Source organism: Streptomyces sp. NPDC006516 (assembly GCF_040611875.1).
In the GTDB taxonomy this organism is placed as follows: Bacteria; Actinomycetota; Actinomycetes; order Streptomycetales; family Streptomycetaceae; genus Streptomyces.
Genome location: NZ_JBEXPD010000019.1, coordinates 5,081 through 120,423, shown reverse-complemented (window position 1 = coordinate 120,423; position 115,343 = coordinate 5,081). Strand labels below are relative to the sequence as shown.

The 115,343-nt window shown below is 68.2% G+C and carries 90 protein-coding genes, 1 pseudogene and 5 CRISPR repeat arrays (1 of these 96 cut by a window edge); of the genes and pseudogenes, 35 read left to right on the top strand and 56 right to left on the bottom strand.

From position 1 onward, the window contains the following. The 4 genes from ABZY45_RS32900 to ABZY45_RS32885 all read right to left on the bottom strand — a co-directional run. A protein-coding gene (locus ABZY45_RS32900; protein ID WP_356745924.1) for a hypothetical protein crosses the window boundary here: on the bottom strand, window positions 1–1,150 show its 5' portion. 422 nt of this gene lie to the left of the window's left edge; the window shows 1,150 of its 1,572 coding nt (coding positions 1–1,150); it begins with the start codon at window positions 1,148–1,150; the stop codon falls past the left edge of the window. Beyond that, on the bottom strand, window positions 1,150–1,542 hold the full coding sequence (locus ABZY45_RS32895) for a hypothetical protein (protein WP_356745923.1): 393 nt from the start codon (window positions 1,540–1,542) through the stop codon (window positions 1,150–1,152). Before ABZY45_RS32895 ends, ABZY45_RS32900 begins: the two co-directional genes overlap by 1 nt. Window positions 1,543–1,656: 114 nt before the next feature. Continuing rightward, complete coding sequence (locus ABZY45_RS32890) at window positions 1,657–2,247, bottom strand: hypothetical protein (protein WP_356745922.1); 591 nt, start codon at window positions 2,245–2,247, stop codon at window positions 1,657–1,659. Window positions 2,248–2,270: 23 nt separating this feature from the next. Continuing rightward, window positions 2,271–3,368, bottom strand: coding sequence for an NlpC/P60 family protein (locus tag ABZY45_RS32885; protein ID WP_356745921.1), 1,098 nt, complete (start codon window positions 3,366–3,368; stop codon window positions 2,271–2,273). 298 nt (window positions 3,369–3,666) lie between these two features. Here ABZY45_RS32885 and ABZY45_RS32880 point away from each other — a divergent pair, with 298 nt between their 5' ends. From ABZY45_RS32880 to ABZY45_RS32855, 6 genes are all read left to right on the top strand, one after another. Continuing rightward, window positions 3,667–4,506 carry a hypothetical protein gene (locus ABZY45_RS32880; protein ID WP_356745920.1) on the top strand — a complete coding sequence of 280 codons (840 nt, stop codon included), beginning with the start codon at window positions 3,667–3,669 and terminating at the stop codon, window positions 4,504–4,506. 26 nt (window positions 4,507–4,532) lie between these two features. After that, window positions 4,533–4,880 (top strand): hypothetical protein, encoded by a 348-nt coding sequence (locus ABZY45_RS32875; protein WP_356745919.1) that lies wholly within the window; start codon window positions 4,533–4,535, stop codon window positions 4,878–4,880. A 10-nt stretch (window positions 4,881–4,890) separates the two neighbouring features. Beyond that, window positions 4,891–5,676, top strand: a complete 786-nt coding sequence (locus ABZY45_RS32870; protein WP_356745918.1) for a hypothetical protein — start codon at window positions 4,891–4,893, stop codon at window positions 5,674–5,676. Window positions 5,677–5,770: 94 nt separating this feature from the next. Next, complete coding sequence (locus tag ABZY45_RS32865) at window positions 5,771–7,537, top strand: hypothetical protein (RefSeq protein WP_356745917.1); 1,767 nt, start codon at window positions 5,771–5,773, stop codon at window positions 7,535–7,537. Then, entirely contained in the window at window positions 7,534–9,057 is a 1,524-nt protein-coding gene (locus ABZY45_RS32860; RefSeq protein ID WP_356745916.1) for an SCO6880 family protein, read from the top strand. The genes ABZY45_RS32865 and ABZY45_RS32860 overlap by 4 nt, the downstream gene beginning before the upstream one ends. Continuing rightward, window positions 9,057–10,640 carry a type VI secretion protein gene (locus ABZY45_RS32855; protein WP_356745915.1) on the top strand — a complete coding sequence of 528 codons (1,584 nt, stop codon included), beginning with the start codon at window positions 9,057–9,059 and terminating at the stop codon, window positions 10,638–10,640. Before ABZY45_RS32860 ends, ABZY45_RS32855 begins: the two co-directional genes overlap by 1 nt. 187 nt (window positions 10,641–10,827) lie before the next feature. On the opposite strand, the gene ABZY45_RS32850 is transcribed toward ABZY45_RS32855, so the two are convergent. After that, window positions 10,828–11,148 carry a hypothetical protein gene (locus ABZY45_RS32850; protein WP_356745914.1) on the bottom strand — a complete coding sequence of 107 codons (321 nt, stop codon included), beginning with the start codon at window positions 11,146–11,148 and terminating at the stop codon, window positions 10,828–10,830. A 178-nt stretch (window positions 11,149–11,326) separates the two neighbouring features. Here ABZY45_RS32850 and ABZY45_RS32845 point away from each other — a divergent pair, with 178 nt between their 5' ends. Together ABZY45_RS32845 and ABZY45_RS32840 are read left to right on the top strand one after the other, a co-directional pair. Beyond that, a complete protein-coding gene (locus ABZY45_RS32845; RefSeq protein ID WP_356745913.1) occupies window positions 11,327–13,024 on the top strand; it encodes a type IV secretory system conjugative DNA transfer family protein in 1,698 nt (565 codons plus the stop codon). Between the two features lie 21 nt (window positions 13,025–13,045). After that, a complete protein-coding gene (locus ABZY45_RS32840) occupies window positions 13,046–13,558 on the top strand; it encodes a hypothetical protein (RefSeq protein WP_356745912.1) in 513 nt (170 codons plus the stop codon). 324 nt (window positions 13,559–13,882) lie between these two features. Here ABZY45_RS32840 and ABZY45_RS32835 read toward each other — a convergent pair whose 3' ends face one another. Beyond that, a complete protein-coding gene (locus ABZY45_RS32835; RefSeq protein ID WP_356745911.1) occupies window positions 13,883–14,353 on the bottom strand; it encodes a DUF6415 family natural product biosynthesis protein in 471 nt (156 codons plus the stop codon). A gap of 253 nt (window positions 14,354–14,606) precedes the next feature. Here ABZY45_RS32835 and ABZY45_RS32830 point away from each other — a divergent pair, with 253 nt between their 5' ends. Then, window positions 14,607–15,881 carry a DGQHR domain-containing protein gene (locus ABZY45_RS32830; protein WP_356745910.1) on the top strand — a complete coding sequence of 425 codons (1,275 nt, stop codon included), beginning with the start codon at window positions 14,607–14,609 and terminating at the stop codon, window positions 15,879–15,881. A gap of 59 nt (window positions 15,882–15,940) precedes the next feature. On the opposite strand, the gene ABZY45_RS32825 is transcribed toward ABZY45_RS32830, so the two are convergent. Beyond that, window positions 15,941–17,380, bottom strand: coding sequence for a helix-turn-helix domain-containing protein (locus tag ABZY45_RS32825; RefSeq protein ID WP_356745909.1), 1,440 nt, complete (start codon window positions 17,378–17,380; stop codon window positions 15,941–15,943). A gap of 145 nt (window positions 17,381–17,525) precedes the next feature. Here ABZY45_RS32825 and ABZY45_RS32820 point away from each other — a divergent pair, with 145 nt between their 5' ends. Further along, window positions 17,526–19,271, top strand: coding sequence for a zeta toxin family protein (locus ABZY45_RS32820; RefSeq protein WP_356745908.1), 1,746 nt, complete (start codon window positions 17,526–17,528; stop codon window positions 19,269–19,271). Between the two features lie 27 nt (window positions 19,272–19,298). Here ABZY45_RS32820 and ABZY45_RS32815 read toward each other — a convergent pair whose 3' ends face one another. Beyond that, the gene (locus tag ABZY45_RS32815; RefSeq protein WP_356745907.1) at window positions 19,299–19,610 is read right to left on the bottom strand and encodes a hypothetical protein; all 312 of its coding nucleotides are present in this window, start codon (window positions 19,608–19,610) and stop codon (window positions 19,299–19,301) included. A gap of 178 nt (window positions 19,611–19,788) precedes the next feature. Here ABZY45_RS32815 and ABZY45_RS32810 point away from each other — a divergent pair, with 178 nt between their 5' ends. Continuing rightward, entirely contained in the window at window positions 19,789–22,491 is a 2,703-nt protein-coding gene (locus tag ABZY45_RS32810; RefSeq protein WP_356745906.1) for an ATP/GTP-binding protein, read from the top strand. Between the two features lie 383 nt (window positions 22,492–22,874). Beyond that, window positions 22,875–23,726, top strand: coding sequence for an NmrA/HSCARG family protein (locus tag ABZY45_RS32805; RefSeq protein ID WP_356745905.1), 852 nt, complete (start codon window positions 22,875–22,877; stop codon window positions 23,724–23,726). 118 nt (window positions 23,727–23,844) lie between these two features. Here the strand turns inward: ABZY45_RS32805 and ABZY45_RS32800 are convergent, their stop codons facing one another. Both ABZY45_RS32800 and ABZY45_RS32795 read right to left on the bottom strand, forming a co-directional pair. Beyond that, window positions 23,845–25,002, bottom strand: coding sequence for a tyrosine-type recombinase/integrase (locus ABZY45_RS32800; RefSeq protein WP_356745904.1), 1,158 nt, complete (start codon window positions 25,000–25,002; stop codon window positions 23,845–23,847). After that, the gene (locus ABZY45_RS32795; protein ID WP_356745929.1) at window positions 24,999–25,538 is read right to left on the bottom strand and encodes a hypothetical protein; all 540 of its coding nucleotides are present in this window, start codon (window positions 25,536–25,538) and stop codon (window positions 24,999–25,001) included. The genes ABZY45_RS32800 and ABZY45_RS32795 overlap by 4 nt, the downstream gene beginning before the upstream one ends. Window positions 25,539–25,584: 46 nt before the next feature. Between ABZY45_RS32795 and ABZY45_RS32790 the strand changes: the two genes are divergently transcribed. Both ABZY45_RS32790 and ABZY45_RS32785 read left to right on the top strand, forming a co-directional pair. Continuing rightward, window positions 25,585–25,974, top strand: a complete 390-nt coding sequence (locus tag ABZY45_RS32790) for an integrase core domain-containing protein (RefSeq protein WP_356745903.1) — start codon at window positions 25,585–25,587, stop codon at window positions 25,972–25,974. Between the two features lie 130 nt (window positions 25,975–26,104). Beyond that, entirely contained in the window at window positions 26,105–26,854 is a 750-nt protein-coding gene (locus tag ABZY45_RS32785) for a hypothetical protein (RefSeq protein WP_356745902.1), read from the top strand. A 166-nt stretch (window positions 26,855–27,020) separates the two neighbouring features. Here ABZY45_RS32785 and ABZY45_RS32780 read toward each other — a convergent pair whose 3' ends face one another. The 6 genes from ABZY45_RS32780 to ABZY45_RS32755 all read right to left on the bottom strand — a co-directional run bounded on the left by ABZY45_RS32780 (window position 27,021) and on the right by ABZY45_RS32755 (window position 34,433). Next, window positions 27,021–27,350, bottom strand: coding sequence for a hypothetical protein (locus tag ABZY45_RS32780; RefSeq protein WP_356745901.1), 330 nt, complete (start codon window positions 27,348–27,350; stop codon window positions 27,021–27,023). Further along, complete coding sequence (locus tag ABZY45_RS32775; RefSeq protein WP_356745900.1) at window positions 27,340–32,190, bottom strand: putative T7SS-secreted protein; 4,851 nt, start codon at window positions 32,188–32,190, stop codon at window positions 27,340–27,342. The genes ABZY45_RS32780 and ABZY45_RS32775 overlap by 11 nt, the downstream gene beginning before the upstream one ends. Beyond that, window positions 32,190–32,837, bottom strand: coding sequence for a hypothetical protein (locus ABZY45_RS32770; protein WP_356745899.1), 648 nt, complete (start codon window positions 32,835–32,837; stop codon window positions 32,190–32,192). Before ABZY45_RS32770 ends, ABZY45_RS32775 begins: the two co-directional genes overlap by 1 nt. Next, a complete protein-coding gene (locus tag ABZY45_RS32765) occupies window positions 32,834–33,343 on the bottom strand; it encodes an SseB family protein (protein WP_356745898.1) in 510 nt (169 codons plus the stop codon). Before ABZY45_RS32765 ends, ABZY45_RS32770 begins: the two co-directional genes overlap by 4 nt. 401 nt (window positions 33,344–33,744) lie before the next feature. Beyond that, window positions 33,745–34,074 (bottom strand): DUF6233 domain-containing protein, encoded by a 330-nt coding sequence (locus ABZY45_RS32760; protein ID WP_356745897.1) that lies wholly within the window; start codon window positions 34,072–34,074, stop codon window positions 33,745–33,747. A 5-nt stretch (window positions 34,075–34,079) separates the two neighbouring features. After that, entirely contained in the window at window positions 34,080–34,433 is a 354-nt protein-coding gene (locus ABZY45_RS32755) for a hypothetical protein (protein WP_356745896.1), read from the bottom strand. A 232-nt stretch (window positions 34,434–34,665) separates the two neighbouring features. Further along, window positions 34,666–35,543: direct repeats of the CRISPR family, unit length 29 nt; unit sequence GTGCTCCCCGCGCCCGCGGGGATGGTCCC. Window positions 35,544–35,688: 145 nt separating this feature from the next. Between ABZY45_RS32755 and ABZY45_RS32750 the strand changes: the two genes are divergently transcribed. The 3 genes from ABZY45_RS32750 to ABZY45_RS32740 all read left to right on the top strand — a co-directional run bounded on the left by ABZY45_RS32750 (window position 35,689) and on the right by ABZY45_RS32740 (window position 39,004). After that, window positions 35,689–36,642: an RNA-binding protein gene (locus tag ABZY45_RS32750; RefSeq protein ID WP_356745895.1), complete on the top strand. Its 954-nt coding sequence runs from the start codon at window positions 35,689–35,691 to the stop codon at window positions 36,640–36,642. Between the two features lie 117 nt (window positions 36,643–36,759). Beyond that, window positions 36,760–37,776: an NAD-dependent epimerase/dehydratase family protein gene (locus ABZY45_RS32745; protein WP_356745894.1), complete on the top strand. Its 1,017-nt coding sequence runs from the start codon at window positions 36,760–36,762 to the stop codon at window positions 37,774–37,776. Window positions 37,777–38,002: 226 nt separating this feature from the next. Next, on the top strand, window positions 38,003–39,004 hold the full coding sequence (locus tag ABZY45_RS32740) for a hypothetical protein (protein WP_356745928.1): 1,002 nt from the start codon (window positions 38,003–38,005) through the stop codon (window positions 39,002–39,004). A 90-nt stretch (window positions 39,005–39,094) separates the two neighbouring features. Here ABZY45_RS32740 and ABZY45_RS32735 read toward each other — a convergent pair whose 3' ends face one another. Next, the gene (locus tag ABZY45_RS32735; protein ID WP_356745927.1) at window positions 39,095–39,499 is read right to left on the bottom strand and encodes a DUF5958 family protein; all 405 of its coding nucleotides are present in this window, start codon (window positions 39,497–39,499) and stop codon (window positions 39,095–39,097) included. A 98-nt stretch (window positions 39,500–39,597) separates the two neighbouring features. After that, window positions 39,598–40,902 (bottom strand): DNA-binding protein, encoded by a 1,305-nt coding sequence (locus ABZY45_RS32730; RefSeq protein ID WP_356745893.1) that lies wholly within the window; start codon window positions 40,900–40,902, stop codon window positions 39,598–39,600. Window positions 40,903–41,212: 310 nt separating this feature from the next. Here ABZY45_RS32730 and ABZY45_RS32725 point away from each other — a divergent pair, with 310 nt between their 5' ends. The 6 genes from ABZY45_RS32725 to ABZY45_RS32700 all read left to right on the top strand — a co-directional run bounded on the left by ABZY45_RS32725 (window position 41,213) and on the right by ABZY45_RS32700 (window position 46,233). Next, the gene (locus ABZY45_RS32725; RefSeq protein WP_356745892.1) at window positions 41,213–41,716 is read left to right on the top strand and encodes an ATP-binding protein; all 504 of its coding nucleotides are present in this window, start codon (window positions 41,213–41,215) and stop codon (window positions 41,714–41,716) included. Between the two features lie 86 nt (window positions 41,717–41,802). Further along, window positions 41,803–42,543, top strand: coding sequence for a hypothetical protein (locus tag ABZY45_RS32720; protein WP_356745891.1), 741 nt, complete (start codon window positions 41,803–41,805; stop codon window positions 42,541–42,543). Between the two features lie 245 nt (window positions 42,544–42,788). Beyond that, window positions 42,789–43,589, top strand: coding sequence for a hypothetical protein (locus tag ABZY45_RS32715; protein ID WP_356745890.1), 801 nt, complete (start codon window positions 42,789–42,791; stop codon window positions 43,587–43,589). 69 nt (window positions 43,590–43,658) lie between these two features. Further along, complete coding sequence (locus ABZY45_RS32710) at window positions 43,659–45,140, top strand: radical SAM protein (protein WP_356745889.1); 1,482 nt, start codon at window positions 43,659–43,661, stop codon at window positions 45,138–45,140. Then, window positions 45,137–45,790, top strand: a complete 654-nt coding sequence (tmk, locus tag ABZY45_RS32705) for a dTMP kinase (RefSeq protein ID WP_356745888.1) — start codon at window positions 45,137–45,139, stop codon at window positions 45,788–45,790. The genes ABZY45_RS32710 and tmk overlap by 4 nt, the downstream gene beginning before the upstream one ends. Continuing rightward, window positions 45,787–46,233 (top strand): NUDIX domain-containing protein, encoded by a 447-nt coding sequence (locus ABZY45_RS32700; protein WP_356745887.1) that lies wholly within the window; start codon window positions 45,787–45,789, stop codon window positions 46,231–46,233. The genes tmk and ABZY45_RS32700 overlap by 4 nt, the downstream gene beginning before the upstream one ends. 193 nt (window positions 46,234–46,426) lie before the next feature. After that, window positions 46,427–47,187: direct repeats of the CRISPR family, unit length 29 nt; unit sequence GTGCTCCCCGCGCCCGCGGGGATGGTCCC. A gap of 34 nt (window positions 47,188–47,221) precedes the next feature. On the opposite strand, the gene ABZY45_RS32695 is transcribed toward ABZY45_RS32700, so the two are convergent. The 5 genes from ABZY45_RS32695 to ABZY45_RS32675 all read right to left on the bottom strand — a co-directional run bounded on the left by ABZY45_RS32695 (window position 47,222) and on the right by ABZY45_RS32675 (window position 54,528). Continuing rightward, a complete protein-coding gene (locus ABZY45_RS32695; protein ID WP_356745886.1) occupies window positions 47,222–47,524 on the bottom strand; it encodes a hypothetical protein in 303 nt (100 codons plus the stop codon). A 52-nt stretch (window positions 47,525–47,576) separates the two neighbouring features. Beyond that, entirely contained in the window at window positions 47,577–48,818 is a 1,242-nt protein-coding gene (locus tag ABZY45_RS32690; protein WP_356745885.1) for an IS110 family transposase, read from the bottom strand. 921 nt (window positions 48,819–49,739) lie between these two features. Then, entirely contained in the window at window positions 49,740–52,358 is a 2,619-nt protein-coding gene (locus ABZY45_RS32685) for a tetratricopeptide repeat protein (protein WP_356745884.1), read from the bottom strand. Window positions 52,359–52,367: 9 nt separating this feature from the next. Next, window positions 52,368–52,880 carry a hypothetical protein gene (locus ABZY45_RS32680; RefSeq protein ID WP_356745883.1) on the bottom strand — a complete coding sequence of 171 codons (513 nt, stop codon included), beginning with the start codon at window positions 52,878–52,880 and terminating at the stop codon, window positions 52,368–52,370. A gap of 196 nt (window positions 52,881–53,076) precedes the next feature. Beyond that, on the bottom strand, window positions 53,077–54,528 hold the full coding sequence (locus tag ABZY45_RS32675) for a tetratricopeptide repeat protein (RefSeq protein ID WP_356745882.1): 1,452 nt from the start codon (window positions 54,526–54,528) through the stop codon (window positions 53,077–53,079). A 2,358-nt stretch (window positions 54,529–56,886) separates the two neighbouring features. On the opposite strand from ABZY45_RS32675, the gene ABZY45_RS32670 reads away from it, so the two are divergent. Beyond that, window positions 56,887–57,408 (top strand): hypothetical protein, encoded by a 522-nt coding sequence (locus tag ABZY45_RS32670; protein ID WP_356745881.1) that lies wholly within the window; start codon window positions 56,887–56,889, stop codon window positions 57,406–57,408. Window positions 57,409–57,487: 79 nt separating this feature from the next. Next, window positions 57,488–58,024, top strand: coding sequence for a DUF4240 domain-containing protein (locus ABZY45_RS32665; protein ID WP_356745880.1), 537 nt, complete (start codon window positions 57,488–57,490; stop codon window positions 58,022–58,024). 216 nt (window positions 58,025–58,240) lie between these two features. Here ABZY45_RS32665 and ABZY45_RS32660 read toward each other — a convergent pair whose 3' ends face one another. Then, window positions 58,241–60,745 (bottom strand): helix-turn-helix domain-containing protein, encoded by a 2,505-nt coding sequence (locus ABZY45_RS32660; protein WP_356745879.1) that lies wholly within the window; start codon window positions 60,743–60,745, stop codon window positions 58,241–58,243. Between the two features lie 155 nt (window positions 60,746–60,900). Here ABZY45_RS32660 and ABZY45_RS32655 point away from each other — a divergent pair, with 155 nt between their 5' ends. Then, window positions 60,901–61,167: a hypothetical protein gene (locus ABZY45_RS32655; RefSeq protein WP_356745878.1), complete on the top strand. Its 267-nt coding sequence runs from the start codon at window positions 60,901–60,903 to the stop codon at window positions 61,165–61,167. Between the two features lie 240 nt (window positions 61,168–61,407). Here ABZY45_RS32655 and ABZY45_RS32650 read toward each other — a convergent pair whose 3' ends face one another. The 12 genes and pseudogenes from ABZY45_RS32650 to ABZY45_RS32595 all read right to left on the bottom strand — a co-directional run bounded on the left by ABZY45_RS32650 (window position 61,408) and on the right by ABZY45_RS32595 (window position 77,285). Continuing rightward, window positions 61,408–62,259, bottom strand: a complete 852-nt coding sequence (locus ABZY45_RS32650) for a hypothetical protein (RefSeq protein ID WP_356745877.1) — start codon at window positions 62,257–62,259, stop codon at window positions 61,408–61,410. 334 nt (window positions 62,260–62,593) lie between these two features. Continuing rightward, window positions 62,594–63,077 (bottom strand): annotated as a pseudogene (locus ABZY45_RS32645) (IS5 family transposase); the annotation flags it as partial. A gap of 311 nt (window positions 63,078–63,388) precedes the next feature. Further along, window positions 63,389–63,715 carry a hypothetical protein gene (locus tag ABZY45_RS32640; RefSeq protein ID WP_356745876.1) on the bottom strand — a complete coding sequence of 109 codons (327 nt, stop codon included), beginning with the start codon at window positions 63,713–63,715 and terminating at the stop codon, window positions 63,389–63,391. A 115-nt stretch (window positions 63,716–63,830) separates the two neighbouring features. Further along, the gene (locus tag ABZY45_RS32635) at window positions 63,831–65,303 is read right to left on the bottom strand and encodes a class I SAM-dependent DNA methyltransferase (RefSeq protein WP_356745875.1); all 1,473 of its coding nucleotides are present in this window, start codon (window positions 65,301–65,303) and stop codon (window positions 63,831–63,833) included. Window positions 65,304–65,362: 59 nt separating this feature from the next. Beyond that, window positions 65,363–66,331, bottom strand: coding sequence for a DUF4357 domain-containing protein (locus tag ABZY45_RS32630; protein WP_356745874.1), 969 nt, complete (start codon window positions 66,329–66,331; stop codon window positions 65,363–65,365). Next, on the bottom strand, window positions 66,331–67,695 hold the full coding sequence (locus ABZY45_RS32625) for a restriction endonuclease subunit S (protein ID WP_356745873.1): 1,365 nt from the start codon (window positions 67,693–67,695) through the stop codon (window positions 66,331–66,333). Before ABZY45_RS32625 ends, ABZY45_RS32630 begins: the two co-directional genes overlap by 1 nt. After that, on the bottom strand, window positions 67,692–70,508 hold the full coding sequence (locus ABZY45_RS32620) for a DEAD/DEAH box helicase family protein (protein ID WP_356745872.1): 2,817 nt from the start codon (window positions 70,506–70,508) through the stop codon (window positions 67,692–67,694). Before ABZY45_RS32620 ends, ABZY45_RS32625 begins: the two co-directional genes overlap by 4 nt. A gap of 1,186 nt (window positions 70,509–71,694) precedes the next feature. Further along, complete coding sequence (locus ABZY45_RS32615; RefSeq protein WP_356745871.1) at window positions 71,695–72,303, bottom strand: IS3 family transposase; 609 nt, start codon at window positions 72,301–72,303, stop codon at window positions 71,695–71,697. 30 nt (window positions 72,304–72,333) lie between these two features. After that, complete coding sequence (locus ABZY45_RS32610) at window positions 72,334–73,539, bottom strand: restriction endonuclease (protein ID WP_356745870.1); 1,206 nt, start codon at window positions 73,537–73,539, stop codon at window positions 72,334–72,336. Next, a complete protein-coding gene (locus ABZY45_RS32605) occupies window positions 73,536–75,776 on the bottom strand; it encodes an AAA family ATPase (RefSeq protein ID WP_356745869.1) in 2,241 nt (746 codons plus the stop codon). Before ABZY45_RS32605 ends, ABZY45_RS32610 begins: the two co-directional genes overlap by 4 nt. A 211-nt stretch (window positions 75,777–75,987) precedes the next feature. After that, complete coding sequence (locus ABZY45_RS32600; protein WP_356745868.1) at window positions 75,988–76,560, bottom strand: hypothetical protein; 573 nt, start codon at window positions 76,558–76,560, stop codon at window positions 75,988–75,990. Window positions 76,561–76,832: 272 nt separating this feature from the next. Continuing rightward, the gene (locus ABZY45_RS32595; RefSeq protein WP_356745867.1) at window positions 76,833–77,285 is read right to left on the bottom strand and encodes a peptidoglycan-binding domain-containing protein; all 453 of its coding nucleotides are present in this window, start codon (window positions 77,283–77,285) and stop codon (window positions 76,833–76,835) included. 1,631 nt (window positions 77,286–78,916) lie between these two features. On the opposite strand from ABZY45_RS32595, the gene ABZY45_RS32590 reads away from it, so the two are divergent. Continuing rightward, a complete protein-coding gene (locus ABZY45_RS32590; protein ID WP_356745866.1) occupies window positions 78,917–80,911 on the top strand; it encodes an N-6 DNA methylase in 1,995 nt (664 codons plus the stop codon). A gap of 53 nt (window positions 80,912–80,964) precedes the next feature. After that, window positions 80,965–81,204 carry a hypothetical protein gene (locus tag ABZY45_RS32585; RefSeq protein WP_356745865.1) on the top strand — a complete coding sequence of 80 codons (240 nt, stop codon included), beginning with the start codon at window positions 80,965–80,967 and terminating at the stop codon, window positions 81,202–81,204. Between the two features lie 155 nt (window positions 81,205–81,359). Here the strand turns inward: ABZY45_RS32585 and ABZY45_RS32580 are convergent, their stop codons facing one another. The 4 genes from ABZY45_RS32580 to ABZY45_RS32565 all read right to left on the bottom strand — a co-directional run bounded on the left by ABZY45_RS32580 (window position 81,360) and on the right by ABZY45_RS32565 (window position 86,729). Continuing rightward, complete coding sequence (locus tag ABZY45_RS32580; RefSeq protein WP_356745864.1) at window positions 81,360–81,740, bottom strand: DUF6009 family protein; 381 nt, start codon at window positions 81,738–81,740, stop codon at window positions 81,360–81,362. A 133-nt stretch (window positions 81,741–81,873) separates the two neighbouring features. Beyond that, window positions 81,874–83,421, bottom strand: a complete 1,548-nt coding sequence (locus ABZY45_RS32575) for a phage/plasmid primase, P4 family (protein ID WP_356745863.1) — start codon at window positions 83,419–83,421, stop codon at window positions 81,874–81,876. Next, window positions 83,418–84,434, bottom strand: a complete 1,017-nt coding sequence (locus tag ABZY45_RS32570) for a bifunctional DNA primase/polymerase (RefSeq protein WP_356745926.1) — start codon at window positions 84,432–84,434, stop codon at window positions 83,418–83,420. The genes ABZY45_RS32575 and ABZY45_RS32570 overlap by 4 nt, the downstream gene beginning before the upstream one ends. Before the next feature lie 1,302 nt (window positions 84,435–85,736). After that, entirely contained in the window at window positions 85,737–86,729 is a 993-nt protein-coding gene (locus ABZY45_RS32565; RefSeq protein WP_356745862.1) for an aminoglycoside phosphotransferase family protein, read from the bottom strand. Between the two features lie 320 nt (window positions 86,730–87,049). Between ABZY45_RS32565 and ABZY45_RS32560 the strand changes: the two genes are divergently transcribed. The 4 genes from ABZY45_RS32560 to ABZY45_RS32545 all read left to right on the top strand — a co-directional run bounded on the left by ABZY45_RS32560 (window position 87,050) and on the right by ABZY45_RS32545 (window position 90,553). Continuing rightward, a complete protein-coding gene (locus ABZY45_RS32560) occupies window positions 87,050–87,673 on the top strand; it encodes a hypothetical protein (protein WP_356745861.1) in 624 nt (207 codons plus the stop codon). 317 nt (window positions 87,674–87,990) lie between these two features. Continuing rightward, window positions 87,991–88,740 carry an ATP-binding cassette domain-containing protein gene (locus ABZY45_RS32555; protein ID WP_356745860.1) on the top strand — a complete coding sequence of 250 codons (750 nt, stop codon included), beginning with the start codon at window positions 87,991–87,993 and terminating at the stop codon, window positions 88,738–88,740. A gap of 215 nt (window positions 88,741–88,955) precedes the next feature. Beyond that, window positions 88,956–89,972, top strand: coding sequence for a hypothetical protein (locus tag ABZY45_RS32550; RefSeq protein ID WP_356745859.1), 1,017 nt, complete (start codon window positions 88,956–88,958; stop codon window positions 89,970–89,972). Beyond that, entirely contained in the window at window positions 89,969–90,553 is a 585-nt protein-coding gene (locus tag ABZY45_RS32545; RefSeq protein ID WP_356745858.1) for a hypothetical protein, read from the top strand. Before ABZY45_RS32550 ends, ABZY45_RS32545 begins: the two co-directional genes overlap by 4 nt. Here ABZY45_RS32545 and ABZY45_RS32540 read toward each other — a convergent pair. The 11 genes from ABZY45_RS32540 to cas3 all read right to left on the bottom strand — a co-directional run bounded on the left by ABZY45_RS32540 (window position 90,546) and on the right by cas3 (window position 103,547). Next, a complete protein-coding gene (locus tag ABZY45_RS32540) occupies window positions 90,546–91,445 on the bottom strand; it encodes a hypothetical protein (RefSeq protein ID WP_356745857.1) in 900 nt (299 codons plus the stop codon). The genes ABZY45_RS32545 and ABZY45_RS32540 overlap by 8 nt on opposite strands. Further along, window positions 91,406–91,912, bottom strand: a complete 507-nt coding sequence (locus ABZY45_RS32535) for a hypothetical protein (RefSeq protein ID WP_356745856.1) — start codon at window positions 91,910–91,912, stop codon at window positions 91,406–91,408. The genes ABZY45_RS32540 and ABZY45_RS32535 overlap by 40 nt, the downstream gene beginning before the upstream one ends. Window positions 91,913–91,967: 55 nt before the next feature. Then, the gene (locus tag ABZY45_RS32530) at window positions 91,968–92,762 is read right to left on the bottom strand and encodes a helix-turn-helix transcriptional regulator (RefSeq protein WP_356745855.1); all 795 of its coding nucleotides are present in this window, start codon (window positions 92,760–92,762) and stop codon (window positions 91,968–91,970) included. Between the two features lie 167 nt (window positions 92,763–92,929). After that, window positions 92,930–94,234: a CRISPR direct-repeat array (repeat unit 29 nt; unit sequence GGGACCATCCCCGCACGCGCGGGGAGCAC). 94 nt (window positions 94,235–94,328) lie between these two features. After that, complete coding sequence (cas2e, locus tag ABZY45_RS32525) at window positions 94,329–94,679, bottom strand: type I-E CRISPR-associated endoribonuclease Cas2e (RefSeq protein WP_356745854.1); 351 nt, start codon at window positions 94,677–94,679, stop codon at window positions 94,329–94,331. Then, on the bottom strand, window positions 94,676–95,653 hold the full coding sequence (cas1e, locus tag ABZY45_RS32520) for a type I-E CRISPR-associated endonuclease Cas1e (protein WP_356745853.1): 978 nt from the start codon (window positions 95,651–95,653) through the stop codon (window positions 94,676–94,678). Before cas1e ends, cas2e begins: the two co-directional genes overlap by 4 nt. Before the next feature lie 4 nt (window positions 95,654–95,657). After that, complete coding sequence (cas6e, locus tag ABZY45_RS32515) at window positions 95,658–96,425, bottom strand: type I-E CRISPR-associated protein Cas6/Cse3/CasE (RefSeq protein ID WP_356745852.1); 768 nt, start codon at window positions 96,423–96,425, stop codon at window positions 95,658–95,660. Continuing rightward, the gene (gene cas5e, locus ABZY45_RS32510; RefSeq protein ID WP_356745851.1) at window positions 96,425–97,147 is read right to left on the bottom strand and encodes a type I-E CRISPR-associated protein Cas5/CasD; all 723 of its coding nucleotides are present in this window, start codon (window positions 97,145–97,147) and stop codon (window positions 96,425–96,427) included. The genes cas6e and cas5e overlap by 1 nt, the downstream gene beginning before the upstream one ends. Beyond that, window positions 97,144–98,337 (bottom strand): type I-E CRISPR-associated protein Cas7/Cse4/CasC, encoded by a 1,194-nt coding sequence (gene cas7e, locus ABZY45_RS32505; protein WP_356745850.1) that lies wholly within the window; start codon window positions 98,335–98,337, stop codon window positions 97,144–97,146. The genes cas5e and cas7e overlap by 4 nt, the downstream gene beginning before the upstream one ends. After that, a complete protein-coding gene (gene casB, locus ABZY45_RS32500) occupies window positions 98,334–99,032 on the bottom strand; it encodes a type I-E CRISPR-associated protein Cse2/CasB (protein ID WP_356745849.1) in 699 nt (232 codons plus the stop codon). The genes cas7e and casB overlap by 4 nt, the downstream gene beginning before the upstream one ends. Continuing rightward, entirely contained in the window at window positions 99,029–100,744 is a 1,716-nt protein-coding gene (gene casA, locus ABZY45_RS32495; protein ID WP_356745848.1) for a type I-E CRISPR-associated protein Cse1/CasA, read from the bottom strand. Before casA ends, casB begins: the two co-directional genes overlap by 4 nt. Then, complete coding sequence (gene cas3 / locus ABZY45_RS32490; protein WP_356745847.1) at window positions 100,737–103,547, bottom strand: CRISPR-associated helicase Cas3'; 2,811 nt, start codon at window positions 103,545–103,547, stop codon at window positions 100,737–100,739. Before cas3 ends, casA begins: the two co-directional genes overlap by 8 nt. A gap of 339 nt (window positions 103,548–103,886) precedes the next feature. Next, a CRISPR array of direct repeats spans window positions 103,887–105,438; the repeat unit is 28 nt; unit sequence CTGCTCCCCGCGCACGCGGGGATGGTCC. A gap of 380 nt (window positions 105,439–105,818) precedes the next feature. On the opposite strand from cas3, the gene ABZY45_RS32485 reads away from it, so the two are divergent. Next, window positions 105,819–106,319: a hypothetical protein gene (locus ABZY45_RS32485; protein WP_356745846.1), complete on the top strand. Its 501-nt coding sequence runs from the start codon at window positions 105,819–105,821 to the stop codon at window positions 106,317–106,319. Between the two features lie 930 nt (window positions 106,320–107,249). On the opposite strand, the gene ABZY45_RS32480 is transcribed toward ABZY45_RS32485, so the two are convergent. The 5 genes from ABZY45_RS32480 to ABZY45_RS32460 all read right to left on the bottom strand — a co-directional run bounded on the left by ABZY45_RS32480 (window position 107,250) and on the right by ABZY45_RS32460 (window position 112,763). Further along, a complete protein-coding gene (locus ABZY45_RS32480) occupies window positions 107,250–107,774 on the bottom strand; it encodes a S1 RNA-binding domain-containing protein (protein WP_356745845.1) in 525 nt (174 codons plus the stop codon). A gap of 411 nt (window positions 107,775–108,185) precedes the next feature. Then, window positions 108,186–109,436, bottom strand: a complete 1,251-nt coding sequence (locus tag ABZY45_RS32475) for a ParB/RepB/Spo0J family partition protein (protein ID WP_356745844.1) — start codon at window positions 109,434–109,436, stop codon at window positions 108,186–108,188. Continuing rightward, window positions 109,433–110,590 carry a ParA family protein gene (locus ABZY45_RS32470; RefSeq protein WP_356745843.1) on the bottom strand — a complete coding sequence of 386 codons (1,158 nt, stop codon included), beginning with the start codon at window positions 110,588–110,590 and terminating at the stop codon, window positions 109,433–109,435. The genes ABZY45_RS32475 and ABZY45_RS32470 overlap by 4 nt, the downstream gene beginning before the upstream one ends. A 201-nt stretch (window positions 110,591–110,791) precedes the next feature. After that, window positions 110,792–112,029: a CRISPR direct-repeat array (repeat unit 29 nt; unit sequence CTGCTCCCCGCGCACGCGGGGATGGTCCC). A gap of 99 nt (window positions 112,030–112,128) precedes the next feature. Further along, window positions 112,129–112,500, bottom strand: a complete 372-nt coding sequence (locus ABZY45_RS32465) for a fic family toxin-antitoxin system, toxin component (protein ID WP_356745925.1) — start codon at window positions 112,498–112,500, stop codon at window positions 112,129–112,131. Window positions 112,501–112,502: 2 nt separating this feature from the next. Beyond that, window positions 112,503–112,763 carry a hypothetical protein gene (locus ABZY45_RS32460; RefSeq protein ID WP_356745842.1) on the bottom strand — a complete coding sequence of 87 codons (261 nt, stop codon included), beginning with the start codon at window positions 112,761–112,763 and terminating at the stop codon, window positions 112,503–112,505. Window positions 112,764–113,158: 395 nt separating this feature from the next. Here ABZY45_RS32460 and ABZY45_RS32455 point away from each other — a divergent pair, with 395 nt between their 5' ends. After that, entirely contained in the window at window positions 113,159–113,479 is a 321-nt protein-coding gene (locus ABZY45_RS32455; RefSeq protein WP_356745841.1) for a hypothetical protein, read from the top strand. Between the two features lie 633 nt (window positions 113,480–114,112). Further along, window positions 114,113–114,577 carry a hypothetical protein gene (locus tag ABZY45_RS32450; RefSeq protein WP_356745840.1) on the top strand — a complete coding sequence of 155 codons (465 nt, stop codon included), beginning with the start codon at window positions 114,113–114,115 and terminating at the stop codon, window positions 114,575–114,577. Window positions 114,578–115,343: the final 766 nt, after the last annotated feature.

Below are 115,343 nucleotides of genomic sequence, written 5' to 3'. Positions count from 1 at the left end.
CGGCGGCCAGAGCTCCGGGGCCCCGTGTGTCGGCGAGGATCTCCGCCCCCTTGCGCGGGTCGGGCCGGGTGGTGGCCTCTGGCCGCCACTCAGCTCCGTAGAGCAGCTGCCCCACGCGGACCGCTGCTGTACGGGCGATCACCGAGGACGGGTGGGGGAGGACCTGTGGCAGTCGCACCACCTCCCCGCGGCGGACGATCTCATAGCTGGGAGCAGGCAGCTTGGGGTGGGAGCGGGGGTCGGCGATGTCCACGATCCGGTGCCATGCCGTGGCCGACTTCTGCCAGGCCTGCGCGGAATCCCGCAGCGCGACCGCACTCTGGCGCAGGCCGGCGGCAGCATGGTCCGGCAGTTCCTCGGCGGCCCTGAGCAGGACCCGGCCCGCCAGGAGGCGTTGCATGGCTGTCCAGCGGGCCAGCTGCTGGAGGTCCGATCCGCTCATGTGGTGGTCGGAGCGGTGGTGCAGCGTCTCGAATGCTGCCCTGGACAGCCGGTCGCAGTCCTCGGCGAGGTGCGCCGGTACGTCCAGGGTCCGGTCGGCCGAGTCCGCGTGGACCGGGTAGACGGGAAGCGTCAGAGAGAGCGCGCCGATCGCCGCGTCGGCGTCGCGCGTACCGTCCCGGCCGAAGACCGCGGCCTGGGAGAGGAAACGGTGCACGTCGGCGAACGCCGCGACCGCGGCCGGGTCCAGGGTGTCCTGGGCCAAGGAGGACGCCACCTGGGCCGCGCCCCAGGCGAGTTCGGCGCAGCGGCGGGTGAGGTAGTGATGGGCCGGGCCTGTGGTGAGTGCGTACGCATACGCGCTGAGCGGCGTGCGGTCGGGCCCCCGGTGACTCTGGATGACGTCGCGCACCGCGTCGACCGCGGCGGACGCGTCGAGCAGGTGACTCTGCGCCGGATCGACGGCGGGCGCGGGCAGCAGACGTCGCACGGACTGCAGGGCATCACTGGCCCGGCCCAGGTGGAAGACGAGATCGCCCGTCACGGACGACTGCGTGACTTCCCCGTCGCCCAGCCCCAAGGGTTCGGCGAGGGCGGAGAGGAACCGGTCGAGGTGAACGGCGGCGGCCGCACGGTCCGGTGACGAGGTCGCGGCTGCCGTACGGAGCCGCGTCCCGGCGGTGTCGAAGAGCTCGTCCAGCGTCGCCATCACCCCTCCCGTGCGGCGGCCAGCGCCCGCGCGGCCGTGGCCGCGTGCTCGGCGGCCTCGCTCAGCTGGACATCCTGTCCGGCCAGGTCGGCGAGTGCACGGTGCGCCCTGCCCAGGAGATCGGCGTAGGGAGCGAGACCGCCGGGGCCGGGCTGGATCTCGCTCGCTTCCAGGGGGATCGGCTGCCCTTGCTCAGGCAGGGGCAGCAGGGAGCGGGCAGCCGAGCACGACTGTGCTGCGGTGAGCGCGAGGAGTTCATCGCCGGTGCCGTCCCAGGTGACGGCGTCGGCCACGCGCGCTCCGAGATCGAGCGCGTCCCAGGCGGCCGCCAGGACCGTGGAAGGACTTGACGATGCCAAGGCTTCGTCGAGCGTGTTTATCGAGGTGTTCAAGAGTGGGCCCTTCTCTCTTGTGCATCGTCACTGGTGGGAAGCGTGGCATCGCACCGACTGGAGCGTGGACGCTCTGTGGATGACGCGGCCTTTGTGGAAAACGGACTACGTCGATCAGGTGATGCCTCTGACTCTCCGTGGGGCAACGGCACTTGCACCGTCACCTGCACCTGCCAGGGCCTGAAGCCGCCTCCTGGTCCGACGAGCCACCGCCGCGTCAGGCCCGTGGATGTCGGTGACCACACCCAGAACCTCCGCGCCCAGTGCGGGCGCGTCCGCGTCCGGCACCGTGCGCCAGAGGCTGTAGACCCGGCGGGTGGCCTCTCCGGTGTCGGGGTGACCTGGGCCCTGGACGGTCGCCCGCAGCCGGGCGGTGTGCAGGTACCACCCGAGCGAGGTCGCGTGGTCGCCCGCCAGATAGGCCAGGTGCGCGCGGACCTCTCGCACATGGACCGTGTTGAGGTGCTCCGGGCCGTACTCGTCGGTGACGTCGGTGTCGAGGCGGTGGGCCATCCAAGCAGCGTCGGGCAGTCGGCCGGCGGCCGCCGTCGTGGCGATCTCCGTCAGCCGACAGCGCAGCACCTGGGGGATGTGGGTCATGGTCTGTTCCGCCGGGCGCTGCTCCTGGCGGCTGTCCCAGAAGGCCGGTGTGACGGTGCCCCAGGGATGGAACAGCTCTTCGTGCTCGACGTTCATCGGCTTCATCGGCCGTTCTCCGGTCTCATGGATCACCACTGCACCACCCGACGGACCTCGGAGACCCGGGTGACAGCGCTGGTGGAGTTGCGCAGGCTGCTGTAGGAAACGACGCGGGTACGCACTCCGGTGCGCGGCGCCTCGATGACCATGTCGTCGCCGATGTACATGCCGACGTGCCCTGGGCGGGCATCGGAGCCGTCGCTGCCGGGGTTGAAGACGAGATCTCCGGGCTTGGGCTTGTCGACGCTGACGTGGGCGCCGATGCGCACCTGGTCGTAGGTCACGCGCGGGATGCTGATGCCGGCTGCCCGGTAGGCCTGCTGCGTGAGCGAGGAACAGTCGCACCAGCGGGACGCGTTGCTGCCGTGCGCGTCGGTGCAGTCGCCGCCGAGCTGGTACCAGCCGCCCTTCTGCCTCAACGCCCAGGCGACAGCGGTACGGACCTCGCGCGGTGTGCCGGCGGGCAGGGCGTAGCCGGCGGGCAGCTGCACGGCGCCGCCCGAGGCAGGGGCGGTGAACCGCTTCGAGAGCGCCAGGATGTTCCTGACGTAGTGGTACGTCTGGCCCCGGGCGAAGGTGACCGGGGGGACGCCCCGGTATTCGTCGACCCGGCCCCAGCCCGCGTTGTAGCCGGCGAGGGCGAGCTCGGTCGGGGATCCGTCGTACTGCGGGTGCGCCCTGCCCTTTCGCATGAGGCTGCACATGAACTTACCCTGACCGGCGATGGCGTCGGCAGGCTCCCACACGCTTTTGGTGCCGTTCCCGTTTCCGTCGGTTGCCCAGGTGGGCCAGTTGCCCGGCATGAACTGGGCGATGCCCTGCGCACCGGCGTCCGGGGACTGAGCCCGCGGATTGAAGTTCGATTCCTGCTTCAGCTGAGCTCCCAGTACCGCGGGCTGAAGGTCGGCGTCACAGTCGGCAGCGGCCTCGAGGATCATCGGCGCGTACGCGGACGGCACCCCACCCTGACCGATGCGCAGACTGCCGGCCGTCGGCCCCATGCTTCCGTCGATCCCTCCGTCGTCCTCGTCGAAGGCCGCGATGAGGAGTACGAGGCCCATGCCGATGGCGACCGGGGTCATCACGACCCCGCCCACGGCGACGGCTGACCAGCCTCTGACGCGCACAGTCCCCCCTAGGCCTGCACCGACTTTGCGCAAACGAACAAGCGTGCCCAGTCTGCTTCGTGGCCCGAGGCGGGATGCAGACGGGTGATCGAGTGTGACACTATGCCATCACTGCTTGTTACAGGGCATGTTGAGGTGCCGCGCAAACCGTCCGGGTGACCGGGTACCGCGACTTCGATCCGTCCGAGTGTGACAAAGTGACGAATCGTATTAGCGTATGCGAAGAGTTGCCGCGTATGGGGGAAGCGTGGACAGAAGGGCTTTGTCTCCGATGGGCCTCTCATCGGGGATCCGCCTCGTGACGCCAGTGATGGCGGCGACGGGCGGCAGCGGTCGCTCGACCGTGGCGGATCTGCTGGCCGAGCGCATGGCCGCTTCCGGAGCGGACACCGTCGTCCTGGACACGGCCCCGCGCCTCTCGTCCCCCTGGCCGTCGTGGACGGTCGGGCAGCAGGCAGGCGGACTGGCCGCGCTGCCGCCGGACAGACCGCTCACCCGCTCCCAGGTCCAGCGTGCCGCGGCCGTACGGCCCGGCGCCGGCAGCACCCCTGGCTGGCAGGTGCTCACCGACGGCCGCGACTGGCACAGCCCTCCGCTCGTACTGCCGCATGACCCGGCCGCGTGGCTGCAGTTGGCGGCCATCGGCGGTTGGCAGTGCGTCATCGCCGATACCCCGCACCCTGTGTCCCACGACATCCTCGAGTCCCGGTGCGCCGGGCGGATCGGTCAGACCCGGTCCTGGTGCGAGCTGCCGTACGCGGTGCCCGTGCTCTGTGCCTCCGCCACCGCCGGCGGAGTCCAGGCCCTCCAGCAGGCCGTCATGGCACTGCACGCGGACGGAATGCCGCTCCAGCGCACCGTGGTTGTCCTGACCGCGCAGACGGACGGCCGCCTCCCCGCCGTCGTTCGGGCCGGCGCCACGATGCTGTCGGCCCGCGCCGCAGCCGTCGTCCACCTCCCGTACGACCCGCACATCCGCGCCCATGGGCTGCGCACGGTCTCCCGCCTGCGCTCACGTACGCGGCAAGCCGCGGGCCTGCTCTGCCAGGAGGTCTTCGCGGCGGCCGGGGCCTCCTGGGGCACGCCCCTTCCCGACGCCCCACGGCCCGCGCCCCTGGCCGTGCTCTCTCCTTCCTAGCCGATCCGTAGACGAGCTTTGACGAGGTGTTCGCATTGACGCTGATGGACGCGTTCCACGCCCTGGCCCATGCCCCGGGCCTGGACGTACTCGCCGCAGACCCGCTCCCGGTCGTACCGAAGCCCTCACCCGCCCTCCCCGCGGCGGTGAACACGCAGGTGCAGACCATTTTGAACTGGACCGCCGGATTCGGGCTCGCCGCCGCAGTGATCGGAGGCCTGACCGGGTGGCTGCTGGTCGCGGTCGGACACAACACGGAAAGGGCCCAGCTGGCCGCCAGGGGCAAGCAGTCCGTGCTGTGGAGCCTGTGCGGTGCCGGCGGCATCGGCCTGACCAGCTCCATGGTGCTCGCGGTCTACAACCTGTCGGTCTGAGGCCACCGGTATGGACAACCACGAGCGCAGGGCCCGAAAGGCCAAACTCTTACTCGGCGGGCTGACGGTCCTTGTCGTCGGCCTCCTGACGACCGGGGGCTTCGCCGCGTACTCACTGATCGACGAAGGCGGTTCCGGTACGCCGGCAGCCGGGCCTACCGCACCGGGCAACGCGAAGCCGCCCAGCCCCGCCTCGTCCGGCAGCGGCCCCGAGATGACGCCGGAGCGGGCGAAGAAGATCACGCTGGACGCGCCGACGGCCCAGAGGGCCGGTGTCACCATCGGCTTCCCGCACAGTCCCGGCGGCGCCGTCTCCGCGGTCGTCCACTTCTGGGAGGAGTACGCCTGGATGGACGACCAGAGGGCCCGCCAGCAGCTGGACGTCGTGACATCGCCGGATGCGGCCGGGTACATCGACAAGCAGATCTCCGAGGTCCGCACGCTCCGGGAAGGCGCGGGTCTGCCCGCCTCGGGCGGAACACCCGCGGGGATCACCTTCACCACCACGGTGGAAGCCGTACGGATGCGGAGCCTCGTCGACGACGACCTGCCCCGCGGCGACGTCGTGCACATCTGGCTGAGCTTCGACCGGTACGCGACCACACCGGAGAAGGCCACCGACGACAACCCGATCAAGGGCGACACCACGGACTTCATCGTGAAGTGGCAGGACGGAGCGTGGAAGCTCACGGACGAGGCCGCCTACGTCGAGCAGCGGACGTTCCCCGTCGCCTACGACGCGGATTCGCCCTTCGCGTGGCAGGACCAGTGGATCCAGGTCAGGCATGGGGAATGACCGCACGCGGCGCCCTGTTGCAGTCCGGCTCCGGTGCCTCTTGCTCGTCCTCCTCTGCTGCCTTGCCGGAATCACGGCCGGCGCCCCGGCCGCAGTGGCCGACCACGGAGGCGAGCACGCCGATCACGGCCCCCCGAAGCCGCCGCCGGAGGAGTGGGCCCAGGGCGGCGACGTCGCGGGCATCGACGCCCACGGCCATTGGTGCGTCCTGGACTTCGGGGCCACCGACGGCGCCTGCAAACCCGCCGAGGCCGGGGACCTGCCCGACACCGTCGGTACCTGCGAGGGGGCCGACGGCAACGCGGCCAGGGACTGCGGCGAGGCCGATCGCCGACGGTACGAGGAGCTCCGCCTCGACAAGTGGCGCAAGGCCTACGACCAGGAGCAGGGCAACTTCGACGAGCTGAACACGTACGTCACCGCCTGCGTCGAGAAGGGGGGCATCTTCCAGGAGTGCCTGCGCGACGGCCAGGACACGTACCCACCGGACGCGAAGAACCCGGTGGCCTGGGCGGCGGGCAAGGTTAGCGAGATGGCGTCGGACGCCTTGCAGGAGGCGGCCCGCTACATCGGCAAGGCCGTGGTGTGGCTGCTCGAGGAGTTCGCCAAGATCTTCAACTCCTCGTCGACCATCGACCTGTCCAAGACGGGGATCGACTCGGCCACCGCCCTCATGACCACTCTCTCCCTGGCCGTCGCCACCTTCCTGCTGCTCCTGCAGTTCGGCAAGGTCGCCATCAGCAAGCGAGGCGAGCCGGCCGCCACCGCCGTCATCGGTCTGGCGAAGTGGGGAGTCATCTCCTCCGTGTACGTGCTGGCAACCCAGACCGCGCTGACCTGGTCGGACGCGGTCTCCACCTGGATCATCAACTACACCTTCGACGGCGGTGGATCCGGCGAGGCCGATGCGACCGAGGCGATGCAGCACCAGCTCGGCACCCTCTTCGGAGGCCTCATCACCGGCGGGGGAGGGGTCGCGACCGTCGGCACCGCGCTCATCACCGGGGAGGGGGTGGCCGCCGCGGCGGTCGGGGTCATCATCGTCGTCGGGATCGTCTGCATCCTCGCCATCGCTGCGCTGTGGCTCGAGGTCCTCCTGCGGCAGGCCGGAATCATGATCCTGGTCGCCACCATGCCCGTGGTCCTGGCCGGCCAGCTCTCGGACTCCACGCAGGAATGGTGGCCGAAGGCGCGGAACGCGCTGATCGCCCTGATCCTCATGAAGCCGATGATCGTGCTCTGCTTCGCCATCGGATTCGGGGCCATGGCCGAGGGCCAGGGCGTACAGAACATGTTCGTGGGCCTGGTCATTTTCGTCCTGGCCTGCTTCGCGTGGCCCGTGCTGGCCAAGTTCATGACGTTCTCCACCGTCGGCGGAGGCAGTGCGATCGCCTCCGGCCTCATGAGCTCCCTCGGCTCGTCCGCCGCATCGGTGGGCGGCGGCTACCGCCCGGAGATGAGCGGAGCCGGAGCAGTCGGCGGCGGCAGCGCCTACACCCGGGCCCTGGAACAGGACACCGCTCAGACGTCGGCGAGCGGTTCCTCCGCTGCTCCCGCACCGGGCGCTGCCGGTGGCGCCGGGAAGTCCTTCGGCTCGAAGGTCTTCGGCACCGTCGGGCTTCCTCTTCAGCTTCTGGCCGCGGGCAAGGACACCATCGAGTCCGGCATGTCGAGCACGGCCGGACACGCGGGACTCGACCACGGCGCCGCAGGAGGCCGCCACGTCGTCATCGCCCAGCGGCGCGTGTCAGCAGGGCATCCCCCTGAAGCCCAGCCCGGAGGGGCGGACACCCCGCAGCCTCCGGTGCTGCCTGCTCCCCTTCCTCCGACTCCCAGCCCTCCGAATCAGGGACAGCCGTGACACAACCCGTCACCTACAGCGGGTGGCAGTCCGAGAAGTCGGGCTTCATGGGGCGCCTCTCCGGCCCCGGGTTCGCCCTGGTGGCCGTCGGCTGCACACTGCTGCTCCTCCCCGTCAACCTCGCGAGCTGGGCCGCGGCCGGTGTGTGCGTGCCGGTGGCCGCGGTGCTTCTCGTGCTCGCGTTCGGCCGTGTCAGCGGGCTGAGCGCCGATGAATGGATCCTGCTGGCAGTGAGGCATCAGATCGCCGTGGCACGGAATCAGAACGTCTTCGTCTCGGGGCCGTTCGCGCCCCGCTCGAACCGGACGGGCCACCAGCCGACCGACCTGCCCGGGACCCTGGCCAGACTCCGGATCCTGGAGGCCCCGGACGGGCTCGGCGGTCTGCTGGGAGTCGCGCACGACCCGGTCGCCGGTACGTACACGGCCGTGGCCCGGGTCAGTTTCCCCGGCCTCGCCCTGGTGGACACCGACAAGCAGGCCGCCCGCGTCTCGTCGTGGGCCGCGCTGCTCCGGACCTTCTGCACCGAGGACTCTCCGATCGTCCGGCTGTCCGTACACCAAAGGTGCCTGCCCGACGACGGCGCCGCCCTGCGCTCATGGACCGCTCACCACATCACCGCCGACGCGCCCCCTGCCGCGGTGAGTTCCCTGTCGGACCTGATGGAGGGCGCCGGCCCCGTGGCCACCAACCGGGAGACGTATCTGTCCGTGACCCTGTCCGCCGGCCGGGCCCGCCTCGCGATCAAGGGAGCCGGAGGCGGTCAGGTAGGTGCGGCCGCCGTCCTGGTCAGGGAGATCCACGCACTGGGCGGAGCGCTGAGCACCGCGAGCCTGCAGGTCATGGAATGGCTCTCGCCCCGCAAGGTCGCCCAGAGCATCCGCACGGCGTACGACCCCGACGCCCAGGTCGCGATCGCCACCACCAACGCGGCGGCCCGGACCCCCGGATGGCAGGGAGTCGAGGAGGGCGTCGACCCCGCCCTGGCCGGGCCCGCCGCAGCGGAGACCGGGTGGGGGACCTACCGCCATGACGGAGCCTGGACCGTCACCTACCAGGTCCGCACCTGGCCTCAGGCGCAGGTGTACGCCACGTTCCTCCAGCCGCTGCTGCGTCCCCGGCGCAACGCGCGACGGTCCATGAGCCTCGTCTACGAGCCGCTCGGGCCCCGCCGCGCCCGCCAGGAACTGGCCCGCGAGAAGAGCAAGCGGTCCTCCGCCCGCTATCTGCGGGCCAAGACCGGGCGTGACGAGAGCGAGGACGAGCGCCGCGAGGTGAACCTCGCCCGCACTCAGGACGCTGCCCGCGCGGCGGGGCAGGGCGTGGTCCGGATGACCGCGGTGCTGTCGGTGACCGTGACCGACCTCGAGGAACTGGAGACCGCCTGCGCAGAGATGCAGGCCGACGCGGCGGCGGCCGGCCTGGAACTGAGGCGCATGTGGGGTGCCCAGGACGTCGGCTTTGCCGCCGGCGCGCTGCCGCTCGGCCAGGGGCTGCCGGACCGGCGGGTGGGCTTCTGATGGGCCTGCGTACACGCCTGCCGGCAGGCCTGCGTATCAATCTTCCGGCACGACGTCGTGCCACCGACACCGAGTTGGACGCCGCAGGGTTCGGCGAAGCCACCGGCATCAGCAGCACGTACGTACCCCCACCGGCCGGTCCGACGCGGGCCGAGCAGCGGGAGTCCCGGCGGCTCGAGGACGCCGAGACCGTCATGCGGATCGCGCCCCGCAAGGGCTGGCCCCACCCCTTCGCAGGGCGCTCGGCCTCCCTGCCCCGTACGGAGGTGGTGCGGGCCGATACCGGCAACGCCGCCGGTGCCTACCCCTTCCTGCACGCCGGATCGCTGCCCCCGGTCGGCGCGTACATCGGCCACAACACGCTGACCACCCAGGCGTTCAGCGCGCACCCGGCCGTCTGGGTCCGCGAAGGCCTCTGCACCAACCCCAACGTGATGATCACCGGCATCCCCGGCAGCGGGAAGAGCGCCCACATCAAGGCCCTCTGCTTCCGGCTGATGGCTTTCGGGCACCGAACGCTGATCGCGGGTGACGTAAAAGGGGAGTACGCGGGACTGTGCCGGCACCTGGGCGTCGAGCCCGTACGTCTCGGCCCCGGCCTTCCTGGGCGGCTCAACCCGCTTGACGCCGGGCCCCTCGGCGCCGGCCTCGACCGGATCAAGGACCCGGCCGAGCTCCGGGGCCGTCTGCAGGAGATCCACCGGCGCCGCCTGACCCTGCTCAAGGCCCTCCTCGAACTCCAGCTCCGCCGCACCCTCGAGTCCAGGGAGGAGGAGGCACTGGACGTCGCGGTGCGCGAGGTGACCGGCGAGCTGTACGGGCAGACCAGACTGGCCGTGCCGACCCTGCCGCTCGTCTACGACAAGCTCCGCGACCCCACCGGCACGATGGCCGAGGAGCTCCGCGTCCGCGACGGCGAGGTGCAGCTGGCCCGCGAGCAGATGGTGTCGATCCGCTCGGCTCTCGGCACGATGGTCAACGGCCACCTGGGCGGGCTCTTCGACGAACAGACCTCGATCGGCCTGGACTGGGACGCACCGATCCAGTCCGTCGACATCAGCGCCCTCGAGCAGTACGGCGACGAGACGGTCGCCATGGTCCTGTCCTGCGTCTCCTCGTGGGCGCAGGCCGCCATCGACCGGCCCGGGCAGCGACCGTGGATCGTCGTCCGTGACGAACTCTGGCGGCAGATGCGTTCCGGCGGGGCGGCCATGGTCCGGAAGATCGACGCCGACCTCAGGCTGTCCCGGGCGACCGGCACCATCCAGATCCTGGCCACGCACCGGCTGTCCGACTTCGAGAGCGTCGGTGCGGCGAGCTCGGAGGCCGTCGCGATCGCCAAGGACCTCATCTCCTCCTGCGAGACGCGGATCCAGCTGGCACAGGACACCCGCCCCCTGCAGATCACCCGCGAGGCGATCGGCCTCTCGGACGCGGAGTGCGACCTGATCGGATCCTGGGGAGCTGGCCAGCGCGGACGGGCCCTCTGGAAGGTCAGCCGCGGCGGCGGCCACGCGGTCCAGCTGGTCCTCTCCCACATCGAGCAGAAGCTCTTCGAGACGGACGAGCGGATGACGGTGTAGGCCCGTGAGTTCGTCATTTCTGAAGCACCGATCGGACGGAACTCATGGGGTGGTGGGTGTGCTGGAGGGCCCATTTCGGGTTGGCAGTCAGGGAACCCGGGGCTTGGCGATCCGGCAGGTTGGGGTGCTCAAGACCTGTGCCGGGACAGCAGCGTGCAGGAGCGCCTCAGGCCCGACACCGGTCACGTCAGAGCCACTGGGCCCAGCCGAAGGTCGCGATGTATGCACGTTCGATCGCCTTCCAGCCCCGTCCGCCGCGTCGGCGGACAACGGCCAGGGCCAGGGCGAACCAGACCGCGCACACGCCGCCGATGATCAACGGCCACTTGGGTCCGTCCACAGCCCCGACCGTACCGAGTGCCACGGCCGTCACCACCAGACCGCCGTGTGCCCCGCCCCGGCTGGAGCGCATGGCCTCCCGGATCACTCGCCGATCCTCTGCGAGGACCCGCTCGTACGCGTTCGGTGCTGCCTCCGCGCTGCGTGCCCGCTCCGTGTCCTTCTCCATTAAAGCCCCCTCGATGAATGCGCCCCTACGAAGGGCGGGCCCATGCCACTACGGACGCATCACCCTGCACGACCGTTGCCCGACCAGCCGGGCGCACGGACGTTGCCCCTGTCCGACCTGGCCTCCCACGTCATCGAAACGAATCCGACCAGACGAACCCCAAGACAGTAGGGACATCATGGCTGCGGGAAGAGCCGGCCCGGCCGGCGCCGCCCTGGACGACAACACCCTCCTCGCCGCCTACGGGATCGGCGCCGCCCTCTCGGTCGGCGCCGCGGTACTGCTGGCCGCGCCCGCCGCGGCTGTGCTGTCCGGGCGCGGGTGGGCCACTCGCACCGACAGCATCCCCGGCACCGTCCTCAAGTCGCTGGTACGGGGCCCCGGATCGGCGTACGACCCCGCCCCGCCCAGCTGGCTGTTCTACGGGCTGACCGTCGTGTTCGTCGTGATCGTGCTCGTCCTGGCCGTGAAGGCCGTCAGCCTCTTTGATCGCAGCGGGCGGGCCGGCGGCGCCCAGTGGGGCGGAGCCAAGGTCGAGCGGAGGCTGCAGGCCCCCCAGGACCCGGCCGCCCGGGTCAACCGGCTCACTGCCGGGCGTGGGATGCGTACCGGGAAGATCGTGGCCGCGCAGCCCAACATCAGCGCCACCGTGTTCGGAGTCCCCGGGTCCTCGAAGACCACCGGGCTGGTGCTGCCGAACGCCGCGGAGTGGCAGGGCCCCTTGGTGGTGACGACCACCAAGGCCGCCGACCTCGACATCATCTACGCGCGCCGTCGCGCCTTCGGGCCGGTCTGGGTCATCGCCCCGGCCGGGATCCCCGGCAGGACGACCCAGAAGTGGTCACCCGTCGACTACTGCGCCGACGCGAAGGCGGCCGACCGGATGGCCTCGTGGATGGCGGAGGCGTCCGCGTCCGGCGACAGCAAACGCGCGGCCCCGTGGATCGACCAGGCCAAGAGCGTCCTCAAGGGCGTGCTGCTGGCAGCGAACCTGTCCGGCGGGGGAGTGGCCGCGATGCGCCGCTGGCTGGGGCTCGGCAAGGACGCCGTGGACCACGTACGCGCCGTCCTGCTGCAGCACGGCTACAACGAGGTCGCCGACGACTACGCCTCGCCCTGGCTACGGCTCCACGAGGACGGGATCGGCTCCATCCAGTTCAGTCTCAACGTACTGGCGAGGGTGTACGCCGACGAGGAGGTCCGTGAGACGTGCGCCGGCACTGACTTCACGGTGGAGGACCTTCTGGACAGGACTGGAACCGTCTGCCTGATCGCGTCCGAAGCCGACGCCGAGCGCTTCGCCCCGCTCCTGACCTCCATCATCGCCTCGATCATCCATGGCGCCGAAGTCCGCTACAACAGCACGGGCAAGCCCCTGGACCCGTCGCTCGGCGTGATGGTCGACGAGGCCGGCAACATGCTGCGCTACCCGCGGCTGCCGAACATCCTCACCACCGGCCGCGGCATGGGCATCGACGTCCTGACGGTGTGGCACGACCTCTCCCAGCTACGGGACCGGCTCGGCACCCAGAAGGCCAACACGGTGCTCTCCGCGAGCGGCCTGCGGATGCTGCTGCCCGGCTGCGGAGACCTGGAGACCCTGCGCTACTTCTCCGGGCTGTACGGACGCACCGAGGTGATAAGGACGTCCCACGGCCGCTCGCGCGGCGAGTACACCACGAACACCTCGGCCACGGAGACGGACCTCGCCCCGGTGCACTCCCTGCAGCAGCTGCCGGACTTCACGGCCATCGCGCAGTACTCGAACCAGCCCCCGATCAAAGTCAGGATGCGGCTCACCTTCCGCGACAAGGACCTGAAGAAGCTGCTGGCCGCGGCCCCGGTCAACAACAGCGGACCTTTGGAACAGCGCTGAACAGAAGGCAGGGCATCACCCGTGTCAGATCTCGACAACCCGGCATCGTTGTGGCCCACCATGCCCTCCGAGGCCCAGCCCGAGCCGCAGCGGTGGGTGTGGGCCGCCATGGACCCGATGGACCGGCAACAACGCCTCCGAGAACTGGCGACCTGGGTCGACTGGCTACGCGCCACGTTCGAGCTGCACCACAGCATCCCTCCGTGCTGGTACCGCCATCCTCCGGTCGTGGAGCACCTGACGGCCCTGTACGCCGGGTGGATCCGTACGTACGCCGGCGAGCAGGTCCCGGGCCGGGAGCTCGCCGAGGCCGACTGGATCAACACCTTGCACGCCTTCACCCCACGCTTGCAGTTGGCCGCCTGCGCCGGCGGACGTCACGAGGTTCCGCCGCCCATCCCGTCGGCGCGTGCTGGGGCGGCGGAGGAGTTCGAGTCCTACCTCCAGGTGTCACGGGCTACCACCGAACCTGCTTGGCATCCGGCCGAGGCGGAGCTCGGCCGACGGCGGGTGGAGGCTGCGGCGCGGCTGTAGAAGCAGAGGGCCAGCTTGCGTCCGGGTCCGGAGCGCTGCGAGAGGTGAGAGTCCGTCGGTCGGCATGTGGGTCCCTCGGGTGAGCGAGAGAAGAGTGGCTGAGCTCGGAGGCGGTTGATGGGGCCCCATGTTGTCGCCTGCTGTCGTGCCGGCATCGTCGGGGCGGGCTTTCGGTGGCTGGGCATCAAACGACGAGCGCTGCGTGCGACGGCGGTGCTGTTGAATTACGAGTGGGGCGCTTTAGGTGTATTGGGCAGAAGCACCTGCTTTTCTGAGTCAGTGAAAGTGGTGCGGAAGAGCCCTATCGACTGACGAACTCGCAGTTCAGCATGGGAGCTCCCCCGCGCGTGCGGGGATGGTCCCGAAATCACCTGGCTGTCCCTCGCCACGGATGGGTGTTCCCCGCGCCTGCAGGGATCCTTCACGGTCCAGGCCTGCGGCGGAGGTGACTGACGGCTCTCCCGGCATGGTCTTGGAGCCGGTGTCGCGGGCGTGATCGACCAGGGTGAGCGGTGGAGTCTTTGACGTTGGCACCGCCACGATCGCGATGTCCACGAGCTGCATCAGGTGCTCACGGAGGCGCTCCGCGAGTTCCTCCAAATACTCCTCGGCAGGGGGTAAGCCATCGAGCGCTGTCCCTACGTCGTTGAGCAAGGTGTCCGCCGCGTCGAACGGCTCCCGCGGCCAGGTCCGTGGCGGCAGCAGGTAAGACCGTGCGGGACAGCTTCCGCGAACACGGCTGCTCCTCTGGAACGCTCGTACGACACCAGGCGCATGTGCCGTCCTCGAAGACACCCCAAGACTTCGTGACGTCGTCGACCAGGGCCACGCCGCGGCCGCTCTCCTGCTCTCCTCGACGCTGAGGACAGGCCTGTCGGGAGAGCCGTCTTCAGGTCGAGGTTGCGGTGCCGATTGGGCAAATTCCGGCGGGAGTAATCAAGAATGATCACCACTGTGAATGGACGTCGACAGATTCTGTCGACGCGTTGTGTCGGGCTTCTTTTGTCGCCATAGTCGGCCTGACGAACCTCAAGTAAGGAGTTCTGTAGTGACGAAGATCAAGCGGCCCGCACTGATCGAGGTACAACGCGGGAGGGCTATGGTGTCGACCACCTTCACACCAACCGAGCTGCAGGCCGCAACAGACGTTGACGCCTACGACCCTGAGCGAGGGAACGACCCCGAGAACGGTTACCAACGCCGGGGTTCAGCCACTCGCATGGCGCAAGCCGCCTCCTTTTACGGCGAGGGCGAAGAGAAGCGGCAAGGCCGGGTTTTTGAAGACCGACATGGCTTGATGCCCAACCCGATCATCGCCAACATCAGGCCGGCCAGGGACGGAGAGCCCGCGGATGACCTGGGCCTCGGTCTACCACCAGGCGTGGTGATCGAGTTTTCCTTTGACGAAGACCGCCAGAAGGTGCTCGCCGCAATCGAGGAGCGTGGCAGTTGTACGGCGGCTGGGATGATCACACTTGATGAGAGCGTCACCACGTGGATCGTTGACGGGCAGCACCGGAGCGGCGCCGTGCGAATGCTCAGTGAGCGGCACAGGCTCAGGGACGACTTCCCTGTGCCGGTCAAGCTCATGCTGGGGTTCGACCGCAACGAGGAGATCAAGCAGTTCTACTACATCAACCGGGAGGCCAAAAGCGTTCCCACTGATCTGACTGCCGACCTGCTTCAGAGGATGGCCCGGCAGGACAGCCACGAGGCCGAGTATCTCAGCGAGCGTAAGGGCAAGGGCAGCCTCCTCGCAGGCGCCAACATTTATGACGCACTGGTCAGCAAGGGAAGCCCTTGGTTGACGCGCATCCGCAAGCCGAACGAAAGAATCTCCAAAGACACCTCGATCGCCGTGTCGCAGTTCATCGGCAGCCTGAAACCGCTGCAGACCGCACAGATGCCGCGGGAGCTCAGTCCGCAGGAATGGGCACTGATTATCGATGCGTTCTGGGAAGCAGTCGCCCGGATGCTGCCGACCCCGTTCGACCCCACCGAGCAGCCCGGCGACTGGGTGCTGCTCAAGACGACGGGCGTGACCACGATGCACCGCGTACTCGCTGACTGTCTGCCAATTGTCATCCAGCGTGGCGCTCGGCTCTCAGATGTGGACCAGTACGAACAGTTGCTGGCCGACCTGCCCACCCTTGCCGGGATCGTCATCGACCCGGATACCGGTGAGGAACGCCAGGTTGACGGAGCTGAGTTCTGGCGATCGGCATCCAGCGCCTCGCAGTACACGGGCCGCTACGGAACCGACCGCCTCGTGGGCATGATTCGTGGCCTGGTCAGCAAGACGAACAGCGCCATCACTGTCTAGGCGGACGACCCGACACAGGCGGGAATCATCGGCGGTCGAACTCACTGCAGCTGGTCCATCTAGGTGTCCGACCCTTCCTTCCGGGCCGTTACTGGTGTGGTCGGCAGCCCGGCCTTGGTTCGCAGGAGGCTCAATGCTCTGCGTTCGTGGGACCGGACCGTGGCTTGGTGCAGGCCCATGTAGCGGGCCGTGTCGTGGGTGGAATAGCCCAGCAGGTAGCGCAGCACAATGACGTTGTACTGCCGAACCGGCAGTTTGCTCATCTCCGCGAACAGGTCGCGTCCAGCATCCGCGAGACACAATTTGCTGCGCAGATGCGTGGTCGTCGGCTCGTCGATCACGAGGGACGGTTTGTGGCCCTCACGCTGCGAAGTGGCATGGATGTGGCGCTGCAGGATGGCGAAAGTCATGCCTGCGAGGTCGTCCTCCTGCAGCAGGGTGTCCCAGGTGTGGAAGATCTCCAGGAAGACCTGGTGCACGGTTTCCTCTGCTGCCGCAGGGCTGCCAAGGTGGAGTTGGGCGAAGGCGTGGAAGAACTCCTGATGGGCGAGGCAGAACGCCTCGTAGGCCAGCGGGAGCGTACTGTCCGGTGCTGTTCTTTGAGCTGCTGGGATCAGGAGTTCCGAAGAGCCCGTGGCGGCTTGCGAGGTTTGCGGCAGAGCGGCCGTCCGGCTCAGGGCGGCTTGATCGGCTTTCCAGGCTCTGAGGTCTGCGGGCGTGGTATCGCTGCGGCTCCGGTGGTGTTGCGGGCACAACAGGATGAGGTTGTCGAACTGATCGAGCTGCTCCGGGCGCATCGTGGCGGAATGGGACTCGATGTGCACGATCTCGACTGCGACGCTGGGCTGTTCTCCATCCCACCTGACCAAAGGGACGGTGCAGCCGGGATAGGCGCATGATGTCGCGGTGCCGTACAGGAGAGCAAGGGTTTGCGTGGTGGGTTTTCTGATCCGCTCGCGTCGCAATTGTTTCCAGAGCGAGGTCAGCCTCTCCTGCTCGTCCTCGGTGGCATCCAGGGCGTCGAGGACGGCGGTCATGAGGCCTCGGTGAGCAGGAGGGTGCCCCTGGAAGAAGCGGCTGATGACCGAAGGGCTGGTGCCCGTCTGCTCGGCCAGCGTGCGCAGAGGCGGGGAGCCCGCTCTGACGTGCATCGAGCGCAGATGGGCTGAGAGGGCATGCGCCGAAGCCTGCTGGGAGAGGTCTTCGAGGTCGTCGGCAGTGGCGTCGTTCGGGACCTCGCGTTGCTGGGCGTTGAAGTGGGCTGACCGGCGCAGTTCAGAAGCGTATTCGGCTTCGATGCCAAGGGCCGGCGCCATCGCCGCGAAGTTCTCCTCAGTGGGCAGCCGATTGCCGCTTTCGGCTGCGTAGATGGAGGAGAGAGGCACGCCGCTGGCGTCACTCAGCTCCTGCACGGTCATACCCTCTGCGCGGCGCAACGCGCGCACCGAGCGCGCGAAGTCCGCGTACTTACCCCGCGCCGGTCTGGCCAGACGTGGCATCAGGTGCTCCCTGTCGGTCGGCGACGGACTCGACTTATTTTCTCGCAGATGTTTTCTCGCGTCAATGGAACTGTGTAGAGTGCGGCACCAGGTGCCGCGACCTCCCGGGGCACACGCTCCAGCTCACATCGTGCCAGGAGGGCCCGTGAGTCCGAGGACCGGTTCGGCGCCGCTGTCGAACGACCTGCCCCCGATCCTGTCACCCCGCGTTCTGCCCGCCTCTCAAACCGGCACGGCGCCTGCCGTTCAACCGCGCGTGCTGGTCGTCGCGGGTGCGCCCGGCAGCGGCAAGACAACAGCGACCGACCGGCTTCAGCCCCTTGTGATTCCGCACGCCGTACGTATCTGCTCCGACCTCCTCAAGGCGCAGCACCCCGGCTACGCACCGGCTCTGGCCGCGGACGAGCGGCACGCTGGACTCGTGGTGCGCGCCGACACCCGCCGCTGGGCTCAAGAGCTTGCCGCCCATGCACGGCTCCTCGGGGCCGACCTGGTAGAGGAGATCGCACTGGACGATCCCCAGGACCTGCGTGCGATGAGTACGGCGTACCGACTTGCCGGCTACCGCATCCACCTTCTCGTCCTCGACGTTCCCGAAGCCGTGGGTCAACTGCGGATCATCGCCCGTCATCTTCAGCACGCCCGGCAGTTCGGCGTGGTGCGCTACGTGTCTGCCGCCCACCGGGCTGCCTGCGCCGACAAGCTGCTCGACACGCTCGCCGTGGCGGAGAGCGAGCGTCTCGTTGACCGTCTCACCGTGCTCGGCCACCTGGGACAGGTTCTGCACCGCAACGTCCTGATCGGGGGAATCTGGGCTGGTCCCACGGGTGCGGCTGTCGCGGTTACCGCCGCCCGCCAGCGGATGTGGGCCGACCCAGTTCAGACGGGCTTCGAGCGGGCCTTGACCGCCGTGGGCCGTGCTCTGCGCGAGGAGCGGCTCGCCGACCGCCACCGGCAGGCGGGCACGGAAGATCTTGAGGCGGCCCGCTGTCTCGCAGCCCGCCAACGCCCGGTGTCAGACGCCGGCGGCAGCTTTGGATGCCTTCCGCACGGTCAGCGGGAGCGCATCTTCGAGCGGGACATCGTTCCGCTCCACCTGAGCAGCATCACCTCGCACGAGGACCCGCACGCCGTTTACGTGATGAGTCAGCCTGGCGGGAACAAGAGCCTGCGCTCGCGCGACATCCTGAACCGGCACCGCACTCGCGCCCCAACGCTGATCTCCAGCGACTACCTGAAAGCGGCGCACCCGGACTACCAGCGGCTGTTGCGGGACCACCCGCGGACAGCCGGGGCGATCATCCGCTCTGACTACCGGTTCTGGCGCGAGCAGGCGGAAGCCCGTGTGCGGGAACAGCGGGGCGACGCGGTCATCGAGATGGCGCCCGGTTCGCAGGAGGAGTTCTGCTCCAGCGTGGCCGGCTTCGCCGCCACCGGGTATCGCATCACTCTGATCGTGGTGGCGGTGCGGGCCGCCGACAGCCGTCAGGCCACGGCCCGACGCTACCTGCAGCAGATCCGCCTGGAGATGCCCGCCCGGTTCACCTCGGCCCACGGGCACGACCAGTGCTTTGCCGCGGTCGCTTTGTGCACCACGCTGGCTGCACACAGTACGGCCATCCAAACGGTCCAGGTCGTCGACCGCAGCGGGCACTCCCTGTATACCGCTGGGCCCGGCGGTATCACGGACGGCAGCACCGCTGAGAATGCGCTCCATGCGCTAGCCGCCGAGCGGTCACGCCGCTATACGCAGGCCGAAGCCGAAGTCTTCCGCAGGCATCAGGCGGAACTGGTTGCGTATCTTCCTCAGTACCGTGCGGAATTGGACGACATCGGAACCCTTGCCGCGCACCTTCTGCCGACACCATCGCCGCCGCTCGACAACAGGTGAACCGGAGGGCCCGGCCCCGCCGAAGGATCAACCACCTGGCCTGTCCTCTTCGAGGCGGGCCAGGTCGGCACGTGCGGCTTCAGTGATCCGCGCGATACCGACGGCATCACTGGTCTGCAGCACAGTCAGCACCGCCCCATAGGCGATGCGCTCGTCGATTAGGCGGGCAAGCAGCGTGTCGTCCGTCTGCGAGCGCCGCTCCTCGGCGTCGATCTGCTCGGCATAGACGGCGAGGACGGCAAGGACCGCGTCCCTGGCAGCCTCGAACTCCAGCTGCCCTACGGGGCCAGGTACGGGCTCGGACTCGGGCATGACCGGCGACTTCCTCGACCTCGACATCGATGTGGGCCCCATTGTGTAGACAATGCGCCGGATGACCAAGTGTCGCTCCTGATCCGCCACAAATGTACAACCGCGCGGACGACGTATTTGCTGCTCTGCACGGATAGGGCAAGTCTGTCGCCAGGCCCTGCATAGGCGTAAGTTGAGGGAATCAGCGATCACTTCGGGGGCGAGTGTGCAGCGGGATCTGCGTGCGGTTTTCGGTTCGAACGACCGGAGCTTTCAAGCGGCGGAGGCCTTCACCGACCGGGAGTCCCAATGGCAGACCGTCATCAGCGCGTTGACCGAGCACCTCCATCGCGTTGCTCACCCTGACTTCGATGTGCAGGACCTCGAGACTGGGCGTCGCAATATTCTGGTGTTCCACGGGGTCGGCGGCATCGGTAAGACCACCCTGTCCCGCAAGCTGGAGAGTGCACTTCTTGACGCGGAGAACCGGCCTACGCGGTGGGGAGAAGTTGTCTGGCCGCGTGGCATGCGGATCCTGCCTGTGAGGATCGACCTCGCCCGCTCCGCCGGCACCAACTTCGAGCAGATCGTGCTCACGATCCGCGCCGCTCTCGCCGACATCGGGCGTCAGCTGCCGGCCTTCGACGTGGCTTTGCGCCGCTATTGGGAGCACCAGCACCCCGGCGAACCACTGGAGGAGTATCTGCGCCGCGGCGGCCTGGCGGGCCGGTTCGGTCGGGCGATGCCCCAGCAGATGCAGTCAGCCCTCGCCGACGTCGCCCAGGCGCTTCTCCTGCCCGGCACCGTCGGTACGGCGGTCGGCCAGGTGACCGGGTCTCTCGTACGCGCCTTGCGCGAGCGCCGTCAGACCGTCCGTGCACTTGCCGGATGCACGCGGCTGGCCGACTTATTGGAAGCCGAGCCCGGTCTGGACACGCTCTCCTTCTACCCGCATCTGCTGTCCTGGGAGCTCGCCCGGCTCCCCGCAGGCAAGAAGGTGACACCGGTGATCCTGCTTGACACCTTCGAGGACGTCGGGGACCGCACCCACCGCGACATGGAGCGCCTCATCCAGCGGGTGGTCTGGCTCATGCCGAACGCGTTTTTCGTCATCACCGGCCGCTCCCGCCTCCAGTGGGCAGAGGCCGCTCTGCAGGGGCAACTCGACTACACAGGCCCATCCGCCTGGCCGGTCCTGGACTACCCCGCTACCGGTGCCCCAGCAGGCCGCACCGCTACCGGTGCATGCGTGGAAGGACGGCAGGTGCTGGTCGGGGACTTTTCTCCCGAGGACTGCGACGACTACCTCGCCCACCGTCTCACCCACGATGAGGTGCCCCTCATCAACGGGGAGATCCGGCAAGTCATCACCGACCGCTCGCACGGCCTGCCCCTCTACCTCGACCTGTCGGTGATGCGGTTTCTGGAAATCCGTCGCACCGGTCGGACTCCGCAACCGGCCGACTTCGACCACGACTTCCCGGCCCTGATCGCCCGCACCTTGTCCGATCTCACCGCACAGGAACGACATGTGCTGCGCTCCGTCAGCCTTCTCGATTCCTTCGATATTGAGCTGGCCACCCGGGCCGCAGGGCTGACGCACCAGGCGCCGGCGATGCGGCTGACCGAGCGCCCCTTCATCCGCGAGTCACCGTTCGGCCTTTGGCCCTTCCACCTCCACGGGTTGATCCGCTCCACCATCCGAGGCGCCGACGACCACACCGATGACCGCTGGTCCCCGCACGATTGGCAGCGGGCGGCCGAACGGGCCTTCACCGCGCTGGGCGGACAGTGGAATGACGACACGGACCAAGGCCGCATGCTGCTGGTCGGCTGTCTGCGCCAAGGGCTGGCCGTGGCTCGCGACTTCCGCCTCGACCTGGGTTGGCTCACCGACGCAGCCTGGATCTACGTCAGCGACTCTATCTGGGAGCCACTCGCCCCACCGGCCCACCCGGAAACGGACGGCACCCTGGACACAGCCGCCGAGGCGCTGGTGGCGCTGCTCAGCGCACTCGCACGTCGCCAGCAAGAACACCGCGAACACACCGCTGCCCGTCTTACCGCCATTACGGACACCGGCCTGCTTCCCGCCGAACTGCACGAGATGTGCCTCTATTACCTGGCCAAGGCGCAACGCGACCTCGGACACACCGAAGCCTCCCGCACGGGGATGCAGCTGGTAGCCGCCGGCGGTGGGCGCCTTGCCCCTAACGCGCGCCGCGGGCTGGCCCACCTCTCACGCCTCGCCGGGGATTTCCCCACGGCTCTCGAAGCCGCGGGACACCTGGGTTGGGAGGGGCGCCACCACCGGGTGATCGGCGACGTGTGGTGGGTACAGGGCGACATGAACCGCGGTACGCAAGCATTCCACGCCGCTCGCCTGGAGGGCGAGGAGCACGGGAAGACAGGTGAGGCCGCCATGTCACAGGCGATGCGAGCCTTCACCCTCGCCTTCACCGACCCGGAGGGGGCCGATGCCGAGATCGACCTCGCCGAACACCTTCTGGCCCACGTCGACCTGCGCGCTGCCACTCTGGACGTCCGCATCGCCGTCCTCCTGCGCGATGCCGGCACAGTCGGCATCGAGAACCGGGCACACGACCTGGCCGTAGAGATCAGCACCTCCGGGCTCATCTTCGCCCAGGCTAAGCTCGAACTGGCCCTCGCCTTCCACCACGCCGTCCGCGACGACCAACCGGCCATCGCTAGCAGCATCGACCGCCTGAAGGAACTGACACGCCAGGGCTACTACGCCTACTACATCGACATCGCCCACTTCATGGCCGCAGTCCCCCTCCGCTCCCCGTCGACCACCCAGTGGATCGACGGCCCTGAAGCCACCCGCACCCGATGGCGTGCCCTGGTAACCACCCGACGCCAACTCCTCCACCTCGCCCCAGACATGCAGCGGCCCCGTCGGATATGAGCCACGACCGAGTACCGTGAACTCAGCTTGCTTCACCCATTCTCTGGCTCCGCGAGTCGGCGACGCAGTTCTCGAGGTCACCGACGGCTGGTTGAACGCTCGTCAGTGCCGCTGCGTAGCTGTGGGAAGTTCGAGGTGCGGGACAATGATCGCGGCGTCTCGGCTCGCAACGTTCCCTGGTCGCCGTCCCCGCGAAAAGCAATCGCTCCACGAGCGACAAGGACCCCGCCCCAGGTATGACTGCAGGTGTCCATCACATGCCTCACAGCGCACCTTTCCGGTCCATCGGGCGTCAGTGAAGCAGATGGGGTCTTTCCTAGCTGATCATGGCCGTGGGCCCGTTGACGGGCTGAGCAGGCACCTACTGAGAATGGGAGGCTTCGATGGCCGAGACACCGGTACTGGTACTGGCGGCAACCGGCGGTCAGGGCAGGGCTGTGACGGACGCGTTGCTGGGGCGCGGGGCCCGGATCCGCGTGATGGTCCGTGATCCGGACCGTGCAGCGGCGCGCGATCTGGCCGGGCGCGGTGTCGAAGTGGTGGCAGGTTCGCTGAGTGACGAAGGCTCCCTCGTCACGGCCATGCACGGAGTGGCCAGTGTCTTCTCGTTTACCACCCCGTTCGAGGCGGGACTGGAGGCGGAGGTGGGCCAGGGGCGCGCGATCCTGTCCTCCGCGGCGCGGGCGCGCATCGCGCACCTCGTGTTCAGCTCCGTGGCAGGAGCCGATCAGGACAGCGGGGTGCCGCATTTCGAGAGCAAGGCGCGCATCGAGGCCGACCTGGTCTCGGGCGACGTGCCTTACACGATCCTGGGGCCGACCTACTTCTTCGACAACGCTCTGGGAGGCCAGGAGCGAATCCTGCACGGATCTCTCGACCTGCCGTTGCCTCCGGACCGGCCGCTGCAGCAGCTTGCCCGCACCGACCTCGGTGCGTTCGCGGCCGAGGTAATGCTCAACCCCGCCCCCTACGTGGGGCGGCGCATCGAGCTGGCAGGCGATGCTCCTACCCCCGAGCACATGGCGGCGTCGTTGAGCAAGGCGCTGGGACGGGAAGTCCGCCACGTACGGACGGCGTTGGCGGCGGTCGGCAATCCTGATATGCACGCGATGTGGGAGTTCCTCAACGGCCCGGGATACCGGGTCGACATCTCCGCACTGCACGATGCTCATCCAGAGGTCCAGTGGACGAGCTTCGCGGACTGGGCCGACCACACCTGGGCGGGCGAGGGCTGATCCTCCGTGCGGAGCCGACCGTGGGCAGGCGTCCGCGCAGCTGGCACACGGTCTCGGCCGGGGCGGTGAACATCCGTGCGAAGAAGGCGAAGGCTGCCCGGGCCTTCGCCTTCCGGGGTCACATCGGTTCCTTGCGCCGCTTCGCCTGTACCTTGAGCCACGGGTTCTCGGCTCTGGACTGGGCACGGTCCAGGTACTCCCGCTTCACGACCGCCGAGCCCGGCTTCCACCGGCCCTGCTTCGTCGGGTCCCCGCCGGCCTCCGCGATGGCCTGCGCTCCGCCGCGGCGGAGCCCATGGGCAGTGATCTGCTGCCAGTTCTTCGCGCCGGCCTTGTGGGCACGGCCGCGGACCCAGTCGTTGATGGCGTCCCCGGTGACGTAGTCACCACGTTCCTTCGCGACGGCCCGGTTCTGGAGAGTGCCGCGGGAGGTGAGGGCCCGGAAGAACGCGCCTTCGCGAACGCCGAGGTGGTGGAGAGCGGTGAGCCAGTCCCGTACGGCCGCGACGGGGTCGAGGAGCGGGTCCTCGTCGGCAGGGATGTCCGTGTGCTCGCCCTTGGCGCCCTGGTCGGTCTTCGATGACCGGATATGCAGGGTGACGAAGTCGTCGTCGACCGCGACGTCAGCGATGGACAGGTCGGCGAGCTCGATCCTGCGGTTGAGGGCCCCCCGGCCCAGGAGGAGCATGCACCGGTCGCGGCGCCCGGCGATGGTCCGAAGGTCGCACGTGGCGACCATGGCCCGCAGCAGCTCGTCCGTGATCGGGGGCGCCTTGCGGACCGCGGTGCGCTTCGCCCATGTCTTCTTGTACTCGTTGAGCATGCCCCGAGCCTGCTTCGTGCCGGGCTTCTGGTCCTCGGGCATCCAGGTGCGGATGGCGGACATCGCGACGCTGATGGCGTTCGGGGAGCGCCCCAGCTCGATGAGGTGGGCGACGTACTCGACGTAGGTGGCGGTGGTGCACGGCCGGGCCACACGGCCTTCGCCGGCGCACCAGGCGGCGAACTTGCTTCGCTGGGACTGGTAGTTGGCGCTGGTGTTCTTCGGCGCGGAGTGGTTCTCCAACCGCTCGGCGGTCTGCTCGGAGACGTACAGGTCGCGCTCGGTGTACGTCGGCTGATCGGCCTCGGTGGGGAGCCCCTGGCCCGGGTAGAGGATGGTGTGCCGGTCGACCACCGGCGCGGACATCGGGCGCGGCTGGAGGGTGGCGGGGAGGTGGCCGTCGTCCACCAGTTCCGCGTCCACCACCTCCATGTCGGCCTCGTGTTCCATCATGCCGCCCCCTGCCCGAGCCCCGCTGCCCACTTCGCCAGTGCGCCGAAGTCGTCCGGCAGGAGACCCAGGCGCGGATCCACCCAGTGCAGGAGCGTCGGAGCGTCGTGGTTCTCCCGGACCCACTCGCGGTCCTCCTGGCCCAGCTCATCATCGACCCAGGCGAACGGGCGCCCCTCGGCGTAGGCGATCAACGCCCTTGTCTTCGAGTGCAGTCGGGCATTGCTCTGCGGCGTCATGGGAGGCCAGTCGATGAAGGGAAGTGTGGGCAGGCCGAGGTGCGGGCCGATCCAGTCGTTCGCCTCGTTCCTCCACGTCGTGGCCCACACCAGCTCGTAGGGCAACGCCAGGGGGTCTGCCCCGTGGCCATGGTTGAGCCAGACCCGCAGGGGCTTGTCCCACGGGTTCTCCCACCCGGTCGGGCGCATGCGGTGCGTGCTGTACCCCGCCGGCCGCCTCTGCGGCGCGGCAGCGTACGGATTCAGAGGGCCGTCCACATCGAGCAGGAGCAGCGGACGCCCATCCCCCTCGTTCTCCACGATCCCTCCCAGCGAAGCAGCCACGTACAAGGGAAATTATACGAGGGTGGCCGAAGGTGACTGTGTAACAGCCCTTGAAATCTCCGGCGGCCAGTTGCTGGACACTGCGGTGTTGGGCTGCCCCTGCCACCGGCACGGCAGTTTCCGGCTCGCCGACCACCTGGAGGCCGCTGGCATCGCCGCCTCCATCGGATCGGTGGGCGACGCTTACAACAACGCCCTGATGGAGAGCACGATCGGCCTGTTCAGGACCGAACTGATCAATCCCAGGCGGCCATGGAAGACGCTGTCCGACGTCGAGCTCGCCATCGCCGAGTACGTCGACCGGTACAACCACCGGGGACTCCACGGTGAGATAGGCCACGTCCCGCCGATCGAATACGAGAACAACCACTACCTCGCAACCATGAAACCCCAGGTCACACCCAACATCTGAGATCTCTGCCGAACCCGGAACGGTTCAGACCCGGGCCGCCCCGTCACTCACGAGGACATCGTTGCAGGGCAAGATCCCGGGCAGGGACGGGTACATGCCCTCAGCGGTGACTCAAATCAGAGAAATCGTCATGAAACTCGCATTCGATGACAACTGGCTCGCGACGGTGACAGCCGATCCGCTAAACATTGTCCCCGGTTTCACAGGAAAAGCAGTGCACGTCGCGTGCTACGCAAATGCTGTGGAGCGGGAAAGGTTTCTCGCGGACACGTTCGGCAGCCAGGAATTGTTGTGGGACACCCCTGACGTTCTCCGCTTCAATCCCGCCAGTCAGCAACTCGTAGGGCTTGAATTTCACCTGCCAGAGGAGTCAGCCTCCGCTGAGGAATCCGCCCGCCTTCCCGACCAGCCCGCCCGCCGCCCGGGCGGGCTTCGAGCGGACGAAGCCAAAGACTTCCGGCACAGGAGCACCACGGTGTTGTGCCGTGCCCCCGGGGATGCTGTGCTCACCTGTCTGCGTGATCTCGACGTCTTGGCCGCCCCTTTTGAGGCCCGGGTCGAGATCGCTCCTGACCTGGCCCTCGTCGTTCAGCACAGCAATGTCGTCGGGTGGAGCCTCACGAATCCCGTCCAGCACCTGACCACCGGTTTCGCCGAACCTGACCCCGGCCCCCCTGCCCCCTCCACTCACCGGCTGCTCACCGAGTGCCTTGATCTGATTACCCAGCCCGTGATCTTTGAGGTGGAAGATCGGGAGCCAGCCGCCGTGGCCCGGCTCCGAGCAGTTGACGATGCCTTGCGCAACCAGCGCTATGACCGGCATCGGGCGGATGCCTTGCTTGCTCTTGTCGCCACTATGGTCGAGGACTACACCAGTTGATGGTGTATTCCGAATGGCTGTGGGCCTCTGCGGGAGACAGATTCACGCTGATAGCCCTCCGCCTGTGCAAGATCGACCTCGCTGACCGGGTTCTGGTCGTAAACCCAGGGGATATGTCGGCGAGTCCACGAGCGTGGAGATTGCATACGCTCAGGCCACAGGCAATCTACTGCCGGGGTGCCGAGTTCAGGACATCGCGCTTGGCCAGGGTCTCCGCTCCGGTTCCCGTGAGCGTGACCTTGCCGGAGTGAACGGTGTCCAGCTGCTCGACCTGCTTCCCGTACCACTCGATGGCGGTCAGCAAGAACCCTGGCGCGGCCGTGCCAGTGCCGGCTGCGGAAGCCGGGTGCTGGAACTCCATGCCCAGCCGTGCCGTCCCCTCAATGCAGCGGACCACACACACCGCCACGTCGTCCGCCGCGCCGGTAACGCCCGGCGTCACGGACTCAATGGATTCGATGCTTAGAGCTGCCCTTTCCGGCAGGTTATCCAGCACGTCGGTGTGCCTCCTCGACGAAGTGTGCGATCTGCTCGGGGGTGAGCTTAGGAACATCATATTCAAGGAGCGGATCGATGTCCCCGTTGCCGATCTTGCGTGGCACGTGGATGCCCATCTCGGAGAGGATCTCCCGGGCTACCGCCGATGGCACCTGCGCGGATGCGCGGGACGACAGTTCCGCCGGACTCAGCTCGACCGGCCACTCGGCCTCCCGCGCGATGTAGCCCTGGTGGACCGGGACCCCGTCCAGTGCGTCCCGCGGATAGATCTCGACGATGGCGTCGCCGAACCGCTCGGCCTGCGTCGCGAACACGCTGGCGACGCCGGGGTCGGACGAGGTCGGTGTGATGCCGTGCCGCTGCACACCGGGGCTGCCGTCGAAACCTGTCGTGGTTCCGCGGAACAGATGTGGAGGGCACGGTGACAGGCCGAGCGGGTCGGTCCAGGTATACGGATTCAGGACATACGTCGACGGGTTCGGCGCCGGTATGAGGCCGAGCGGGTCCGGGGTGAGGTATCGGGCTGTCTCCGGATCGTAGTGCCGGAAGTAGTTGTAGTGCAGCCCTGTCTCAGGGTCGTAGTACTGGCCAGGGAAGCGCAGTGGCGTGTACGCGGTGCTGCCAGATGCCCATGTGGTACTACCCCACGAGGTCCGGCGGCTGCGCCAGGCGATCCCGCCCTGCTCGTCGACGAGTTCGCAGGGCGCACCGACGAGGTCGGTGACAATGGCGAAGAAGCGCGAGTCGATCTCGTGCTGGGCTGCGTGTACACCGTCCGGCACACCGACTGCTGCCGCCGCATCAACTGCACCGCCCGCTTGCACCATGGTGCGTAGGTGACCCAAGGGGCCTGCCTGAGCGCCATGCCGACCATGTCCCGCCTCCTGCGCCACCGCCGCCATGATGCGTTCCGTCTGAGCCACCGGCCGCAGGCCGTCGTAATCCCAAGTGAGGATGACCGGATGAGGCGACTCGTCCGAGACCGTGGTCTGCTCGCACAGTGTCGGCCCGTCCCAGGTGAAGTCGCTGCGCTCGATGACCGTCGTACCGTCCGCAGACAGGCGCAGCTTGGCTATACGTCGGCCTGACGCGTCGTACTCGTACCGCCATCGCGTTCCGTCGGGCGCCGTCACTGCGGTGAGCCGGTCCTCGGCGTCCCACGTGTAGTGCCACACTTCCGTCTTGCCCGACAGGTGGGTCTTGCGGCGCTGGACGATCCGGCCGTCCGCATCATGGGAGTAGCGGAGGGAACCGGCCCGGGTGAGGCGGGTGCCCTTGTACTCACGAGGGCCTGTGGCTTCCTGCCCAGGGTGGCCTTGCGGCCAGGTGGCGTGGGTCTGGTTTCCGGCTGCGTCGTAAGCGTAGCGCTCCGTCCAGCCTGCGGCGTGGACGGCGGTGACGCGTCCGGCGGGGTCGAGGTCGAAGGCGCGGGTGCCGGTGAACTGGTCGGTGAGGGTAGTCAGGTTGCCGTCGGCACTGTAGGTGTAGTCGCGGCGCTGGATGCTACTGCCCGTGGTGCCGGTGATCTGCTGGCTGGTGAGGCGGCCAAGCGGGTCGTACTGGTTGGTGAGGGCGACAGTGTCACCGATGTGGCGGGCAGTTTCCTGGCCGACGGCGTCATGTTCGAAGGCGATGGTGCGGCCGGACGTGGTAAGGGAGGTGCGGCGGCCGGCGGCGTCGTCGGTCCAGGTGCTGACCGCGCCGGTGGGGGTGGTGCGGCCGGTACGACGGCCGAGGATGTCGTACGTGTACGCCATGGTGCGGCCGTTGACCGTCTCGGAGACAAGTCGGCCGTACCTGTCCCGAAGGAACGTGACGGTTGCATCCCCGTTGACTGCTTCCGCGAGGTGGTCGGAGAAGTCGTACACGAAGGTCGTGGTGTTGCCGGCGGCGTTCTTGTGGACGACGCGGCCGAGCATGTCCCGTTCATAGCGAGTTGTTTGGCCGGCGGCGTTGGTGCGTGCGGCAAGCCGACCTGCAGCATCGCGCTCATAGCGGATCGTCCGGTTGTCGAAGTCCGTCTCGGATGTCAGCTGTCCGGCAGGATCGTATTTGTAGTCCCAGGTCAGACGTTGAGGGTTGGTGACCCGAGTGAGCCGGAGGTTGCTGTCGTGAGTGAATTCGTACCGGGCGCCGTCCGGCTCTGTGCGTGCCAGCAGCAGGTCGAAGTCGGTGTACTCGAAGCTGACGGTCGCGCCGACGGCATTGATATGGGTGAGGCAGTTTCCCTCACCGTCGTAGGTCCACGACTCCCGGCTTGTGTCTGCCTCGATGCGACTGGCGAGTTTGCCTTCGACAGTCCATTCGAAATGAGTGACGGCACCCCGAGCGTCGCTGATCGAGACTGGGCGGCCGAAGGTATCCCGCTCGTAGCGAGTGGCCGCGCCGAAAGGGTCGGTGACTGCGACCGGAAGCCCGGCCTTGTCGGGCGTGAGGATCGAAGTGTGCCCGAAGGTGTTGGTAATGGAGACGAGGTGGCCCACCTCGTCGTACGAGAACACGATGGTGGCGCCGGTGGGTTCCGTGATCGAAGTGCGGTTGCCGCGTGCGTCGTAGGTCTGTCGGGTGACGTTGCCGTCGGTGCCGACGATGCGTATGGGGAGTCCCAGTTCGTTGTATTCGGCGTATGACCGGCGTCCGTCCGGTCGCTCCACCTCGGTCAGTCGCCCGTGCTCGTCGTATGTGGAGCGGGTGATGTGCCCGAGTGGGTCTGTGACGGACAGGAGCCGGTGGTAGCGGTCGTGCTCGAAGCGGGTGACCGCTCCCAGGGGGTCGATCTCGGCAACGACCTGGGAGCGCTCGTTGATCACGTACCGGGTGGTGTGGCCCAGGCTGTCCGTCATCGAGGTCATGCGCAGACCGGTCTCGGGGTCCGTGTCTTCCCAGGTGAAGCGGGCTTCGAGGTGGCCGTTGGTGCCGGTCTGGTACACGCAGCGGTCGTGTTCGTCGTAGACGTACTCGTACCGGCTGCCGTTGGTGTCCGTCCAGGCGGTGATGCGGCCCAGCTCGTCGCAGTCGAAGCGCAAGGGCTTGCCCGAGGAGTTGGTGACCGAGGTGAGGTGGCCGTCGGTGTAGCCGTAGCGGAGGATCTCCTGGTCGGCGCCGTCAGGGGCGGCGCCCGCCAGGTGCAGGGCGGTGATCCTGCCCTCGTCCGTGGTGAGCTTCAGGTGGTAGCCGCCGTGGTGCACGATCGCTGTCGGAGCACCCGCCCCGTCGTACTCGAACGCGATCCAGCGGCCGTTCCGGTCGTCGATCTGGGCCAGGAGCGCCAGGTCTCCGGTGGGATGGTCGACGAAGTGCCGGACCTGGCCGGTTCCGGGGTCGGTGATGGTGTAGCCGTCGGCCACTCGGTCCAGCGGCCAGCGCCGGCCGTGGGTAGGCATGACGGGCACCCCGGGTGCGGGATGCGGATAGGCGAGCAGACTGCCCTCGTTGCAGCTGAAGACCACGCCCTCCGCGTCGATCTCCAGGCGCTGGTCGACCGTGCTCGACCAGCCGGTTCCGAACCAGCGGCCGGCGCGGTGCGAGGAGTCGAAGACGCGCTCGAAGACCAAGGGCAGAGAGCCCGGCAGCACGATGTCCGTCTGCGGGAGCAGCATGCGCCCGGTGGCGACATCGATGGGGTCTCCGTCGCACTTGACCTTGCTGCATTGCTGACCGCGGGATTCGGGATTCTTCTCGTGGCCTTGTCGGTTCGGGCTCTTGGGATGTTCAGTGAGATCCTTCATCCCGGCCCGTAGGCCGCCCTTGATGAAGCCCCCGCCCTTGGTGCCGACCAGCTCGGGGAGGAGTCGGCCGATGAATTCGGAGGGGTCTCCCTTGGCTGCGTCCCAGGCGTTCTTCAAGGCACGGTCGGGGTTGGCCGCGGTGGAGACGAGGCCGGCGAGCGTCATGTTGACGCCCTTGTAGTACTCGGCAGGGTGCGTCAGGTTGTACGGGTCCTGGGGATTGACCGAGCGTACGAAGTTGACCAGCCCGGCCCCGGCCTTGATGACACCACCACCGACATGGGCCAGCTCGATGGACTGGCCGATTCCATAGTCGATGAGATCTTGCTTCGCCCGGTCCAAGCCCGTGGGCTCTTTCGGGGCGTGTGCCATCGCCGCGGTGATCGCACTCTTGGCCGCCTCGGCCGCCTCGTTACGCGCCCGCCGGGCGCGCTCCAGAATCTCCTGCGCATGCCGGCGCTTCGCCGCGCCCGGGTCGGTGAACTTCCCCGGGTGGGGGAGAGGGTGGTCGGTGTTGCGGACCGCGTTGTACGCCTCCGCCTTCTTCCGGAAGGCAGCTGCCGCGGTCTCGTAGTCCTGCTTGCCCTCCTTGTACAGGGCTACGGCCTCTCGGGCCTTGGCCTGCGCGCTGGCGACCGTCCCCGCGTAGGTTTCCAGAGCTTTGGCGGCGTCCTCGAACGCATCTGCCGCGCGCAACCAGTCGGTCGGCAGCATCTGGAATTTCGCTCGGAAGGCGTCAGCTGCCTCACCCTTCCAGTGACCGGAGTCGAGCTTCTTCATCCCGCCGCCGACGAGATCAAAGGCCTTCTGGAAGTCCCGGAGATTCTTCACCGTCGCGGTGATCTTCTCCGGCCGGCCGTGGATAAGCTCGTTGGCCTCCTCGCTCTGCCCGAGCTGCTGCTCCCCGACCTCCGCGCCCAGCGACGACGCGGTCTCATCACCCCAGTCCTCGACCGCATCCGCCCACTCGTCGGCACCGACCTTCTCCAGACCCGAGCCGAGTACATCGGTGCCCTTGTCGATCCCGGTGCCGACGATCTCCTTGCCCTTGTCGACCAGATCGCCCGCACCGTCGTAGAGGGCCCCGCCCCACTTCCCCCAGTCCACCATCAGCGACTCTCCCCCCACCGCGGCTGCTCAGCCTGATCGATCGTCTCCTGCGAGGGGTCGAGCTGCTCCCGCAGCCGCGCGTCCGCCGCCGCCCGCACCTCCGGGTCCACCATGCCGCTGCGTTCCATCGAGTCGAGCGCGGCGTCCTCCACGTCGTAGGCGGTGTTCTTCCAGTTCTGGTTCACCTCGTCCTTGGCATGGCTCATCGACTCCCAGCTGTAGTCCGGGTTGTCGTACGCGCTCTGGCTCCTGATCGTGTCCCAGCTCATCGCCTTGACCTCGTCCTCGGACGCATGCGGATTCCCGTTCAGAGAGTTCACGCCGATCTTGAACGAGTCCTTGACGTACTGCTCCTGCTCCGCGAAGGAACCGGCCGACAGACCCACACCGAGGGCGAAGCCGTTGCCCTTCTGCGTGAGAGCCCGCACACCCCACTCCCAGCGGTTGCAGAACGTCTCGAACTCCGAGGTCAGCCCGCCGTGCCCCAACTCCAGCCCCGAAAGAGCCAGATCCGAAAAACCTCGGCCGGTCGAGGCCTCCCCGATCATGCCGAGCTCCTTCAGCTCCGCATGCGCCAGATCGATCCCCTTCGCGATCGCAGCCAACGCCTCCGGCGGAACATCAAGATCCGAAGCGTCCCCGTTCACCGCGTTCCCCCGAGATCCACCGCGACCGCATCCGGCACGATGCCCGCCACCGGCGGGAACAACATCCCACCGTCCACGCTGCCCGCATCCAGCGCCACGCCCGCCGGACCCGGCAGCAAAGGCACCATCACATCCAACAACCGCGCACCCAGAACGGCCCGGTACGTCCACTCCCGGCCGCCGTCCCCTCGGGCCAGCGCGAAACGAGCCAACGCCTCCTCATCCGAGAACGCGCAGATCCAGCGCACGCCGTTCTGCTCCGCCGACCACAGATCACCCTTCGAATCCAGCGGGACCAGCACCGCCGTACGCCGGAACTCACCCAGCAACACAGCAAACTCACGCCGAGCCGCCCGAACACGCTCCTCCTCGGCGTCAACCGGCCTCGGAGCGCCATGCGCCGGCACATCACTCGGTGGCGCATCGGCATCAGGCCAGTCGGCCAGGTCGGCCAGTTTCGAACGCCGGGCAACCGGTTCCGCTATGTCATCCCCGTTATCGAACACGCGTCGAATGCTGTCACGACACTCTTCCCAAGAGCAACGAGCAAAAGTGGCCAGCTGATCACGACAGCACTCCCGGTATGCAGTAACTGTTCCTACGAGCACGTGGGCCCGGAACAACGTGCTCGTCCCGACCGTCAGGCTCGGGCCACGGCGCACGGACGTGGCTGATGAGCTCCTCCGTCATGGGCGGGGACAGCGACTGGGCGCCGGGCGCAGGAGGGTGCGCCGAAGACCTGCAGGGCGGCGGCCAGGGAGCAGTTTCCGCAAGGCCGGCGGCTTCACCGAGGCACTGGCACGGCGATACTCCCACGTGCAAGGTGCTCTACTACCGAGCAGCCCATACGAAGACAGCCTCGGCGACGGCCCGCAGCTTCACCCCAAGGGGCACCGGACGTTGCAGTTCACTCCAGCCCGGTCTGCGGATTGCAGATCTGGCAGGCCTCGATGTCGGGCTCGGCCAAGGCGATGACGGCATCCTCTCGGCTGATGAACCCGAAGTCGTTCTTGTACAGCGTGCAGTTCCCACGGTGCAGCAGCGCGCTCTCGCTGGACCGCTGAGGCTGGATCTTCCATGACTGCTCAGCCCGCGCCTGCTCTCGCCTCCGTTTGTCCTGCTGCTCCTGGGCCTCGAGCTCGCGGACCTTCTGGTCCGCGCACCGCAGCTGCCACGCGAGGTACTCCCGCGTGGCCCGCCACTTCTCGAGCCGGGATATCCCACCGGAATTCGACATCGGACTCAGGCCGCCTCGGCCGCGGCCTGCTGCTCGTGGGTGTGCTGGAGCACCATCCGGCCCTCCACAATGTCGCCCCGTTCCAGCGTCGCCCAGAACGGGTGCGTCGCTACCTGAGTGCTCAGCTCGAGGAGCTCGGCCCGGAACCGCGCGACCTCCTGACGCTGCTCGTCGGTGTAGCCGGGGCTGTCGGGCTTGGCGGAGCGGTATCCGCTGTGCAGTTGCTTGTCGCCTTCCCAGCCGGGCATCGGCTCGGCCGACCACGGCAGGGTCCGGGCGTACTGCTCATAGGCGGCGCGGGTCTGGTGAAGGGCGAGCTGGGAGTCGCGCAGGTCCTGGGGGAAGGTGTAGGTCGGCACAGCAGAAATGATACGTCTGTTCGAATTGCGTGTGCGAGTCCAACACTGTCGACCGGATCGCGTTCCATCCGATCGGCCCACCGTGACCCGGCGCCGTGGCCACGACTGCCCTCTGGCGGTAGGGCCGGCGCGCCGTTGAGGTGGCTGCTCGGTCGAAATGTGAGCTTTGCCGGAATCGGTGAAAGTTATGCAGGACGGCTCTCTCGGGTGATGAAATCCCAGTTCAGGAAGAGTGCTCCCCGCGCCCGCGGGGATGGTCCCCAGGGGCGCAGGACGTACGCGAGGCGGCGAAGGTGCTCCCCGCGCCCGCGGGGATGGTCCCGTTGTCGAGTGCCGTCCGACGATGATCTTTCGTGCTCCCCGCGCCCGCGGGGATGGTCCCCCCACCCCGTGGTCGATCTCATGGACCACAACGTGCTCCCCGCGCCCGCGGGGATGGTCCCAGTCCGGGGCAGGTGGCAATCGACATTCCGGCGTGCTCCCCGCGCCCGCGGGGATGGTCCCACAACGTGAAATTGACCCAGGAGGTCACGATGGTGCTCCCCGCGCCCGCGGGGATGGTCCCTGATCCGGGCGCTCACACCGGACGTAAAAGCCGTGCTCCCCGCGCCCGCGGGGATGGTCCCGTGCCGTCAGCCCCCGGCGGGGCGCTCATGTCGTGCTCCCCGCGCCCGCGGGGATGGTCCCAGCGATGGACCCGCCGCCGCCGAACTTGCCGCGTGCTCCCCGCGCCCGCGGGGATGGTCCCGTGGACGACGGGCTCGGCAGCGCCCGCACCGAGTGCTCCCCGCGCCCGCGGGGATGGTCCCCCGTACAGCCCGTACAGGCTCAGCACCATGCCGTGCTCCCCGCGCCCGCGGGGATGGTCCCGTGGACGACGGGCTCGGCAGCGCCCGCACCGAGTGCTCCCCGCGCCCGCGGGGATGGTCCCAACGACGGCTCCATGGTCTCCGACTGCAACGTGTGCTCCTCGCGCCCGCGGGGATGGTCCCAAGCCGAGTCCGAGCAGTCGCCCACTCCCGCCGTGCTCCCCGAGCCCGCAGGGATGCCCCTGGCAAATGGCGTGCCACTCCAAGGCGTCCAGTGCTCCCGCGCCCCAGGGATGGCCCCTTTACACCTCCGGTCCACTGCCACCGAACCGGAGTGAGTACCCCTGTCGGCGGTCTGACGGTGGAGGTGGCTTCGGGCACCATCCGGCAGCCAGTCGTCGCGAACTACGCTGGCCCCCCCTTGCCACCCCTCGTCAGGGAGCAGCATGTCGCCGTCCTTCGTCCACCAGATAACCAAGTACAACCCCGCCGACCGGAATGAGTATGGCCGCTACCACGGCACCGAGGACACGATGAGCGACCACGGGCCGGTCGAGGCGGCGTACTTGGAGGCTGTCGCCGCCTTCGCGCGGGACTCGGGTGTCGACCGGCTGGAGATCCGCGATCCTCAGGTCGCCGGCTACGTCAACTTCGGGCTGGAGGCGCCGATTGACGGGCACGGCCTCGCTGGGCTGTTCCCGCCCGATCTCACCGGCTACCACGACGGGGCAGAGGTCTCGGTGCCCGTCGCACTGGAGCTGGTCCGTGCCATGCTCCGGGACAACGGTGCCTGGTGCCGACTGGAGTCCGGGGACACGTTCACCGTGCACGTCGGGTATGACCAGTACGTGTATGTCGGCAGCGACCAGCCATGCGAAGCAGCCATCGCCCGGACCCACGAGATCGGCTTGTTCGCAGACCCGATCACGGCCTCGCCCTACGCCGCAGACCTCGAGGAACCAGAGGTGACACAGGCCGCGGACGACGACTTCTGGGAGCGCGTGCGCGCAGCACTGGCTGCATCACAGGCGCTGCTCCTGGAAGAGATATACGTCGGCAACGCCACCCGCTGGCACCGCCTCACCGAGGACAACCTCGACACCGTACGCGTCGCCCTGGGCCCACGCGCGCTCCTCGCCATCTGGCCCGACCTCGACCCCGATGTCGACGCCGCCCTGGCCGCGCTGCCTGAGGACGAATCCGTCGACTTCGTCTGGGAGGGACCGGACGCGACGATCCGCCACGTCATCGTCACCGAGACCGCCCACCACCAGCAGCTCGCCACCCTGGTGGCGGGCGCGCGGGCCGCCGCTGTGCTCCCCCTCTCCTTCGACGAACGCCCTCCACTCTTCCTCGCCGCCCTGCCCGACAACGACGGCGTGCTACGCGCCCGGTGGTGACCTGCCCCTCCGCGCCCTCCGTGCGCGCAGGACGCGCCGCCCCACCAGCGCCGATCGCCGCCCCTCTCAGCCCTGCGCGCTTCACGAGGCTGTGATCGGCACGGCAAGATGCGCCCCATGAGAATTCTGGTCATGGGCGGAACATGGTTCCTGGGCAAGCAGATCGTGCAGCAGGCCTTGGCCCGGGGATGGGATGTGACGACGTTCAACCGCGGCCGGTCGGGGGCGGACGCGCCCGGGGTCCGGACGGTCAGGGGGGACCGCACCGTGCCTGCCGATCTGACCCGCCTCGCCGCCTCGGGACCGTGGGATGCGGTGGTGGACACGTCGAGTTCGGAGATGGCACCCCGCGATGTCCTCCTGGCCGTACGCGCGCTGCAGGAGAACGCCGACCGCTGGGTGCACGTCTCGACGGTGTCCGTCTACGAAGGCTGGCCGCACCAGCCGATCACGGAGGCGTCGCCTGTTCTTGACTGCCCGCCGGACGCCGACGAGTCGTTCGGCCACACAGGGCCGGACGGTTCACCCACCACATACGGCTTTCAGAAGGCCGGGGCGGAACGGGCTGTGGAGCAGGGGTTCGGTGACCGCTGTGTGTTTCTGCGCCCGGGCGTCATCCTTGGTCCGGAGGAGTACGTCGGCAGGCTTCCCTGGTGGCTGGCCCGTACGGCGAAGGGCGGCCGGGTTCTCGCGCCGGCTCCGGCCGATCGGTACATCCAGCCCGTCGACGTCCGCGACGTGGCAGCCTTCGCCGTCGCCCAGGCTGCTGCCACCACCAGCGGGGCGTACAACGTCACGCACCCCGAGGGCATCACCTTCCAGGGCTTCCTCGACGCGTGCTTCACCGTCACCCGAGGAGCCGGCCGGCCGGTGTGGGTGGCGCCCGAGGTGCTTGCCGAGCACGAGGTGAAGCAATGGACGGAACTGCCCCTGTGGCGCACCCATAAGGGAGTCTGGGCCGTCGACCCGACCCGCGCCGTCGAGCACGGGCTGCGCTGCCGCCCAATCGTCGAGACGACCGCGGACACATGGGCATGGCTCCAGGCCGACGGCCGCCCCGTGGACCACCCGCGATGGGCGGAACACGGAATCGACCCGGACAAGGAAGCGAAGATCCTCGCCGCGCTTGCCTGATCAGCTCTCCAGCACGGCTGCGGAGCTCATGGGCGGTTGCGGACGGTACGAAGCACGTCAGTGGCTCGGTCCATCGCGCCTCCCGGCTTCCTGGGCTGCGACCGGTGCGTCGAGGTCTGCTCCGCCTGCCGGCAGGGCGTTCGGCATCGTCCGAAAACGCCTTGCTCCCAGGCCGCCACCTTGGTGGGATGCAGGCTTCGACGGGGAGTGGGGTGCCGGCTTGGCGGTGTTCGGATGTGCGGGCTGCGGCGCGGTTCTGACGGCGGCGGTGTCGGAGGTGGCGTTGCCGATCCACCTGGCCGCCACACATTGGGAGGAGCTGCATCCGCCCCTGCTGGCGGCCGGGACCTATGCCGTCGACCCCGCTCCGTACGGGCCCCCGTGGCGGCAGTGGGACGAGGTCGGGGTGAGCGAGGCGGCTGAGCGGGGCCTCTTCGCGCCGTCCGGCGCCCTGTCCGAAGGCCCGTCGAACACCGTCCTTCTCGCGCCCGGCGACATGCGCGGCACCAGGCTGATCGTCGAGCGGGCCGGGGGCTACTGCAGGGGGATCGACGGCAGGGACGGACCGAACCTTGCCTGTGTCGTCTGCGATCTGCCGGTGGGAACGAGGATGGACGACTGCGGGTGCTGGCAGGTCGTCCGGCTCGTCCCGCAGACGGTGGTGCGGCTGCCCGGCCCGCCGGAGCAACCGGTCCTGTACTGGGCGGAGCTGCTGGCGACCGGCGCGCTGTGGCACCGGCTGAGCGAGTACCGGGACATCCCGGCAGGGGTGGCTCTTGCCCAGGTGGTGGCGGCCGGCGGGGGCGCGCCGATCGATGCGGCGCCCGGCCCGGTCGCCGAGCTGTTCGGCCGGGCACTCGACGCGCTGCTGCCCGCCGGGGAAGGCGCGAAGCGGCTGGACCTGGCGGGGCCGGGGATCGGCGAGCCGGCCGCTGACCTGGTGCTGGTACCGGTCCATCCACAGACCGGAGACACATGGCAACCCACCACCGGGGCGGTGCCAGTACCCGTGGATGCCGCGCTCTGGGCCGAACTCGCCTTCCCGCCGCACCGGACCCGGCTGCCGGTGGTCGGCGGACTGCCGGCAGGCGTGGAGCGGGACGACCCGCTGCCGCCTCACCCGTCGTACGCGTTCCAGCCGTCAAGGGGGGCGTTCCGGCACACACTCGCGCGGCTGCCCGTCGTGAGGGAACCCTGGCTGCGGGCGCTCTACGACCGAGGATGCTGAGCCGGTGAGAGGCCGTGCGGACCGGACAGCGGGCTCGACGTGGACGGCGTACTCGTGGACCGACCAGCAGCTGTGAGCCGGAGCCCCAGATCACGCAGGGCTGACCGGCATCACACATGCGACATCGGTACGGCTTCTCGCCTCAGGGAAGCAAGTTGTGCCATGCGTGTCCGCAGGAGCCTTTGCAGAATGTCTGCCTGGGCGCGTGTCGGCGACGGAGAACACCGAGACGAGCACGCGGAACGCCTTGATGTGTTCGTCGGCGGGAAGGGCTGCGAACCCGTAGCGAGGTGGGTCCTTGCAGATCATCACCGAAGGGGTGGCCGTGGGCTTCACACCGGACCGGGCAACTCCCACCTGCCCGTCCGCTGCCGTGATGTGCGCCTGCATCGCGTAGCCGCCGACTTCCCGCAGCACAGCCTGCCGCTCCGCCGGGGGAAGCCCGGAGAACCAGGAAGACCCGTCGTCCAGCGTACGGAACGGCTCCCTCTTCATCACTGCTGACTCCCATGACCTCCCGATCCTTCCACGGCCCCGGGCGATGAACTCTGACGTTCAGCGCCTCGGCTTGCACGACGATTCCCGACGCCTGATCAGCTCTCCAGCACCGCCACCGTGCCGGCGCCGAGTTGGTGCTGCGCGCTTCGGGTGAAGTGCTCCAGACGCTCTCCGACCTCGGTGGCCAACGCCGCCTCGCGGAAGCGCGGGTTGGTCAGCGTACGGCGGACCTGCTGCGCCCGGGCGAGGAGGCCCGTCGCCCGTTGCTCGCTCGGCACGTCCCACACGTCGGTCAGGGCCTGGGCCGCCCCGTCGAGGTCGCCGCGCATCAGCCGGGCCGTCGCCAGATCGGCTGCCGCTCCACCCACCACGGGCAGCGAGCGAGTGGCCGGAGGCCTGGAGCTCACCAGTTCCAGAGCCCGCAGGGCCGCGGCCTCTGCCTGTCGCCCGTCACCGAGGAGCAGGCAGGTGGAGCCGTTCGACATGGCCAGACGTTCCTCGCTGAATCCGAACTCACCCCCCACCCCGTCGTGCAGGTCGTCCAGCGTGCCGTCGCCGGCCTCGGTGGAGATGGTCAGGGCTCGTTGCGCCGACGGCGTGTCCCCGAGGTGCCCGTACGCGCGGGCCTCGATGGCCGCAAGGCGACGGCGGGCGACGTCTCCGAGCCCCGGCAGCATGGCCGCCCGGCGGGCGTACTGCGCAGCCTCGGCGGGACGGCCGGAGAAGTAGGCGATGTAAGCGAGCGTGCCGCCGGCGTAGGCGCGCAGCGGATCGAACCGTGCGGTCTCTCCGTACAGGGCGGCCGAACGTGCGAGGCGTGTGGCGCCGTCGAACGAGCCCAGGTCGAACGCGGCCGTGGCGAGAATGGCGCACGCCTGTCCGGCAAGGATGAGGAGTTCCTGCTGCTGGATCGGGACCTGGGTGCGGTCCCGGTGCTGCTCGATCTCCTCCCGGAGGGTGCGCGCGGCACGGAGCACCTCGAAGGGGGGCAGTACGGCGTACCGGCGGGCAAGCCGGTGCACGTCCTCGCGCAGCTGTTCCACGGCGGTGTCGGAGATGGAGGCGGAGGCGGCAGCGCCTGCCTCGTTCTGGGCGTCGCGTGCGGTCATGTCGATCTCGGCTTCCAGGTTGTACGCGGGTGCGGGTGCATCAGGCGAGGGAGCCTGGAACAACTGCTCGACGTCGACACCGAACATGTCCTCGAGGACACGACACGCCTCAGCGGCGGGAAGCCCCTGGATCTTGCCGGAGGTCCAGCGCCTGAACTGCGCTTCGGACACGGTCAGATTCTTCACTCCGATCCGCTGACCTGCGGCTTCGAAGTTCTCGCGGAATTCCCGGTACGTCCAGCGCCGTCGCTCGACCAGCGCCTTGAGCACCGTCCTTGGAGTCTCACCCATGTTGTTCTCCTCGGCATCGGGCCTCGACGGCTACGGCGTGGGTCCGCCGCTCCCTCGGACCCAGGGGATACCGCCGGCCACGCGCAGAGCAACGCCGCCTGGCGAGACGACACTTCAACGCTACCCAGGTGCGCCCCCACTCACCTGAAAGAGCGCCAGATGCGGCCCTCCAGGACATGGCGGCGACACCCGGTCACGGATCACGCTGATCGCCTTCACCGAATGCATCGATGTGGTGACGCACGGCAGCACCTGCCGGGCAAGCGGCGGAGCACGCGACGGCGCCCCACGACCTGCGAAAGGACTGGGTATGACCGTGACCAGCAGGGTGGCCACAGCGCAGCAGCGCGTCAGCGGCACATCCCCCGATCGACGGCTTGCCACGTCCGGCCGGGGGATGGAGCTGGGCGTCCCCCGTACCTCCCGTCCGGGCGCGGGCGGCGCGGAGGAGGTGTCCGAGGAGGACATGCGCTGGCCGGGGCGCATCCGCCGCATCGGCCGGGCACAACTTCGCAGGTGGGATCTGGACGCTCTGTCCGAGCCCGTCGAGCTGTGTCTGAGCGAACTGGTCACCAACGCCATGCGGTACGGCCATGGTCCCGTCGTCCGCGTACGGCTCCACCAGGACGGCTCGCACCTCCTCATCGAGGTGACGGACGGATCCCCCGACAGAGCCGTTCTCAGCGTGGCCGGCCCCGACGAGGAGAGGGGGCGTGGTCTGGCCCTGGTCGACGCCATCGCCGACGCGTGGGGCGTCTCGGATGACGGCACGTGTACCTGGTGCCGTCTGAGTGTGCCGGAGAGGCAGTCGTGATCGCGGAGGCTCGCGTCCTTCAGCGGACGTGTCCCGGCAGCCGTCCGTCCAGCCCTGCCCCAGCAGTCCGCGAACGTGAACGCTCCATGAGCTCACCCCCCGAACGTCTCACCGAGACGCAGACGCAGACGCAGACGAGAGAGACGGAACACCCAGTGCCCTCGCCCGCTCAGCCGGCCGTCGTCCCCTTCATCACGCAGAGGAAGGGCGAGGAGGCCGCTGCCGACAATCTGATTCTGGTGCCCTCACGGCACGGGCGAGGCCGGTACCGGCTCTTCTACGAGGACGAGGACCCGAAGGACCGCGATCTACGCCAGGTTCTCTGGGGCCGCGTGTCGTTCAACGACGTCGACGAGCACAGACGCCCCACCGGGGAGCCGGAGTGGAAGCTCATGCACCCCTTTCGGCAGCGGATCACGATGGAAACCCTGCGCTGCCAGGTCTGCACCGCACCCGCAGCGACGGTGCTGGGCACCGTCTTCCTGGCCGGCGCCCATGACTACGAGCGCCGTGAGCCGCCGCTCCTGACCAACCAGCCCCCGGTGTGTCCCAAGCATGTCCGTACGGCCGCCGCCCTGTGCGCCCACCTCCGGAACGACCCCGTCGTGTTCCTGGCGACGAGCGCACCCCTGTACGGGGTCCTCGGAACGCTCTACGGCCTGGTCGACGGCAAGGTCGATGTCGTGACGCAGCCCAAGGAGCCCCTTCCCTACGGGCATCCGAACCTGCCCACCTTCCTCGCGTCACAGCTCGTCCGCAGGCTGTCCCGGTTCCGCGTGCTGACCGTGGGCCAACGGACACGGGAACTGGCCGAGCTCCCCACGTAGCCCGCTGTCCGGCGACCGGACGGCCCTCACACATGCGCCGAGCCGTGCCCGGCTCGGCGCCCTCCCCCCGACACCGTGCTCGCCGGCTCCGCCCTTCGGAATCGGCGGCCCCACGCCTTTTGGAAGGCATTCATGTCCCGACGCGCTCGCCAGGTGGCAGTGTTCCTGACGGCCATCGTTCTTCTGGTCGTCGCCGCCGAAGCCGGTGAGGACCACAGCACAACCGCACCTCTCAGGAGCTCTCCATGACTGTTCTGACGACCGATCACCCCGCCTGGACCGAGAACGGATCCGGCGGCCGTGCACGGGCCGTACGCACAGCCACGGGCCTCTGGGTCCTGTCATGGGACCAGGACGGTCTGCGCACGCGCTGTGTGGACGGCACCGAGGACGTGAAGCCGGAGTTCGTCACCACCAACCCGGACCGCCTGCCCGACCGCGTCCCGGCCTCGCTCAGGACGGCCCTGGACCGCGTCGGCGCCTCGCAACGCCTTGCCAACCCGTGGCTGTGGGACGCGATCACCACGGCGATCCTGCGCCAGGTCGTACGAGCAGGACAGGCCCGCAAGCTCTACCGGCAGTGGTGCAAGACCCACGGGACCACGGTCGAAGGCCCGTTCGGTGAGCTCACCACCGCCCCTACGGCCGCACAGGTCCTCGCCCTGTCGGACGAGCAGTTCGACGGCATCGGAGCCAAGTTCCACCGCAGCGTGCTGCGCTCGGCCGCCGAACGCTACGAGCTGCACGCCGCCGACTGGACGGGCATGAAGGCGCCCGAGCTCGCGGCCGCGCTCACCACCATCCCCCGCGTCGGCCCGTGGACCGCCGCGGCAGCCGCGACCGACTTCACCGGTGACTTCAGCGTCTACCCGCACGACGACCTCGCCGTCCGTACGTGGGCCGCGCAGGCTGCACCCCACTACCCCTGGCCGGACAAGAAGGACAAGGGGTTCGGCCCTCTCTGGACCGGCTGGGCCGACCCCGACCGTACTGCCCTGCACACCCTGACCCTTTCCACGCTCACCTGGGGCTCCCATGCCCGCTGAACTGGAGGATCGATGCGGTTAGCTCTTCTTTCAGGCGCAGACCCCACGCACGCACTCGACGCCGTCTTCGTGAACGCGCCCCTGCGCGACTACGCCAGGCGCCCGAGGACCAATGACTACACGCTGCCGGTGCTGGGCATGGCGTACATCGCCACGTACGCCCAGCAGGCCGGCTTCAACGTAGGGGTGCTCGACGCGGAGGCCCACGGCCTGGGTATCGCCGAGACCGCCGACCTCGTCAACGCGGCACGGCCCCGGTGGGCGGCCATGAACCTCCTCGCCCCCACGTACGAGATGTCCGCGCGCATCGCGGGCCGGCTCGACCCCGACATCGCCCTGATGGCCGGCGGACACCACGCGAAAGCGATGCCCGACCGGATCCTGGCCGACCCACGCATGGCCAACCTGCGGGCCCTCGTGCTCGGAGAGGGAGAGCTGCGTGTCGCGGCGCTGCTGGAGGACGAGCAGCGCCGCCGCGAACTGCCCGGCGTCCTCTGGCGGGACCGGCTGCTCGGCACCCGTGCCGCCGGCATCCCGGCGGGCAGACCGGACCCGCGGCTGCTCGGCCCGGACATCGACAGCCTGCCGTACGTGAACCGCGCCTTCCTGCCGCAGGACCCGTACCGGGCCGCGCCCACGGCCACGGACCGGCGCCTCGCCCTGAGCCGCGGCACGGACCTGCTGGGGACGGCCGCCCGCACCGGCCACGTGGAGGCGAACATCGTCGGGAGCCGTGGCTGCCCGTACAACTGCACCTTCTGCGGAGCCGCCGTCAGCGCCAACCCGGACCTCAGCATCCGCGTGCGCTCCCCTGAGAACATCATCGGCGAGCTGGACCAGCTGCACGACGAGCACGGGGTGACGGCCTTCCGGTTCGTCGACGACCTGTTCCTCGGCGCGGGCCGGGTCATCGACGAGCAGATGACCGCCTTCACGCGGAACCGCATCGGCGAGCGCTACGTGTGGGACGCCACCGGCCGCATCAACGTCCTCGACCGGCTCGGCGACCGCGAGCTCGACCGCCTGGTGCAGAACGGGTTACGCGAGGTCGCTCTCGGCATCGAGTCCGGCAGCGACCGCGTCCTCCGGACGATGGACAAGCGGATCGACGCCGAGATGACCGAACGCGTCGCCCAGCGCCTGGTCGAGCACGGCATCGGCGTGAAGGGGTACTTCATCCTCGGATTCCCGGGCGAGTCCCACGACGACCTCGATGCGACCGTCCGTCACATCCACCGCCTCTGGGCCGTCGCCGACAGCAACCCGGGCGACGTACGCGCCAGCGTGTTCGAGTTCCGGCCCTACCCCGGAACACCGATCTGGACGACCCTCACCGACGCCGGCCACAGACCCGACGACCTCCTGGCCTACGGGGACGTCGACCTCACCGCTGACGGCGCCGACGAGTCCATGCGTCAGCGCGACGAGTTCAACTTCTCGGTCGGCATCCAGTTCGGTGACGTCCCCCTGGCCGAGGTCCGCTCCACTCTGGCCGCGCTCACACGGGAGCAGCACCAGCGCAACCAGACCGCCCAGGGAGCTGCGGCGTGAGGCCGGGACGCGGGGCGTTCATCACGATCGACGGCCCGAGCGGCGTAGGGAAGTCCACCACCGTCGAGGCCCTGCACGCCGAGCTGGCCGCACGGGGGATTCCCGTACACGGGACCGTTGAGCCCACCACCAGCGACCTCGGCCGCTTCATCAGGGCCCACTTCAGCCACATCCGCGGGCATGCTCTGGCCTGCCTGGTCGCGGCCGACCGGTACGAGCACGCCGAGCACGAGATCAGGCCCCGGCTGAGCGCCGGCGACACCGTGATCAGCGACCGGTACATCGCCTCGACGCTCGTCATGCAGCAGCTCGACGGGGTGCCGCTGAAGTTCCTGCTGGACCTGAACGCGAACGTGCTGATGCCGGACCTGGCGGTCATCCTGACGGCGGAACCCGGCCTCATCGCCGAACGGATAGCCGCGCGCGGCCCCCAGAACCGCTTCCATCGCGACCCGACCGCGCCCCGCCGCGAGGTCGCCCTCTACACGGAGGCGGCCCAGACCCTGATGACGGCGGGTGTGCGGGTGCTCGTCGTGAACACCGGTGAAGTCACCCCGACGGAGGTTGCGGCCACAATCGCTGCCGCGGTCCGCGGATCGTCGATAGCGTCGGCTGCTTCACCGCAGTCGACACCATCCCAGGGACCATGACACCGGAACCACTCGCAGAACCCGTCATCGACACCCACGTCCTCCTGCGCGCGGGAGACAAGCTGCTGTTCTCCCAGCGCGGCGGCCCGTACGGCTACGGCCGCTGGCACATGCCCTCGGGCAAGCTCGACCGAGGCGAACCCCTGCGAGCCGGGGCCGCCCGCGAGCTGCTGGAGGAGACCGGCGTGACGGTCGACCCGGCGCACCTGCGGATGGTGCACGTGGTGCACCACCGGCAGAGCGCCGAGGTCGACCGGATCGGCTTCTTCTTCGAGGCCACCCGGTGGAGCGGAGAGCCCGTGAACAGGGAACCGGAGAAGTGCCTCGGGCTGGAGTGGTTCAGCGTCCACGAACTGCCCGAGGACATCATCGAGTACCCGGAGAAGGGGCTCCTGGCGTATTTGGAAGGCGACGGGGCGCTCACGGAACACGGGTGGGAGTAGCAGGCCGTGGCAGGCTGAATCAGGAGGAGTTCCAGGCACTCTCTGCGGGCCGAGAGGCGGTGATGACCTCAAGCCTCAATAGCGGATGAGTAGTCTCCGGATCGCCAGTACAGCCGAAAGACGCATTTTGTCGGAATCGGTGAAAGTTATGCAGAACGGCTCTCCCGGATGACAAACTCGCAGCTCAGCAAGAGTGCTCCCCGCGCCCGCGGGGATGGTCCCCACACGTTGGGAAGTGGCCATTCGATGCCGGAGTGCTCCCCGCGCCCGCGGGGATGGTCCCGACGCCTTGGCCGCAGCAGCTGTGGAGCAGCAGTGCTCCCCGCGCCCGCGGGGATGGTCCCCGATCGAACGTCGACTCGGTCGGCTCCCAGTTGTGCTCCCCGCGCCCGCGGGGATGGTCCCCGGGGAGGCGGAGGCCCGGACGAAGTCGACCAGTGCTCCCCGCGCCCGCGGGGATGGTCCCAGCGTCACGATCCACGGGTCCACGCACGACCCGTGCTCCCCGCGCCCGCGGGGATGGTCCCGTGGCCGTTCACCGGGTCAGTGTGCTGGCCGAGTGCTCCCCGCGCCCGCGGGGATGGTCCCCATGGCGATCAGCCACCACGTCGCGTGGTGCTGTGCTCCCCGCGCCCGCGGGGATGGTCTTACCCGCCGTACTTGTTGATGAGGTAGAGGTCGGTGCTCCCCGCGCCCGCGGGGATGGTCCCCTCCCCGGACCTCTGTGCCACGGCGTCATCGAGTGCTCCCCGCGCCCGCGGGGATGGTCCCTCAACTAGTTGAGTTCCGCTGGGGTCGATTAAGTGCTCCCCGCGCCCGCGGGGATGGTCCCGCCTCCGCCGGGCCGCCCTGCTGCGCCTCGTCGTGCTCCCCGCGCCCGCGGGGATGGTCCCACGTGGTGGCGTCTCGACGAGGTCGCGGGCAGGTGCTCCCCGCGCCCGCGGGGATGGTCCCCTCTTCTGGTTCCACAGAAAGACACCTCATGTTGTTAAGCCGTCAAGCCGCCGCCCCATCTCCCCCGTAGAACCTCGGCCCAGTCGCCGGCTTCGGGACCGGGATCTTCCCACTGTGGTACCGGGTTGGGAGCCGTCTCGATCAGGTGAACGAGCGTCCAGGCGACGCCGTAGCAGTCGTCGGGACCGAAGCAGGTGGCCAGGGCAGTCGCCTCTTCGGACGTGACAGGACGGGAGATCGTCCTCAGTTGGCGTTCACGCCGGTCGATCTCTTCCTCGCTCGCGTCCCAGTCGGGAAGCGGTCCGTCGGCAACGAAAGCCTGCACTTCGGGTCTCATGGCCGAATGATCGTCTCCCCTGCCGCCCGTGGACAATCTGCCCCGTTCTGCTTCACGCAGTGGCTGCTCCTGCTGGCTGGGGCTCTGCAGGGAAGGCGATCGCTTCATCGAACGGAACCCCTGCCAAGAGGCAGTGGTGGAGCTGGCCGAGCATGCGGTTGAAGAGGTGCCGCAGCGCCTGCATGTGCCAGTCCCCGCCAGTCCGTCGTCGCCGGTAGTGGGCGTCGGCGCCGGCCGAGCCGCTGAGGGAGGCGAAGGCCCAGAGGTGGCTGACGTGGTTGAGCCGGTTGTTCTTGACGAACCGGCGTCCGACGTAGTGGCGCTTGCCGGACGCGCGGGTGATGGGGGCAGCGCCCGCGTATGCCTTCAGCCCTCCGGCGGTGGCGAACCGGGTGCGGTCGTCGCCGATCTCAGCGAGGATCCGTGCGCCGATCTGGGGGCCGATGCCGGGGAAGCTCAGCATGATCGTGGCGTCAGGATGGGCTCGGAAGGCTTCCGCCGTGGCTTCGCCGAGATCGGCGACTGCTTCGCAGGCGGCGTCCAGCTGCAGAAGCAGGGCCGCGGCCTGCTTGCCCATCGCGTCTTCAACCAGCGGGACATGGTGCGGGGCTTCGCGGCGGAAGAGCTGCTGCAGTCGCTCGGCATCGGCCTCGATGTTCCTGCGGCGGCCGGCCCGTTTCATCATGGCCGTCAAGCGCCAGAGCGGCAGCTTGGCAGCTAGCGCGGGCGTCGGTGCCACCGCCAGGATCCGGCGGGCGTCCGGGCGGGCCAGACCGCCCTGCTTGTCCTTGAACGCCTCCAGGAACGCCGGGAAGTACTCACGCAGCAGGGAACGGAGCTGGTTGCAGAGCTGCTGCCGGCTCCAGACCGCGTCCTGCTGGGCTCGGGCCAGGACGGCCACGGCCTGGGCCAGATCGGTGTCGGCGGGCAGCGGCCGGTGCATCGGCATGTCCGTGCGGATGATGTTGGCGAGCACGAGCGCGTCGCCGGGGTCAGACTTCTTGCGGCTCACCCCGTGGCGGTCGCGGTAGCGGGAGGCCGCCATCGGATTGACCGCGAAGATCTGCCGAGGCCCCTGCCTCAGCGTGGCGACCAGCAGGCCGCGGCTGGTCTCGATCGCGACCGGGATCGGCGCCTCGGCGGTGTCCCCGTGCTCGGCCAGGAGGTCCAGCAGCAAGCGGTAGCCGTCCAGGTCGTCGCCGATGCGGCACTTGGCCAGCAGCTTGCCGGTGCCGTCGATGATCGCGACGTCGTGGTGTCCCTCCGCCCAGTCGATCCCGCAGAACACGTCCATGGATCCCGCCCCTTCGCCGGTGCTGTTCTCGAACGCGAGCACACGGGGCCCGGCGCACTAATTCCAGGACTCCAAGGTCCGCCACCTCATCAGCCGTGCGCGGCACCGCAAGGCCGCACGGGCGCACGCCGTGTCCAGAGCTCAAGGCTCGTGAGGAAGAACGCGTCACCATGCGGCAGCTCATCCATCGAGGATCCCGAACCCGAGGGGCCCGCGGGGGCAGAACGTGCGAGGACCGGCCGGCGCCCAGCGCCACCAGTCTTTGCAAAGACCTCGCACGGTCGGAGGTGTCGTAGGGGTCACCACGGCACCGACCGGACCACACACGTCCTGCCCCGGGCTGGACAACGCCGCCCCGGGCCCCTCAGAGATCCAGAACCTCTAATTACTAACGAATTAGAGGTGTCGGTCGTGCTCCCCGCGCCCGCGGGGATGGTCCCGGGAAGGGCGCACCCCTCCTCTCCCAGAATGCGTGCTCCCCGCGCCCGCGGGGATGGTCCCACGTCCGCCTGCATCGGCCGATCGTGGTCGGAGTGCTCCCCGCGCCCGCGGGGATGGTCCCGAGGGTTGCGCCTTCGCCGGCGGCGACGACGCGTGCTTCCCGCGCCCGCGGGGAGGGTCCCCCAGCCCAGCAGTCGCCCGTCACGGTCGCTGACGTGCTTCTCGCGCCCGCGGGGATGGTCCCTACCCAGGCTTCCTGATCACGCGCACATACGAGTGGTCCCCGCGCCCGCGGGGATGGCCCCAGGTACGAGAGCTGGCAGGTCTGCACAACGTGGACGCGCGAGTATGACGCCGACGCCGAGGGCCGACACCGTGGGCCACCCCCGCAGGCGCCGGGAGCTCAGCGACCGCGTGCCGCACAGCGACATCGGCTCGGACAGTGTTGCGGCTGGCGCCGCACGTGTGGCGGCTCGGGAGCTATGCGCCCGGGCCCGTCCCCGCGCCAGCAGATGGTTCACCGTCTGAAGCGGGGTAGGGCCTCGTGGCCAACTGCTCTTCCAGGAACTCTGTGCTGTCCGCGTGGGCTTGGGAAGCAGCGGCTTCCTCGTCCGCGCCCACCCGGCGGTACGCGTTGGCGGACTCGAGCCAGGCCCCACGTACTTCGCCCGGGTTGGCACCGGCAGTGGCCAGGGTTGTTGCGAGCTCACCCCACGCCTCCCCTGTCCGGAACCAGTCCTGCGTCTGGGCCAGCATGGATGCAGCCCGCCGGCCGGCCTCCACGGCCTCGTCGAAATGCTCCAGCCCTCGGTAAGTGATGCCGAGGTTGTTCCAGACGTCGGCCTCACTGTGGGTGTCGCCGGCCTGCTGGAACAGGACGCGGGCGGTTGTGTGGGCGTCGTGGGCTTCGTCGAAGCGGCGGAGTTCCCTGAGCGTGCTGCCGATGTTGTTCCAGGTGCCGGCTGCGCTGTGGGTGTCGCCGGTCTGCTGGTGCAGGGTGCGGGCGGTTTCGTGGGCGGTGAGGGCTTCGTCGAAGCGGTGGAGTTCTTGGAGTGCGAGGCCGATGTTGTTCCACGCGGTGGCTGCGCCGTGTGTGTCCCCCGTCTGCTGGAACAGGGTGCGGGCGGTTTCGTGGGCGGTGAGGGCTTCGTCGAAGCGGTGGAGTTCTTGGAGTGCAGTGCCGAGGTTGTTCCACGCGCCGGCTTCGCTGTGGGGGTCGCTGGTCTGCTGGTAAAGGGTGCGGGCGGTTGTGTGGGCGGTGAGGGCTTCGTCGAAGCGGCGCAGTTCCTGGAGTACGACGCCGAGGTTGTTCCAGGCGGCGGCCTCCCCGTGGGTGTCGCCGGTCTGCTGGCAATAGGTGAGGTCTGTCTGGTGGGCGGTGAGGGCTTCGTCGAAGCGCCGCAGTTCCCGGAGTACCAGACCGAGGTTGTTCCAGGCGTTGGCTTCGCTGTGGGTGTCGCCGGTCTGCTCGGAGAGGTTGCGGGCGGTTTCGTGGGCCTGGAGAGCTTCGTCGAAGCGGCGTAGCTCTTTCAGCGCGATGCCGAGGTTGTTCCACGCGCCGCATTCGTTGCGGGTGTCGTTGAGTGTTCTGCAGGCGTCGAGGGCGAGGGAGCGGACCACGACGAGGTCCTGGAGACGCCGACGCCATTCCAGATAGCGGCCGAGGGCGAAACCCAGGTCGAGGCCGGCCTGGAGGGTGGTGTGGGCGGTGGCGATCAGGTTCTCACGCTCGGCGTCGAACCAGGCCAGCGCGCGCTCCCGGTCGGGGAACTGGGATGACACCGGACCACCTGGGGGGCGCAGATGGGTCTCGGCTGCCTCGGCACGCTCTGTGTAGTACTCGATGAGCCGGTGGTGGGCCTGGTCGTAGCGGCGGCGCGGGACGCGGCCGCGTGCCATGACCGCTTCGGCTTGTTCGTGGGCGTAGGCGCGTAGCAGGTCGTGCATCTGCCACCGGCCGCGGACCGCCGGGTTGCGCTCGATCAGGTGGCTGGCGGCGAGTCGGCCCAGGAGGCGTTCGGTGGCCGGCTGGGGCTGGTCGGCAAGGACGGCGGCGGCCGGGGTGGAGATGTCGGGTCCCGGGTTGAGGGAGAGCAGACGGAACAGATCTTGTTCCTGCGGCAAGAGCCGGTCCAGGGACTGGTCGAACATGGCTCGCAGGCTGCGTTCCCCGTCGTTCAGCCCGTCCAGGACACCTTCGGTCCGAGTGAGGGCGTCTGCGCGCTCGGACAGCGGCTGACCGGGGTCCTGGGCCAGGAGCGCCGCGGTGATCTGCAGGGCCAGCGGCAGACACCCGCACGCCAGCGCGACCCGCTCCGCCGCGCCCGGGTCCTCCTCGACCCGCACATCACCAGGATCGTTGCTTTTCAGCGCCGCTTCCAGAAGGGCGACGGCGTCCTCGGGCTGCAGACGGTTGACGGTCCGCAGCCGGCCGAGCCCGGGAAGACTGTGGCGGGAGGTGACGAGCATCCCGTGAGGCCCTGGCGGCAACAGGGGCTGCACCTGACCGACGGCGGAGGCGTTGTCGGCGACCACCAGCAACCGCTCACCCGCCTTCTGCCGCAGGTGCAACTGCGAGCGGTACAAAGCCTCCCGGCCGGCCCCAGGCGACGGCAGATGCTCGGGCCGCACCCCCAGCGACCGCAGCAACGCCTCCAGGGCGTCCGCCGCCTGTGCGGGGTGAGGGTCGTAACCGCGCAGATCGACCAGCAGGACACCGGTGAACCAGCCCCGCCGCTGTGCGGCATGGCCCGCGGCGTAGGCCAGGGTGGTCTTTCCGACCCCGCCCCAACCCGACAAAACGGCCACAGCTGGCCCGTCATCGCGACCACCGGGATCCAGGACACCCAGAATGAACGTCAGGTCATCCGCACGCCCGGTGAACTCCCGCGGCAGTGCCGGCAGGGCATCCAGCGCGGTGGGGACGGGCGCGTACTGCTGTACGTACGTCTTCGCGGTCAAGGAGCCCTGTCCCACCACCTGGCTGCCCTCGAACTGGGCACCCCTGAAGTCGTTCCGGACTGCGGTGTCCGTCCGCCTCTGGCCCCCGCCCTTTCCGCTCTTCTTACCCTTGCGCTTGGTGCCGCTCTTGCCCCCCACGACGCTGTCCTACTTGTCGTAGTTATTCGTCACGGTCATGTTCCCGCTGCCCAGCACCTGACTGTTCGTGAACGTCGCACGGCTGAAGTCGTTGTGCACCGTCCCTTCCGGCTTGGCAGCCTCAGCCTGGGCAACCAGCGCCTGCAGTTCCGCCACCACCTGCTGCTGCTCCGCCTCGGGCAGCTCCTCAAGCAGGGTTTCGAGGCGGGTCTGCCACCGTGCAACCTGCGCGATCTCCACCCGCTGCGCCTCTTCGCCTTCCCGCGCGGCATCGAGTACGGCCTGGGTCTGGTCCAGGCGCTCCAGTTCCGCCTGCTCGCGTCCGGCTTCCCCGCGACCGAAGAGCCGGGCGAATCCGCCACGGATCCCGTTCCACGCGTCCGTTCCCGCAGCCTGCACGATCGCTCCGCCTCCGGCAGCTGCGACAGCGACGAGTCCCTCGACCAACATGTCATCCCCCACATCACGAGAAAGGACCATCAGCGTAGTTCGACCACACGCCGTTAACAGCCAGTTCGTCACAAGGGCCCCTGGCGAGGGCGCTGAGCTGTCACTTGCTCAGCTGGTCGCGCGTCGGCCCAGACTTTCCCCTTGTCCCACCGGTCGACCGACCTGGCTGTGTGGGTGGTGGATCGGGCGGCTGGTGGAGGCGTGGCCTCGAACGCAGCAGTGCTTCGTTTGCCCACCTTCGTTCCCGCACAGGCAGTCAGGGAGGGTATCAACCGGCTTCCGACGCCGGCTCACCTTCGAAAGCCGGGAAGGCACCGGCGGGCGACTGCCCGTTCACGGTCTGCGCGTTGTCTGCGTGGGCCTGGGATGCGGCGGCTTCCTCGTCGGCGCCCGCCCGGGTGTACGCGGTGGCGGATTCGAGCCAGGCCTCACGCACTCCGGCCGGGTCGGTGCCGGCGGCGGTCAGGGTCGTGGCCAGCTCACCCCATGCCTCCCCTGTCCGGAACCAGTCCTGCACCTGGGCCAGCATGGCAACAGCCCGGCGGCCTGCTTCCACGGACTCCTCGAAACGCTCCAGCCCTCGATACGTGATGCCGAGGTTGTTCCATGCGTCGGCTTCGCGGTGGGTGTCGCCGGTCTGCTGGAACAAGGTGCGGGCGGTGGTGTGGGCATCGTGGGCTTCGTCGAAGCGGCGCAGTTCTCTGAGTGTGGTGCCGATGTTGTTCCAGGCGGTGGCTGCGCCGTGGGTGTCGCCAGTCTGTTGGCAATGGGCGAGGTCGGTTTGGTGGGCGGTGAGGGCTTCGTCGTAGCGGCGCAGTTCTTTGAGTGCGGTGCCGAGGTTGTTCCAGGCAGTGGCTTCGCCGTGGGTGTCGCCGACCTGCTGGTAGAGGTCGCGGGCGGTTTCCTGAGCGGTGAGGGCTTCGTCGAAGCGGCGCAGTTCCTGGAGCGCGGTGCCGAGGTTGTTCCAGGCCTTGGCTTCGCCGTGGGTGTCGCCGACCTGCTGGTAGAGGTCGCGGGCGGTCTCGTGTGCGGTGAGGGCTTCGTCGAAGCGGCGCAGTTCCTGGACTGCTATGCCGAGGTTGCTCCAGGCGGTGGCTTCGCCGTGGGTGTCGCCGGTCTGCTGGAAGAGGTCGCGGGCGGTTTCCTGAGCGGTGAGGGCTTCGTCGAAGCGGCGCAGTTCCTGGACTGCTATGCCGAGGTTGTTCCAGGCGCCTGCTGCGCTGTGAGTGTTGCCAGTTTGCTGGTAGAGGTCGCGGGCGGTTTCGTGTGCCATGAGGGCTTCATCGAAGCGGCGCAATTCCTGGAGCGCGAGGCCGAGGTTGCTCCAGGCGCCGGCTTCATTGGCAGTGTCTTTGAGGGTGGTGCAGGCGTCGAGGGCGAGGGAACGTACCACCACGAGGTCCTGAAGACGCCGCCGCCATTCCAGATAAGGGCCGAGCGCGAAGCCGATGCCGCGACCGGCATGCGGGGTGGTGTGGGCGGCGGCGATGAGGTTTTCGCGTTCGGCGTCGAACCAGGCCAAGGCATCCTCCCGGCTGGTGAACCGGGAGGAGAGCGAGCTGCTCGGAGGGGGGAGGTGAGTGTTGGCTGCTTCTGCGTGCTGGATGTAGTGGCCGATGAGCCGGTCGCGTGCCTGGTCGTAGCGGCGGCGCGGGACGCGACCACGTGCCATGACCGCTTCGGTCTGTTCGCGGGCGTAGGCCCGCAGTAGGTCGTGCATCTGCCACCGGCCCCGGACCACCGGGCTACGGTCGATGAGGTGGCTGGCGGCGAGGCGCCCCAGGAGGCGTTCGGTGCCGGCTGGGGCTGGTCGGCCAGGACGGCGGCGGCCGGGGTGGAGATGTCGGGTCCCGGGTTGAGGGAGAGCAGACGGAACAGATCTTGTTCCTGCGGCAGGAGCCGGTCCAGGGACTGGTCGAACATGGCCCGCAGGCTGCGTTCCCCGTCGTTCAGCCCGTCCAGGACACTCTCAGTCCGAGCGAGGGCGTCTGCGCGCTCGGACAGCGGCTGGTCGGGGTCCTGGGCCAGGAGCGCCGCGGTGATCTGCAGGGCCAGCGGCAGACACCCACATGCCAGCGCCACCTGCTCAGCGGCCTGTGGATCCTGCTCGACCCGCAGGTCGTCAGGATCGTTGCCCTTCAGCGCCGCTTCCAGCAGGGCGACGGCATCCTCGGGCTGAAGATGGTTGACGATCCGCAGCCTGCCGAGCCCGGGAAGTCGATGCCGGGAGGTGACGAGCATCCCGTGATGCCCCGGCGGCAGCAATGGCTGAACCTGCGCGAGCGCGGAAGCATTGTCGGCGACCACCAGCAACCGCTCACCCGCCTCCTGCCGCGCGTTCAACTGCGACCGATACAAGGCCTCCCGCCCCGCCCCGGGCGGCGGCAGATGCTTCGGCCGCACACCCAAAGACCGCAACAACGCTTCCAGAGCGTCCTCGGCCTGCGCAGGGTGAGGGTCGTAGCCGCGCAGGTCCACCAGCAGAACACCGGTGAACCAGCCTCGCTTCTGCGCGGCGTGCCCGGCCGCGTAGGCGAGAGTGGTCTTCCCGACCCCGCCCCACCCCGACAACACAGCCACCGCGGGCCCGTCGACACGGTCAGGATCCAGCACACCCAGAACGGACGCGACGTCGTCCTCACGCCCCGTGAAACCCACCGGCGGCTGCGGCAACGCATCCAGCGCGGTGGGCACTGGGGCGTACCGCTGCACGTACGTATTCGCGGTCATGGATCCATGGCCCAGCACCTGGCTACCCGAGAACCGTGCACCACGGTAATCATTCGGGGCCCTGTTGGCGTCTGCCACCGCCCCTTGCGCCTGGTTCGGCTTCGTGACCTTCCCGCCCTCGCGGCTCCTCGCGCCCTTCTTGCCCTTGCGCTTGGCACTGCTCTTGCCCCCCACGGCGCCCTACCTGTCGTAGTTGTTCGTGACCGTCATACTGCCGCTACCGAGGACCTGGCTGTTCTTGAACGTCCCCCGCCCGAAAACGTTGTGCACGCTCTGCACAGGTTCGCGGCCTCGGCTTGCGCGATCAGAGCCCGCAACTCCACCACCACCCGCTGCTGCTCCGCTACCGGCAAATCCTCCGGGAGCGTCTCCAGACGTGTCTGCCACCGGGCAACTTGCGCAATTTGCACCCGCTGCGCCTCCTCAGCCTCTCCGGCGGCCTCGAGCACCGCTCGGGTCTGGTCCAGACGCTCCAGTTCCGCCCGTTCACGCGCTGTGTCACCACGGCCGAGGAGGCAAACGACGCCGCCCCGGATCCCGTCCACGTGTCCGTTTCCACGGCCTGCACCACGCCGCTGCCCCCGGCAGCCGCGGCAGAGATGAGCCCCCGACCAACATGGCATCCCCCCAATTCCGCGGAAATGGACCACCAGCCTAATCCGACCACACCACCAGCCTCAGCCGCTTTCCAATTCCGTGTCCGGCCCATGTGGACGTATGCCGAGGGGCCCGCTTCCGCGATCTGCATGCGCTGACGGCGCGACCGCCTACGAAGACCGAGCCGGTCGGCGGGGGACGGGACCCGACTGGGCGGCGCCCCGCCCCCGGGAGTGAGGGTTTGCGGAACATCAAGGTCAAAACGTGCGCACGGCCGCGTGTTCAGGACCGAGAATCGGTGCTACGCACACCAGGGAGGCACCGCCGTGATGGACAACCTGCTCTTTGATGAGCCGATCGGCTCGATAGCCGTCAGCCCTCGGGACGACAGCCTGCTCCTACTCAAGGCCCTCGGTACCCACACGCTCCAGCTCACGTTGGACGTCCACACGCCGAAGGCGCCGGAGGCGGGTCGCGTGCTGATTCTGCAGACCAGCCTCCACGCCCCCCACGCTCACGGCATGCCCATCGTCCTGGCCGCCTCGAACGCCACCCTCGCCTTTCGGCCCGACCAGCGCACCGACCACAGATTCACCTACACGTTGACGAGCGCTCAGCTGCGCGCATTGGAGGCGAACCGCTCTGGCGACCTGCGCCTGGAGATCGCCATTCGCGCGGTGCTGCCTCAGACCGCCGTCGGCCTCTACCCCGGAAGTACGGACATCCGGCTCTGTCTCCCCGTCGCCGACCGTTGCACCAGCACCGCCGGCTCGCGATCCTCCGCCGGGTCCTCAACGACGATTCCCTGCCCCTGCGGGCCCGGGTCGCCGCCGCGCTCGTTCTCCTCTACGCGCAGCCCGTCAGCTGTATCGTCCGCCTCACCATTGACGACATCACCGACGACGAGACCACCGTCGCCGTCCGACTGGGAGACCCGCCGTCCCCGCTGCCGGAGCCCGTCGCCGACCTCATGCGGGCCTACATCCAGGCCCGGCAACATCTGCCCTACGCCAGCAGCAGGAGCTCGCAGTGGCTCTTCCCCGGCCGTCAGCCCGGGCAGCCCATGAACCCGGTCAGCCTCCAGGTCCACCTCCGAAAGATCGGCGTCCCGCCGCAACGAGGCAGGAGCTCCGGGATCCGCCAGCTCGTCCTCCAAGCCCCGGCACCCGTCATCGCGAGGGCACTCGGCTACCACGACAAGACGGCCACCCGCCTGGTCACCGAAGCCGGAGGAACCTGGAGCCGATACGCACCCGGCGACCACACACGCTGACAAACCCGACGTGGCGGCTCTGATGGGCAAGTTCCCGCCATCGGCCCGATGTCAGTACTGGGTGGCATGCTCTGCCTCCATGAACAAGCAGCAGTTCTGGCAGCTCATTGAGGCAGCCCGCGATCAGGCGTCCAACTCGAACGACGGCGAAGCGGTCGCTCGCGAGGCGACCTCGCTGCTGGCCTTCCGTCCGGTCGAGGAGATCGTCGCGGCTGAGCAGGCCCTGTGGGACCTGATGGTTGACTCCTACACCAATCCTCTGTGGGCCGCTGCTTACATCGTCAACGGTGGGTGCTCAGACGACGGCTTCGACTACTTCCGCGGCTGGCTGATCGCGCAGGGCCGTGAAGCCTTCGAGCGCGTAGTCGCTGACCCCGATGCCCTGGCAGAACTGCCCATCGTTCAATCCTCCGCAGCCAACGGCATCGACCTGGAGGGTGAGGACATGCTGGGCATCGCCTGGAACGCACACATCTCGGCGACCGGTGATCAGCTCCCCCCAAGCTCACCCACCATCCGCTACCGGGAGCTGGACCCCACCTGGAACTTCGATTTCGATGACCACGACGAGATGACTCGTCGACTGCCCCGCTTGGCAGCTCTCTATCTGGAGTAAGCGGAAGCTCTCAAGTCACAAGACGAGGTCAAACAGCGGAAAGTGAGACTCCCGGAGCATCACTGCCTGTCACTTCATCAGCCCATGAGCACGTCTCGGCTGACGAATACGCGACACCTCAACATGTGGGCCTACCAGTCTCGACCCCCGAGAAGGCGTCGCACATGCTCACGCGGGTGGCGAAGATTTTGAGGTCGCCATTGGTCTTCTTGGGCCTCAGGGCCTGATCAGCTTCTTCAGGTCGGCGGCTCGGGGGTCGCCAAGCGTGGCCAGGCCCTCTATGGCCCACACGCGATATAAACCATGCAGGCTGGTGTCGGTAGCGAGGTTGGCGTAAAGGTCGGCGGCTCGGGGGTCACCGAGCGCGGCCAGTGCATGCACCGCCCCTACGCGGTACATGCCGTAGGGAGGAAGGCCTTCTTGAGCAGCGGCTATCGCGGCGGCGAGGCCACTTCGATGCGGATCACCGGAGAGGCCGGTGTCGGTGGCGAGGTTGGCGTACAGGTCGGCGGCTCGGGGGTCGCCCAGCCTGGCAAGGCCCTCTACTGCCTCCAGACGACGATCACCATAGATCCCGGCGTCGGCGGCCAGGTTGGCGTACAGATCGGCAGCTCGGAAGTCGTCGAGCGCGGCGAGTTCCTGGGCCGCCGCTACGCGGAAGCCGCCGACAGTGGTGTCGGTGGCGAGGCTGGCGTACAGGTCGGCTGCTCGCGAGTCACCGAGCTGAACCAGTGCCCGAACCGCGTCCACGCGCCGTGCGGGGTAGACGGCGGTGTTGGTGCCGGTGGCGAGGTTGGCGTACAGGTCGGCGGCTCGCGAGTCGCCGAGCTGAACCAGCGCTTCGATTGCCTCCAAGCGGTCATCGCCGACGAGGGTCCGTTCGGTGGCCAAGTCCGCGCACAGGTCTGCGGCCGCGTGGAGAACATCGCCAGGGATGAGAGTGCCCAGCTGTGACTGCTCAGCGATGAATTTGCAGCCGTCCAGGCCCGCGCGCAAGGAGGCCAGCCGAGCCAGATAGCGGGCACCGATGTCGGGGTTGCTCCGGTGAGCGGTATCGAGGAGGAAGCCGATAAATGAGGAGTCTCCATGTGGGCTCCGCCAGAATCTCCATAACCACAGACGCGGTTTGACGCCTGGTGCGTCGCCTGACAGCCGGCTGAACAGCCCGTATCGCGCAGGAATGTGAAACGCCTTCTGCAGGGCAAGGGCGGTGCTGTCCGGATCGCGTGTTGCGTCGTAGGCTGCGAAATATTCCAGAAGGGTCTGGTGGAGGAAGACGAGCTCACCGGCGCGGATGGTGAACAGACCGCTGCGGCGGAGGCTGGTATCAAGGAACGCGAGCCATTCGTCGGCCGGTACGCGCGAGGGGCGTTGTGCCTCCGGCCTGGATTCCAGGATGGTGACCACCGGACTGTTGTTCCCGCGATGGCGCTCGGCCGCCAGGTGAGCGATGAGATCCTGGAGGTGGTCGAGCGTGTGCTCGGCTTTGGCCACCGCATTGCGGCCATAGCGTTCCAGGCCGGCACAGAGCTGGGTCCGGATTCCCGTGGGCCCGTCTGCGTACTGGTGCTTGTGCAGCAGGTCGATGAAGTCGCGGTAGATCTGGCCGCGGCCGGCGGGCAGAGGCGTGTCAGGGGCAGCGGCGTGGACCTGGCAGAGCATGGAGGTCATCAGCGGGATCCGGGCCAGATCGGCCAGCCCGGCGCGAGCAAGGTCCTGAACGAAGCGTTTGGCGGTGTCCTCCGGTTCAGCCAGGCCGAGAGCGCCGAACCAGGAACCCGCCACATGCTCCACGTCAACGGCGTCGAAGGACTGGAGTTCCAAGCGGGGCACGGCGTGACCCAAGAGGTCGAGTTCAGTCGTGGGCAGCGGGCGGGTGGCTACCACGAACCGGTAAAGATCGGCCTGATCGCCGGTCGCGATTGCGTTCAGGGTTCGCAGAATCTCTTTGCGGGCCACCGGGTCGGCGACCTCATCGAGACCGTCCACCAGCACCAGCCAGCGCACGCCGGGCTGCGGCGGGACACCGAAGAACGCCGGCGGTAGCTCGTCCGTCAGGCCGTACGAAGCGAGTTCTGCAGTTGCGGCTGAAGCCAGGGCCTGGGTCAGCGGCGGCCCGGACAGAGCCGCTGCTGGAACAAGCACGGGTACCACGCTGTCACCGCGGCCCTGAAGCCAGCGTTCGACCACGGCGGCGAGGTGAGCGCGGAGCAAGCTGGACTTGCCACCGCCAGGGCCGGCGAGGATCACGCATGTCTGTGCGTCCGAAAGAACAACGCCGGCTGGCAGCGATTCGCTCCGAGGCCGGGGCGGGGCGTCAACTCCGCCGTGGCTGCCGGATTCGAGCCGCGGGTGCGGGGTGACCTGCTGGTGCAGGTAGACGGTGGCGAGCGGTGGTACCGCACCGGGTATGACGCCTGGGTAGGGATGCTCGCGGGCCGCGCGCTGGGCGGCGGCCAGGAAAGTGTCGAGACGGCGGGTCCGCACATCGGCCCGGTCCCTGAGCTGGTGGAGCTCCTCCAACGCCTCCCCGCTGATTTTCAACGAGGCAGCCAGTAGTTCGAGGGTGGTGACGCCCGGCACGGATTTGCCGTTGAGGATGTTGCTGACCGCCCCGGTGGAAACCCGGGCGGCGGTGGCGAGGTCGGACTGACGCATCTTGCGGTCGATCATGGCTCTGCGAAGACGTTCAGCCAGCTCCGTGTGCGCGCCCCCTTGCAAGGCATCCCCCTAAGCGCCGAGTGCAGTCGTCGACCTCGTGGTTCGTCCTCGTTCACATCAACCCTATGAACGCCCGACAAGGCTATCCCTGTAATCAACAGGCCGGCCGGCCCTCGTCCAAACCGTCACCAACGGACCGCGAGGAGATACCACTGATGGACCTTCACCTGGCTCTCGTAGCCGCACCCGTCGTCCTCGGCCTACTGGCCCGCCTGGCGCGGCGCCCGCAGGCCGCGTTGGCCGATCTCGCACGCAGCCTGCGTGATTTGATCACCTTGCGCATGGTGCTTCGGGACACCGACCCCGACCAGCGGGCTGATCTCCTCAGTGCCCACCGTGCCTGGCGGGCCGACCCCACCAGCCGCGCGCGCCGCATCCCGTCGCAGCGCACGCGGCGAACATCGACCAGCTCGCAAGGATGATTCGAGAGTCACGGCTCGCCGAAATCGTCCTCCTGCAGCCCCGGGCCCGCGCATAGCTCGCTTCCCGGGGCTGCAGGCTGGGTGGAGGCACAGCGGCTGGGAAGTTGGTGGGTCGAACTGGGGGTGGGGAGAGAGTGGCGAGGGGATTCCACGGCGGCGATCTGCTCGACCGCGTGGTCGAGGTAGAGGCTGATCCACAGCACGACGGCGTTGAGGGCCAAGCCGAGCGCGCCGAGCTGGTCAGGGGCGCGACAGGAGCAGCGCGCCGGGGCGCAGTGGTGCGCCGAAGACTTGCAGGACGAGGTTGCGGTGGGCGGAGTGCAGGGTGCGTACGGCGGCCCGGGTCAGTCCGGGCTTGGGGGGTTCTTCGCCGCCCCGGGGGCGGCCCGGTTTCGTGGGGATCCACAGGTAGCCGGGGTCGCTGCCTTCGAGCTGCTGGGTGATGCCGGCGCGGACGTCCAGCCAGCGGCGCAGGATGTCGGCGGTGTCCTTGTCGAGCGGCTGGGGCACGGTGTCCAGGCTGATCTGAGGGAAGGGCCGGTGTGCCAGGTCGACGTCTGCGACGTCCAGGCGGTGCAGCTCGGGTACGGAGCGGCCGGTGGCGGCGACGAGGGCGGCCACTGCGGCGGTGCGGATTGCGGTCGCGGCGTTGGAGCCGACGGGGCGCTTCACCGCGAGGGTTCGCAGCAGCTTGTGGGACTCCTCGGGTTCCAGCCAGTCGCCATGGGCGGCAGGGGGCGTCTCCAGCCGCAGGGAGAAGCCGAGGTGCTCGGCGAAGGAGTTCCAGGTCTGGATGCGGGCGCGCTGGGTGTTGCTGGCGGCGACGGCGTTGGGCCCGGTCAGGGTGTTGCGGGTCCGGGTCCTGCCGGCAGCAGCGGCTGCGAGCCACGCTTGGGCGCGGGTGAGGTCCATGAGCTCGTCGACGGGGAGGGCAGTGGCCTGTTCCTCGCTGAGCGCGTGTTCCAGGTACTCGTCGAGGAAACGGGCGCGCAGTCGTCGGGTCTCGTACACGTATCCGCGGGCTTCGAGCGCGTCGAGGAACTGGCCGATGGCGACGGAGGCATCGACCTGGCGGGTGCGGGCGGACGGCATGCGTCCCAGCGTACGGAACCAGTGTCATGGATCTGGATAACAGCAAGAAGCTACACAACCCTCCCTCCGTGTTCTGCTGCAGCTTTGTGTCGGTCCGTGTCGAACCGAATCGCAACGTCTCGGTTCGACACGAGCATCACGCCCCACCGTCGGCTCCCCGGAACGGACCTTCGCCCTCTGGGGGTTGGCCCAAGCTTCTTGCTGTTATCTCCCATCTGAAGGGTCGGCGCCCACGAATAGGGCTGTCAGCAGCCAGTAGAGGCCGCGCGCGCCATCCGGGGAACCAACGTGCAGCCGTGCGCCTCGGCCTGCTCATTAGGAACTGTTTCTCGGATCATGTCCTGAGCCAGATCATGAGGGCCGCGAGTGTGACGGTGCCGAGGTAGACGTAGGCGCGTTTCTCGTAGCGGGTGGCGGCGGCCCGGCAGCCTTTGAGGCGGTTGATGGTGCGTTCGACGGTGTTGCGTTTCTTGTAGCGCTCGCTGTCGAAGCCGGTGGGGCGACCGCCTCGGGAGCCTCGGTTCTTGCGGTGTCTTTGCTGGTCGAGACGTTCGGGGATCGTGTGCGGGATGCTAAGTCGTCGCAAGTAGCGGCGGTTTCTGCGGGAGGTGTAGGCCTTGTCCGCCAGGACACGGTCGGGCCGGGTGCGGGGCCAGCCGACTCCGGTTCGGGGCACCCGTACCTGCTCCAGGACCCGCTCGAGCTGGGGTCCGTCACCGTAGTGTCCGGGTGTCAGGACGAAGGCGAGCGGCCGGCATCGTCCCTCCGCGACGAGGGATCTTGGTGGTGAATCCTCCGCGGGACCGTCCCAGACACTCGCCGATCTGACCGGCGCCCGGTTCCAGCGGCTGACCGAGGCCTTCGTCGCCGCCCAGGGCGTGTTTCTCGACGCCTGCCGCGAGGACCTAGCATATTCGGCGCGGCGGTGGCAGCTGATACGGCGGTACAGGGAACACCGTTTCCTGCACGCCCGCCCCTGATGCTGCGTCCACATTCCACCCATTCGGTAAACACGTTGACAACATGCCGGACAAGGTCGCCGGCTCCCTCCGCACCGCCGAACTGGACGACGCCGAATGGTGTCGCCCGTGAAGGCGGTGACGCAGCGGGTCTGACGGCGCCGCCCGGGTTACCCCTCCACCTTGATCCCGATCGCCGGGTTCAGGTCGTCCAGCTTGACCTCCAGGCCAGCCGGGGCGTGCAGCAGCGCCGCGGCGATGAACGCGCCGTTCGTGACGTACATGCCGGTCACACGCTCCATCGCATGCTTGAGGCCGTACGAGGAGCTCTCCGCCGACACAGTCAGCCAGGTCTGCTCAGCGATCCAGGCGTAGGCAGCCTGAACCTCGTCGAGAAGGACAGGCTTCGGGGCGAAGGCGCTTGAGCCGTATCCGCTCGCGCTCAGGTTCGGGTGGGCGACGCTGAGGGCGTTGAGGTCGGCCTGTGTGATGGTCATTTCGACTTACCTTTGCGTTAGTTGGACTCCGGACATTGTGTCCCACCTGAGCGAGTGGGACGGCGAAACCCGGTTTCAGTCGACATCCCTGCGCCCTCCGAGGCGGTCTGCAGGGTCAGGCCTCGCTTGTTTCCTTGGCCTCCAGAGCATCGGCGACGGCCGCGAACTCTGCCAGGGCAGCGGTGAGGTCTTCGACGATCTCGCGGGCGATCACGTCGGGGGCAGGCAGGTGGTCGAGGTCCTCAAGAGACTCGTCCCGAAGCCAGATGATGTCCAGGTTGACCTTGTCACGGGCGATCAACTGGTCGTAGGTGAACGACCTGAATCGCTCGGACTCCTCACGGGGCTGACCGGGCTTGGCAAACTGGACGAAGTCGTCCAGGTGTCCGCGGGTCAGTGGGTTCTTCTTGGGCGTGAAGCGCTGGTTGGTCCGCAGGTCGTACACCCACGTCCTGGTGGTCCATGGGGTCTCACTGGCCGGCTTCTTATCGAAGAACAGCACGTTCGCCTTCACCCCCTGGGCGTAGAACACCCCGGTGGGCAGACGCAGGATTGTGTGCAGGTCGAAGTCGTCCAGCAGACGTCGGCGCAGCGCCTCCCCGGCCCCGCCCTCGAACAGCACGTTGTCCGGCAGCACCACTGCGGCTCGGCCGTTGATGTCTAGGATCGTCATGATGTGCTGCAGGAAGTTGAGCTGCTTGTTGCTCGTGGTGACCGCGAAGTCGTGGCGCTCGATCTCCCGGTCCTCGCGGGCCTCCCTGCCGTCGGTGCCCACCATCGTGATCGAGGACTTCGTGCCGAAGGGCGGGTTGGCCAGCACAACCGACCAGCGCTTACCGGGGTCGTCGATCAGGGCATCCTTGACCTCGATCGGCGACTTGCCCTTGGCATCACCCATGCCGTGCAGAAGCAGGTTCATGGCAGCCAGGCGTGCAGTGCCGTCCACGATTTCCACGCCGTGCACGAACGACGCCTTGAGGTGTTGACGCTGTTCGGGGTTCATGCGTGCGGCGTCCTGGGAGGCGTACTCGTGGGCTCCCAGCAGGAACCCACCCGTGCCGCAGGCCGGGTCGACCACCGTGTCCTCCACGGTGGGCCGCACGATATCGACGATCGCGGAGATGACCGACCGCGGCGTGAAGTACTGGCCCGCTCCCGACCCCTTGTCGCTGGCGCCCTTGGACAGGAGAGCCTCGTAGGCGTCGCCGTTGAGGTCACCGCCGCCCGACCATGTCTCCTTGTTAATCAGGTCATGGATCAGCCGCTTGAGGATCGCCGGGTCCTGCACCCGGTTCTGCGCCTTGCGGAAGATCGTTCCCAGCATGCCCGGCTGGCGGCCTAGCCCTTGCAGGATCAGCGTGTACTGGGTCTCCAGGGCCACCCCCTCGGTGTCCAGCAAGCGCTGCCAGGAGTACTCCTCGGGGACGATCTGCTCGGGCCTGAGCGGCCGGTGGGCACGTTCGTGCGCCATCTTCAAAAACAGCAGGTAGGTCAGCTGCTCGGTGTACTCCAGCACGCCCACCCCGGCGTCCCGCAGCACTCCCGCGTACGTCCACAGCTTGTCTACCAGCCGGCGAGTGTCCGCCACGTTGTTTCCTTCCCTGCCCAAGGCGTACGCCCTGCAAGATGAGTAGATTTCTGGGCCGGTCAGCTCGGGCTGCCGGACTCCCAGAAGGCGTAAGTGACGTTGTCCTTGGTGATCCAGCTGATCCGCCCGTTCATGGACACCCGTCCAGCGATGACCGCTCCGGCGGCTGACGGGGAACCGAACACGACGTCACGGGTCAGACGTGCGGTCCCGTCCGGGCCGACGGCGATCGATCCGTCCGCGACCAGGTCCCGGTGCTGGCCCTGACGAACCTTGTACTGCTTTGCCGACGAAGCCTTGTAGTTGGGGCGGTCCGGCATCTCCGCAGCCACCTCAGAGCCGGCCAGAACCGTGAACTCCCCGTCGACGACTTGCGCCTGAGCACCGGGCATCTGCAACAGGCGGAACACAGGGGAGTCCTCCGCCGCAGGGTCCTGCTCGGACTCGGTGACTGGTAGCGGGTCACCAGACCCAGCAGGCACAGTCTGCGCGGCGTCGGGAGCACCGACAGCCGGGCGAGTAGCCCTGCCACGCAGCACGTCCACGCCCAGGACCGGCAGCAGGATCTCCAGCTGACGGACGAACTCCTCCATGTCCGAAGCGTCCGCCTCGGGCAGGTCCGCACCGCCGGTGGGCTCGTTGCCGTTCTCCAGCGGCACCCGGCTGATCGCCTTGGCCATGCCGATCAGCTTCGACTCCAGCCAGCGCACGTGCGCGCTGGTCAGGTTGGAGTCCTTCGAGGCGATGACCACGACCTCCGACCAGAAGTCCTTGTTCTGGTCGTGCGAGCTCAGCCGCTTGGCGACGTTGTCCGACTGCCCGATGTACGCCTTGGTCTTCCCGGTCTCCTCGTCCTCACCCAACAGGATGTAGACGCCGGTCTTCTGCGCCTCCTTGCGCTCCCGGATACGCGCCAGGTCCTTGCGGGCCCCCTTGAGGAGCTGCCCGGTCCACGTCATGATCTCCGCGGTCGTCAGACCACCGGCCTTGCCGTCCACCAGGAACAGACGCACCTGCTTGCCCGCCATCAGAACAGCACACCTTCAGGAGCCTCAGTCTCGATGGTTTCAGCGGCGATCTCTTCGATCCGCTCGGCATCGGAGGCCGAGCCGGTCAGTCTGCCGGAGAAAGCGGCTGCCAGGAGCGAACGACGAAGGGATGCCGCTCGACGACGGGCAATGGCGATGTGCTGCGCTTGGAGGTCGAACTGGGAGAGCCTGCCCTCAGTCGTTGCGACGATTCGCTGCTGGTCTGCGAACGGAGCAAGCGGAATCATGACCTGCCGCAATTTCCTCACGCTAAGAGTGTGGAGTCCGTTTGAGGAACTTGAGACGCGAGACAGATACTCCCGGACCTTCGGGGAGTTCCAAACCAAGCCGAGGTACCTGGGATCGATTTCGTCTAGAGGACGCACTCGGATCAGGTGGTTCTGATGCACGGCGTCGGGAATGCTCCCGTCCCAGACAGCTGCACGGCCGATCTGGTCGGGACTGCCGTTCCCCTCGACAACCAGCAAGTCCCCTTTACAGAGGCGGTACTTATCGATCTCACCCTCGAAGAGCTCGACCTGGTGAACTTCGGTCAGGTCAAGCCCCGTCGAGGTCACGTTCGCCACCCGCAAGAAAGGGAATTTATTCAGCACAGGGTGGCGCTTGGCTTGCTTCTGGATACCACCCTGAATCGCTGCGACTTCAGGCAGAGCCACAGTCCGCCACCCTTCGGGGCTGTCCGCGGGAGATGCGGTGGCATCGTGCTCACCTTGCCGGGCAGGGAAAAACGCGTCGTTGAGCAGAGCGCGGCGAAGCGACCCAAGACGTCGCTCTGCAGCGTCGAGATAGTCGACGCCCGCGTCGAGGCGGGAGATATAGTCCTCCAGCACTTCAACGATCCGCTGCTGCTCGGGCAGCGGGAAGACCGGAACCTTCAGCCCAAGGAAGCGGTCCTTGGTGAGGTTGAGGCCGCTATCACTGATGCCGGTCTTCATGCCGTCGATAACTCGCTGGGCATCAGGGCTGAGCAGGTAGAGCTCGAGGAAACGGGGGTCCATGAGATCCGGCTTCGGGCGGAAGCGGTACATCTTGCCCGACAAAATATTCTTCTCGCGGGTTGCGCGCACGTAGGTAGGAACGCCACAGCGCCCGCGCGGGCCAGCGCAGGTCATGAGTATGTCTCCGGCCTTCACTTCAAGGTGCGGGCGCGGTTGAAGAGTGGCGGGCAGGTTCTTGTTCTCGTGGTCGAGGAACTTTCCAGCCTGGATGGCCGTGGTCTTCAGAACTCCCCAGTGGTCCGGCTCCGCGGGTTGCCGGTCACACTGCGGGCTCCAACCCTGCTGGACCTTTTCGCTTTTTTTCTTACCAATCAGGACGTCGTCCAGTGTGGCCCATGTCGTCACGCGGTCAACTCCTTGTTCAGCGTCTCCAGCAGTTCACCGGCCTGGTCGCCCAGGTCGCGCAGGGCGCCGTCGATGCCGCCGCGCTCGTCGAACGGGGCACCGTCGAGCTGGTCGACGTCGATCCCAGCCGAGGAGGCGATCACGTCCGCCACGTTGTCCAGCCACCACTTCTGTGTCTCGGTGAAGACGATGCCGGCCTGCTCCTGCTGCCGTAGCCAGCCCTGGTACCGCTCGTTGACCTTGTCCGCGTACGGCACCAACTCGTCGTCACCCGTAAGGGTAAAGCGCAGCAGGGACACCAGGTCCGTGACCTGGGCCTTTGTGTTCGGCCGGACCCGGCCTTTCTCCACCTGCTCGTAGGCCTCCCACAGCCGCTGCGGGGTCCACTGGTGCGGCGGACGGGCGATCCGGTCGGCCAGTTCCTTAATCTGGGCGAACGTGCTCCCGGCAGGCTTGGTACCGGATTCCTCGGCCTGCTGCAGGGCCTGGATCGCGGAGATCTCGCTGCGGTGCTCGTCCAGGTAGACGCGCCAGTCCGTGACGATCTCGCGGGCCTTGTCCTCGGCGCCGACGCCGTATGCCTCGAGCAGGGTGTCGGGGTTGGTGTCGTCGATGATCTGGTCGTGCTGGCGGCGTAGCTCCATGATGCGCGTCCGCAGCTCGGGGTTGGACGCCAGCGGGGTGATGGCCTTCTCGAGCAGGTCGTCGACCACCTGTTGAGGGTCCGCGCCTTCGCCGGCAGCAGCGATGGCTTCGGCCTGCTGCTCGGGGTCGCAGGCCTCGACTAGCTTCTTGACGATTTTCTCGAGGGGTTGTCCGGCGACCCTGTCGAGTTCAGCCCGCTCGGCAGAGGTGACCTGGAGCTCCAGGGCTGCCAGGCGGGAGGCCAGGGTTGCGGTCTCGTCCTCGGTGATCGTGAGGCTTGCGGCCTTGCCCAGGAGCTTTTCCAGGCTGATGCCCTTCTTGCGCATCAGCGGCGGATCCACGAAGTCGTGCTCGGTGACGCCGATGGCGTCGACGATGACGAACCTCGTCTTCTCCCGTGCAACCGGGCTCGTCTGGGAGTCGGGGGTGACGGCCTGGAAGTCGGGCTTGGGCATCGTGCGCGCCCCGCGGCCCTTCATCTGCTCGAAGTACTGCGCCGAGCGGACGTCGCGCATGAAGAACACGCACTCCAGTGGCTTGACGTCGGTACCGGTGGCGATCATGTCCACCGTGACCGCGATCCGCAGCCTCGCGGAGGAGCGGAAGGCCTGCAGGTGGCCTTCAGGGTCCTTGGCCTGGTAGGTGATTTTTGCGGCGAAGTCGTTGCCCTTGCCGAAGACCTGCCGCACCTGGGTGACGACCTCCTCGGCGTGGGCGTCGTCCTTGCAGAAGATGAGCGTCTTAGGGACCGTGGTGCGGCCGGGGAAGATCTCGGTGAACAGCCGGTCGCGGAAGGTCTCCAGGACGGTGCGGATCTGGTTGGGGTTCTGCACCGCCCGGTCCAGCTGGCTCTTCTTGTACTCGACGTCCTCGTCGACGGCCTCGATGCGCTGGATGCGGGTGCGGCGGTCGACCTTGGGCACGAACGTGCCAGCCTCGATCTTCGCCCCGTTCTCCGAGACCTCCGTCTTGATGCGGTAGATGTCGAAGTCCACGTTCACGCAGTCGGCCACCGATTCGGTGTATGTGTACTGCGAGACGAGGTTCTGGCGGAAGAACGCGAACGTCTGCTTGCCCGGCGTGGCCGTCAGCCCCAGGATGTGGGCGTCGAAGTACTCCAGGACGCCCTTCCACACCCCGTAGATGGAGCGGTGGGCCTCGTCCACGATCACCAGGTCGAACGACTCCGGCGGCATGTCCTTGTTGTAGGCGATCTCCACCGGGGCGTCCGGCACGAAGCGGTCCAGCGCCGGGTCATCGCCCTCGGGGATCTCCTTGCCGCGCAGCACGGAATAGACGCGCTGAATTGTGGAGATCACCACGTTCGAGGACTCCAGCATGCCCAGACCAGTTAGGCGCTGGACCGAGTACAGCTCGGTGAACTTCCGGCCGTCGTCGGGCGTCTCGTAGTTGCTGAACTCAGCAGCGGTCTGCTTGGCCAGGTTGTTGCGGTCCACCAGGAACAGCACTCGCTTGAACCCTGCATGCTTGAGCAGTCGGTAGGACAGGGTCACGGCGGTGTGAGTTTTGCCCGCACCGGTGGCCATCTGGATCAGCGACCGGTCTGCACGCTGGGCCGCCAGCGATGCCTCGGTCTTGGAGATCGCTTCGGTCTGCGCGGGCCTCAGCCGTTCCACGTTCAGTGCCGGCATGCGCCGCACCTTTGCTCGCCAGGTCGGAAAGGCGGGATCATCCTGGGCTTCCCGAATTATTCGCGCGAGGGTGGCCGGCTTGGGGAAGTTGAAGACCTTCCGGGCACGAGGCTCGGGGTCATAGCCGTTGGTGAAATGAGTTTCCGACCCGGAGGCCTCAAACACGAACGGGATGCGATCACCCACCGTGTGCGCACGCTTGCGATGTTCCGGCGGCAGGCCGGTGGCGTACATCGCCGACTGCCACTCCACGCCTGACAGGGTCGTGCCCTGCGGTTTGGCCTCGATAACCCCGACGACCTTCTTTTCCACGTACAGCAGGTAGTCGACCCGGCCGTGGCCCGGTGCCATGACGACCTCGCGCACCGCGACGCCGTGCACGCCGAGCTCGCCCGCGAACAGGTTCATCGCCTTGCGGCCCTGTACCGCCCAACCTGCGGCAGTCAGCTGCTGGTCGATGAGGGCACGTGCGCGGGCCTCCGCCGGGAGGCGGGAATCGTGATCCTTGCTGTTCATGGCTTCCTCAGCATGAGTGTCGGAAGTGTTGCCCACTGAACGCCGGGCTCGCGCGGGCTAAGGCCCGCGGGGGAGGCCTGAGGTTGTGATGGAAGAGTCATGAGGCGGTGGACGGTGGACTGTTGCGCCCGGTCAGGAACCTGCTTCAAGAGCCGCTCGGTTACCCGGTGTCCCGAGTGTGATCGTCCCGTCTCGGTCGTCCGCTCAATACGGTCCTGACGCTCGCCGTACATCCCGCAACCGTCTCTCGTCCCCTGCGCTGACTCTGCTTCAGGTCAGCGCGCCGTGTCCTTGAGGGTAGTGCAGGGGGGTGACACAAGCGGCATGTCTGATCATCCTGCCACCGTCCCCTGCCAGTTCAGACCGAAGGCCGGACGTCGTGATCCAGGCAGAGCCAGTTCGGACGCCCCTCGCCCGCCGATGACGGACACCCTCTAAGTGTGGTAACGGACTTCCGCAAGCGAACCCCACTCCCCCGTCGACCTGTGTTCGAAGCGCCCTCTCACGCGTGCCACCAGGCCTCGGGACTGCGGCGGGCTGGGTGGGAGCTAGGTCCGTTACCACACTTAAAGTCCTGGTCTCCGGTGATGGCATGCGCAAGGCGGACGGCACCGCGATGCTCGTGGAGGTTGAGCGTGGTCGCCCCGATCCTCCGTTTTCGCAGACGCCGCTCGGAACGAAACCTCCGCTGCCAACCCGCCCTGTGCTGGCCAGAACGATCCGTTGGGCATCAGCACCGTCAACAGCGTGAAGAGCAAGAAGAGGCGGAGCGACCTGGTGGAGTAGTTGCGGCTTGCTACAACAATGGTGAGTAATCGGGGCCTGAGGAACATCCGTGTCAGATCGTGCGCTAAGCGCTCGTCGGCCCTGGTGGGGGCTCACGGGGTGCCGGTTGTTGGACCGCGCTAGAGATTTCAGTGCGCGACGCTCTGAGCTGGGCATTGAAATCTTTCGTGCGGTGACCTACGCCACACTCGCCGCGCGACAGATTTCACTATCCGCCCCCAGAGTCGTCAGGGCCCAAGGGGTTGTTCACTCAGGGTGACTGAGTACGGCAAGCAAGGGACACCTCCAGAAGGCTCAGGTCTCTACGCATCGGACGACCTCGCCTCCGGAGGCACATCGGAGGGCGACCGCCCCCTCCTCTGAGCTTGTTCCGCTTTGACGGACACCTTTGGTGTGGTGGTCAGGCTGCGAGTGCGGTCTCGTACTCGGCGGGGCTGAGGTAGCCGAGGCCGCTGTGCAGTCGGTGCAAGTTGTACCAGCCTTCGATGAAGTCGAAGATCGCTGTGCGGGCGGCGGCCCGGCTGGGCCAGGCGGAGGTGCCGAGCAGTTCGCGTTTGATGGTTGAGAAGAACGACTCGGCGAGCGCGTTGTCCCAGCATGGACCGGTGCGGCCGACCGACAGTCGGATCCCGAACTTGGCTGCCAGGACGGCGAATTGCTGACTGGTGTATTGACAGCCGCGATCCGAATGGAAGATCACGGGATGGGTGGGGCGACGCTGCTGGCAGGCGGATTTCAGCGCGTCGGCCACCAGATCGGCCCGCAGATGATCGGCGGTTGCCCAGCCGACCACACGCCGGGAGGCGATGTCGATGACCGTGGCCAGATAGAGCCAGCCCTCATCGGTCGGGACATCTGTGATGTCGCCGCACCAGCGGGCATCAAGCCCGGTGCGGTAGGGGCGGAAGTCCCGGACGATGAGGTCGGGACGCAAGGCAGCCCTGGGATCGGGGATCATGGTCACGTGCCGTCGTCGGCGGTATCGGCCCTGCAGCCCGGCGGCCCGCATCAGTCGTGCGACACGACGGCGGCCGCACCCTCATTCCTCGAGGGCCTTCGCAGTCCTCACGGCCAGGGCATCGATCTGGGCCAGTAGTCCTGCGGGCGGTTCGTTCAGGTTCAAGGCGTGGGCAGTGATCGTGACGGACGATCTGCGGATCACGTGGTCGATGGGAGCTGTGCCCGGAGTCGTGGCCGCGTAGACGAGGTGGCCGTGGGTGATGCCCAGGGCGGTGCAGTAGGCCAGAAGTTGGTAGAGATGCTCCCGGGATGCCTTGCCCTCCAAGGACGTGTACTTCGCGTCCACCACCGAGACCGGGCGGCCCTGGCGGTAGAGGACCAGGTCGGGGCGTATGGATGTCCGGCCGGCCTTGTCCAGGGGGTGGGCGTCCTGAGGTGCGCAACGGATGCCGTGGCGGGCCGCTACCGCACTGAGGGTCATGGTCAGGAAGCGTTCGAAGACTCTCGGCAGGTCGAGCAGAAATCCGTCCGCCACAACCGGTGCCCCTCCCTCCTGCTGTATCGAGCGGCCGGTCAGGAGAAGTTCGGCCAGTCGCAGGGCCTGGCTGTAACGGGCGTTCAGGCGAGTCGGGGTCCAGGCGGGAAGTGGTTCCCCGGGATAAGGGCGCCGAACGCCGTGAAGCCGGTCGGCGAGGTGGCGCAGGGTCAGGCGCGTCGGCTGGGGGACGCCCGGCAGGTAGGCGGCCAGGTTCAGGGCGGCCAGCAGGATGCGGTTCTCGGGGATGTCCGGGGTGTGGTCGTCGTACCTGACCGAGATCGGCAGGGGCAGGCCGGTACGACGGAGCTGAGCTGTGGCACGGATGCTTCCCCTGATCAGGGGAAGGTCCTCCTCCACTTCGCGGTAGCCGTGCAGGACGCCTGCTTCCAGGGTGCGGCGGGCAGTGCGGGCCAGCAGGTCGGCGAGGGCGGGGAGAAGGTCGTCCGTCGTGGCCGCGGTGACCGGTTCCGGGCGCCAGGGGTCGGTGGAGGAGTAGGAGAGGAGGAAGAGGAGGTCTCTGATGCCGAGTTTGGGGCGCAGATGGAGATGGATCGCATCGCCTGATCTCGTGCGCAGCCGGACGGTGCCCACCTTCTGGTTGCCCCGCACGGTCCAGAGCCCGCTGGGTGTCGGGGTCAGCCGTACCAGGTCCGGCACGGCGACCAGGGCCGCCACCTGGTCGCCCGTCAGTTTGTGCAGGGTGCCGCGGCCGGTCTCCTGGACGGTGAGCGTGAGGTCGGAGGTCACGACTCGAGGGCCGAGGGCGACGAGTCGGCCGGCTTGTCCTGCGGCGGGACACCTTGGGACGGGAGACCGGCCGGCGGATCCGACGCCGGCGGGTCCGACTGCGACACGGCCGCACTCAGGGACTCCAGGCCGTACTCCGCCTCGACGTCGACGCCCGTGCCGTGGAGCTGGTCCTCCAGCAGCGGCAGGATCTGGGTGCGCCAGATGAGGTCCAGGCCCCCGGGGCGGACTGCGGCGGGTTTCATCAGATACGACGGGCCGATAGCTCGGTCCGCCTCCCCGAGACGGTCGTTGAGTGCGTCCAGCAGGCGGGCCGGGGTGTCCGAGTGACCTCGGGCATGCAGCCAGCGGGCCAGCAGGCCCTGCACCGGCGGCTTCTCAGGGGAGAGCCGGCGGAAGGCGAACCGGCGGCGCATCGCCGCGTCGACCAGAGCGATCGAGCGGTCAGCCGTGTTCATCGTGCCGATGAGGAAAAGATTGGCGGGCAGGTGGAACGGGTCGTGAGGGCTGTACTGCGTGGTGACGGGCTCCTCGCGGTACTCCAGCAGGAAGTACAGCTCGCCGAAGACCTTGGCCAGGTTGGCCCGGTTGATCTCGTCGATGATCAGGACGTACGGATTGGCCGGGTCCTTCCGTGCTCGCTCGGACAGCAGCTTGAACGGGCCCGGCAGTACGTCGAACACGACCGACCCGCCGTCGCCGCGCACCGGACGGAAGCCCTCGAAGAAGTCCTCGTAGGTGTAAGAGGGGTGGAACTGGATGAGTTCCACCCGGTCCGGGCCCGCCAGATGCCTGGCCAGGGCACGGGCGAGGTGGGTCTTGCCGGTGCCGGGCGGACCGTGCAGCACCAGCTGCAGCTGCTCCTGGAGCTGCTCGGCTGTCTCCCGCAGCCACTCCAACGGCATGAGCAGTTCGTCCGCGAGTTCCTGGGTGACCTGCGGCAGTTCGAGGCGCTTGGTGACGTCGACGTCCACGAGCTCCTCGGCGATCACAGCCTCCAGGCCGGCACGTTCCGCGAGTTCGGCGGCCACGCTGCTGATGTCGTACACGGTCGGCGGCAGCGGAAGCCGCGCCTGGACCTTCTCGGGGAGGCCGGCACGGACGAGGGGGCGCTCGGCGGTGGCCCAGCGCACCGGGCGCCGGCGGGCGTTGTCGAGGCCGTCGGAGGCGTCGTACGTCGGTGGGCCCTGGAGGGTGCCGACGTGCACCTCGTCCGCCGTAACGGTGACGATCAGGTCCCCCGGCTGCATGACGGTCAGGAAGACATGGAGCTGGTAGGCGGCTGCCGCGCGCATCTGGGCGGTGGCCTCGGGCATGGCCTCGGCGACCGCCCGCCGGACCTGCTCCTTATTGGCGCCGGCGGGAATCTCCGGGATCTCCCGCCAGGAAACCGAGCAGTAGCCCTGGCCGAGCCAGGCCGGAATGAAGTCGTGCCCGTCCACGTTGTGGCCACGGACCAGCCAGCCACGCTGCTCATGCTGCACGGCTCCCTTGCGCCAGCGTCCGACCCAGGGCTCGTCGTAGAAGTCGACGGCTTGGCCTGTCTGGGCCTCGAGGGCTCTGCTGAGCGTCAGCAGGTCCTTGTCGTCGTTGCCGGTCGGGTCGGGGAGATCCTCTGCGAACGCTTCTAGGATCTGGTGCTTGTGGTGGCCACTGGCGATGGGCTGGAAGTGCTCGGGGAAGAGCGTGAAGAGCAGTACGTGGATCTGGGCGCGGCCCTTCTTGTGGCCGACCGAGTCCTGGATCTCGAAGCAGAGGGCCCGGAACCGCCAGGGGTCTTCGAGCAGTGCCTGCCGCTCCACAGGCTCCGTCCCGGCGAGCCGTTCCACGAGGAGGACCAAGACCTGGAACTGCGCCCACCGGTAGTTGAGGAAGCCCTGCCCACCGTGGAGGAAGCCCTTCAGGGCGGGTGTCATGTCCGGCGGCACATGCACGGAGCGGCCGGCCCAGGACAGGACCTCGTGGAGGAGCTGGAGTTTCTTCTTGAGGCCGATCTGTTCGGGAACCAGCGGGGCCATGTTCACGAGGAGCAGCTCGGCAGCGAGGACGATCGTCTCGTCAGGAGCCTCGGCGAGCTGGCGGCTCAGCTTGACGACAAAGGTGTCCGACGATTCGTCAGGCCGGTCGACGAAGCGGGCGCGCAGATCGGACGCGGTCGCCCGATTCCAGGCGGCCAGTTCCGGGTCGAAGGCGGACTTCCCGCTCAGTAATCCTTCGCGGAAGACCCGTTGCAGCACCGCCGCGACCTCAGCGCCATCCGGCCGTCTTGCCACAGCTCGCCCCCACCCTCGTGCGTTTCCCGAAGTACCCACCCTAGTGAGAGGGGCAAGCCTGCGTCATGACAAGGAGCGGTCCTCTCCCACCTCTGCTGTACGACCGCCGAGAATTCCCGATCTCGCCTCTCGCCGGCTTCAGCACGGTGCCGGCCCGGGGCAGAGAACACGCGGCTCACCCCGCGAGTGCCGCACGCGCCTTCTGCAACTGCTCCACGCCCACCGTCCCGGTGTCCGGCAGGCCCGCGCTCTCCCACGCACCCTGGGCCCGGGCCACGACGCCTCCGGCGTCGTCCAGCAGGACCTTCTTCGCCATGTTCACCGAGATCGCGCCATCACCCAGGTCGACGATGTGGGCGAGCATGCGCACGTTGTGCTGCCGGTTGCCGGCCTTCTCCTCGTTGTACCGGTAGACCAGCACCCACCGGCCGACAAGGGAGCGGGCCCGTTCAATGAGCTGCCGACCGCGGTCGGTCTCCTCCTGCTCGGTACGGATGTTCTCCGCGTCGCCGGACGGCGGACGCAGGGTGAGCAGGCCACGGCGGCTGGTCTCCTCGATCTCGACCTTCTCCAGGAAGGCAACGAACGTCTTGGCGCTCTCCAGCCGGTCGACGTCCTGCGCCGCCTGCTTGGCGATCATGTGCAGGTCGACGGTGAGCGTCTGCACACGGCGGCCCCATGAGGCTTCCTCACCGGGCGGGCAGGGGCCGGCGGCCTGGGCGGCGGCGATCACGAGGCTGTAGTCCACTCCCCCATCATCTCGCCCGGGTCTGTCAGACGAACGGCGCTACCACCGATTACGGGCCAGAGCCGGACATTTTACAGTCCCTCGCATGGAGGTCTCGTACATGTAGAGGCCGGTGCTGGAGAGCTTCTCGGCGGGCACCGGCCTCCAGGCGCGTCGGTCCACGTCACCCAGCTTCCTGTCCCGGATGGCTGAATGGCGTCCGTAGTCGCCTCTTCACCGACCAGCGTCAAGCGAGGCCCTGACCACTGCCCACAGACGCTGCTCGGGAGCCGCTACCAGTTGGTGATGTAGAAGCAGGACCACTGACCGAGGCTGCCGCTGTACTGGAAGGCCCACTTGATGTTCGTCCGCGTTTCCTTGCCGTACCCGCCGTCAGTGCCGATGCCTTCCTGCCCCTGAGCGTAGACAAGAGCGTTCTTGGTGTTGGTGCCGAAGAGCCCGTCGGTGCTCAGACTGCGGCCGTAGCATTTGTTCAGCGTGATCTGCAGAGCCTTGACCTCGGGTCCACTGGCTCCCTGGTACATCTGGCAGTCCACGTTGTTGTTGTAGGCAGGAATGCTCGCGTGATAGCCGGAGTTGGAGATCGTCTTGCCGACGGTGTCGTTGCAGTAGCCGGCGTAGGCAGCTGCGGGTGTCGCGGTGACCATCCCGATGCCGGCGGCGGAGAGCGCGACTGCCGCAGCGGAGGCACCGGCCTGGGCGCGCAGTGCGCGGAGCTTCTTCATACTTCCCCCTGGATTCCGTAGCGTGGACGCTTCCCCTGAAGTCGTCCATATGCCAGCTGTTGAATTGGAAGGTCGAGCGGACCCCGAGACCTTTCAGGGTCGTGAGCCCTTGTCGTACGTCTTGAACGGTCCTTGTTGAGACCCGCTCGGGGCGGGTGGAACGGCTGCTGCACAGGGACGCGGTTGAAGATCCGCCCATCTCCCCCCGTAGCCGCTGCCTCGGATGCCGCCATGAGCTGCCATCTCCCGTCATCAAGATCCAAGCCTGGCGGTTTTGTCTTCGCCTTGGTCGGCCCCTGGTCACCACCGACGTGGTCGATCAGCCAGCCTCGATCGGGGCTCTGCCAAGCGGGGTTCAGAGCCGCTGGGACGGAACGTGGACCGTCCAGGTTCGTGACGTTCCTGTCGCGCCTGGTGAAGCCAACTGTTGCTCGTCCGGCCAGCGCCCGGCCACCCCCTTGCGGCTGAGTGCAAAAGCGCAGCTGGAGGGGGAGAACAAGCTGCTCCACTACCACCCGCCCCTACCATGTCGGCCGTCGCGCGGCAGTCCGGCAGCCGCCAGGCGCGGGCGTACCTGGTTGGCCCAGGGCCGTTGCAGCAGATGAGCAGTGCCGGACCGCAGCAGCCCGAAAGCTGGGCGCGACCTCCGCCATCCGTGAAACGGCAAATCGCATCTGCGACATATCGCTCGTCGAGAATGCCAGCTCCGACAAGCACGCTCTGATCCCGCTGTCCTGGATGCACATCCAGGACAGCGGCGAGGGTCCGGCCAGATATGCGCAGCCGCCTCCAGCTCGCCCACCCTGGACCCCAGGAACGGGACCCTGGGCCGGAGCCAGCCGTGGCCTGAACACCAGTACACGACGCTCGGCCCCCTCGCTGATCAAGCGCCGACGCCCCTGCGGGTATCCGTTCCAGGGCCCTGCGGCAAGTCGTGCACGCGGGGGCACCGTCCGGCGCGCAGATCGACGCGGCGGGGTGGGCGGTGTGCGAGCCGACAGCGACGCCTCTAACTGAAGCCCCTTCAGAGCGAGCCTCGCCGCAAGTGGAGGAGATGGGTACTCAGAACACCTTTTGCAGCGGCAATCCAGGTGGATGGCGCACAATGAAGACATCGGGACAGCACTGTTGGATAAAGTGCGCATTCGCAGTGCTCACATGACCTACGAGGCTCGCGCTTCCTATTGTCCGGGGTGAAGGGCACGCCGAACGGCGGCCACGAGGGAGTTCACACCATGTCCATCGCTGACCACCAGGATCAGCTCCATTCCCAAGCTGAGATCGCCTTGTTGGCGGGCGTCTCGCGGGCGACCATCACGCAGTGGCGCCGGGCCCCCGGCTTTCCGCCTCCGGAGCGCGGCGGAGAGGCGGATCTGTTCCGTCGGGCCGACGTACTCGCCTGGTTGGACAAACGGCCAGTTCCCGGGCGCCTGCTGCAAGGAGATCCGAACGGCACCACGTACGGAACACGAGCCCGCAGGGCCCAGGCTGGGAGACCGCAGACCGTCGCTGACGCGCCCCAGCCCGTCGAGCCGGACACGCAGCCCGATCCACGTGACACGGACCGCGTACGTGAGCTCATGGGTCAACTGTGTGAACGGGTACGGGGAGCCGGCTCCCGGGTCGACTACGTGAACCTGCTTCTGTCACTGCACTTCCTGCGGCGGTTCAAGGGCCCTTACTGGAACGACGTAGTCACGATGTCCCGCACCGGTGAGGGGTCGGACGGCGCCGCCGCTCTCCTCAGGCACATCGCTGGAGGGCTCGACGAACACCTGCGGACCCGGGGCATGCGTCCGGCGATGCGTCAGTCGCTCGTGCGCCTGGAGCCTCGGTCGTACAACGATCTGCGCCACGTGGTGAGCCTGGTCGGCGAGCTCGGGCCCAGGGCGTTCGAGCTCATGCTGGACGAGTACGAGTTGCTGGCCGGTTTGGACAGTGGGGAGTTCTTCACTCCGCGTGCCGTGGCGGATCTCATGGTCCGTATCGCCGGGGAGAACACCGTGGGAGAAGCCCCGCTGAGCGTCTACGACCCGTACGCTCGGGGCGGAGAGTTGCTCGCCGCTGCGACCACCTGGTGTGCGGAGCAGGGCGCGGCTCCGCACCGGATGCAGATCTGCGGAATCACTCACGGGCGGGACACGGCGCCCCTGGCGACCATGAACCTGACCCTTCACGGTGCTCGGCCCCGTGTGCTTGTCTCCCCCAGCGGGTCCCCCTGGAAGACGGCCACGGCCTTCTCAGGGCAGCAGTTCGCCCTTGTCCTCAGCAACCCCCCGTTCAACATGAGTGACTCCACCGGGGAGCCCCGCATCGAGGGCAGCTGGCCGTACGGGCCCCCTCCCCTGGGCAACGACAACCTCGCCTATGTGCAGCACGTGCTGAGCGCCCTGGAGGAAGGCGGCACCGCTGCGGTGATCATGCCCAACAAGGCGTGCAACTCCGCGAACGGGGCGGAGAAGGGCATTCGCCGGGCCATGGTGGAGCGTGGTGTGGTGAAGGCGGTCATTGCTCTGCCGGACCGCTTGTTCTCCCACACGTCCGTGCCCGTGTCGGCGTGGTTCCTGGTCCATCCGTCTCAGGCTCGTGACGACGTCCTGTTCCTGGACGCCCGGCAGGTGGGAACCACGAACCGGGGCAAGCGCACCCTCCGGAACGAGGATGTGCAAGACGTGATCGACGCCTATCGGTGCGCCGGGACCGATCAGGGAGGCAGGGAGCAGAGCTCGCCCGTACCGACCGCGGTCGTCAACAGGAAGACGGTCCAGGAACGGGACTGGTCGCTCAGCCCCATCGACCACATCAATGTGCACCGACCCCGACGTAGCTCCGCGGAGGCGGCCCGCGCGGAAGCCCTGTACGAACTGGAGCTCCGGAAGCGGGAGGTGTCGGCGGCGGACGTGGCCGCGGCCTCGGCGCTGGAGCAGCTGGAGCACGAGGACCTTCTGGGCGACGGCGCCCAGTGGGAGCGTGTGGCGCTGTCCGATCTGTGCGGGACCGGGACCAGGCCCTCCACGGGAGGGATCCAGGCAGGACCGTCCTACAGCTTGCTGAAGAAGCACATGACCAGCACCGGGGGCGTGCCGCTCGTCTTCCCCCAGAACCTGCGTGAGGGACGAATCGAGGTACTCGACGATGACCGGCAGGTGGCGGAAGGGCCGGCGCAGAGTATGGACCGCTTCCGGCTTCGGCCCGAGGACATTCTCTGTGTCCGGACGGGGGCCATGGGACCCCCGGCACTGGTACGAGACGTAGGGGTCGGCTGGCTGATGAGCGCCAACGTGATTCGGCTCAGGATGGACGGCAGACACCGCGCCCACGTCCACCCCGGCTATCTCGCGGCATATTTGGGGCGGCCCGAGTCTGTCGCGTGGGTGAGAGACCGGGCCACCGCGACCGGTGCGCCATCCATCAGTGCCGCCGCGCTGGGCAACCAGCCCGTGCTGCTCCCCCCATACGCGGAACAGCAGCGCGTCGTCGCGGTCCTCGACGCGCTGGATGCTCAAGCCATGGCCCACCGCCGCCTGGCTGCGGCGATCGCTCACACCCGAACAGCCGTTGCGGAGCACCTGATGACCTCAGCTTCCGACATCACCACGCAGCCGCAATCCGGTCGGCGTTCATGACACCCGGCCGTAGCGCCTCGCATCCACCCGCCTCCACTGATGAAGGACCCTCCGTGACTTCCCCGACCACGCCGTCTCCCGCACCGGCCTCGCACTCCCACACCTGGGCGCTCTGGCTACTGGTGATGGTCCTCTTCTCCACCGTCGTCGCCCTCGCCGTGATCACGCTGAAGCAGCACAGCGGCTCAGGACTCGCGGACGCGGTCCTGTCGGGCGGCACCGCCTTCGGATCGACGATGATCATCTGCCTCGGCGCGGTCGCCGGGATCAGGGAGCTGCGTCGCACACGGTGACCGTTGTGAGCGCGAGCCCACGGGCGGCAGTGGGGGGTAGTGCGAGACGACCAGGCCGGAAGCCCAGTAAAGCCGTCCACGATCGCGGCGGTCCTGGCGGCAGCGTCCTTCGCACCGGGTAGCTCCATGCCTTCACCCTGTGCGGTTGCCCTCTGTCAGGACGGCACTATCTGGTTTCTGAGCTTCCCCTGCGAACGGGGCGTCTTCTCCCCCACCCGCCGCGGCTCGATCGTCCGGGGGTCGACCGCCTCGCCCGGGGCGCCCTCCTTATAGAGGCCCTCGGGCTCGTTCGGCCTGTCGTGCGGCAGCAGGAAGAACGTGCGGCGCTGGAAGAGGCCGCTGTCGGGGTTGGCCTCGGCGTCCCTGTCGAGCTCCGCGTAGCCGACCATGCGTCCGTCACGGGCGTAGCGGGGCTTGCCACCGCGGCGGGCGCTCTTGTCGAGCGCCTGGCGGACGTAGTCGAGGTCGTCGAGGTCCTCCAGCCACACCACGTTCGCTTCGTGTTCGAGCTGGCTTTCGTGCAGCAGCGAGCTCATGGACGCAGCTCCTTGTCGGTGATGTGGCGGTACGGGTGGAAGGAGTTGTTCGGTACGGACCTGACAGTGCGGTGGTCTGGGACCTTCCCATGGTAAGAGGATGCCCAAATCTCTGGCAGAAAGCCTCGGTGGCTCATCGCTGTCCTCCTGCCGGTCCGTCAGAACGGACGATGTCGTCCGGCAGCAGCGCGAGGGCGGGGTAGTACTTCTTCCCGCTGGACTTCAGCATCTCGGCCGGGGACGCAAGCCCGATCTCCTGCCTGATACGGCCGGCGAAGGCTCGGGCGGTGTCCGCGCGGATCCCCTCCGAGCTGCACCAGCTGGTGTAGGTCCCGTAGAGAAGGCCCTGTTCGACACGCAGGTCCCCGGTGTCCTGCCCCTGGCGCATGCAGCACTCGCTCAGGAAGCGTCCGATGTGGTCCTCGGTGGTCTCGTACGCGGCAGTGGCCAGCCGTACGGAGGACGGGCCGGTCAGCGGGTCGCGGCTGGTGAGGTATCGAGTCGCGCCCTGGATGAGCCAGTGCAGGATGCCCGGGCCCTCCTCCTGGACGAGCTCGCCTGCCAGATTGTCGATCTTCCGGTCCGCGGCGACGACGCGCTCGAAGGGGATGAGGCGAATACGACGCCAGAACGCATGCCCTCCGGTCCCTACCTCTGGCTGGTGGTTTCCCAGCAGCCAGAGCTTGTGGGTCGGAGTGAAGCTGAAGTAGTCCTGCCGCATACGGCGGGCCTTGATCTTGTCTCCACCGGTGAGGAGCTTGACCCTGGCCTCGTCGAACTTGTCGTTGGGCTTGAGCTCGCTGCAGACGAAGATCCGGCGGCCGTGCAGCTCTGTCAGTTCCGTGGAGTGCTCGGCGAAGTTGCCCTTGTCCATGAGGAAGCCAGGTGGAGCCGCGTCGGCGTAGTCCCCCATGACCTGGATCATGACGTCCAGCAGGACGGACTTACCGTTGGCGCCCTTACCCCAGAGGAACGGCAGGACCTGCGCGCCGACGTCGCCGGTGATGGAGTACCCCAGGAGCAGGTGCAGGAAGTCGGTCATCTCCCGGCCCTTGGCGTCGGCACCGAAGGTGTCGTCCAAGAAGGCATGCCAGCGAGGGGTGGGCATGGCCTGGGGCGCCACCTGGGTGGCGCGGGAGTGCAGGTCCTTGAGCGGATCGGGCTTGTGCAGACGGCCGTTACGCAGATCGACCACGCCGGCCGGTGTGCACAGGGAATAAGCGTCCCCATCGAGGACGTCAGGGTCGAGACTGAGCGCTGGGGCGGCTTTCGCCTGGTGGAGCAGCGCCTTCATCCCGCTCGTGGACATGGTGCGCCGACGGTGCTGAGCGATCTCACGGTCGCTGAAGATGCCCCGGGGGTCGGAGGCGGACATCTGCTCCGCCATGTCGCCCGCGGCCCACAGGGCGGCCTTCTCGCCGCCGACCCGCTTCCACCGGAACTGGTCCCAGCTGTACCAGCCGAGGCCTTCGACATGGCGGAACTGGTCGCTGTAGAGCTGGGCGAAAAGCTTTGCGTTGCCACGGTCGGTGAGCATCGGGGGTAGCAGAGCCGGCGTATCGGCAGGGGCGGACGTCTGTACCTGCTGAGGGGGAACGTACGCGGGGGCAGCAGCTTCGAAGTCGAGCATCTGCTGAGCGGCGGCGGCCGCGTCGAAGCGGCTGTTCTCGGCGCTACTCATGCGAGTCCTTTGGGGTGGAACGGGCGACTGGCGCCTGCGGAAAGGGCTGCGTCGATGATCGTCTCACTACGGCGGGTCTGGTGGGGACGAGCATAGTGAGCGGCTTCTGTCAGCTCTTGACGGGCTTCAGCCTGGTTCAGATGGCCTGCTCCGGCGAGCCCTCCTGCCGTGTATGCCGCTCGGTTGAGTTTCTCCGTAAAGCCTGTCCCTTCGGCCTGGCCGGCACATTCACGAACGGTCTCGACAAGCGACTGCAAGAGCGCCTGCGCGCCGCCGGGCCTCGCCGGGCGGACCTGTCTGTGCGGCCGCGGACCGGGAACCGGGGAGGCCTGTATGACGTGGCCCGTGCGCCGCAGTTCGGCGGCCAGCCACGCGGGGAGGAGGGCGGGCTCCCGTACGGCCCCGAGGGGCGTGTAGACGCCCGCTGTGGTGCGGGTGGTGGGGGCCACGACGTATCCACCGTGGGCTCGTACGTCGACCTGCCAGGCGAGCGCGGTCCTGGGGCTGGATCCGGTGGAGGAGCGATAGCGGACCGCGGGCTCGGGGTTGACGTACCAGATGTGCAGCCCGCCGGACGGAGTACGGACACGCAGGGTCGTCTCGTCCTCGGCTGGATTGGGTTCCTGCCGGTAGGCAGCGAGAAGGGCCAGCGTGTCGAAACCTGAAGCGAGGCCGGCCAGATCGACCTGCTCCGGGATACGGATGCCCGGCAGGAGCCGATCGCGGGCCGGAACCTGCGCGGCGTGGGCGTCGACGTCCAGGACCACGAGATGCGCCGGTCCGCAGGACACACCGACGCCGGCCCGGGGCTCCCTCCCCCACCAGGCAGCGATGCGCGTGAGCTCGGTGGTCGCGCTGTGGAAGCCGTGACACCACAAGCCTCGTGCATGACAGGGGCAGTCCGAGGGCTCGTGGCTACGCGTGCGGCACTGCTCGCAGTTGGCCGCCGGCGTCTTGCGTCCCGGGGCCAGTGGGTGAACCGGCCACTGACGGCCTGCAAGCCAGCGGGCCACGTCCGCAGGTCGTGGCTGCTGCGCGACTCCGGACGAGGCGGTGTCGGCGGGGCGCTGCACTGTTCGTCGATCCGTTCCTCTTGTGTGGCCAGGCAGGGTCTCTCAGCTGAGTCCCGGACGTTTTACCTGGTCAGGTAGGACAGCGCGAGGGACTGAGGGACTGAAGGGACTGAGTTTCCCTTATAGCAGAGAGAGCCTAGCCGATAGGGGTGCCGCTCTGCGGGAGGCATGAGCACTTATCGAAAAATGAGTCCCTTCGGTCCCTCAGTCCCTGATGCCGGCCGCGGGTGGAGCTGTCGGTCCCTCAGGCAACCGCCTGAGGGACCGAAGGCCTGCAAGGGGCGGGGGACTGAACGGTCCCCTTTCAGTCCCGCAGGTGTTTATGCAGGTCAGAGCACTTGTGGGCGGTGACGGAGGGACTGAAGGGACTCATTTTCGTAGTTATCAGCGCACCAGGATATGAAGAGGTACCTCTTACGTACGCGTACATACGCACGCGCGCACGCAGCTGGAACAGGGAGTTTCGGTCCCTTCAGTCCCTTCGGTCCCGGAGCAGACTGCTCTGACCTGGCCTTTTGCGGAGGGACTGAACGAGGGAGGGACTGAACGAGTTGGGTCCCTCCCTCAGAGGGGCACTGCTCTGCGTCTAGTGCCGTCTACAGAGAGGGGGCGTGAAGGGGGGAGCACATAGGGGAGCGTGAGGCTGACGGCCGCCCCCCCCGTACGACAAACGCGCCCGCGCCGTCGCGAACCGGGAGAGGCCTCACGAACGCAGTGGGAACGATGAAGACCACTTGCTTGCGGGGCACCACGTGGGAAGGGTCAGCGCCCGCGCCTGGCAGGCGTTTTTTGTCCCTTTGACAGGCTCGACAGGTCAACCTTTTCGATGAGGCGGGAGCCCACTCGGCGTGAGCCACACAGCTCCAGATAGACCTTCCTGCCGGCACAACAGCCAGTGTGCGACCACTGGCGGAGGGCCAACTACCCATGGAGCCGACGGGGCGCCGGTGCCACACACAGGCTGCGGGCAACGCCAGGACCCCTGCGGGCCGGCACTACGACTCCGCTGCCTTCCGCGAGTGGCGGCGCTAAACGGACCGAGCCGACCATTCCGCACTGCGGGCGCAAGAAGATCATCGGACTTGGCACGGTTAGCTGGGTGGTCGAACAGTCCATGGCCCAGCTCCCCAGTTCAAACGCATCGCAGTCTGATGAAACCGCCACCTGCTCATGCGTGAAGATTTCGTCAAACTTGCCGCACGCCTTATCTCTTGGCGGAGCCTTGCCCTCAGCGTCCCCGGCTTAGGCCTTGAGCCAAGTGGCCCAGGTCGGCATGGTCTCGCGCATCGTGGCCATCGCGTTCACCGATTCCCTGAGTGTCTCAGCAAAGCCGGCTTGGTACTCCGGACTCCCGCCCCGGTGGCCGCAGGCCATCCACAGCTGCCAAGCTGCCACTCCCACCCGTCCGGCGAACATACCGGTGAACGCCGACTCATCGACCGTCCCTACTGCCCCTCCCGCAGCGACATACCCGGAGAGGCACGCTTCGACGATTCGGCGCTCCGGCATTTCCAGGCCGCGGTCGAAGCCGGCAAGATGGAAAGAGGTGGAGACCAGCTCCCACCACGGGTCCTGCGCCCCGGCGGCATCGAAGTCCAACAGGATTGGTCCGCCGGAGCTGGTCAGAATGTTCTGGTGCCGGATGTCGCGATGCATGACCAACTTGGATCGCCACAACTCCTGCTGATCTTCGATCATGACCTCGGCCCGCTCCACCGACAGCTTGAGGACGCGGACGTGCTCGGCACTGAGAACCTCGAGGTGTTCGGCCTGAGCGAACCACTCCTCCCACTCTTCCTGGGAGTACGACCGGTAGTCGCCATCGACGGTCGGGTCGGCTGGAATCGCGCACCGTGCAAGGTCAGCGACGAGCCCGCCGGCCCAGGCCGCCATCGGTTCCGACGTCGGCGCGGTCGGATGTGTGCCCTCTACGAAGCGCATCGCGCGGGCGTAGAACCCCTCCCCGATCGGTCGCCACAGACCAGCTTTTTCCAGAGTCGTCGATCGTGGCTCGGGCATCGCGACACCGATCTCCCACGCGGCGGCTTCAAGCGCACCTGCCTGGGCAGCCATGGGCAGCCAGAAGGCACCCCAGGGCTGGACGATCTTCACCACCCATGAGCCGGAGTCGGTAACGGCCTTCCACACCGGGCTCTGCTTGTCATTCTTGAGCAGCAGCGGGGCCTCCAGTAACTGCCCCAACCCGAGCCGCTCGGCCGCCTGCTCCAGGTTCATGGCCAGTCATTCAACCCGCCCGCCTCCCCAGCAGCAACCGGATTGGTCGCCCCATGGTCCGTGGAAAACGGCGGACCCGCGCGCACTTCGCGCCCCAGTGTGCGGTCCACGCGCGGGTTCTGGCCCCTCCAGCTCCAGGATTCCGCGAACCCGCAGGCTTCGGACGCCGACCATTTCAAACAGCTCAACGACACTCATGCACGCTGCCGGTGGCACCGCTTTCGCCGCGATCGGCCGACGCCTGGTCGAATGGGCCGGGCCTCACTGAATTGCCGGCCGACGCGGGGAACCGAGCGCTCGGGGCCGTACGTCTCCCGTGCATGCTGACCATCCTGGGGATTCTCTTCGCTGTCGCGCCCGCCGTTGTCTGGATGACGATCGCCCGCACTCGCTTCGTCGGCTTCGTGATCGGCGGCGCGCTGCTCGCAGGAGGCAGTCTGCTGGTCAGCGTTCAGCAGGGCTGGATGGATGCTCCCAGCCCCGACGCCCATCTGGTGTTCACGGTTCTTGCGCCTGTGCTCATCGCCTGCGGTGCGGGACTGGAAGGCCGGCACGAGGAGTCCCCTTCCCCGGAATGGATTCCCCGCCGCAACGGAGCGATCGGCTTCCTCGGGACGCAGTTCGCCCTCACGCTCGTGGTCGGCCTCCTGTACGCCCTGATGATCAGCGAAGGCGCGGACGCCCCGTCGTCGGAGGTCCTCCCTACATGGCCGCCAGGCATCACCTTGGTCGACGAAGGCACCAGCTGCGGTTCCGGCGGCTGCTATCGCATCGCGACGGTCACCAGCGAGGACGGTCTGTCCCACCTGGAAATCATCCGCGAACTGGGCCTCCAGCAGGAGAGCTGCCGCTCCAGCGGCTGGCTGCTCGACTGGCGTGACGTGTGCGTCGGAGCCAGGGACGCCGGCAAGAACGTCACCGTCTACGCCAGCTGGGGATACTGAAAGAGCGGATCGTCCTCCAGACACAGGTGGTACCGGAGAGCGGGATCTACGCGTGTGACTGCGGGGCGGGCCACACCACTGGAGCACCGATGTGAAAGGCCACCGCTTCCGCCCTGCCGGAAAGCCGCTCGGGGGTGCGTGGATGCTCCAGGCGGACACGCTCCCCGACTCCTGACACCCCAGGCACCTGACCCACTCTGGAGGGAACTTGAGCGTTTCGGTGCGATCGCTGATTGTTACCTACTGATCACATCTTCCCCGGCCTATCCCGCATACGGGATAGGCCGGGGACAGGCTCTGTCGATGAGGTTGTCTTCATGCCCTTGCACTACGAGTCATGTACGTTCCGCTACAACCGCAGAACGCCCCCTGTCATCGACAGACTCGATCTGAGGTTCTCGCCAGGCAACACCGTGCTCCTGGGCCCCAACGGGGCCGGCAAGAGCACGCTGCTCGCGCTTGCAGCGAGCGCGAGTGCCCCTCAGGAGGGGAAAGTCCGCTTCGGCGAGCTCTGGTCCACGAACAACAGGACTCTGCACGACTACCGGAGCAATGTTTCCTGGCTCCCTCAGCGGGCTTCGTTTCTTCCGGGGATGACGTGTCAGGAGCACGTCGCCTATGTCGGCTGGCTCAAGGGGCTGCGTGAGAGGGAAGCATGGCGTGCCGCCCCCGCAGCGATCGAGCGTGTCGGTCTGACGGCGAAGATCAAGGACAAGGTCGACACCCTGTCCGGTGGACAACAGCAGCGGCTGGCCATCGCGCAGGCATTGGTCCACGACGCGGAGCTCCTCCTGCTGGATGAGCCGACAGTCGGACTGGACCCCAGCCAGCGCCGCAGGTTCCACGACCTGCTCGTCGAACTCCGCGGAAGCGTGCATGTGATCGTCTCCACCCACGACATAGCCGACCTGGACCAGGCCTTCGACGAGGTCGTGGTCCTGGAGAACGGCATTCCGAGATTCCAGGGCCCCGTGGCGGAATTCGAGAGTCACGCCGACTCCGAAAGCGTTCCGGGACGCCGCCTGGAGAGCGCCTACTCAGCTCTGCTGGAAGCTGTGGAACAGTGATCTCACTCGGGAACCTGCGCGCGTCCTCCGCCCCCTGGCTGATCCTGCCGGCGCTTCTCTACATGGGAACTCTCGTCAGGGGCGACAACTTCTGGGGAGTACCCGACTACGGCCCGGCATCGGGCGAACTCGCCTCGTGGGGAATCACAGTGATCGCTCCGGCGGCAGCGGGAGCCGCAGCCTGGGAAGCCGGCCGCCAACGCAGCATGAAAGACATGCGGAAAGTCAGCTCACGAAGCACGGTCCGCCAGTGGTTCTGGGCGGCTCGGCCGGTCTTCGCACTTCATCTTCTTCTCGTTGCCGGGGCCCTCATCACGGCCAGGCTCACAGTCGGCGTCTGGCCGAGCGGCTCCGGCCTGTTCGCCGTCGGACACTTGCTGGTGCTCCCCATCTGCTGGATGGTGATCGGCTGGGTGGTAGGACTACTGGCTCCCCGCGCCGTAGCCGGGCTGGTGGCCGCGGTCGGCAGTTGGGCATGGCTGGCCATTCCACAGTCCATGAGCGCTCCGGCATGGCGCCACCTGGCAGGTTTCGTGACCGAGGGCTCCACGCTGACCGACACGCTGGACCCGCTCGTCTACCTCGTCCCATGGCTGGTCACAGCAGGACTCGCTGCAGCTGTCGTCCTGCTGACGGGCATCCGCCGCAGGCCTTGGCTGCTCGCGGTCAGCGTGGCAGTGCTCGCAGCCGCGATCGTCACCGGCCGCAGCCTCGTGTCCGGCTGGGGGTACAGCCCGCTGACGGATGCGCGTCTCGGCCACACCGTGTGCGTGGGCACGTCACCCGCGCTCTGCCTGCCCGAGGAGTACGAGGAGAAGGCCACCGACCTGCGCAGTGATTCCTTGCCTGCGCTGGAGGCACTGCGAGCCGCCGGAGTGCCCACCCCGCGAACGCTGCGCATGGCCTCTGACGACCTTGCCCTGAAATCGGGCACCTGGCCCCTGTACTGGTCGCCGGAAAGCTCTGCCCAGCAGTTCGAGTTCGACCTCGCGCGGTCGGCCGTCGTCGGCGTGGCCGCACTCCATGGCGTACGTGACTGCCAGCAGCCGTACCTGGCCGATACGTGGGCACTGCTGGTCGTAGGCGTGGGTGAGAAGGACGTGCAGGCGAGCGTTCCTCCCCAGGACTGGACACAGGTGCAGCGGATACGCGAGCTTCCGGCCGCGCAGCAGGCCGACTGGTTCACGAAGGCTGCTCTGGACCAGTCGCACTGCGTGGCAGGCCGGACGTGAAGCTCTACTTCTCCGTCGTACGACGCTGGTGGACCGTGCCCGCGGCACTCGTACTGCTCACCCTGGTCTGCTCGGTACTCGGTGGGACAGAAGTACCCGTCCCCGGCTTCCTGGGAGGCATGGTCAGCATGCGCGTCCAGTACTTCACACCCCTCCTGGTCATCGGAGCCGTCCTGTACTGCCTGGACCGCCGGCTCAATGCTCCGGAAATCACGGCAGTTGTGCGGGTGCATCGCTGGGACCTGACGGCCGTCACGGTAGGCGTGGCACTGTGCCACCTGCTCGGCCTCATCGTGGGCATGGACATCCCACGCAACCTGATGGTGCTTCTTGCCGTGGCCCTGATCGTCCGGAGACTCGGCAACGAGGCAGCAGCCGGCGCCGCCTGCCTGCTCCTCCTGCTGGTCAGCGCCAGCCTCGGCCGTGCCTACCAGCCCTCCGGGCAACCTACTGGCCAGTGGTGGGCTCTCACCCTCTACCCATCCGAGAGCCTGAGCGCGTGGACCGCAGCTGCCGTGCTGTTCGGATTGGGGCTGCTGGCAGCAGGCCAGAGCTTTTCGTCGACGCGCTCATTCAGGTGACCAGATCACCCGACACACATCGGACGAGAGCACTCCGCACGACACCTCCGCAGTCACCGTGGCCCATGCACGAAAGCTGAGCCAGAACCTGAGACTTGGAAACGCCTGTCTGGCGTATCGGCGCTGGCAGATGGCAGTTCGCTACGTGGGCGTCGCCCCTCGGTGTCCCGCCGCGGTTGGTGGGGTGGCGGCTCGGTTGAGGCAGCGGTCGAGGAGCGCGTGCATATGGGCTACAGGGAGGGAGGGGTTGGCTGCGGCGCCCTCTGCGGTGCGGGGGTCGGCGAGGAGGGTCTCCAGGGCTTCCGGTGTCAGGCGCGGGTTGGCGGCGGCGGCCCGGCGTACTGCCTCGTGGGCGTCGTCCACCGGGGGGTCGGTCAGGGCGGGATCGGCTGCGGCCAGGGCGCGTATTTGGGGATCCGGGTGGCCGATGAGGTGGGTCAGGCCGGTGCGCGGGAAGCCGGGCAGCGGCAGTAGGTCCGAACGGTGCTCCGGGCGGGTGACGAAGACGTCCAGGAGCAGGTAGGGCGGAGCCCAATGGGTGGTTGAAGGCCAGTCGGATCCGGACCTCCTCGTCGTCGTCCTGCGCGAGTGTCCCGACGAAAGCTGCGGGCAGGTCGGACCAGCTCGCAGCAACCCGGCGGAGCACCGGTTCCCCGGACACCGCGCAAGCGGCGAACCAGTCGGGCGACGGCACGCTGGCCGGGTCGGGGTCCGGCTCGGTGCACGGGCAGACGCATTCAGGACCGTGCCCGATGACCCGATCGATCACGTCGTACTCGACCCAGGTGCGGGGCAAGGGATGGAGGCGTACGCGCATCCGTACGTCCTCGTCCGGGTCCTCCCCCAGCTCCGTCACCAGCTCTGGTCCCAGATCGGGCCGGGCGGCGACCATCTCGCGGACCTTCGCCTCGGGATGCCGGGCGAGCCGGGCGACAGAGCACACCTGCCGAGCACGAACGGCCTGCTGCTCGGACGGATGGACGGCAGCTCGGCCTCCACCCGTTCCGGGGCCAGCTCCCAGTTCCTGTCCTGCTCCGCTTCACGGACCGAGGGGTCCGGATCGTCGAGCAGCCCTGCCTGCTGCGCCGGGGTGAGCGACTCCCACCGCCAAGTGGCCCGTATCCGGAGTGCAGGGTCCTCGTGGCCGGCCATGGAGCGGAAGAAGGACAGCGGCATCTGCCGGGACGAGTTGAACTCCCCGATGATCTCGTTCGCGGTGACCTTGCCGTCCTTGCCCCCGTCCTGAGTGTCAGGAGAGTGACGAGGATGTCGTCCGGCAGCGGCCGACCCGGCGGGGCCAGGGGCGGAGGTGGGGTTGGGGAGCCGCGCGCGGACGAGTCCCGACGGGTGCGTTGCCAAGGGGGCGAGTCGCGAAGGGTTTACGTGCTGGTTGCGGACGAGAGCCCGTCAGGTATCAGGACCCGGGCAGGTTGAGGATGTACTCCCTCGTGGAGTCCCCGCGCATGGAGCGCACCAGCTTGGCGACGTGCTCTGCCTGGCCGGCGGAGAGACGCCGCGCCTCCCACAGCAGAACTGCAGCGTCCACCGCTTCCGGGGCCGGAGGCGGTGGCACCTCATGCAGATAGATGCCCGTGAGCGCGGCCAGTTCTCGGGCGTTGGCCCCCAGCAGCGCTGCGAAATCCGTCACCAAGCGGGGCGTCAGCTCCTTGCGACCGTTGCCGATCACCCCGTAAGTGGCCGCCGACAGGTATGTGGGCGTCACCACCGCCAGGAGCTGCGCCATGCCCATCCAGCTCAGATTGCGGTACTGGAGCATGCGGATGGCCCAACCGCCCGGACCGGCATGGGATGCGAGCCGTTTCGCGGTGAAGAGGGAAGGTCGTTCCTCCTGCGGCATTGAGCGGATGAGCTGCAGGAGTTCACGCCGCTCGGCAGAGGAAAGGTGAACCGCATCCATCACGATGTCCGGTGCCCACCGCCCGGCTGCGGCGTCCAACGGCGCCATATCGTCCGGGACCGCCAGCCCCGCAAGGATGAACAGATCGACGGCATGGAAACCCACGGCAGGCGCGATACGCCGGAGCCGCCCCTCGCCAGGGGCCTCCCCCGCGAGCACCGCTCGGACCTCGCTTGCCGTCAATCCGGCCCGACTGGCCAGCTCCTGCACACTGAGTCCTCTGTGGTCCAGCAACCGTGCCAGCATCACGCCGAAACCGGGGTGCCCCGTCGTGCCCGCAGCCTCACTCATTTGTTGATTGAACAGGTACGGCACCGAAGGGAACAAGGCGTCATCACGTCCGAGCTTCGTATGGAGCGCTCCTGCGGGGTGCGCTGCTGCGGGAGGAGCGGGCCAAGAGGCAGGTGGCGGTTCATGACCAGCTTGCCCTCAGCGATAGTCCCGCCGGGACCGGCGTCGGCGATCCCCGCACGCGCGGGGAGCACATGAGCTGACCGTAAAGGTGCGGCTCAGAACGGGACCATCCCCGCGCGCGGGGAGCACGACACCGCCGATCTCAAGGTGATGGGTGGGGCGGGACCATCCCCGCACGCGCGGGGAGCACTGGCGCGGGCGGTCGCGGCGGGCTTGCTACCGGGGACCATCCCCGCACGCGCGGGGAGCACGAAGACGAGATCGCCGGGCCGCATTTCGCCGGGGGACCATCCCCGCACGCGCGGGGAGCAAAGTACGCCGGCACCCGCCTGGAACGCCAGGAGGGACCATCCCCGCACGCGCGGGGAGCACGGTCTCCCAGCGGGCCCCGGGGCGGGGCGTGTGGGACCATCCCCGCACGCGCGGGGAGCACCCGTACACACCCTCACCCGTGGACGACATGCTGGGACCATCCCCGCACGCGCGGGGAGCACGGCGTCCTGTGCGGTGTCGCGGTGCACACCGAGGGACCATCCCCGCACGCGCGGGGAGCACTCCTGATAGAGGTGCGCGTGCTGCTCCTTGATGGGACCATCCCCGCACGCGCGGGGAGCACATCCGTCCTCGGGGGAAACGTCCACGCTGTTCCGGGACCATCCCCGCACGCGCGGGGAGCACATCATGGGTGACCCGTACCCCGGAAAAGTGAAGGGACCATCCCCGCACGCGCGGGGAGCACGGCGGCTTCCGGTACAGCGACAACCCGAACTGGGGACCATCCCCGCACGCGCGGGGAGCACGCGGATGCTCCGCCCCGCCACGTCTCCGTGGCGGGACCATCCCCGCACGCGCGGGGAGCACGTGCTGCTCACTCTGGACGACGCTCTTCCCAGGGGACCATCCCCGCACGCGCGGGGAGCACCGACTCCTACCGGGCCGCCTACTACGGCTCGGTGGACCATCCCCGCACGCGCGGGGAGCACGAGCAGTTGCTGTCGTCCCGGCCCACCACAGAGGGACCATCCCCGCACGCGCGGGGAGCACTTCTGGTACCCGTTGCCATCGTGGTACGTGGCGGGACCATCCCCGCACGCGCGGGGAGCACAACGGCGCTTCAAGCAGTGCTTGGAGTGCTGAGGGACCATCCCCGCACGCGCGGGGAGCACCGGCGTGCCGTCCGACTTCGTGAGCCGCGCGTGGGACCATCCCCGCACGCGCGGGGAGCACGCCGCACAGATCGCCGAGTGGTTCTCCGGCCCGGGACCATCCCCGCACGCGCGGGGAGCACAGGGGGTGCAAGTCACCCCACTCCGCCCGGTCGGGACCATCCCCGCACGCGCGGGGAGCACTCTTCCTGACCTGCACTGTTGTTACGCCTGACTGCTGTTTTGAAGCAGTTTCATCGAAACCGGCATAGCGCATGAAATAGACACGTTACCGCCACTACCCCCGCCCGAACCGTCGACGCTTTGCTGCATTGCTCCACCCCTTCTTCTGCGTCGGCGCCGTGGGCGCGCCTTCCCGGTTCGGGCGACGGATCAAGGTCAGGCCCTCGTGGTCCACTGGGTGCCACGCGTGGTCGTGTGTGCGGAAGGTGAAGCCCTGCTCGTTGTTCGTGGTGTGGGCGAGCAAGGCTCGGCCCTGGTCGGCGTACTCCTGGACCTCTTTCCACAGCAGGTCACGGACCCGTGCGGACGGGTTGCCGATGAACACGCCGGCGGAGATCTCGAGCAGCCAGCGCGTGAGGAAGCCGCGCAGACCGGCGGGGCAGTTGGTGAGGACGATGACGGTCACCAGCTCGTCTCCAGGTCGTCGTAGTCCTGTCCTCCGCCGTAGTTGCGGCCGGCGGCCACCGCCTGGCCGCCATCACTCTGCAACGTGACCACATCGGGGGCCTCGTTCGAGGCGGTGCCCGCCGTGGCCTCATCGGGCAGGAGGAGCCGCTTGATGTCCCCTACGCAGCGGTCCAGCAGAGACGTCTCGTTGATGCGGTCCCGCAGCGCGCGGCGTGTGCGCGGGCCGACGTCTTCCTCCTCCTCGGCGGCGATGTCGAAGGCGAGCGGGATGCCGATCTCGGTCTTGTACAGATCGGCGATGTCCAGAACGAATGACAGCTCGTGGCCGGAGTGCACGAACCCCAGAGCTGGGCTGCAGCCAAGAGAGGCGACGACCGCATGGGCGATGCCGTACATGCACTGCGCGGCCGCTGTGACGGCCTGGTTCACCGCGTCGCCGCTGCCGAAATCGCCCGGGGTGTACCGGCGGCCGCGCCACGGCACACCCGTACGGGCCGACTGGGCGCGGTAGCAGTCCTTGACGCGTCGGCCTTCGCGGCCGAGAAGCTCGTGGCGCGTCAGACCGCTGGGGTCCTCGTCGGGAAAGCGCAGGCGGTACATCGCGCGGGCCACACCGAGCCTGCTGCGCACGTTCGCCCACTGCACGGCCTGGGCCTCCGCGAGAGCGGACGAGCGCGTCAGTGCCCGCCCGCCTGCGTAGTACCGCACGCCTTGTTCGCCGACCCAGCACACAGCGGCTCCGGTCTCGCCGAGGACGCTCATCGCCTGGTGCGTGATACGGGTGCCCGGGCCGAGGAGCAGGGTGCCGATGGTGGCGGAGGGGATGTGGGTGGTGCCTTCGGCGTCCTCGGCTGTGATGGCGTTCGCGTCGCGGTGTACCACGCAGCGCTCGAGGTAGATGAAGGACGATCGTTCCCTGGTGCGGGTGAGTTGTCGTGGAGTGAGGGCCGCACGGCGGGAGACCGTCGTCATCGGCTCACCCTGCTGTACCGAGAGGTGCGAGGGTGAGCAGGCCGCAGCCGTACGCCTTCGCCTTGCCGATTCCCTGGCGCATGGCCCGGCGCAGCAGCTCGGGGTCGGTGATCTCGAGCCGCCCGTCGAAGGTCACGGTGACCAGGCTGACCGGTGCCGTACGGGGCGCCGCGCCACGGGACTTGTCGAAGGAAAGGGCACGTTTGTCGTGGACCGTCAGTTCGTAGCGGTCGCCGTGGTGGGGCTGGCCCGTGCTGGTGGTGCCGCCGGGCAGCAGCCGACGGTCGTCGGGCTTCTCGAGGACACGGAATCCGCATGCTTTCTGTCGCTGCAGGAGCCAGCCCATCTGATGTACGGGGGTGACGTGCGCCGTGCGCTTGGTGGGCTCGCCGTCCTTGCGACGGATGTGGTGGATGGGATTGGCCGTCAGCCTGAAGGCCCACTGGCCGCCTATGGCGAGCCGGTCGAGGAACGGGCCGTAGGGGCGGCTCTCCCAGCCCGGTGCGGAGTGCGTGGAGGCCATCGGCCAGCCCGCCTGCTCGACGAGGTGGGTCATGTCCGGCCGGTCGGGGCTGACCACGTAGAGCATGACCTCGGCGCGGCCGGTGTGGTCCAGACGCCACAGGACACGCGGACCGTCCGGAGGAGGTACGTCGCTGGGCAGCAGCGCCGGGAAGGAGGACATGACAGCCGCGTGCAGGACCTGCGGGGACGACAGCAGCCTGCGGGCGCCGGGGCGCGCGGTGTTCACGCGGAAGCGGGTGAGGAACATCAGGCGCTCTCTTCCGTGAGGGCGTCGAACGGGTCGTGCCGGGGCAGCCGCCGGGCAGACGGGTCGGTGACGCGCACGCTGTCGCTGATGACGGCGCGGAGGGCATGCCGCCGGTGCTCGGCGGCGTAGCTGATCGGCTGGTCGCGGAAGGTGTCGGCGAACTCCGCCTCCTCGGCGTCAGCCTCGCGGAGCACGGTCAGTTCGATGTCCGACCGGCCGCGGTGCTGCCTGCGGTACCAGGCGGACGCCTGCCAGGGGACCTCGCCCAGCACCTCCATCAAGGAGGCGCCGTCGTGGAGTGCGAGGTCGACGGGCTGGGCCGGAGGGCAGGAGCGCCGGCCCAGGAACGGTGCGTACACCGGGTTACGCAGCGCGGCATGGAGGCCGGCAAGGAGCGTGGGGTCGCCCTCGACGGCGGCGACGAAGACGGCGTCGGCCAGGTAGAAGCGCTCCGACAGAGGCATCGACTTGCCGCTGGCGCTGTGGTGTGCGGTTTGGAAGTCGCGTACGCGCGTACCTGGCTGGTCGATCCGGACGGCGAAGCGGAGGGCTGCCAGCGGGGCGAGGCCTGCGTCGTCGCCCCGCTCGATGCCCGCTGCCGCGGCGAGAACACCGATGACCGCGCTTTTGGTGGGAGCGGATTCGGTGGTGCGCCGGGTGAAGCGCGCGGAGGCCCCCCACGACTGCAGAGGGCCCGCGAGCCGCAGGCTGAGCACGCTCATGCGGGCTTCTCCAGGCGCTCTGCGACGGCCTTGCCGACAGCGGTGACGAGCTCACCGATGTTCTGTGCCTCGGTGCCGATCCCGGCGAGCTTCGCGGTGTTCGGGCCGACGCGCAGCACCCACGTGAGGGTGGTGTCCTCATCGCCGTACGCGCGCTCGATGTCGGGAATGAACTCCGCGAGGCGCTCCGACGCCTCGCGGACGAAGCCCCCCTGGTCGCCACGGACCGGCTCTTCGAAGGCGGCGACGAAGCTGACGGGACGGGTGGTGCGGAGCTTGACGACCACGGCGTCCGGCAGCGTGTGGTGCCCGAACGTGTTGATCTTTCCGGTGGGAAGCGACGCGGTGAAGCCGTGTACGAAGGCCTCCACCGCCCGGCGCACCGGGGTGGTGACCGGCTCGTCCTCGCGGAGTCCTTCACCGAGGTTCGCGGCGAGCTGGTGCACGCCGAGTGCCGCATAGCGGTAGAGCGTCGACGAGTTGAAGTCGATGGTGCCGATCATGCCGGCGCCGGTCTCCTCGTCAGTGTTCTCGTCGTCGACCGCGGTGTAGTAGTCGGACTCGTTCTCGACGCGGTGGACGCTGATGGCATGGGCGACCTGGACGGCGGCGTCTACGTTGAAGTCGGCCGAGTCGGCAACCATCCGTCCGAAGAGGGCGATGTCGACGGAGTGGTGGGTGTCCGCGATCTCCTTGGCCTGGTCCTTCGTCTTCTTGTCCTTGAGATGGGCCGTGATGTTGTCGGCGCCGTCCACGGCCAGCCGGGCCAGGCCGTCCAGCTGACGCCTGCTGAGGAAGACGAGGTATTTGGCCTCGGGTGCGGGCTCGGGCTCCCCGTCCTTGGCGGCGGTGGCCTTGCGCTTGGGCACCTCCGTCTTGAGGCCGGCGGCCTTCACCGTCTCGTCGGCGATCCGCAGGGCGGCCTCACCGTCGATCGCGGGATCCAGGGCCGTGATCCGTTCGGCCACTGCCTCCACGATCTTCTTCGTTCGCACCCCTAGCTCGCTCGCGTCCAGCAGGTGCTCGTCGGAGAAGTAGGTGCGGGCTGCCCGCTTCCAGGCCTGGCTGGAGACCCGAGCGCGAGGCACTCCCCCGTACACCGCGGTCTTCGGAGCGCCGGTGTCGTCACGGTTGAGATTGCTCGGCGGGACGGTCTGCAGGGCGTGTACGTCGAGGAAGATGCGGTTCACGAGGCGTCCTTGTCGGTGTCCGTGGTGCGGGTGGTCTCGTCGTCGGCCGGAGCCGGGGCGGAAGCTCCTGCTTTTTCGTTGTCCTTGTCGTGCCACGCGTGGAAGGAACGGCCCCACTCACGGCGCACGACGTCGGCGCCACCGGGCCGCTGCCAGGTGTAGAGCTGTCCGGCGAGCAGGGCGTAGTCGAGAGGGATGCCTTCACGGCGCAGCAGTACGACGATGTCGCGCAGCCGCTGGGCGAGATTGGTCAGGTCGGGGGCCGTACCGGCGCGGACCAGGCGCTTGCGCAACGGCTCGTCGATCTCGCCGGGCTTCATCATGCGGCGCACAGCGGTTCCGAGCCCTCGCCGGCTGTCACGTCGGTCGGCCTGGTGCATGCCTGTCGGCCGGGACTGCTGGTGCAGGGCCCACAGGGTGAGAGCCACGTGCAGCGCGTCCTCGGCGCGTACGAGATCGCTCTCGCCCACTGGCCTCGCACCCTCCGGCGGCGTGTGCAGGGGGCCCGTGTCGATGAGGCTCCACAGGTCGGGGAGCTGACCGGCTTCCCGGCCCGCGCCCCGGCGCAGTCTTGCCAGAGCAGCCACGTCCCGTGACTGGTCGGCGAGATAGCCGCGCTGCAGGGGTGCCAGGTGGTCTGCGGCGAGCTGGACGACCTGCTCGCGCGGGGTGGGCGGTGCGGTGACGGTGGTCATGCCAGTGCCTTCACGGTGGTCTCGGAGTCCGGATGGTCATCGGTTTCCGGGCTCTCAGCGGAGCCCGGGAGAGTGCCTGGCGAGTCGTTGGGCTCCCCCAAGCCCTTGGCCAGGGCGACACGGAACCACTTGTAGGCCAGTGCGGAGTTCAGCCACTCGGTGCCCTTCTTCGTCTCGACGACTCGCCCCTGCCACGCCCCCTCCCCCGCTGCCGCCGTGAGCCGGTCACCGATCGCTACAGCGGCCTCGTGCACCTGCCGCTGCCAGGCCATGCGCTGCTCGTACGGATCGTCGGCCCGGGCCAGCTCCCGGAGCCAGGTCCGGTAGGGAGCCTCAAGAAGGCCGTAGGCGTGGTCCCTGGCCGTGGAACGCGGCCCGTCCGTCTCGGTGCCGGCGGCACGGGCCAGGTTCGTGGCGAGGTCGCCGATGGCGTAGACGGCACGGTCGGCGTCCTCGACCGCGGCGATGGCCTGCTCTGCGTAACGGCGGTCCTGCTGGTGGAGGAGGACGACGGCCATGGAGACGGAGTCGTCGACGATCTCGTCGATCACGGACTGCTGGGTGCCGTACTTCGGACCGATGACGCGCGCCCGCACGAGGAACCCGCGATCGAGGAGCCCCTCCGACACGAGGCGGGCCACCCACTCCAGCACCTGGGGGCGAAGGTAGGCGGGGGCGTCCGCACCCTGCCCGGACGCGGAGGTGTCAGCGATGAGGGAGGCGATCCCCCGCCATGCAGCCCGTTCCGGGTCGTGGTCGCGAGGGAGGTAGACGAGGCTCTCCCGCAGCTTCTTCTCCTGCGCCTTGCTGCGCCTCCAGGCCGTCATCGGTTCGCGGCTGTGCTGGTTGCGCGGGCTGAGCGGATCGCCGTAACCGAGGACGACTCCGTGTACACCCCGCTCGTCGAAATGCAGACGCAGACGACGCGTCTGCCACGTGTACAGGTCACGCACACCGCTGGGCGCGCGCTCGGCTCCGCCCGGACCACAGGGATCGCGCCGCCAGGTTGGCGCATCCTGCTCGTCGATCCGTACGCCCGTGGTGTCGGCGGCCACGAGATTCAGTAGCAACGTCTCGCGCAGGGTGGGGCGTTCCACGAAGACCCCGCCGAGGTTGCCTGCCCAGCCGACGCCGAGGGGGTAGACCTTCCCGCCCTTGGCGCGCTTGTCGCCCTCGACGCCCGTCTTGATGCCGGAGGTGTCGAACGCGTGCGCATGGACAACCCAGCGGGCCGCTTCGGCGAAGGTGAGGCGCTCGACCGTAGGCATCCTGGCGCTGAAGAACGGATCCCCGTTGGGGACGTCCGCCACGATGCGGTTGAGGGAGAACACCTCGTCCTTCGCCGTCCGCAGGCCGGCGGTCTGGAAGAACGGTGCGGCGGTGTCCAGCAGGTCGAAGCGGTCGGCGTGCGCGTCGAGATAGGCGCCCACGGGGGCGAAGCACTGCTCGTCGTTCCACAAGTCGGACCAGTCGTCGATGTCCTCGGGCCCGCCGAGCGCGTCATGGGCGACGGCGAGGAGCAGGCGTACGAGGGCGAACTCCTGGGTGGGCAGGTCCCCGACGATCCGCCGTAGCTCGGACGCCTGCTCGAACACCTGACGCAGGGAGAGCTCGTCCTGCCGGCCGTTGGTTCTGAGTACGGGGATCCATGGCTGTGTGGTCAGGTCGAAGGAGGGCGCGTCGTCGCGGTCGCTCTGGCTGCTGTCAGGCACGGGTCACCTCAAGGCCGTCGCTCTTGCTGTAGCGGAGGACGAAGCCTGCCAGGTGGGTCTGACAGTCCTCGTCGAGCGGCAGGATCAGCTGGCCCGCCAGCCAGTGACTGCCTTTCACCTGCCAGGCAGGGATGTGCAGTTCCTCAAGTTCGGAGATCGCCCGGTCCATCGTCTCGGCGTAGCTGAACTGGATCGGCAGCCGCAGTCCACAGGAAGCGGCGGTACGCGCGGCCAGCGGCGTCGGGACCTGATCGGTGGGCAACGCCAGCCCGGCCAGAGCACGGTTCCGGCGGTCGGGGGCGAGCCACGGGACCGTGGTGAGCGTGCCGTCGGCCTTCTTCCGTACGACGACGACTTCGAGGCTCTCCCGGCTGTCACGCACCTGTGCCTTGCCCTGACTGGTGTCGTCCGCGTCGCCGACGCCCGCAGTGATCCACCCGAACAGGGGCCGACCGGGGCGGGCCACTGCGCCCAGCCGGAACGTCGCCGCACGCTCGGCCTGGTCGGCGCGCATTTCCTCGTACCGGGTGCGCGCTGCTTCCATGTCCTGCGCCCAGCCCGCGGGAACCGCGGACTCTTCGGCGTAGGCGTGCTGGACCAGGGGGCTGATGTCGGACGGCAGCCGTACAGGACGCTGCGCTCCGCCGTCGAGGTTCGGCACCAGCGCGGCGGCAGACCGCAACAGGGCGTACGCCCCGTACACGGCAACCGAGCCGCGCACCGGTTCCGGCACATCGGCGGTCCAGTCGACGACACCGCTGACCAGGCAACGAGCCGTGCGGAGCCGTTCCGGACGGTCCGCCTGGTGCTCACCGCCACGCAGGTGCCGATGCAGCCGGCCCATGCGCTGGAGCAGCAGGTCCGCCGGACACAGGTCCGTGACCAGAAGATCGAAGTCGACGTCGAGCGACTGCTCGGCGACCTGACTGGCGACCACGATGTGCCTGGGTGGCCGGTCCTTGGCTTTCTCAGGGGGCCCGAACCGCTCAAGCAACGAGGCGTCCTTGGCTGCACGGTCGACATCGACGAAGCAGGAATGGGCGACGGTCACATCGGCTTCCCCGAACCGCTCCCGCAGGGCACGTGCCGTCTCCACCACCCGCCGTACGGTGTTGCGTACGACGAGAGCGCAGCCGCCGTCCTCGAGCTCGTCCTCCAGGCGGTCGGCGAGATGAGCCAGATCGTCGTCGATGCGCTCCAGCTCGACGTCCGCCTCGCGGCCCGAGGCCGGTGGACGCCGAAGGACAGGCGCTCCGCCGGGCGCGACTGCCGTCAGAAGCGGATAGTCCTCCGCCTGCGCAACGGCATCGAAATCGCGGGGGTCAGCCTTCTTCCTGCCTGAGTACGCCTCGACCAGCTCGCGCCGCCGGTTTGCCGGAAGGGTCGCGGAGAGGACCACCACCGGGACGCGATAGGCGCCCAGCCACGAGAGCACCCTGTCGAGATAGACGCTCATGTAGGTGTCGTAGGCGTGCGCCTCGTCGATGACGATCACCTTGCCGGCGACCGCGAGGTGTCGCAGGGCCAGATGGCGGCTCTTCAGCCCGGCGAACAGCAGTTGGTCGATCGTGCCTGCCACGAACGACGACAGCATGGCCTTCTTCCGGCCGCGTAGCCATGTGTGCGCGACGAACTCGGCGGAGGCTGACCGCTTGCGACTTGAAGGCCGCGACTCCTCTGTGTCGCCTGCGGCATCGAGATCGACCGCCTTGACCTGTCCGTGGTCCATGAGGTCGGTGAAGTCGTCGTTCAGCGCGGACTTGGAGTGGGCCAACAGCACTGAGTGGCGCGTGCCTTCAGGGGCAGGGAGTCGCTCGAGCCAGTCCAGGAGGCGGGGGAACATGGCGTTCCCCGTGGCCATCGTCGGCAGAGCGAAGAACACTCCGCCGGCACCGGAGCGCGCGGCGAGGACCTCCGCGGCGGCGAGCGCTGCTTCGGTCTTCCCCTCCCCCATGGGCGCTTCGATCACCAGGAGGCCGGGATCGTCCATCGTCCGGGCAAGATCCACGGCCGCCTCCTGGACGGGGCGAACCTTCGCGCCCGGAGGCAGCGCGAAGCGGGAGGCGAACAGCTCCTGGACATCCGCAGGCGGCTCCGCGGCACGCCATGCTGCCGGCAGATTCAGGCCTTGCCAGGCAGCTGCGGCGCGTTCCTCGCTGCTACGGCTCGCATCCTGGGGGAAGTAGGGGAACAGGTCGGGGTTGCTGGCGATCCAGTCGGAGACGATGACCAGCGCTGTGAGCACGACCTGCACGGGCTGAGGCAACTTCACCGATCGCCACGCGCTGAGCCTGTCGACTACACCGAACTCTGCCGCGCATGCTTCCAACAGTTCCAGTTGCACACGTTGCCACAACCCCCTGCTCTTGCCCGGGGTGCGCAGCAGTTCGGGGTGCCTGTCCAGGGCGGTGATCTGGCCGTGCTCGGGAGGGACTCCGTGGTGCCCGCCCACCGCGACGGTGAACTGCCCCGTCTGCGCGACGGTCCAGGCGTGCTGCTCCTCCAGCCACTCCCCCAGCAACACCTGCCCGACGAGCCCGTGCGGAGCCAACTTCCGGTCCGCGCCCATCGCCCGCTGGGAGCGCATCTCCAGACCGTCGGCTCGCATCACCTGCGCGAGCGGTTCGACCTGGCACGCGAACGCCGGCGTGGCCTTGCCGATGTCGTGCACGCCCGCCAGCCACACAGCGAGACGACGCGCGTCGTCGTGGCCCCCCGGCAACTCGGCGGCGATCAGGTCCCGTACTGACTGCGGCAGCCACTCGTCCCACAACAGGCCTGCTACCGCTGCACTGTCCTCCATGTGCCGCCACAGCGGCAGCCACCCATCGGAGTCCCGATCATGCTTGGCCCACACACGGAGCACGGGCCCGCGCAGCCTTGCTCGCAAGCCGGTGCGGGAACCCCCCTCGACTGTCATGCCAGATGGATATCTGCAATGAGGCGGGCTTCGCAGGTAAATGAAGGATCTGTGGAGAATGTGCTTCCGGTGTGGCTGTTACTGCTTCTGTCGAGGCGGGGCGCGAGTAGAGTTGATCAGTTGCTGCCGCTGAAGCGATTAGTTGGAATGTGGCCTATGTCGGTTTCTTTGAAAGTGCTCAGAAACGAGCGATGCCGACGATAGACCTGCAGGTCACGCAGTCTGCTCCCCGCGCACGCGGGGATGGTCCCAACAAGGGCGCGATCCAGGAAGCGTCCCGGCTCTGCTCCCCGCGCACGCGGGGATGGTCCCAGCACGCCGTTGACCGACTCGGCCAAGTCGGTCTGCTCCCCGCGCACGCGGGGATGGTCCCCACCCTGCCATCAAGGCTGATTTCGTGGGTGTCTGCTCCCCGCGCACGCGGGGATGGTCCCACCTGATCCAACTGTGCCGTGCCGCTGTCGAGCTGCTCCCCGCGCACGCGGGGATGGTCCCGACCGCGAGGTCATGGAGCAGCGTGCGGTGACCTGCTCCCCGCGCACGCGGGGATGGTCCCACCTTGCGTATGCAGCCCACGCCCTATGACCACTGCTCCCCGCGCACGCGGGGATGGTCCCGCGCGCGCCGTGATGTGCGTCGGGGAGCCCACCTGCTCCCCGCGCACGCGGGGATGGTCCCTACACCCGGGGCATGCGGCAGGCCTCCGACACCTGCTCCCCGCGCACGCGGGGATGGTCCCAGGGGGAGGAGGTCGTTGTTCAGGGCGCCCTTCTGCTCCCCGCGCACGCGGGGATGGTCCCAGGCCGGAACGTTCCTGGTCGGCATACACGGGCTGCTCCCCGCGCACGCGGGGATGGTCCCTACCACATAGCTCAAGTCCGTTACTGCCTGGGCTGCTCCCCGCGCACGCGGGGATGGTCCCGCGTTCGTGTCGCTCAAGGGGGCGTTCACGGACTGCTCCCCGCGCACGCGGGGATGGTCCAAGGTAGGTGTACGTGTGCGCGGGCTGGTCGACCTGCTCCCCGCGCACGCGGGGATGGTCCCGGTACGGACGGCCAGGACGGCGCCGACGGTCGCTGCTCCCCGCGCACGCGGGGATGGTCCCGAGAACGGCATGGTCGGCGGACACGCGGCGGCCTGCTTCCCGCGCCCGCGGGGATGGTCCCCCCGACAACGACGATGAATGCCTGCTGGTGAGCTGCTCCCCGCGCCCGCGGGGATGGTCCAAGGTGCCGTTGCACTTCCGTGCGTGAGATCTGCTGCTCCCCGCGCCCGCGGGGGTGGTCCCATCCTGAGCGCGGGCATCTGCCTGGGCAGGCTCTGCTCCCCGCGCCCGCGGGGATGGTCCTGTCTGTCATGGTGCGCTCTCCTCGTGCGTGATCTGCTCCCCGCGCCCGCGGGGATGGTCCCATCACGGTGTCCTGGGCGTCCGACCAGACGATCTGCTCCCCGCGCCCGCGGGGATGGTCCCTTGATCTACGCGGCCGGTACGACCGTGCTGCCCTGCTCCCCGCGCCCGCGGGGATGGTCCCCAGGGCGGGTAGTAATGCCCGCCGGCCACTGGCTGCTCCCCGCGCCCGCGGGGATGGTCCCGAACCGCCGCCCACCACGATGGTGCTGCCGCTCTGCTCCCCGCGCCCGCGGGGATGGTCCCGCGCCATTCGATTGGCTGGTGATGGATGAGCATCTGCTCCCGCGTCTGCGGGGATGGCCCTTACTTCGCGTTCAGCGCCCGCAAGGCGGAGATCCTCCCCGCAGCATGAGGGGATGGCCCGGTGATCCGATGAGCGTTCACCGCCCGCCTACCAGCGCCTCGCCCACGCTGCAGCATCAGGATCCTCCCGGCCACGACGAACACTGGCCTGTCGGCTCGTCGTACATGGAATAACATCCGCCGGTTGCAACCATCTTGGCTCCACGGGTGTCACACATTTTGTTCACATGCCGTCGTGACCCCCCGTCCGGCAGCCACTTACGTCAGACAGGTAGCCCGTGTCTCACCAGTACCCACAGAACCCGAACCAGCAGCCCCAGGGCCCCTACCAGGGCCAGGCTCCGTACCCGGGGCAGCAGCCGTACATGGGTGCACCTGGCGGATACTCAGGCGCTCCCGTCCCCCCGCAGCGGAAGTCCTGGACCGGACGGCATACTGCCTTGGCCATCATCGGTGGCCTCTTCGGTTTCCTCTTCCTTCTCGTCGTCATCATCGGCGTTGTCGCCAGCGGCGACTCAGACCCCAGCAGCACCGCATCCGACACTGTCGCGACCAGCCCCAGCAATGCATCTGATGCGAAGCCCGCCAAGGAAGCCGGCACGGAGCCGGACGCCCCTGCGAAGGAGGCGACGGAGAAGCCCGTCCCGAAGAACAAGGAACTCACCCAGGCCGACGAGTTCAAAGCGTTCATCGCCGAGCACGGCACTCCGGCGGAGAAGGCCGCGGCCAAGCACATCGTCAAGGTGCAGGGCGCCGACAGCGACAACGGCATCCTCGACGCCGCGGACGTCTACACCGACTACGCGGGCGGTCTGATGGGGCCGCATCAGGGTGACGGCAAGCTACTCGCCTCCGCGTTCGCCGATTGGAAGGACTCCGACAACGGCCTCGTTACCATCTATGACAAGGACGGCGAACTCCTCTCCAACGGCAACTACTGAACCTTCCAGCACTGCCCCAACCCGAACTTGGCTCGGAGCGGTGCTGAAAGATGTCAGTTCTCCGTGGACTGGGAGATCGTCCCAACTTCCGCCAGTTCTTGGCGAGCGTTGCGAACTGCTCCTTGCACCCCCTGGATGTCCCCTTAGGTGCCGACCACCGGCCTCACGGCTGAAGGCTTCCTGCGCATGCGGGGATGGTCCTATGCGCACGATCAGTGACTTGACGGACCTGCACTGCTCCTTGCGCAGGCTGGGACATTCTGGGCGTTGCCTGGCTTGCTACAGCGTTGCGCTCGCCGACGCTGAGGTGATTCCCACGGGTAGGTACCCCGGCCGGAGACGCCGCCTGTCCCCCACGTAAGCGTGGGATGACCCCCACGTCGGGGCCGTCAGGGCCAACGGCAAGAGCATTGAACGCCTGAAGACAGCTGCGCCCCGGCGGCGCTCGCCCGCTGGGATCGATAGCCGCTGTTGTGCCGGAGGTCCTGAACTGGCGTCGAAAGTCTGTTGTCCGCGGACAACAGACGTGACTCCGTCTCCCCCGCGCCAGCGTGTTGTCTGCGGACAACACGCGGTCGGGCTAGGCAGAAGGCGGCTTATCGGTGATGCATCCCGGCGGTTGACCGGCACATACTCGGCACGCCCTCACGGGAAGCGTGCTGCCGATCCAGGGGGCGCGCCGGCGGACGGTCGAGCTGATCGGCACGTGCGACGAGCACCATGACGGGGCCACGGGGCGCCCCCGTGATCGCGCCAGGCTCAGCGACTTGATCTTGGGCTGCACCGTCCAGCCGTGGTCGGCCGCCTGACGAAAACTGACTCCTGGTGCTCTGGCAGGGAGGGTTCACCGGGGCGAATGCGCTGCCCCTTTACGCAGCCGGAGTGCCTCAGAGCACTCGTGCAAGCAGCTCACCCAAGGACGCGAATGAGTCATCCGGGGCGGGACGCGCGGCTCAGGGAGAACGACAGTCTCCGGCGTTGCCGGTCGATATCGGTGACGACGACCATCATGTCGTCGCCGACCTGGGGCATGTCCGAAGGGTGCAAGGGCGTCAAGGCGAAATCCCGCAGATGGACCAGGCCTATGAAGCCGCCCGCCACCTGGACGAAAACGCCGATCGGGGCCAGTTTGGTGACCTTCCCGTGCAGCATCTGCCCCACTGCGGTGCTGTCGGCGAAAGCCTGGAAGGGGTCCGGCTGCGTCGCTTTCAGGGACAGCCTGGCCTCCAGGTTCCAGGTGTCGAACTGGAGGAACTCGCACGAGACGCGTTGCCCGACTTGCACGATCTCGGTGGCTTTCTCGAAGTAGCGCCAGGAGAGTTCGGCGACCGAGATGAATCCGACACCGGGAAAGACAGGGTGGGCGGGGCCGTTGTCCAGAGCCACGAACACGCCGAACGGTTCGATCGCTGCGATGGTGCCGGAAAGAAGCTCCGGACGGTGCAATGAGTCCAAGAAGGCCCAGAGGGCCGGGTACTCCGACGGTCCGCCTATCACGCTCCGTAGCCTTTCACGGGAAGCTGCACCTTGGGCAGGGCCTGGTCATGCCCAGTCCGTAGGAGGCGGCCACCTCGGCGGACGTTCTTCGCTGTTCGGGCTGCCAGTCGGGCTCGCCGCTTGGGGACTTCTCGCGTGGTTCGTGCAGCAGCACCAGATGGCACGGCAGGGGAGCGGTGGTCCGCCCGGCGACCCGAGCACCTCCACGCCCGGTGTGGCCATTGCCCTCATCTGCGGACGGTGCCTCGGCCTGGTCGAAGGTGTCTGGATCCTCAGGGTCGTCCAGAGTTCGGTTCGGATGCCGGTCGGCACGCCTCGAAAAGCAAATGCGCCGGGGGCGGTTGACCCCCGGCGCACTATTGCGTGCCCTCACACGTATGCGTGGAGCTCCTCGATCAGCTGCGTGAGCTGCGCGGGAGGAAGTCCGGATGCGATGGTCCGCGCCTGTTCCTCGACGGACGCGCCGAGCTGGCGCACGAGCAGCAGGCTGCGCTCGTTTGCGGATTCGGGCACCTCGTTTCCCCGGTGGCCCGTCGTCTCGGACAGAGGCCTCGAGGCGCCGCCCTTGTTGTCCGCGGACAACAAGGGAGCGGGGACGGACGCGGCCGCAGCCGGTGCTGTCGGCTCGGCGGCATCCGTGTTGTCCGCGGACAACACAAGAGCCTCGGCGGGGGCAGGATCCGTCCGAGCAGGCTTTCGAGCCTGAGCGGGCTGGGTAGCCTCGGTCTCGGCCGCCGTGTTGTCCGCGGACAACAGGGACCCCAGGGCAGGGGAGTGGCTCACCGGTTCCGCGTTGCCGGCAGGCGATACGGAGGTCTGTGCAGCAGCGGTTTGCTTGGCTCGCTGCAGAAGGAGCTTCTCCTCCTCACGCGCGCGGACCTCTTGCTCCCGAGTCTCCTTGAGGTGGGCCAGCAACTGGGCTCCGTCGAGTCCAGGCTCCTCCTTGAGCCGCCGCGCGAGCAGACGGCCATCACGCTCAGGGAGCGACCCAGCGCTGAGCATCGCCTGCAGCTCGGCGGGGAGTTCCAGGAGAGCGAGCTGGTTCGTGATCCAGGAACGGTCACGTCCGAGCCGCTTGGCGGCCCGCGTACGGGCACCCTTCTCCGACTCCTCGCTGCACACCCGTACGAGCTCGAGGACGCCGCGGGCACGCTCGACGACGTCGAAGTCCTCCCGCTCCAGGTTCTCCTTGAGCAGGTGGTCGACGAATTCCTCGCGGGAGGCCGCCAGGTCATCGCGTACGACGAAGTCCAGCGCCTCCAGGGCTACGTGGACCGCGCTGCGGAACCGCCGCTCACCATTGACCAGGACGAAGGAGGAGTCACCGATCTGTGCCTCGTGTTCAGGCCAGAGCCGCAGGTACGCGGAACGGGAGACGGCGACACACGCTGCGAGCTGTGCGACGCGCAGCTCCTCACCGAAGCGGGTGAGGTCTTCCTCCGAACCGAAGTTGCGGCGAGGGTTGAGCGGCGTCGGCGCGACATCGTCCAAGGGCAGGCGCCGCAGTTCGTACGCCGGAACATCGCCCTGCACTATGGCCTTCGCCCGGCCACGGGCACTGCGGCCGCGCGGTACCCCCCCGAAGGACGAGCCGGTGCCAAGCCGATCGGCGACGCTCATGACATGACCTTCCGAGCGATGGCGCGCATGACCTCGGACTGCTCGCACTCCGGGGCGTAGGACAGCAGGGGCTGCTTGAGCCGCACCGACTCACGCTGCTCCTTGAGCTCGGGCATGACACCGACGACCGGCGGGTCGCCGATCTCTTTCCAGCTGTGGAGCGACGACGTGGCGATGTAGCCCTTGCGGCTGTCATACATGTTGACGATGAAGCCGAGCATCGAGATCTCGACCTCCATGTCGGCGCACAGGTCCTGGATCTGGTCGTAGAGCATGTCGTACGCGTCGGCGGACGAGTCCTCGGCGAGTACGGGGATGAAGATGCCGGACAGGCCCTGGGCTTCGCCTTCGCGGGTGCGGCAGTAGTACAGGGCCGTGTCCATGGTGTAGCCGAGGCTGGGCGGGCAGTCGACGACGATGTAGTCGAACTCCTTCTCCAACGGTTCCAGGGCCTTCTCGAGCGCCGTCTCCTTGATGCGCACGAAACGGCTGGTCGCGAGCTTGGCATCGAGCAGGAACGCGTCCTTGCAGGCCGGCAGCATGAACAGTCGCCCGCTGAAAGCGCCGTCCTCTATCGGTACGAGCAGTTCGCGGAGCTCTCCCTTCGCCTCACCCAGCATGTGCTTGGCGAGGCTGGGGGACTCGATGTCGAACAGGTCGTACCCGAGCTGCTTGGTGAGGTGGCCCTGGGGGTCGAAGTCGATGAGCAGGACGCGGTTGCCTGCCTCGGCCAGTGCCTGCGCGACACCGGAGGAGGTCGCGGTCTTGCCGACCCCGCCCTTCTGGTTGCCGAAGATGAGCCGGCGGGCCCAAGTAGGCCGGGTTGCCGGCCTGCGGGGGGAGGGGTGCGTGTCGAGCCACAGGCGGATCGCCTGGGCGATGCCTTGGTTGAAGGGGATGCCGCGTTGCTTGCAGTCGTCCTTGAACTCCCCGTACAGCCCGGTGGGGAGATAGGTGGAGAACGAGCTCCCCCCTGTGGTGTCCACGGGGACGCGCTCGGCGTCATCTGCTCGCCATGCCTGCACGCCTTCGGTCACGGCGTCCTTGATGTCGACACCGAACTCGGCTGCTCTGACCTTGAGTTCCTGCCGCAAGGCCGCCGGCAACTTGGCGACTACCTTTTCCCTGTCATCGGGGGAGTATGGGACGGTCATGCGGTTACCTTACTCACTCGTCTGAGGGATGTGGTGCAGGCGGGGTCGAGAATTTGCGGCGTGTCACCCGGATGGGGGAGGGATGCTGGGGTGCATCGAGTGGAGCAGTGGGGGGAATTGAGGCTTGAGCGAGCAATGTCGGATTCAGTGAAAGTGCATCAGAACAGGCCTGGCCGCTGATAGAACAGCAGGTCAGTGAGTCTGCTCCCCGCGCACGCGGGGATGGTCCCTCACGCCGTACCAGCGGGCGCTGCTGGCATTCCTGCTCCCCGCGCACGCGGGGATGGTCCCTTCAGTAACCTCGCCGCACTCCGGCGGAAACTCTGCTCCCCGCGCACGCGGGGATGGTCCCTCCGCCGTCTCCCGTGAACTGCCGCGTGACCTCTGCTCCCCGCGCACGCGGGGATGGTCCCCGGCTGCTGATCCACCCCGAGCCGTGCGAGGACTGCTCCCCGCGCACGCGGGGATGGTCCCCGCCGACCACACCAACACCGTGGTGCACGCCTGCTCCCCGCGCACGCGGGGATGGTCCCACCAAGCTCGGCCCCTCCAAGGGCCCGAAGTGCTGCTCCCCGCGCACGCGGGGATGGTCCCGTCTGCCGGGCCGTTTCCAGTGCGTGCCCCCACTGCTCCCCGCGCACGCGGGGATGGTCCCGGCTACGTCGGCGGGCGCTGCTCGACCTCCTCCTGCTCCCCGCGCACGCGGGGATGGTCCCCTGGCCTGGGCCGCGGCGAATCACCCGGCCGTCTGCTCCCCGCGCACGCGGGGATGGTCCCGACGGACTCAGGGTGGCCAGGCCCGCGCAGGACTGCTCCCCGCGCACGCGGGGATGGTCCCAGAGTCGTGGCTGGTTGTACGCCTCCTGCTCCCCGCGCACGCGGGGATGGTCCCCGGGTGACCCGGGGCGGTGGGCGCCCCGGGCCCTGCTCCCCGCGCACGCGGGGATGGTCCTCTGGGCCAGCCAAGGGCCCGTCGTCCCGTCAGCTGCTCCCCGCGCACGCGGGGATGGTCCCGAACCCCGACGCCATGCCCCCGACGAATCCGCCTGCTCCCCGCGCACGCGGGGATGGTCCCCCGATGGACCGCGAGCGGATCGCGGACAACATCTGCTCCCCGCGCACGCGGGGATGGTCCCGCGGACGGGGCGCTGACCCCGGGGAACCCGGCCTGCTCCCCGCGCACGTGGGGATGGTCCCGGGTTCGTGGTGCCGTAGTCGACGCCGCACCACTGCTCCCCGCGCACGCGGGGATGGTCCGGTGGGCGACGTCCGCCTGTCCGGTGGCGAGAACTGCTCCCCGCCCCGCGGGGATGGTCCCGCCGGGAAGCTGATCGGCGAGGCCGCGATCAACTGCTCCCCGCCCCGCGGGGATGGACCCTTCGAGTTCCACGCGATCGACATCGCGTCTACCTGCTCCCCGCACGTGCGGGGATGGCGTCAGGATCGCTGTATCCGCGTTTTCGTAGGGCCCGGTGCTGTGATCGCGTCCCCAGTTGGAGGTCGGGTGCGTGTTGTCCGCGGACAACACGCACCCGACCTCAGCTTCGCCAGGTCCGCAGTACTGCCGCTACGCGCGCCGCCGTGCCCCTCGGGTCGTACAGCTCACGTGCCAGTTCCGACAGCTGCTCCCTTGTCGGCGCCACGGAGACTCCACTGGCCTCGAGGTACATCACAGCGACGGCGCAGGCCACGCTCAGGTTGGACTGTTCCAGCCAGCGCAGCCGTCCCAAGGTGTGCACCAGAGCCGCAGCTCTCGCGTAGACGCCCTGGTAGACGGGCGTCTCCAGGAGTTCGGCGCGGTGGCGGGCGACAGCGGCGAGGGGGACTCCCAGGTCCTCGGGGGCAGGGTCGTGGTGGCCGGCGCGCTCGGCTACTTCGAGGATCCAGGACAGGTCCACGTGCAGGGCCATGCTCACGCAGCGGCACCCCGGCTGGGCGCGGGGGAGTGCTGGGTGTCGAGATCCCTCTCAAGAGCGTCGAGGAAGGTGCCGTGCTCATCCAGGAGGCGCTGGGCGCTCGCCATCCCGGAGGCCCTGACGCCTGAGGTGTCTTCGGCGATGAGGCGCTCGATGTACCGGTTGAAGTCGAGCCCGCGAGCTGCCGCAGCATCCTTTCCGGCTGCAAGCACTCCCGGCTCGAGCCGGAGCTGAGTCTGCTTCTTCTGGGATGCCATACGCCCAAGGTAGCAGGGTGGTAGCAGTGCGGGAAGGTGGTGGCCCGTAGCGTCTGGCAGGTGCTCTGCGGTTTCGTCGGCACCCTTCCCAGCTGCACGGTGGGAGAGCAAGCGGTGCCACGACATCCCTCATGGGTGATGGGCTCCGGGAGCCTTGGGCAACGACGCATCCCTACCTCCATGGCACGATGCGGCCCATGATTCCCACACCCGGACGGCTGACCCAGGAGACACTCAGCGGCCGCGGCTTTCTAGGATTCGTGTCCTTCAGCGAGCTACATAGCAGCGATGTGCCTGCAGCGCCTGGGCTCTATGTGGTGCTCCGTACCAGTCGGGCGGCTCCCTCCTTTCTCTCTCGCAGCCCTGCTGGGCACCTCAAGGGCCGCGATCCATCAGTGACGCCTGACGTCCTCGAGGCGGCCTGGGTGGACGAGGCCGTGATCGTGTACGTCGGCAAGGCGTCAGCAGGCAAGGACGGTGGCCGAGGGCTGAGGAAGCGGCTTGACGAGTATCGCCGCCATGGTGCCGGCGGCTCAGCCGGTCACTGGGGCGGACGCTACATCTGGCAGCTGGCAGATTCCGACGAGCTGCTCGTCGCCTGGTTGCAGATACCCGAGCGAGACCCAGGCGAGGCGGAGGCGGAACTAATCGCGGAGTTCATGGAGCTGTACGGAGCTCGGCCTTTCGCGAACCGCAACAAGGGCGTCACCACCTGAAGGGCTTTCGATTGGATGGCCGGAACGCCGCGCCGAGGCCGGACGGACTGCGTGTGCAGCAACGTACGGGAGAGCCGGTGTCCGAGCTTCAGCGCGCACCGGCTCTCAAGGTGGCCCCAGCTGTGAGGCGACACAATGCCAGCCAGTGCTTGGCTCGGGGGACGTCGGTGACGTCAGGGATTCGTCGCACGCGATGACGTGCGCTGCGGTTGGCGATGCGGTCTCAGCTGAGGCGGTGCCGCTTCCTTCGCGTCCTACGCCGGGAGCGACGAATGACACCTACACCTACCCCCTACTCTCTCCCGTTCCGGGGGAGGGCGGCGCGCCCTTCCTCCGGTGCCCCCAGGCTGTACACCATGCGACCTGGCAAAGGGCGCCTCCTCAGTGTTATCCGCCTGGCCTCCCACGGATCTGCCTGTGTGGAAACAGGAGACTCGGCTTGTTCTTCTGGGTATGTCCTGGAGAAGCGACCCGGGGGAAACGGTGTTGGCACTCTCGATTTCGATCCTGGCGGCACTGGTGTCACTGGGGTCTTTGATCGTTGCGTACACGTCCAGCCGTCGGGCGCACATGCCCGTACTGCAGTTCATGTGGGAGAGCGGGCAGTCCGGTGGGGACCCGAGGTGGTGGCTGGTGAACGTCGGGAGTGGCCCCGCAACCAACATTGTGGTGGCCCAGGCTGAACGCACAGGACTCACTCGCGGTGTGGACCGCGAGCGATGGTTCAACCCCGTGCTGATTCCTTCGATCCCAGCCGGCGGCAAGCTGGCTCTGACGTGGCTCGGTGGAACCATGGGCCTGGACTGCGCGCTGGGCGCCAGCTACACGGATGTCCAGAAGTTCTTCTACACGACCAAGTGCGGCGACGACGTGTCGATGTTCTTCGTTGGTCTGCATCTGCCGCGCTGGCCGCTGCTGAAATTGCGCGGTCAAAAGGCCGTGAAGACCTGGTGGGGCGTGGAGGACCTGGCAGGTCCGCCGTGGTCGACCGTTGATGCGGGAGCCGCACGCCGACGTTGGTGGCTTCCACGACGCTTCGGGGTGTGCCGTCGGCTCGGAGGGTGGGCCGATCCGGTCCTTTCCTACCGCTCAAGTTGATCGGGCTCGACTGAACTCCCAGGGAAGACTGGCCCGGAGGCTCAGGACGGGGGCGGGCCCGTCACGATGCGTTCAGGGTGGTGGCGTCCTCGTATGTGGCGGTAGTTCGCGGACCTCCTCGGCATCCACGAGCACCAGATCCAGCGCGAAGAACTTCCCGACCCGTCCGTCCGTGTCCTGCTCGAACTCGCCCGCCGCCTCGACCGTAACCGGGCCGACCTGAAAGCGGGCGCGGACGAATTTTCGAGCTGTCTGCCGACGCGAAGACCTCGGCCGCCGCTTCCCCGGCGTCGCCCGCGACGCGCTGACCCTGATCACCCCGCAGGCGTATGCCGACGACCCCAAGACGGACCGCGGCATAGCCGCCGCTCTGCTGTGGCTCAGCCTTCTCTTTGGCTTCGTGCTGGAGCACAACCGCACGCACGCGCTGATATTGGCAGCGCCCAGCGGCGCCCTCGTCCTGCGCACGTTCCGCCGATGGGTACCCGGTCACTGCCCGCCTGGCGTCCTGAGCTCCGGTCAGGCGGAGACCGACGCCGGGAGGAAGAACCCCGGCCGTACTTCCGCGGCTCCATCAAGCCCGTTGAGGCTGAGGTCCTCCGAGAGTCTGGGTCGCGCGAAGCTAGGCCCTCCACGATCTCACCGCCGGCAGGGTCGCCTGCGGTGAGGTCGCGAAGCTAGGCCCTCCACGATCTCACCGCCGGCAGGGTCGCCTGCGGTGAGGTCGCGGAGCTAGGCCCTCCACGATCTCACCGCCGGCAGGGTC

Excerpts from the sequence above, each read along its gene's own strand:
- ABZY45_RS32890 (WP_356745922.1), bottom strand. The coding sequence starts at position 2,247 with ATGAAGCCGATGAACGTCGAGCACGAAGAGCTGTTCCATCCCTGGGGC.
- ABZY45_RS32870 (WP_356745918.1), top strand. The coding sequence starts at position 4,891 with ATGGACAACCACGAGCGCAGGGCCCGAAAGGCCAAACTCTTACTCGGC.
- ABZY45_RS32855 (WP_356745915.1), top strand. The coding sequence starts at position 9,057 with ATGGGCCTGCGTACACGCCTGCCGGCAGGCCTGCGTATCAATCTTCCG.
- ABZY45_RS32850 (WP_356745914.1), bottom strand. The coding sequence starts at position 11,148 with ATGGAGAAGGACACGGAGCGGGCACGCAGCGCGGAGGCAGCACCGAAC.
- ABZY45_RS32845 (WP_356745913.1), top strand. The coding sequence starts at position 11,327 with ATGGCTGCGGGAAGAGCCGGCCCGGCCGGCGCCGCCCTGGACGACAAC.
- ABZY45_RS32825 (WP_356745909.1), bottom strand. The coding sequence starts at position 17,380 with ATGCCACGTCTGGCCAGACCGGCGCGGGGTAAGTACGCGGACTTCGCG.
- ABZY45_RS32815 (WP_356745907.1), bottom strand. The coding sequence starts at position 19,610 with ATGTCGAGGTCGAGGAAGTCGCCGGTCATGCCCGAGTCCGAGCCCGTA.
- ABZY45_RS32805 (WP_356745905.1), top strand. The coding sequence starts at position 22,875 with ATGGCCGAGACACCGGTACTGGTACTGGCGGCAACCGGCGGTCAGGGC.
- ABZY45_RS32800 (WP_356745904.1), bottom strand. The coding sequence starts at position 25,002 with ATGATGGAACACGAGGCCGACATGGAGGTGGTGGACGCGGAACTGGTG.
- ABZY45_RS32785 (WP_356745902.1), top strand. The coding sequence starts at position 26,105 with ATGAAACTCGCATTCGATGACAACTGGCTCGCGACGGTGACAGCCGAT.
- ABZY45_RS32775 (WP_356745900.1), bottom strand. The coding sequence starts at position 32,190 with ATGGTGGACTGGGGGAAGTGGGGCGGGGCCCTCTACGACGGTGCGGGC.
- ABZY45_RS32760 (WP_356745897.1), bottom strand. The coding sequence starts at position 34,074 with ATGTCGAATTCCGGTGGGATATCCCGGCTCGAGAAGTGGCGGGCCACG.
- ABZY45_RS32750 (WP_356745895.1), top strand. The coding sequence starts at position 35,689 with ATGTCGCCGTCCTTCGTCCACCAGATAACCAAGTACAACCCCGCCGAC.
- ABZY45_RS32745 (WP_356745894.1), top strand. The coding sequence starts at position 36,760 with ATGAGAATTCTGGTCATGGGCGGAACATGGTTCCTGGGCAAGCAGATC.
- ABZY45_RS32735 (WP_356745927.1), bottom strand. The coding sequence starts at position 39,499 with ATGAAGAGGGAGCCGTTCCGTACGCTGGACGACGGGTCTTCCTGGTTC.
- ABZY45_RS32730 (WP_356745893.1), bottom strand. The coding sequence starts at position 40,902 with ATGGGTGAGACTCCAAGGACGGTGCTCAAGGCGCTGGTCGAGCGACGG.
- ABZY45_RS32725 (WP_356745892.1), top strand. The coding sequence starts at position 41,213 with ATGACCGTGACCAGCAGGGTGGCCACAGCGCAGCAGCGCGTCAGCGGC.
- ABZY45_RS32720 (WP_356745891.1), top strand. The coding sequence starts at position 41,803 with ATGAGCTCACCCCCCGAACGTCTCACCGAGACGCAGACGCAGACGCAG.
- ABZY45_RS32715 (WP_356745890.1), top strand. The coding sequence starts at position 42,789 with ATGACTGTTCTGACGACCGATCACCCCGCCTGGACCGAGAACGGATCC.
- ABZY45_RS32700 (WP_356745887.1), top strand. The coding sequence starts at position 45,787 with ATGACACCGGAACCACTCGCAGAACCCGTCATCGACACCCACGTCCTC.
- ABZY45_RS32695 (WP_356745886.1), bottom strand. The coding sequence starts at position 47,524 with ATGAGACCCGAAGTGCAGGCTTTCGTTGCCGACGGACCGCTTCCCGAC.
- ABZY45_RS32690 (WP_356745885.1), bottom strand. The coding sequence starts at position 48,818 with ATGGACGTGTTCTGCGGGATCGACTGGGCGGAGGGACACCACGACGTC.
- ABZY45_RS32675 (WP_356745882.1), bottom strand. The coding sequence starts at position 54,528 with ATGCACGACCTACTGCGGGCCTACGCCCGCGAACAGACCGAAGCGGTC.
- ABZY45_RS32665 (WP_356745880.1), top strand. The coding sequence starts at position 57,488 with ATGAACAAGCAGCAGTTCTGGCAGCTCATTGAGGCAGCCCGCGATCAG.
- ABZY45_RS32655 (WP_356745878.1), top strand. The coding sequence starts at position 60,901 with ATGGACCTTCACCTGGCTCTCGTAGCCGCACCCGTCGTCCTCGGCCTA.
- ABZY45_RS32650 (WP_356745877.1), bottom strand. The coding sequence starts at position 62,259 with ATGCCGTCCGCCCGCACCCGCCAGGTCGATGCCTCCGTCGCCATCGGC.
- ABZY45_RS32640 (WP_356745876.1), bottom strand. The coding sequence starts at position 63,715 with ATGACCATCACACAGGCCGACCTCAACGCCCTCAGCGTCGCCCACCCG.
- ABZY45_RS32630 (WP_356745874.1), bottom strand. The coding sequence starts at position 66,331 with ATGGCGGGCAAGCAGGTGCGTCTGTTCCTGGTGGACGGCAAGGCCGGT.
- ABZY45_RS32620 (WP_356745872.1), bottom strand. The coding sequence starts at position 70,508 with ATGAACAGCAAGGATCACGATTCCCGCCTCCCGGCGGAGGCCCGCGCA.
- ABZY45_RS32615 (WP_356745871.1), bottom strand. The coding sequence starts at position 72,303 with ATGCGGGCCGCCGGGCTGCAGGGCCGATACCGCCGACGACGGCACGTG.
- ABZY45_RS32595 (WP_356745867.1), bottom strand. The coding sequence starts at position 77,285 with ATGAAGAAGCTCCGCGCACTGCGCGCCCAGGCCGGTGCCTCCGCTGCG.
- ABZY45_RS32580 (WP_356745864.1), bottom strand. The coding sequence starts at position 81,740 with ATGAGCTCGCTGCTGCACGAAAGCCAGCTCGAACACGAAGCGAACGTG.
- ABZY45_RS32575 (WP_356745863.1), bottom strand. The coding sequence starts at position 83,421 with ATGAGTAGCGCCGAGAACAGCCGCTTCGACGCGGCCGCCGCCGCTCAG.
- ABZY45_RS32565 (WP_356745862.1), bottom strand. The coding sequence starts at position 86,729 with ATGAACCTGGAGCAGGCGGCCGAGCGGCTCGGGTTGGGGCAGTTACTG.
- ABZY45_RS32560 (WP_356745861.1), top strand. The coding sequence starts at position 87,050 with ATGCTGACCATCCTGGGGATTCTCTTCGCTGTCGCGCCCGCCGTTGTC.
- ABZY45_RS32555 (WP_356745860.1), top strand. The coding sequence starts at position 87,991 with ATGCCCTTGCACTACGAGTCATGTACGTTCCGCTACAACCGCAGAACG.
- ABZY45_RS32550 (WP_356745859.1), top strand. The coding sequence starts at position 88,956 with ATGCGGAAAGTCAGCTCACGAAGCACGGTCCGCCAGTGGTTCTGGGCG.
- ABZY45_RS32540 (WP_356745857.1), bottom strand. The coding sequence starts at position 91,445 with ATGGTCGCCGCCCGGCCCGATCTGGGACCAGAGCTGGTGACGGAGCTG.
- ABZY45_RS32530 (WP_356745855.1), bottom strand. The coding sequence starts at position 92,762 with ATGAGTGAGGCTGCGGGCACGACGGGGCACCCCGGTTTCGGCGTGATG.
- cas1e (WP_356745853.1), bottom strand. The coding sequence starts at position 95,653 with ATGACGACGGTCTCCCGCCGTGCGGCCCTCACTCCACGACAACTCACC.
- cas6e (WP_356745852.1), bottom strand. The coding sequence starts at position 96,425 with ATGTTCCTCACCCGCTTCCGCGTGAACACCGCGCGCCCCGGCGCCCGC.
- cas5e (WP_356745851.1), bottom strand. The coding sequence starts at position 97,147 with ATGAGCGTGCTCAGCCTGCGGCTCGCGGGCCCTCTGCAGTCGTGGGGG.
- casB (WP_356745849.1), bottom strand. The coding sequence starts at position 99,032 with ATGACCACCGTCACCGCACCGCCCACCCCGCGCGAGCAGGTCGTCCAG.
- cas3 (WP_356745847.1), bottom strand. The coding sequence starts at position 103,547 with ATGGAGGACAGTGCAGCGGTAGCAGGCCTGTTGTGGGACGAGTGGCTG.
- ABZY45_RS32475 (WP_356745844.1), bottom strand. The coding sequence starts at position 109,436 with ATGAGCGTCGCCGATCGGCTTGGCACCGGCTCGTCCTTCGGGGGGGTA.
- ABZY45_RS32470 (WP_356745843.1), bottom strand. The coding sequence starts at position 110,590 with ATGACCGTCCCATACTCCCCCGATGACAGGGAAAAGGTAGTCGCCAAG.
- ABZY45_RS32465 (WP_356745925.1), bottom strand. The coding sequence starts at position 112,500 with ATGGCCCTGCACGTGGACCTGTCCTGGATCCTCGAAGTAGCCGAGCGC.
- ABZY45_RS32460 (WP_356745842.1), bottom strand. The coding sequence starts at position 112,763 with ATGGCATCCCAGAAGAAGCAGACTCAGCTCCGGCTCGAGCCGGGAGTG.